This window comes from Dyadobacter sp. CY347, from assembly GCF_021502655.1.
Classification (GTDB): domain Bacteria; phylum Bacteroidota; class Bacteroidia; order Cytophagales; family Spirosomataceae; genus Dyadobacter.
Genome location: NZ_JAKFFT010000014.1, coordinates 1 through 81540, shown reverse-complemented (window position 1 = coordinate 81540; position 81540 = coordinate 1). Strand labels below are relative to the sequence as shown.

69 protein-coding genes are annotated in these 81540 nt (G+C 45.4%); 27 read left to right on the top strand and 42 right to left on the bottom strand.

What is annotated here, in order from left to right:
• Window positions 1–96: 96 nt before the first annotated feature.
• From L0659_RS25690 to L0659_RS25630, 13 genes are all read right to left on the bottom strand, one after another.
• Window positions 97–1215, bottom strand: coding sequence for a Gfo/Idh/MocA family protein (locus tag L0659_RS25690; protein WP_235129480.1), 1119 nt, complete (start codon window positions 1213–1215; stop codon window positions 97–99).
• Window positions 1216–1251: 36 nt separating this feature from the next.
• Complete coding sequence (locus L0659_RS25685) at window positions 1252–1407, bottom strand: hypothetical protein (protein WP_235129479.1); 156 nt, start codon at window positions 1405–1407, stop codon at window positions 1252–1254.
• A gap of 61 nt (window positions 1408–1468) precedes the next feature.
• Window positions 1469–2203, bottom strand: a complete 735-nt coding sequence (locus L0659_RS25680) for a ThuA domain-containing protein (protein WP_235129478.1) — start codon at window positions 2201–2203, stop codon at window positions 1469–1471.
• Between the two features lie 48 nt (window positions 2204–2251).
• On the bottom strand, window positions 2252–5788 hold the full coding sequence (locus L0659_RS25675) for a PVC-type heme-binding CxxCH protein (RefSeq protein ID WP_235129477.1): 3537 nt from the start codon (window positions 5786–5788) through the stop codon (window positions 2252–2254).
• A 38-nt stretch (window positions 5789–5826) separates the two neighbouring features.
• Complete coding sequence (locus L0659_RS25670; RefSeq protein WP_235129476.1) at window positions 5827–6528, bottom strand: DUF3823 domain-containing protein; 702 nt, start codon at window positions 6526–6528, stop codon at window positions 5827–5829.
• 28 nt (window positions 6529–6556) lie between these two features.
• On the bottom strand, window positions 6557–8479 hold the full coding sequence (locus L0659_RS25665; RefSeq protein WP_235129475.1) for a RagB/SusD family nutrient uptake outer membrane protein: 1923 nt from the start codon (window positions 8477–8479) through the stop codon (window positions 6557–6559).
• A 17-nt stretch (window positions 8480–8496) separates the two neighbouring features.
• Entirely contained in the window at window positions 8497–12000 is a 3504-nt protein-coding gene (locus L0659_RS25660; protein WP_235129474.1) for a TonB-dependent receptor, read from the bottom strand.
• Between the two features lie 252 nt (window positions 12001–12252).
• Window positions 12253–13440 carry a FecR family protein gene (locus L0659_RS25655; protein ID WP_235129473.1) on the bottom strand — a complete coding sequence of 396 codons (1188 nt, stop codon included), beginning with the start codon at window positions 13438–13440 and terminating at the stop codon, window positions 12253–12255.
• 50 nt (window positions 13441–13490) lie between these two features.
• Window positions 13491–14132 (bottom strand): RNA polymerase sigma factor, encoded by a 642-nt coding sequence (locus tag L0659_RS25650; RefSeq protein WP_235129472.1) that lies wholly within the window; start codon window positions 14130–14132, stop codon window positions 13491–13493.
• 137 nt (window positions 14133–14269) lie between these two features.
• The gene (locus L0659_RS25645; protein ID WP_235129471.1) at window positions 14270–15166 is read right to left on the bottom strand and encodes an Rpn family recombination-promoting nuclease/putative transposase; all 897 of its coding nucleotides are present in this window, start codon (window positions 15164–15166) and stop codon (window positions 14270–14272) included.
• Between the two features lie 69 nt (window positions 15167–15235).
• Window positions 15236–16309: an aminotransferase class V-fold PLP-dependent enzyme gene (locus tag L0659_RS25640; RefSeq protein WP_235129470.1), complete on the bottom strand. Its 1074-nt coding sequence runs from the start codon at window positions 16307–16309 to the stop codon at window positions 15236–15238.
• 95 nt (window positions 16310–16404) lie between these two features.
• Entirely contained in the window at window positions 16405–18312 is a 1908-nt protein-coding gene (gene serA, locus L0659_RS25635; protein ID WP_235129469.1) for a phosphoglycerate dehydrogenase, read from the bottom strand.
• Between the two features lie 109 nt (window positions 18313–18421).
• On the bottom strand, window positions 18422–19393 hold the full coding sequence (locus L0659_RS25630; protein ID WP_235129468.1) for a YheT family hydrolase: 972 nt from the start codon (window positions 19391–19393) through the stop codon (window positions 18422–18424).
• Window positions 19394–19506: 113 nt separating this feature from the next.
• Here L0659_RS25630 and L0659_RS25625 point away from each other — a divergent pair, with 113 nt between their 5' ends.
• Window positions 19507–19698 carry a cold-shock protein gene (locus tag L0659_RS25625; protein WP_026630672.1) on the top strand — a complete coding sequence of 64 codons (192 nt, stop codon included), beginning with the start codon at window positions 19507–19509 and terminating at the stop codon, window positions 19696–19698.
• 167 nt (window positions 19699–19865) lie between these two features.
• Here L0659_RS25625 and L0659_RS25620 read toward each other — a convergent pair whose 3' ends face one another.
• From L0659_RS25620 to L0659_RS25575, 10 genes are all read right to left on the bottom strand, one after another.
• Window positions 19866–21182 carry a DEAD/DEAH box helicase gene (locus L0659_RS25620; protein ID WP_235129467.1) on the bottom strand — a complete coding sequence of 439 codons (1317 nt, stop codon included), beginning with the start codon at window positions 21180–21182 and terminating at the stop codon, window positions 19866–19868.
• A gap of 50 nt (window positions 21183–21232) precedes the next feature.
• Entirely contained in the window at window positions 21233–21613 is a 381-nt protein-coding gene (locus tag L0659_RS25615) for a co-chaperone GroES family protein (RefSeq protein WP_235129466.1), read from the bottom strand.
• A gap of 92 nt (window positions 21614–21705) precedes the next feature.
• On the bottom strand, window positions 21706–23166 hold the full coding sequence (locus L0659_RS25610; protein WP_235129465.1) for an MBOAT family protein: 1461 nt from the start codon (window positions 23164–23166) through the stop codon (window positions 21706–21708).
• A 4-nt stretch (window positions 23167–23170) separates the two neighbouring features.
• Window positions 23171–24118 (bottom strand): glycosyltransferase family 2 protein, encoded by a 948-nt coding sequence (locus L0659_RS25605; RefSeq protein ID WP_235129464.1) that lies wholly within the window; start codon window positions 24116–24118, stop codon window positions 23171–23173.
• Window positions 24119–24190: 72 nt separating this feature from the next.
• The gene (locus tag L0659_RS25600) at window positions 24191–25855 is read right to left on the bottom strand and encodes a hypothetical protein (protein ID WP_235129463.1); all 1665 of its coding nucleotides are present in this window, start codon (window positions 25853–25855) and stop codon (window positions 24191–24193) included.
• A 22-nt stretch (window positions 25856–25877) separates the two neighbouring features.
• Window positions 25878–27311 (bottom strand): DUF6056 family protein, encoded by a 1434-nt coding sequence (locus tag L0659_RS25595; protein ID WP_235129462.1) that lies wholly within the window; start codon window positions 27309–27311, stop codon window positions 25878–25880.
• Window positions 27304–28254 carry a glycosyltransferase family 2 protein gene (locus L0659_RS25590; RefSeq protein ID WP_235129461.1) on the bottom strand — a complete coding sequence of 317 codons (951 nt, stop codon included), beginning with the start codon at window positions 28252–28254 and terminating at the stop codon, window positions 27304–27306. The genes L0659_RS25595 and L0659_RS25590 overlap by 8 nt, the downstream gene beginning before the upstream one ends.
• 90 nt (window positions 28255–28344) lie before the next feature.
• Window positions 28345–29259, bottom strand: a complete 915-nt coding sequence (locus L0659_RS25585; RefSeq protein WP_235129460.1) for a DMT family transporter — start codon at window positions 29257–29259, stop codon at window positions 28345–28347.
• 3 nt (window positions 29260–29262) lie between these two features.
• On the bottom strand, window positions 29263–30339 hold the full coding sequence (locus L0659_RS25580) for an LptF/LptG family permease (RefSeq protein WP_234614843.1): 1077 nt from the start codon (window positions 30337–30339) through the stop codon (window positions 29263–29265).
• Between the two features lie 19 nt (window positions 30340–30358).
• Window positions 30359–31021 carry a metal-dependent transcriptional regulator gene (locus L0659_RS25575; protein WP_235129481.1) on the bottom strand — a complete coding sequence of 221 codons (663 nt, stop codon included), beginning with the start codon at window positions 31019–31021 and terminating at the stop codon, window positions 30359–30361.
• 154 nt (window positions 31022–31175) lie between these two features.
• Between L0659_RS25575 and L0659_RS25570 the strand changes: the two genes are divergently transcribed.
• Together L0659_RS25570 and L0659_RS25565 are read left to right on the top strand one after the other, a co-directional pair.
• Window positions 31176–32525, top strand: coding sequence for an Nramp family divalent metal transporter (locus L0659_RS25570; protein ID WP_235129459.1), 1350 nt, complete (start codon window positions 31176–31178; stop codon window positions 32523–32525).
• Window positions 32526–32708: 183 nt separating this feature from the next.
• Complete coding sequence (locus tag L0659_RS25565; RefSeq protein WP_235129458.1) at window positions 32709–34652, top strand: KUP/HAK/KT family potassium transporter; 1944 nt, start codon at window positions 32709–32711, stop codon at window positions 34650–34652.
• 56 nt (window positions 34653–34708) lie between these two features.
• On the opposite strand, the gene L0659_RS25560 is transcribed toward L0659_RS25565, so the two are convergent.
• The 8 genes from L0659_RS25560 to can form a co-directional block, all read right to left on the bottom strand.
• On the bottom strand, window positions 34709–35227 hold the full coding sequence (locus L0659_RS25560) for a phosphoribosyltransferase family protein (protein ID WP_235129457.1): 519 nt from the start codon (window positions 35225–35227) through the stop codon (window positions 34709–34711).
• Window positions 35228–35257: 30 nt separating this feature from the next.
• Complete coding sequence (locus L0659_RS25555; RefSeq protein ID WP_235129456.1) at window positions 35258–35956, bottom strand: glutamine amidotransferase-related protein; 699 nt, start codon at window positions 35954–35956, stop codon at window positions 35258–35260.
• A gap of 6 nt (window positions 35957–35962) precedes the next feature.
• Entirely contained in the window at window positions 35963–37354 is a 1392-nt protein-coding gene (locus tag L0659_RS25550) for an aldehyde dehydrogenase family protein (RefSeq protein WP_235129455.1), read from the bottom strand.
• A 2-nt stretch (window positions 37355–37356) separates the two neighbouring features.
• The gene (locus L0659_RS25545) at window positions 37357–38130 is read right to left on the bottom strand and encodes a glucose 1-dehydrogenase (protein WP_082213727.1); all 774 of its coding nucleotides are present in this window, start codon (window positions 38128–38130) and stop codon (window positions 37357–37359) included.
• A gap of 35 nt (window positions 38131–38165) precedes the next feature.
• Window positions 38166–39542 (bottom strand): glutamine synthetase family protein, encoded by a 1377-nt coding sequence (locus L0659_RS25540; RefSeq protein WP_235129454.1) that lies wholly within the window; start codon window positions 39540–39542, stop codon window positions 38166–38168.
• 28 nt (window positions 39543–39570) lie between these two features.
• On the bottom strand, window positions 39571–40185 hold the full coding sequence (locus L0659_RS25535) for a DUF4230 domain-containing protein (RefSeq protein ID WP_235129453.1): 615 nt from the start codon (window positions 40183–40185) through the stop codon (window positions 39571–39573).
• An 11-nt stretch (window positions 40186–40196) separates the two neighbouring features.
• Window positions 40197–41222, bottom strand: coding sequence for a bile acid:sodium symporter family protein (locus L0659_RS25530; protein WP_235129452.1), 1026 nt, complete (start codon window positions 41220–41222; stop codon window positions 40197–40199).
• Window positions 41223–41360: 138 nt separating this feature from the next.
• Window positions 41361–41993, bottom strand: a complete 633-nt coding sequence (can, locus tag L0659_RS25525; protein ID WP_235129451.1) for a carbonate dehydratase — start codon at window positions 41991–41993, stop codon at window positions 41361–41363.
• A 197-nt stretch (window positions 41994–42190) separates the two neighbouring features.
• Between can and ileS the strand changes: the two genes are divergently transcribed.
• The 5 genes from ileS to L0659_RS25500 all read left to right on the top strand — a co-directional run bounded on the left by ileS (window position 42191) and on the right by L0659_RS25500 (window position 47662).
• Window positions 42191–45622: an isoleucine--tRNA ligase gene (gene ileS / locus L0659_RS25520; RefSeq protein ID WP_235129450.1), complete on the top strand. Its 3432-nt coding sequence runs from the start codon at window positions 42191–42193 to the stop codon at window positions 45620–45622.
• Window positions 45622–46062 (top strand): DUF6934 family protein, encoded by a 441-nt coding sequence (locus L0659_RS25515; protein ID WP_235129449.1) that lies wholly within the window; start codon window positions 45622–45624, stop codon window positions 46060–46062. The genes ileS and L0659_RS25515 overlap by 1 nt, the downstream gene beginning before the upstream one ends.
• Before the next feature lie 190 nt (window positions 46063–46252).
• Window positions 46253–47032, top strand: coding sequence for a 3-hydroxyacyl-CoA dehydrogenase (locus L0659_RS25510; protein ID WP_235129448.1), 780 nt, complete (start codon window positions 46253–46255; stop codon window positions 47030–47032).
• Window positions 47029–47424 (top strand): hypothetical protein, encoded by a 396-nt coding sequence (locus L0659_RS25505; RefSeq protein WP_235129447.1) that lies wholly within the window; start codon window positions 47029–47031, stop codon window positions 47422–47424. The genes L0659_RS25510 and L0659_RS25505 overlap by 4 nt, the downstream gene beginning before the upstream one ends.
• Before the next feature lie 85 nt (window positions 47425–47509).
• On the top strand, window positions 47510–47662 hold the full coding sequence (locus tag L0659_RS25500; protein WP_235129446.1) for a hypothetical protein: 153 nt from the start codon (window positions 47510–47512) through the stop codon (window positions 47660–47662).
• Window positions 47663–47667: 5 nt separating this feature from the next.
• Here L0659_RS25500 and L0659_RS25495 read toward each other — a convergent pair whose 3' ends face one another.
• Entirely contained in the window at window positions 47668–48417 is a 750-nt protein-coding gene (locus L0659_RS25495) for a DeoR/GlpR family DNA-binding transcription regulator (protein ID WP_235129445.1), read from the bottom strand.
• 111 nt (window positions 48418–48528) lie between these two features.
• On the opposite strand from L0659_RS25495, the gene L0659_RS25490 reads away from it, so the two are divergent.
• A complete protein-coding gene (locus tag L0659_RS25490; protein WP_235129444.1) occupies window positions 48529–49074 on the top strand; it encodes a 5' nucleotidase, NT5C type in 546 nt (181 codons plus the stop codon).
• Window positions 49075–49205: 131 nt separating this feature from the next.
• On the opposite strand, the gene L0659_RS25485 is transcribed toward L0659_RS25490, so the two are convergent.
• From L0659_RS25485 to L0659_RS25475, 3 genes are all read right to left on the bottom strand, one after another.
• Window positions 49206–49424 (bottom strand): hypothetical protein, encoded by a 219-nt coding sequence (locus L0659_RS25485; protein ID WP_235129443.1) that lies wholly within the window; start codon window positions 49422–49424, stop codon window positions 49206–49208.
• A gap of 44 nt (window positions 49425–49468) precedes the next feature.
• Window positions 49469–51487, bottom strand: a complete 2019-nt coding sequence (uvrB, locus tag L0659_RS25480) for an excinuclease ABC subunit UvrB (protein WP_235129442.1) — start codon at window positions 51485–51487, stop codon at window positions 49469–49471.
• 75 nt (window positions 51488–51562) lie between these two features.
• Window positions 51563–52417 (bottom strand): cupin-like domain-containing protein, encoded by an 855-nt coding sequence (locus tag L0659_RS25475; protein WP_235129441.1) that lies wholly within the window; start codon window positions 52415–52417, stop codon window positions 51563–51565.
• Between the two features lie 213 nt (window positions 52418–52630).
• Here L0659_RS25475 and L0659_RS25470 point away from each other — a divergent pair, with 213 nt between their 5' ends.
• The 7 genes from L0659_RS25470 to L0659_RS25440 all read left to right on the top strand — a co-directional run bounded on the left by L0659_RS25470 (window position 52631) and on the right by L0659_RS25440 (window position 59005).
• Window positions 52631–53440 (top strand): helix-turn-helix domain-containing protein, encoded by an 810-nt coding sequence (locus L0659_RS25470; RefSeq protein ID WP_235129440.1) that lies wholly within the window; start codon window positions 52631–52633, stop codon window positions 53438–53440.
• A gap of 68 nt (window positions 53441–53508) precedes the next feature.
• Window positions 53509–53895: a glyoxalase/bleomycin resistance/extradiol dioxygenase family protein gene (locus L0659_RS25465; RefSeq protein WP_235129439.1), complete on the top strand. Its 387-nt coding sequence runs from the start codon at window positions 53509–53511 to the stop codon at window positions 53893–53895.
• 1 nt (window position 53896) lies between these two features.
• Window positions 53897–54235 carry a n-acetylglutamate synthase gene (locus L0659_RS25460; protein ID WP_235129438.1) on the top strand — a complete coding sequence of 113 codons (339 nt, stop codon included), beginning with the start codon at window positions 53897–53899 and terminating at the stop codon, window positions 54233–54235.
• A gap of 25 nt (window positions 54236–54260) precedes the next feature.
• A complete protein-coding gene (locus L0659_RS25455; protein ID WP_235129437.1) occupies window positions 54261–54797 on the top strand; it encodes a YceI family protein in 537 nt (178 codons plus the stop codon).
• 122 nt (window positions 54798–54919) lie between these two features.
• A complete protein-coding gene (locus L0659_RS25450; protein WP_235129436.1) occupies window positions 54920–56986 on the top strand; it encodes a TonB-dependent siderophore receptor in 2067 nt (688 codons plus the stop codon).
• A gap of 25 nt (window positions 56987–57011) precedes the next feature.
• On the top strand, window positions 57012–58406 hold the full coding sequence (locus L0659_RS25445) for an HmuY family protein (RefSeq protein WP_235129435.1): 1395 nt from the start codon (window positions 57012–57014) through the stop codon (window positions 58404–58406).
• 110 nt (window positions 58407–58516) lie between these two features.
• On the top strand, window positions 58517–59005 hold the full coding sequence (locus L0659_RS25440) for an HmuY family protein (RefSeq protein WP_235129434.1): 489 nt from the start codon (window positions 58517–58519) through the stop codon (window positions 59003–59005).
• Window positions 59006–59088: 83 nt separating this feature from the next.
• Here L0659_RS25440 and L0659_RS25435 read toward each other — a convergent pair whose 3' ends face one another.
• Window positions 59089–59601, bottom strand: a complete 513-nt coding sequence (locus L0659_RS25435) for a GNAT family N-acetyltransferase (RefSeq protein WP_235129433.1) — start codon at window positions 59599–59601, stop codon at window positions 59089–59091.
• Between the two features lie 338 nt (window positions 59602–59939).
• Here L0659_RS25435 and L0659_RS25430 point away from each other — a divergent pair, with 338 nt between their 5' ends.
• The 4 genes from L0659_RS25430 to L0659_RS25415 all read left to right on the top strand — a co-directional run bounded on the left by L0659_RS25430 (window position 59940) and on the right by L0659_RS25415 (window position 66360).
• Window positions 59940–60356 carry a hypothetical protein gene (locus tag L0659_RS25430; protein ID WP_235129432.1) on the top strand — a complete coding sequence of 139 codons (417 nt, stop codon included), beginning with the start codon at window positions 59940–59942 and terminating at the stop codon, window positions 60354–60356.
• Between the two features lie 173 nt (window positions 60357–60529).
• Window positions 60530–61678, top strand: coding sequence for an efflux RND transporter periplasmic adaptor subunit (locus tag L0659_RS25425; protein ID WP_235129431.1), 1149 nt, complete (start codon window positions 60530–60532; stop codon window positions 61676–61678).
• A gap of 30 nt (window positions 61679–61708) precedes the next feature.
• Window positions 61709–64861 carry an efflux RND transporter permease subunit gene (locus L0659_RS25420; protein ID WP_235129430.1) on the top strand — a complete coding sequence of 1051 codons (3153 nt, stop codon included), beginning with the start codon at window positions 61709–61711 and terminating at the stop codon, window positions 64859–64861.
• Window positions 64862–64917: 56 nt separating this feature from the next.
• Complete coding sequence (locus tag L0659_RS25415) at window positions 64918–66360, top strand: TolC family protein (protein WP_235129429.1); 1443 nt, start codon at window positions 64918–64920, stop codon at window positions 66358–66360.
• A gap of 115 nt (window positions 66361–66475) precedes the next feature.
• On the opposite strand, the gene L0659_RS25410 is transcribed toward L0659_RS25415, so the two are convergent.
• The 4 genes from L0659_RS25410 to L0659_RS25395 are packed head-to-tail and all read right to left on the bottom strand — an operon-like array spanning window position 66476 to window position 71691.
• On the bottom strand, window positions 66476–68833 hold the full coding sequence (locus tag L0659_RS25410; protein WP_235129428.1) for a TonB-dependent receptor: 2358 nt from the start codon (window positions 68831–68833) through the stop codon (window positions 66476–66478).
• A 20-nt stretch (window positions 68834–68853) separates the two neighbouring features.
• Window positions 68854–69702, bottom strand: coding sequence for a DUF4249 domain-containing protein (locus L0659_RS25405; RefSeq protein WP_235129427.1), 849 nt, complete (start codon window positions 69700–69702; stop codon window positions 68854–68856).
• 34 nt (window positions 69703–69736) lie between these two features.
• On the bottom strand, window positions 69737–70741 hold the full coding sequence (locus L0659_RS25400; RefSeq protein ID WP_235129426.1) for a thioredoxin domain-containing protein: 1005 nt from the start codon (window positions 70739–70741) through the stop codon (window positions 69737–69739).
• Between the two features lie 8 nt (window positions 70742–70749).
• Entirely contained in the window at window positions 70750–71691 is a 942-nt protein-coding gene (locus L0659_RS25395) for a hypothetical protein (RefSeq protein ID WP_235129425.1), read from the bottom strand.
• Between the two features lie 173 nt (window positions 71692–71864).
• On the opposite strand from L0659_RS25395, the gene L0659_RS25390 reads away from it, so the two are divergent.
• Window positions 71865–72107, top strand: coding sequence for a helix-turn-helix domain-containing protein (locus L0659_RS25390; protein ID WP_235129424.1), 243 nt, complete (start codon window positions 71865–71867; stop codon window positions 72105–72107).
• Window positions 72108–72177: 70 nt separating this feature from the next.
• Here the strand turns inward: L0659_RS25390 and L0659_RS25385 are convergent, their stop codons facing one another.
• Entirely contained in the window at window positions 72178–74301 is a 2124-nt protein-coding gene (locus L0659_RS25385; RefSeq protein WP_235129423.1) for a carboxy terminal-processing peptidase, read from the bottom strand.
• 13 nt (window positions 74302–74314) lie between these two features.
• Window positions 74315–75073: an FKBP-type peptidyl-prolyl cis-trans isomerase gene (locus tag L0659_RS25380; RefSeq protein ID WP_235129422.1), complete on the bottom strand. Its 759-nt coding sequence runs from the start codon at window positions 75071–75073 to the stop codon at window positions 74315–74317.
• Between the two features lie 290 nt (window positions 75074–75363).
• Between L0659_RS25380 and atpA the strand changes: the two genes are divergently transcribed.
• The 6 genes from atpA (at window position 75364) to galU (ending at window position 81446) form a co-directional block, all read left to right on the top strand.
• Window positions 75364–76941: a F0F1 ATP synthase subunit alpha gene (atpA, locus tag L0659_RS25375; protein WP_235129421.1), complete on the top strand. Its 1578-nt coding sequence runs from the start codon at window positions 75364–75366 to the stop codon at window positions 76939–76941.
• Between the two features lie 6 nt (window positions 76942–76947).
• Window positions 76948–77832, top strand: a complete 885-nt coding sequence (atpG, locus tag L0659_RS25370) for an ATP synthase F1 subunit gamma (protein WP_235129420.1) — start codon at window positions 76948–76950, stop codon at window positions 77830–77832.
• Window positions 77833–77958: 126 nt separating this feature from the next.
• Window positions 77959–78693, top strand: a complete 735-nt coding sequence (locus tag L0659_RS25365) for an outer membrane lipoprotein-sorting protein (RefSeq protein WP_235129419.1) — start codon at window positions 77959–77961, stop codon at window positions 78691–78693.
• Between the two features lie 126 nt (window positions 78694–78819).
• A complete protein-coding gene (locus L0659_RS25360) occupies window positions 78820–79347 on the top strand; it encodes a YceI family protein (protein WP_235129418.1) in 528 nt (175 codons plus the stop codon).
• A 155-nt stretch (window positions 79348–79502) separates the two neighbouring features.
• Window positions 79503–80498: a mevalonate kinase gene (locus L0659_RS25355; RefSeq protein WP_235129417.1), complete on the top strand. Its 996-nt coding sequence runs from the start codon at window positions 79503–79505 to the stop codon at window positions 80496–80498.
• An 84-nt stretch (window positions 80499–80582) separates the two neighbouring features.
• Window positions 80583–81446 (top strand): UTP--glucose-1-phosphate uridylyltransferase GalU, encoded by an 864-nt coding sequence (galU, locus tag L0659_RS25350; protein ID WP_235129416.1) that lies wholly within the window; start codon window positions 80583–80585, stop codon window positions 81444–81446.
• The last annotated feature ends 94 nt before the right edge of the window (window positions 81447–81540 follow it).

Sequence of the window (81540 nt, the reverse complement as noted above, 5' to 3'; positions counted from 1 at the left end):
CGGTCGAAGGCGCGTTACCAAGGAGTAGCGCGCCTTCGACCGCCCGGCGGCCCGGTCCGCTCAGGCTGACAGCACTAGGGCCCAGGCTGACAGCCGCTACGCTTCGAAACTAGGCACATTAACCCGCACGCCGCCTTTCATGGCGGACTCGTGTGCGCATATGCCTGCGCAGGTGTAATTGGCTGCCAATGCGGCGTCAACCGCAGAATCACGTCCTTCAACGATGGCGGCTACAAATTCCTGAACCAAATGCGGGTGCGATCCACCGTGGCCTGCGCCTTGCAGGAAGGAAACGTGGTTCGGGTCGTCGATTTTTTCGCGTTTGGTGAAATGTTTGATCGGCTCAATGAGTAGCTCGTCCGTATCGGGCACATCAATGCGTTTTGCATTTTCGCCACCATCAAAAATGATATGACTTTCATCTTGCAACTGTTCCCACTCGAATGACATTTTAGTGCCGTAAACATCGTAGCTCTCACGATATTGACGTACAACATCGAATAAAGAACGTGTAGCTTCTGCAACCACGTCCGAATTTCTCAGCGTGAATGTTGCCGTTTCCACTGCAAACGGCGAGCCATAACGACTGGCCAGGTCCTCGCTCAACCGGCCTGATCCGTGGCATACAACCGTTTCGGCAATGGTGTTATTGATTTTCAAAAGCGGGGAAATCGCGTGCGTTCCGTTCAGCATCGGCGGGTAACCCTTCCAATATTCGCCCCAACCTTCCATACTCATATCCTGAATGTGCGACCCGCGAACAAACTGAATGCGGCCCAGTTCACCGGTTTCAGCCAGTTTCAAGCCATATAAAAACTCACGCGTGTAAAGCGCGGTTTCCATCATCATATATACTTTGCCGGAGCGGCGTTTTGCTTCCACGATGGCCGTGCAATCTTCCACGGTCATGGCCATCGGAATGGTGCAAGCCGTGTGTTTGCCGGCATTTAATGATGCTAATGTCATTTTTGCATGCTCGGGGACCGGTGTTACCACGTGGATAGCGTCCACATCTTCGCGCTTGGGAACATCGTCGAAATGTTCAAAAACCAGGTTCGGGTCCAGATTGAATTTGGCAGTCAGTTCGTCACGAGTTTCTTTGCTGCGCGTACAAATTCCTACGGCTTTGATGTTCGGGTGACTTTGGTAAATGGGGATAAACTCTTTTCCAAAACCCATTCCAACAATAACGACTGTGATTTGCTTCTGACTCATTTTTGTTTTGTTTTTGTTTGTGTTTAGTTGTCTGTTCTATCTCTCTATCTCTATCTCTATCTCTATCTCTATCTCTATCTCTATCTCTATCTCTATCTCTATCTCTATCTCTATCTCTATCTCTATCTCTATCTCTATCCCCAGGTTGAAACCTGGGGCCATGAAATCAGAAGTCCCGATGGGACTGTTCAATTAAATGGGGCAATCCATATTATTGCCCCGGGTTTCAACCCGGGGATCCGAATCAACAGGATTATTGGCCGGATGCCCATTGAACGGCATTCCGCAAAATAGTTTGATAAGGTGCTATGGTGTGCGATGCGGCATCATGGCCTAATGCAATGCCGACAATCCTGCCTTTTGGATATTTTACAATGAAGATGCTTGGGAAAACTTTGTCCGAAGTGGCCGCTTTCGCAGTTGCCAGAACTTCTATCGGTGACCCTGATTCATCCGGAATCTGATAATACAGCTCGTCATCCAGGTGAAATGTTTCCGGCACATTCTTGGTAACCGGGTGCTTTTTAGTGATTTTAACATCAAAAGGACCGTATTTATCATGTCCTTTTGAGCCGCCGCCAACGAGTTTTTGGTTGTATTCAGGCCAGTCTTTCCAGTTATACCAAAGTGCAGGATGTGCCAGGACCAGACCTTTGCCTGCATCTGCAAATGCGAAAATGGCTTTCCGGGTTGCATCATCCGCAATGGGCTGATTGTTAGCCAATAAAAGCACGTCAATGTCCTTTAATTTTGGCAAAATCGTTGTCGGATCGCTCGTATATTCAACCGTTGCAAATCCATCTTTTTGCAGCGTTTCTACGTCCGTGCCTTTATACCATTTATCAAAATCGTGAGAAGAACCGCCGCCTACCAGTAAAACGCGGATGGCTTTTTTAACAGGTTTATCAAAGTTATTCCCTGCATTTGCTGCTACAACAGCAAGCAACAGCATCATAGTCAGGGCAGTTTTTAAAAATTGATTTATCATTTGAATAATATTAAAAGTTGAGCTTCTAGGTTTAAAAGGCCTTTTGAGTTATTTAACTACCCGCAAAATCCCGTTCATTCCGCGCCAGTGACCCGGAAATGTGCATACATACGTGTAATCACCGGGCTCGTTAGGAACCGTAAATTCCAATGTGACCGTTTCGCCGGAATTGACAAGTCTGGTTGCAAATAAAACCTCCGGAACTTTTGGAACATACTGCTTCTCAGCAGCTTTGGGGTCGCGTAGCATTTCGTCTGCGGCTTGACCAACCTTTTGCAATGTTCCAGGCTTGATAATGACCAGATTATGCTGCATACCATCCGGGTTTTCGAGATTGATCACTACTTTCTGTCCGGCTTTTACAGTTAGCTGCTTTTTATCAAACTGCATAATTTCCTTTTCCACTTTCAGCTCAATAACCGTCGCGTTAGAAGACTTTGCTGTGTTGGAATTGGAAGTTTTCTCAGAATCCATAACCATTGCATTCCCTTCCGACGGCCGGTTCAGTTCCAGCGACGCTTTTTGAAAGTTGCCTGCAAATCCAAATTTATCGCCATAAGAACCGATCTTGTCTTCCCCTTCCATATCCTCGCCGGTGCGGACAGAGTTAATAAGCGGCGTTGCAAACAGCATATGTGCCTTTCCCTTCGCAGCCTCTTTGCCGTCAATAGCAATGGTCATGTCACCTGTTTTGGTCAAACTGGCTACCACATCGAATTTTTCGGGAAGCGGGTCGCTGGTTGCAGCCTGGCTCAATGTACCATGTTGCTTTACGGCAAAAACGAGCTTTCCATCCTGAATATACAATGCATAACCACCCTCTTTACCGCCCTGCCCAGCGATGAAACCTTGCAATGCTTTGTCCTTTGCTTTGGTAATGCTTGCTTTAATGGTGATTTCTTTGCCGGACACATCAGGCGGATATTGCAATGTATTCCGTCGGCCCAATGGATACACTTCCTTTGAAAGCGCTTTGGTAACCTGCTCGGCAAATGCGGATTTACCCGATTGCTTTTGCGAAGCAGCTAAAAATCCTGTTTCATGGCTAATAGCGGCCGCCAATAATGCTTTGGACAACCACGGATCTTTCGCATTCTGCTCGTCCAATGCTGCCTGATAAACTGCTTCACCCACTTTTTCCGAAGCCGGCAATTCTATCAAAGCAACAAAAACACTCAAACGCGTATTCAGATTAGCGTCGTTCATGCCTTTTTGAAGCATTTCAAAACTCTGCTCATTTTTGGGCAAAACACTTGCCGCTGCTTTCCGGACGCCCGCGGCCGGGTGCGTCAATGCTTTGCTGACAACCTGTAACGCCTCCGCATTGGAACCGTCCAGTACACCTAGTCCGTGCAATGTCCATAATGCGTGCACAGCTGGGCTGTTTAGTCCTATTTCGTCTACTTTCGGATTATTAATGATCTTGTACAAATCAGGAACAACGGAAAGTTTTTTGGATTCTACCAAAAGTCGCTGTGCGGTCATGCGCCAGAACATATTGTCGTTTTCCAATGCTGCTACAAGGCCGGGCAGATCATCTTTGGACAATTTCATCGGCGGCGCTTTCTTGCCGTTTTTATAAATAACCCTGTAAATACGGCCATGATTCAAGTCGCGCATGGGGCTGCTGAATGCGTTTCCAGGCCCTTGCGGCTGTTCTTTGAATGGAATAATGAACTCCGCGGGAGATTGCGCCGGCACGAATACATTGTGCTGAATGATGAAGTTATACCAATCCGCAATCCAGACCGCCCCATCCGGGCCGGTTTCTGCCTGCACGGGACCAAACCATTCGTCGGAGCTCGCCATAAAGTTCCAGCCGTCTTTTTCCTTAAACCCTGCCCCATCCGGTTCCAGAATGGCTTTATGCACGAGACGAATTGTGGGTTCAGAAACAAATGCAACGCGGTTCCAGTATTCTTTTGGAAAATTTCTGGCTGTGTAAAAACGATGTCCAGCCGCTGATGTAAACCCTCCTACCACGTCCACTTGCCGCAAATTTGGTGTCAGCGAATGTGCATCGTAATGTCCGTCGATTTTTTGAACGGATAAAACCGGAGGCTGATCGTCTCCGATCGTGCGCTGCATATACTGCCCGGGGATTGAGTAGTACGCGCTATGCGTGTTATTGGCCGTTGACAGAAACACATTGTTATCTTCCGTCATGCCTAAACCCCAGGTGTTGTTGCTGCTGCTTCCGAGGTAAGCAAACTCTTTTCCGTCGGGTTTAAAATGGTAAACACCTTGTGAAAAATTCATTTTCTTACCATCAATTGCGCCTTTAAAACCTGAATAGCCCAACACGCCCCAGATTTTGTTATCAAATCCATATTGCAAATTGGACGGCCCGGCGTGCGTATCATTCTTGCCCCAGCCTGTCATAATCACTTCACGGACGTCGGCTACATCATCGCCGTTGGTGTCTTTCATGAAGACAAAATCAGGCGCCATCGAAACAATGATCCCGCCGTTGGAGAAAACCATGCTGGTCGGAATATTCAGCTTATCGGCGAAAACGGTGAATTTATCTGCTTTTCCATCACCATTTGTGTCTTCACAAATTTTGATCCGGTCATTGGCTGCGCCGTCTGTTTCTTTGAATGTGTTGGGATAATCAACCGATTCTACAACCCAAAGTCTTCCGCGTTCGTCCCAGGCCATGGCGATGGGATTGGTAATGTCGGGTTCGGCAGCGAAGAGTTGTATTTCAAAATCGGCAGGGACCTGCGTTAGTTTGTTGGATTCCGATGACGAAAGCGATTCCTGCATTTTGGGAACGACATGCCTTTTGGTGTAATGAGAAATCGTGTCTGACTGGTAAATGTCTACATCCGGCAGTTTCAATGCTGCAATCTGTGCCTTAACATGGTCTCCTACTGCCCACAAAACGCCATTTCTAACCAAATCCAAAAATCCTTTGTTTGTCCACGTGCTGTCTTCGTGACCGTATGCGGTGTAAAAAACGCGTCCTTTTCCTTGGTTGCGCACCCAGGTGTAGGGCTCGTGCACATCACCTTCCACGCGCTCGCCGAGGACAGTTTTATCAGGATTCAGGTTTTTGTGCACATAAGTTTCGTCCCAGGTTTCAAAATCGGTTATCCCTTGCATTACAGGATGGTCAGGTTTTAAGATTGTGTTTTTGAAACTCCCAACCTTATGCGAGGCAAACTGCGCCCCAATGGTTTTGATATACCAGCTTGAATTTCTGAAACAGCCCGAAGCGGAATGCAGCGGAATGAGGCCCTTGCCGCCCTCGACAAAGGCCTTCATTGCGCTTTCCTGCGCCGGAGCAAGTGAATCATGATTGGCATAAATGATCAGGCCGTCGTATTTTTTCAGGTTTTCAGAATTAATGTCATTGAGATCGACGGTGTAAGTCATGTTGATCCCGCTTTTGAACAATTTTACTGAGAGCCAGGGCGCATATTTTCCCGAATCGTGGTGCTTGCTGGTATGTCCGAGGAAGAGCACTTCTGCCCTCCTGCCCTGCGAAACACCGGTCTTCGAGCCGGAAGAACCCATTTTACTTTTTGCGCACCCTAAAACAAATAACCCGATAAGCAATATCAAACTGTACTTCCTCATTAACTAAGCTGTTTTAATTCACTTTACGCCTCTTCTTCTCAGAATTCGACTTTTTGAACGGGTGAAAAAATCATATCCTCTACATCCTTAATCTTCACGCCAACTCTTGCAAACACATATTTTTGCGTCGGAACAAGGGCCGGAATGTCGGTTGTCACCGTGATCGCATTCAAATCTTTGACGTCCGCGCCCTCAATATCGGTCACGCCCACATTGGTTGACCGTGAAACGAATTCTGTTTTATTGATAAAAAGCGAAACACGTTCAATGGCCTTCGCGTCTGCTCCGCTAATGATCTTTTCCAGCTTTAATGTTGCTGTAACCTTGTTTTCGGCTCCGGCAAATTGCGGCGTGCGGATCATATAGTAAGGCATTACTTCCAGGTCCAGCTGTTGATTGCCTTCCAGCGTTACAAACAAAGTGTCTTTTGCAGCTGCGTCTTTTTCCAGTGTTTTAAACGGCCCTCTTCCCCTTGGTACAACCAATTTATATTTACCATTGAAAAGCAATGCGGAATAAGAACCGTTCTGGTCGACCTGCGTATCGATGGCCGCGAGCTTACCAAAACCGGGTTGCCAGAGTTGCAGCCTTACCTGGTTATATTCCACGCCAATAGGTTCGCCATTGTACACGATCCGGCCTGATAATGTTGATTTTGGCTCGGTAAAATTGTCCTTTGCGCATGCCGAGATAAGGAAAAGCAACGCCAGGAATGGTATAAAATGAGATCTGATTTTCATAATAGCTGATCTTTTTGAATGTGATGGCCTAGTGATTTGGGTTCCGTACGATCTTCGGATTGTTATTGACGACTTCGTCCGTGATCAGCGAATAATAATTCCCTAACTGGAAACGGTCGGCTCCGGTTACACGGCTCAATTTCACTGGTTTATAAATCCATTTGCCATTGTTAGCAGATCCCGGCTCATACACTTTGTAAGGCCACAGTGCCCAGGGCTGCGTATTTCTTTTAGTAGCTTTTCCAAGGTCTTTTGAAAGATCCGCTGCACTGATCGCATTGCCATCCATAACGATGTGGGCAATTCTCCAACGCTGGATATCAAAGTGATAATGTCCTTCAAAAGCCAGCTCAACGCGCCGCTCGTGCGCGATGCGATCGAATGTGATATCTCCGGCAACGAGTGGTTTTACCAATCCGGCCCGGGCTCGCACCTGGTTCATGTATTCCGCTGCTACGGCAGGTTGTTTTAATTCAAATGCGGCCTCGGCTGCGTTCAGAAGCACTTCTGCATATCTGTAACGGATAAACCAGACTTCACTGTTAACCCCGCGCTGCCCTGATCCTACAACGGGATCCAGATATTTTCGAAGGTAAAAACCAGTTTGTGCAGTAAATTCAAAACCGTCGATAGGTCCGTCGAAGCCAACAACTTGTTCGGGAACCGTTTTGCCTGGCAATGTTTTCTGTGCGCCACGGTCGTCGCCGCTTACGATGGAGCCGTTTCCAAGCTGAAAGCCAGCCCAGATGTCGACGGTTCTGCCTTTGAATGTGGTTCCGGGTAACATTACTGTCCCAGCCAGTCTTGCGTCGCGGCCTTCGAAAATGTCGGTTTGATTGGCATAATAAATCGGCGCGCCGGCTGCATTGGTTGTCGGGATGCGGGCAAATGTGTTATCCAATTTTTCAAATGCTTCGACAAAATTCAGTGATGGATTAATTCTTCCCCCTTCTTCTTCCTCAGCACCATAGCGAGGCTGGTTTGAGCCTGTGAAATAATGCACTTTGCCACTTTGGAGCTTGTAATCGTCTACAAAAATCGCTTCCGAATTATTTGCTTTGTCGTAGAATATGCTGGAAAAGTTTTCAGCGAGATCAGGCTTTTTGTTGTAAAGCGCATAGGCGCCCGCGCTGCCGCTGATGATTTCTTTGGCTGCTGCCAATGCTTTGGTATAATAAATCGTAGCTAAATTTGCAGGAATGCCCACTTCACCGCCAGGCAATGAAACCGATGGTGTATTCACCCCATATTTGGCAAGTGATCCTGCATAAAGTGCTGCACGTGCCTGCATTGCCAATGCTGCCGCCTGCGTCGCCCTTGATTTTTCACCGGCATTGGCAGGAAGTTTAGCTTTAATTTCTTCCGCTTCTTTGATTACAAAATCATAAATTTCTGACTCCTTGGCCCTGGCATGTTGCAGGTAAGTAGGATCTCCGCTGAAATCATAAGTCATGGGTTCCAGGATCAATGGAACACCGCCCATGCGTTTTACGAGCTCGAAATAATAGGAAGCGCGGAGAAAACGTGCTTCTGCCAGAAAACGGTCTTTAACAGCGGGAGATAATTTTTCAGCGGCTTCGCATTTTTGAATAAATAAATTCATCTCACGAATGTAGCCGTAGTCCCAGATCGACCACGTGTTGAAATCCCAGCCACTGTTTTGGAATTGATTATAACGGCCTGATTCAGACCAGAAAGCTTCATTGAAATCCGCCACCCGCGTCCAGCCGGTCAGAGGATCTAAGCCAGGCCGTTCAAAATCGCGGAAATTGCCCAGATCGACGTAACGGTTGTATAAGTTTCCCAGCAAAGAAAGAACTTGTCCTTCGTCACCCCAAACTTGTTCTTCTGTCAGAATGTTTGTAGGCGGTCGGTTCAGGAATTCATCGTCATTACAACCCCAGCTTAGCAAAAGCAATACAAACACTGGTATATAAAATATCTTTTTCATCGCGAAATACGGGTTTATTAGATTGAAATATTGATCCCTACGTTGACAAACTTGTTCTGCGGATATTGCAGACCGTTTTCTTCGGAGATCTCCGGATCGATGCCAAATTCTTTCAAATTGTCAATTGAGAACAAATTGTAACCATTGATATAGATCCGCGCACGTTGCAGCTTCACTTTTTCAAGCAATGTTTTTGGCAAAGAATAACCCAGTTCAATGGTCCTTGCACGGATATATTTCACATTGTGAATCCAGAATGTCGAATTACGCTTGTAGTTGCTGTGTCCGCCATCATTGTAACGCAATGCCGGATATTTGCCCGGGATCCACTCACTATTCAGGTCAAAAGGATCTGCGCGGTGCCATCTGTCAAGGAATATTTTGTTCAAAGCGCCATCATTCTGATACGCCCAACGCTGCTCCCAGTTTTGGTTCCAGGAATACATCGCGCCGCCTGAAAAGTCTGCATTGAAGCTGATTCCTTTCCAGGTAACCGCAAAATTCAAGCCGAAGTTAATGTTCGGCTGACCGTCTGTGGTGTAACCAATTGGCCTCTGATCCAAGTCATTGATCACATTATCGCCGTTAATATCCTTATAGATCAGGTCGCCGGGAAGCAATGTGCGGTTGCCCTGTTCGTCAATGTTAACCGGATATTCATTGATTTCCTGCTGCGACTGGAACTGTCCGATGGTTTCATAACCCCAGTAAACTTTGTTGTAACGGCCTTCGGTTGAGTTGCGGTATTGGTCCCAGGAATTGTTAAAAACCGGCTTATAAGAAGAAACAAACTTGTTGCGCGAGAATGAAACGTTTCCACCGATGGAGTAACCAATTTCGCCCGATTTACCATTATAAGTCAATGCTGCTTCCCAACCCGCCTGCGAATCGCTGTTCACGTTTTCGTCCGGCAAGCTGTATCCCAATTCACTGGGCACGAGCAGGTCATATTTACGGCCCAAAAGTCCGGTTCTTAACCGGTAAAAGTAATCCAGCGAGCCTGTCAGCTTTGTTCCCATCAGCGAAAAGTCTGCGCCAATGTCTGTGATTTTACTCTTAAACCAGGAAATGTTGTTGATGATCTGGCCCTTATCGCGTGAAGTAACAACGGCCGTTCCACTTAAAATGGCGTTACCCTGGTTGTAATTGTAGCCCGGCAAATAAGCGTAAGGATCCAGAGGACGGTTGACATCATTGTTGAAGAGAATGTTGTCATCCCCCAAAATTCCATAAGACGCACGAAATTTAAGATCATCCAGAAAGCTTCTTGTGCCAATTATATTCTTGAAAAATTGCTCTTCCGTGATCCGCCAGCCAACCGATGCAGACGGGAAATAACCAACCCGACGATCCGGCGCAAACTTCCAGGAAGCATCCCGACGCGCAGAAACTTCAACATAATATTTACCTCCATAATCATAATTTACCCTACCGATATATCCTATACGCGCAAGCTGATTATCCTTGTCGTCATAGGTGTCCATCGTCGCGAAATACATGAGCGGAAGCACATTGGTTTTCGGAACCGAGTGCGCCCATTGCTCCTGATCGCGTTCTTCCTGGCGTTCTGCTACGAAAGTGGCGCCCACTGTGTTCTTACCAAATGTGTTGTTATAGTTCAATTGACCTTGGTATACATTGCGCATAATTTTCTGAGTGCGCCTTTCTCTCCAAGGGTTCGTGCTTCCGCCGGTTACTTTGTAAGTGTCGTCCGTTGGGTTGTAAGTGTAGGCCTCATAAGTGTATTCGTGACCATTCAAAACACGGTCTCCGATGTAGTAGGAATACATTCCCCTGGCAACCAAGCCCTTGACACCCGGAATTTTGTATTCAGCTGTCATATTGGTTTGCAATACGCGCCAGATATCCGTTTGGTAACCGCCTAGTCTTTTGTTGTTATAAGCCCAGTTGGTTTCGTTGTGCTTGATATCATTGAGATACAATGGATTATCATTCGCATAAGGACGCTCAAACGGACGGTTTCGCAGAATGGCAAAACGGGGTAGCCAGTAATCATCCCCTCCCGGAATCCCAGGCTGGTCCCGGGTTTCGATCCGGCCATTGATCTGAATGCCAACTTTCAGGTTATCCGTGATCTTGGCGTCCACATTGCTTTGCAGGTTATTCCTTTTGAAAGTAAACTCACGTCCCAAAACCGAATTCTGGCTTAAACGCGTTGCCGAGATGTAGTACGAAATTTTGTCTGATCCACCGGTCATATTGATATTGACAGATGTCAGCGGCGAATTCTTTTTAACAATGAAATCTTTCCAGTTAAAACTTTTATAGCCCATTTCGGTGCCCGCTTTGTATTTGTCGAGCTCGGCTTGGGTAATCGACGTTTTGCCATACTGGTTCATTTCCGCTTCTGCTTTGCCAAGCATCCACTGGTATGAATCGTTAACCACATTCGGGAATCGCGACCAGTTTTGCCAGCCAGTATATGCATCCAGATTGATTGTATTCTTAGTCCCGGTTTTGCCTCTTTTTGTTGTCACAACCACAACCCCATTTGCCGCCCGAACCCCGTAAATAGCCGCAGAAGCATCTTTCAGCACGGTAATGCTTTCTATATCGTTGGGTGAAATGTTGTTGAATTGCTTATCATCCTGCTGGATTCCGTCAATGACAAAAAGCGGGTTTCCCATGTTCCTGATCTGCACTGTCGCAGCCGCACCCGGGCGCCCGTCGGGCATCCTGAATGTTACGCCGGGAATTTTTCCGGCTAGTCCCGAGCTTACTGTTGAACCACCATGTACACGATCCAGATCCTTGCTGGTTACCGTTGCAATGGCACCCGTAAGCGATTCTTTTTTCTGGGTTCCGTAACCGACGACCACCACTTCTTCAAGCGATTTGTCATCCACTTTAAGCGCGACGTCAAAAGTGCTTTGAGCACCCGTAACCAGCACTTCCTGTGATAAAAACCCTACAAATGAGAAGATCAATGTTGTTTCTCCGTCGGGAACGGTGATCGAATATCTACCTTTTTCGTCGGTCAATGTCCCGGTCTGGGTGCCTTTGAGCACCACGCTTACACCGGGCAAGCCGGCTCCCGCTTCTTCCTTAACCGTTCCTGTTATCGTTTTCTCAAATGCAGATTCGGCTGATGTAAAAGCAGTTGCTTCCACAGCAGCCTCAGTGACTTTTTCGGGCTGATTGTCCGGTCTGATAACGATCAGGTTATTTTTCGCCTTATAATGCAGCTCCATGGGTTTCAAAAGCGCATCTAAAACGTCTGCTAATGCCCCGTTTTGCGCTTTTATAGAAGCTCTTCGTTCTGACTGGATCAGTTTGGAGCTGAAAACGAACTTTACATTGGTTTGCTTTTCCAGTTGTCCAAGGATCTTCTTAATGTCCTCGTTCTGAATGTCAACCGTAACTTTCTGGCTCAATGCAGATTGAGCTCTTCCATCATGTGCCCATGAGATGCCCACAAAGAGGCCCGCCAGGATACATTGAATGACTGTTATTCGCATGAGTGTGATGAGAAAGTCTTCAAGTCGTCGAACTTTTTTCATATTTTTGAATGAATTTGTTGGTTAAGGAGATTTATTCAACGAAATCTTCCCTTGCATCCCCTGCAAAAGCGGATGTAAAGTAATGTCAGTTACTTCGGGGAATCCTGAGATCAGTCATGCTGGAACATGGCTGGTCTTTTTTTGTGTCAAAGCGGATAGGTTATGTCATACGCGGCGCCATTTTGGTTAAGATGTTTAATGTATATATCCGGCAATTGTTCAATAAAACTTTTTGTTTTTTGCTTCGGCTTCCTACTTACAGCCCTTCCCTACTATCCAAACCTGATTATCCTTGATCTCATACTGTGCATCCAGTGCATTACAGATCGCTTCCAGTTTTTCCCGGAAAGGCTGGCCTATCAATGTCGCATTCAACGTACAATTGCCCATTTTGACCTTGTCATAACTGATTTGTACATTATACACACGCTCCAAAGTTTCGAACACCTCATGAACAGGTGTTTCGTCAAAAACAAAACCTTGTTTCAGGATATCCATATCCACAACCGCTCCCTTCGCTTGATTGGCGAGCTTCACGATCTTGCCGTTATCCTTTGAAAACGCAATTCTTTGGTCCTGGCTGAGCGTGATCCCGGTCAGTTCCGGTTTATCCGATTCTTCATCAATTTCCTTTTTATCCAGATTGTTGATGGAGAAAACAGAAACAGTCCCTGTTTTAACCTCCACCCGGATCTCCTTACTGGCTTCCGAAGCATCGATCATGAAACTGGTTCCCAGCACTTTGGTTGCCAAGCCATAGCTGTAAACCAGGAAGGGCCTTTCCTTGTTTTTGACAATTTCAAAAAATGCTTTTCCTGTTAATGTAACTTCCCGGCGATTCGCAGCGGGAACGTCGGAATAGCTCAAATGTCCGCCTGGCTGCAACACCACCGAACTGCCATCTGCTAGCAGGATTGTCAGCGGCTTTTTCGTGGCGTTATACTTTTGAATAACATCGTTAACGGCAACCTGCTTATTACCAGCACTCAAACTTACGCGACCGTTGCCCTGCTTACAATAAAACCAGTAACTCACGGAACCGATGCTCAGGATAAGCACCGCAGAAGCCGCAACCCTAAGCCAGCGCCAGCCTGAGATAACCCGTTCCGCTTCGGCAGGCTCATCAACATTTGAATGCCACTTCTCTGAATTGTGCATTTGGCTTTCCACTGCGTTCCACATCCGCACGCTCTGAGTTTCTATGGGCTGGTCTCGGCCGGTGTCTTTCGCCAGCAGGATCACATATTCGCGGGCCGCATCTATTGTGCCTTTCTTTTCCGGGTAATTTTCCAGGAAAAGCCTCCATCGTTCATTATTATTTGCGTCGGGATGCATCACCCATGCGATAAATTCATCGCTTCGGATCAGTTCCGTCAGAGAGTAAGGATCATGCGTCATATCGGCGGGATGCGGATTTCGTCTTTCAAAAGGAAAGAGCATTGTATTCACGAAATGACCCCTCGAAAATCAAATTTTTTTACAAAAAAATTCTAAAAAAGACCTAACAAGCAGAAAATGAGACTAGAAATAAGAAGAATTCCCCGGTTATGACGGAGGGAAGTAAGGGCTTTATAAATAAAATTACGCACCGACTTTTCACTGACGCCCATAATTCCGGCTATTTCTTCAATGCTGAAATCATCGAAATAGCGTAGTGTTAGTGCTTCCACTTGTCGTCCGGGAAGTTGGGACATGAGGTTTTGCACTTGTTTTGCGCGTAGTGATGCGGACTCGATGTCGATAAGCGAAGTTTCGGAATTCCCCGTATTAGCCGGGGTTTCTGTGTCGTGCAACAATGTAATTTCTTCTGTAACGGGAAATTTGTCCCTGGCCAGATGGATGCGTCTGCGAAGGGCGCGGTAAAGGTAAAATTTGACAGATATTACATTGTCTGTGAGGTTGTTCCGTAGCCGCCAGATGTCAATAAAAACATCCTGAACAGCGTCTTCGACAATGGCTGAATTTTGGGATAGTTTGCTTCCGTAATTATAAAGCGTGCGGTGATATTTCTCAAAAATGACTGTAAACGCCTGCTCGTCTCCCTTCCGAATCCGTTGCCATAATTGCTGGTCCGTTTTTTCCCCTACTAAGGCATCAACATTGATCACCGCCAAGTCCGTTTTTACTAACAAGGCATAAAGCTAAATAATTATCTCTAAAATACTATTTGAAAGATTTTTTGGGCTGAACTTGCGTACAACCGCGAAGAATAAAAAAAGCGCAGGACCGGGTCGGCCTGCGCTATTAACTATGCTGTTTGATATATAAATTACATCCCTGCTTTCACTTCCTCAACGAAAGCCACAGGCACGCCTACTAATTCCGCGATTTCTTCCCGGCTGAACCGATTTGCATTCAGCAAATTTCTTGTAAATGTAATGTCCTTCTCCAAGCGCCCTTCCTCTTTCCCTTCCTCCTTCATAATGTAGAGTACTGCTTCATCAATGCCCATAGTCGTGTAAGTTTTATTTGTTAGATTACAAACCTCCTCACTATATGACGCAGCGAGAAAAGGATCTTTAAGTACAACATAAAATTTCAAAAATTTCATCAGCTTTGCAATTTTAGCCTTCGATATTTTCTCTTTAAGAAGCCTTCGGGCTAACTGTATTTTTAAGTCAAACAAATCCTTATCATCTAACTTTTTGCTTTTAAGCGCAATTTTGACGGTCATAACAATATGTGCGAATACATTGCCGCTCTCGGCCAGCTTCCTGTCGCATTGATCCAGAATTTTCAATGTATTAAATTTAAATCTAAGCGAAGTTCCGAGGAATGACTGTTCGAAACATTTCGGATAGTACGATTCATTGTCGTCCGTCAGGATCGCCAGCGCCGTCGTACGTTTGCGATATTTGTCCCAGATCCGATAATAGTAAGTGAACATTCTATCGGCGAAGTCTGGGTCCGTGTAGCCTTGCACTTCAATGTGCACTAATATCCATTCCTCCTGCCCTTCTTTGGTGTAGACTTTAACAAGCTTGTCCACAAACTTGCTTGTGTAATGATCGTCTTCTGGTGGAAAAAGCTGTTCCAGCTCTTTGTCCAGATATTCGAAATCTTTTGAAAAATCAAATACGTCGTCGGCTTCGGGGAAGAAGAAGCGTAAGAAATCTTCAAATGTGTCTTCCAGAATGGATTTCCAGAGAATGTCGTTTCTTTTCACAAAAATAGGGATGATAGGACATTGATACGTCCTTTCATCCCTATGGTCACTCCAATCGTAATTTTTATTTTAGATGTTCCCTAACTCATACACCAGTTTTTCAACTGCATCATACGAAGTTGCAGGGAAATTGGCAATTCGGAGCTGGGAGCCTTTAAATTCTCCATAACCGCTTCCGATCACCATTCCTTTTTCTTTGATCTTCTTGATAAGGTCCGCAGAAGAGGTTTCAACATTGGCAACAACCACCGTTTGAGAGCGGTTTTGCGCTTCTTTTACAAATGAAGAAAAACCACTCGTTTTCTCAATGAAATCATAAATCAGCGCTGCCTTTTGCTCCGTTGCTTTCCTGAGTTCCCCAACGCCGATTTTGTTAAAATCTTCTGCTATTTGACCTAACATATAAATCCCCATCACATTAGGCGTTGCGGGCGTTTCGTTGTTCAAAGCATTTTTCCAAAGCGTGGGCAGATCGTTATGAGCACCAATGGAATATTGATTCTTTATTTGCTTTGCCTTTTCCAAACACTTTTCGCTCACGATCCAAACTCCCAAACCAGCCGGAAGTCCGAAGGCTTTTTGTACTGAAAAGAATGCAGTATCAATTAAGTTATAGTCCAGGTCCGGATATGGCGCGGAAGATACGATATCGACGGCGATGAATTTATCGGGATTTTTTTGTTTCAGCTTATGGATCTCGCTGACAGGCATTTGCACGCCTGAACTTGTTTCGTTGTGCGTTACGCAGATCAATTCGGCATACTCAGGAACTTCGATCTCATCGGCGGTGAAACCTTCGCCCATTGGCTTTTCATATTTGTGCGCGTATTTGTTCAGTGCGGTCGAATATTCGCAAAATTTCTTTGAGAATGATCCATTAACAAGATGAAAACTTTCCAATTCAACACAGCTGAACAAAATGCGCTCCCACGCTTCAGATGCAGAGCCCAGGAACATAATGGCGTGTGTATCAGGAACATTCAACAAAATGCGCAACTGATCCACGGTAAATTTATGCAAGTCGCGATATTGCTGGCTGCGGTGCGAAATGGATCCCAGCTGGCCACTGACAAAACTTTGCAAATGCTGCTCAAATGTGGGATACAACTGAGCGGGGCCGGGGGTGAAATAGGTTAAAGACATTTATAAGTAATGACTGAATTTTGAATGACTGAATGACTGAATGAAAAGGCCGTTAATGACGGTCAGACCGACAGCTGAACTTACTTATTTCAACCTTAATACAGCATTCGGAACCGGATTGTCCCTTCGATATCTTTTACTTCCTGAATAAATTCCTCGGTATAGTCTTTTGCGATGTCCACAATTACATAACCGATGTGTTCATTGGTTTTCAAATACTGACCTGTGATGTTGATATTGTTTTTACCAAAAATATGGTTCAGCTTCGCCAGGATTCCAGGGACGTTTGCGTGAATGTGCAATAGCCTGTGCGAATCTTTCAGCTTCGGCAACTGGACTTCCGGGAAATTAACGCTTCCGTAAGAGCTTCCGTTGTTCATGAATTCCAGTAATTTGGAAGGAACAAAATGACCAATGTTCTCCTGGGCTTCCTCAGTGCTTCCACCAATGTGCGGCGTCAGAATGACATTAGGCAATCCTCTCAATTCACTTTCAAATATCTCGTCATTGGTTTTTGGCTCTTTTGGAAACACATCCACGCCAGCGCCTGCTACTTTCCCGCTTTTCACCGCATCTGCCAGCGCCTGAATGTCAACCACGTGACCGCGTGACAAATTCAGGAATATAACGCCGTTTTTCATCAGGTCAAATTCACGCTTGCCGATCAGGTTTGTATTTTCCTTTCGGCCATCCACGTGCATGCTGATCACCTCGGAGATCGCTAAAAGCTCTTCTAATGTGTTCACTTTTCTTGCATTACCAAGCGATAATTTCTCAACGGAATCGTAGAAATATACTTCCATTCCAAGCGCTTCGGCCACAACAGAAAGCTGGGTTCCGATGCTTCCGTAACCCACCATTCCTAATTTCTTGCCGCGCACTTCGAAACTTCCGTTTGCAGATTTATCCCAAATTCCCTGATGCAGCTGATTGCTTTTGCCGACGATGTTCCGGATCAGCATAATCATCTCACCCACAGCAAGTTCCACAACAGAACGCGTGTTGCTATACGGAGCATTGAAAACCGCAATTCCTTTTTTAGCTGCCTCTTCCAGATCGATTTGATTGGTTCCAATGCAAAATGCACCAATCGCCATCAAACGGTTTGCATTGTCCAGAACACGCTTGGTAATATTGGTTTTAGAGCGGATTCCGATAATCGAAACGTCCTTAATGCGCTCGCAAAGCTCATCTTCGTCCAATGCGCCTTTCACAAACTCAACATTAAATCCTTGCTCTTCAAATGCACGAAGCGCGGCAGGATGCACATTTTCCAGCAAAAGAACTTTGATCCTACTTTTCGGGTAAGACTGGCTTCTGCTCATTTTATTATCATATAGAAAGTCATCAAATGACGTCGCAATGTGATCTGCAACGGCCATCACGCGTGGACGTTCAACGTTTTCCGTGAAAGCGTAAAAACGGCTCGCTAATCCCGATGCCTTTAATTCATAATCTGTATAACCGTCCCCAATGGCATAAACGTCGCCCGTCAGGTTCAGTGAGGAAAGCAATTTTATTTTTCCACCATCTGTCGACAGCACATTTTCTTCATCCACCCCGGTAATGTTGCCATCCTCGTCAAAAAGGAATTCATTGGCATAAACATGATTGGCATGAATGCCCATTTCTGTTGCTACCGGCACAATAAACTCCTTAAAACCACTCGAAACAATAAATATATGATCCGCATTTTCAGTCAGAAACTGCCTGTTACGCTGAAACGAATCCGAGATTTTTGTCCTCAAAAAAGTCACCAGTTCCTGAATATGAGAACGATTGGCCTTTAAAAGTCCGATCCGCTGGCGGAGCCCGTCAGCAAACGACATTTCGCCATTCATGCCCTTATTCGTCAGGTCTGCTATCTTCTGAACAACCTGATCACGTTCTGGATGGCCATTTAAGGCAATCGCTGCCAATTCGTCAAGCCCTTCCACTTTCGTAAAAGTGCTGTCAAAATCAATGATAATGTACGGTGATGGATTAAGTGTTAATGTGGACATGAAAAGGGAAATAACTGAATATTAATCGGTTAAATAGAATTGGCGTTACCAGCCCCAAAATTACGAATCTCAAACATATCACACTAACAAAATAACAGCTGAATCAGTTTTATCGTGAAAGAAACTCCAATGCACGCTCTTCCGACCAGTAAACGCCATTTTTCACCCTCGCCGGCCTGAAACCGCAATGCCCGCCGTCCGGGGTTGCGACCAGGCAAACATATGCATGTGCTTTCATTTCTTCCAGCGGCAGACTTTTAATAGGCACGATCGGATCGTTTTTTGCATTGATAACCATTGTTGGAACGGATACATCCTTGATAAAGAACTTTGAACTGCATTGTTCATAATAATGGTCGGCCCCATCGAATCCATGCAAGGGTGCTGTGAAAATATGGTCGAAATCATAAAGTGTCCGCACATGCTTTTGATCACTTATATTGATCCTATCCGGAAAAAATGCGGCCTTAGCATTCACTTTTGGTTTTAATGTATTTAAAAAACGGTGCATGTAAACGCTATTCCTGGGTTCTGTGATCGACAGGCTGCAAGCGCGAAGGTCCATAGGGACACTGAAAACCAATGCGTTTTTAATCTTTGGATTCAAAGTAAGACCCGCTTCCCCAAGATATTTAAGCGTAAGATTTCCTCCTAAACTAAACCCAAGTAAATGGATCTGCTCATAATCCTTACTTAATGCGTTTTGAACAACCAGATCAAGATCCTCCGTTGCGCCGCTGTGATAGAACCTGGCCGTTTTGTTCATTTCTCCGCCGCATCCGCGAAAATTCCAGGCAAGGCAATCAAACCCATGTCGGCTCAACAGTTTCACCATGCCCAAAATATACTGCCTAGTACTGTTGCCTTCGAGGCCGTGAGAAAGGATCACCAACTTCCTTGATCCCGGGCTTTTTGCGTAAGACCAATCCAAATCCAGAAAATCTTCATCAGGAGTTACAATTCTTTCGCGGTGGTAAAATACACCTTTAATGGTGCGAAAAAGAGCAGGGTAAATACTCTGAAAATGGCCGTTTGGGAGCCAGTAGGGGGATATTCTGGATGCGGTTTCAATCAAAGGCATGCAACAAAGATTATTGAATAAACTAGATTAATTCTAAGCGTTTTTTAATTTTTATCTTGTTTATAGATATTTTCTGTATACATTTGGTTTTTAAAAATATAAGATCAATACTAATGGCAGAAGGTACAGTAAAGTTTTTCAATGACTCCAAAGGATTTGGATTCATCCAACCATCAACTGGTGAGAAGGACATTTTCGTTCACGTTTCAGGTCTTCAAGACGACATCCGTGAGAATGACAAAGTGTCTTACGACGTAGAAAATGGAAAAAAAGGTCTAAACGCTGTTAACGTTCGCGTTATCTAAGTTTAGTCATAATAAGACATTTCGAAAGCATGCTGTACTGCATGCTTTTTTTATGCCCTTTCGGTTTACTTCTTCGCATTCATTGCCTCATGCGCTTTGTGTATCTCAGCATTCTGCGGCTCCAAACGCATCATTGCAAGTACTTAACGCATATATAAAACAGATGGCTATCTGGCGATTTCTATTTTATATTTCTTCCCTTTCATCTTTTCAGCAGCAATCAGTTGGAGCATTGCTTTTGCTTTTCCACGCTTCACGGCTGCAAATGATATGTTATCCTTCACCTCTATCAGGCCAAGATCCTGCTTTTCTAATTGACCTTTTTGCAAAAGAAAACCGACAATGTCCATTTTATTAAGCTTGCTTTTCTTGCCCCCGCTAATGTAAACCGTAACCCAATCCGAAACCGGCGGAGCAGCCAATTTTGCGGGAAGATCAAGGACTTTCGGGCGACTCGTGATGTAATCGGGTAACTTATCTTCTCTATCCATCAAAATATACGCCGTTCCCTCAGCCAGCATACGCGCCGTGCGACCGTTCCTGTGCGTGAATTCGTCGCCTTTCATGGGCAATTCGAAGTGGATCACGTGCTTCATGTCGGGAATGTCAAGCCCGCGGGCGGCCAGATCGGTGGCCGCAAGAAAAAGCACCGAACCGTTGCGGAAGCGGATTAACGTTCGTTCGCGCTCTTCCTGTTCGAGCTTGCCGTGGAAAAATGCGCAGTCGATGCCTTCCTCTTTCAAAACTGCGCTGATGCGTTCAACCGAATCTCGCTGGTTACAGAAGATCAATGTTGATTCAGCCCCCAAAAAGCTCAGCAACTTGATCAGCGTCGTCAGTTTGTCTTTTTCAGCCAAAACCTGAACCACGGTCAGTCCTGCACTTTTGTTTGTATTTGTTACAAAATCAACTGTAACGGGCGCCTTAATGCTTGTAAATGAGGGGATCTTCGTGGTTGTAGCGGAAACCAAAACCTTCTTTTTTACATTCCTCAGATTCCGAACGATCTCTGACATTTCTTCCTGGAAACCGAGTTCCAGGGATTTGTCAAACTCATCCAAAATGAGCGTAGAAATGTGTCTGCCGGTAAAGGAATTTCTGCGAATATGATCCAGAATACGGCCTGGCGTCCCTACGATCAATGCGGGCGCTTCCACAAGGCTGCGGATCTCAGTTTGCATATCATGACCGCCATAGCAGCATGTGACTTTAAATCCGGTTGACATTTTTTTCCAAACCTGCTCGATTTGTAGCGCAAGTTCCCGCGTGGGAACGATAACCATGCATTGCACATGTTCGGATTCCGGCTTCAATATGGACGCAACCGGAAGTAAAAAAGCGAGCGTCTTTCCCGAGCCCGTGGGCGCGAGGAGCACCACTTCGCTATTCTGCTGAATGGCCTCGTTGGCCTCCTGCTGCATTTCGTTTAGCTCGGTAATGCCCAGGCCAGCGAGATTTTTTGTTGTATTTTCCGGATTTGTCATAGCCAAAGTTAAAAATTAGCCCCGGACTGAAATCCAGGGCAAGTGGTTGTTTAGTCGTACAAATCTTCGGAGCGTTCCAGCATTAAAATAGATGCCTGGGGAACGATGACGTATTTTTGGCCGTCGTATTCAAGGTCAATGGCGTTGCGCTGCAGATAAATGGCTAAGTCGCCTTCCTTCGATTGTAATGGCATGTATTTTACCTTTTCCTCGGTCTCTTTCCAGGGCTCGTCTTCGGCAGCAACCGGAATCGGATAACCCGGTCCTACTTTAATCACGTAACCACTCTGCACTTGCTCACTTTCCGTCACCGTCGGTGGCAGATAAAGGCCACTGTTTGTGCGGTCACTCGGACTTTTAGGGCGGATCAGAACGCGGTCGCCCACTACGATAAGACTTCTTAACTTGTTGTCGGCTGTTACTTCGTACATTTTATTAAAACTTTAAACTAAAAGGACATTAATCATCCCTCCCAAATCTGGTAACAAAAATTTAAGCGCAAATGTTTATCCAATTCTCTTCCCTAAAACTGAAAATAAATGAACTGGTTTTCAGTAATAACGCCTAAAAAGTAAGTCAGGAAGGCAATGGTGGGGAATAATATGAAAAATAAGGCCGTGTTGCGCGTCGGGATTTTTTCGAAGTAATGTTCTTTCCAAAGCAAAAACCCGATCAGGAATACAGAAAACCACATTTCGACGTGATTGAACGGGCTCAATATTTTATCAGATAAAGATAGATTTCCTATTTTTTCAAAAATCACCATCGATCGGCTCAGGGAATTTCGGAAAAATATCCAGGCTAATGTTACCAAGGCAAAGGTTAGCAGCACATTAACCGTCCTAATGAAGAAATTATCAGGGATTTGAATATTTGCCCGTTTAAAAAACTCGTCCCGCAGCAGTGCCGTAATCTGGTAAAATCCATGCAACGCACCCCAGATCACAAAGCTCCAACTTGTGCCGTGCCATAACCCGCTGACCATGAACACAATCATCAGGTTACGGAACTTGATAAGCTCTCCCCGCCGGTTTCCTCCCAAGGGAATGTACAGGTAATCCCTGAACCACGTGGAAAGCGAAATGTGCCATCTTCCCCAGAATTCCGGGATGGATCTGGACTCATAGGGCGACCGGAAATTGTCCATTAATGTGAAACCCATCACCCGCGCGGCGCCTATGGCAATGTCGGAATAGCCGGAAAAGTCGCAATAAATTTGAAATGAATAAAAGGCTGTGGCAGTGAGTAATGTTAGTCCGTTATGGTCTGACGCCGGATCGTATGCATAATCCACGAAGACGGAAAGCCGATCTGCGATCACCATTTTCTTAAAAAACCCGAAGGCCATTTGCATTAACCCTGACTTCACCAGCTCAAAATCATATTTGAAATACGAATGGAACTGAAAAAGCATGTTCTGCGGGCGCTCAATGGGCCCGGCGACCAGCTGCGGGTAAAACATGACATACAATGCGTAAACACCAAAATGCCGCTCGGCGGTTTGATTGCCGCGATAGACTTCAATGGTGTAACTCATGGCCTGGAACGTGTGAAACGACAAACCGATCGGAAGCAGAATTTTGCCTTCACCAGTCGTCATCCATTCGGCTATGCGGCTGGGAACGAGCCTTGTTAATGCCGGAACTGCGGGCCGCAGATCAAAACTGGCGAGCACGCTGTTGATGGAATCCTGTAAAAAATCGTAGTATTTGAAGAATGCGAGAATGCCAATGTTAGATATTAAACTAATGATCAGCAGCAGTTTCTTTCGCTTTTGATCATTCGATTGCTCAATCCAAATGCCTGCATAATAGTCGATCACGATGGTTCCGAAGAGGATCAGAATGAAGATCGGCTTGAAAACCATGTAAAAGTAGCAACTGGCTGCCAACAGAAGCATCCAGCGCCCACGCCACGACAGGCTGAAATAGGCCAGCGTAACGACGATAAAGAAAATAATGAATTGTATATCGGTAAACAGCATCAGCTCAAATGTACTCTCGGTTGACTATCTCCTCTTTAATAATAAACAAAGGGCGATTTTTGGACTGAAAAAATATGCGGAGAACGTATTCCCCAATGATGCCCAGCGCCAGTAACTGCACGCCGCTGAACAGGATAATTACAAATAATAAAGACGTAAAACCCTCTATAACCTGGGCAAAGAACATCTTTTTGACCACAACAACTATGAAATAAAACAAAGAAATCAGGATGGCAATGACGCCTACCCGGCTCATGAATTTGATTGGAAATTCACTGAAATTGAAAATTCCGTTGTAGGCCAGCTGGAATAATTGCTTGAAAGAATATTTGGATTCTCCCGCGGCCCTTGCATCCCTTTCATACTCAAAACCAACCTGTTTGAACCCGATCCAGGAACGCATTCCCCTCAGATAACGGCTTTCTTCGGGCATTTTATTCAGGACATCTACAACCCGACGGCTGATCAATGCGAAGTCGCCGCTGTCCAGCGGGATTTCGACATATGAAATAGAGCGCAAAATGCGATAGAACAAATGATAGCCCATTTTCTTCACAAAACCTTCCTTACGCTTCTTGCGGACCGCGTAGACCACATCATTCCCTTCTTTCAATAATTTATAAAAATCAGGAAGCAATTCGGGTGGATCTTGCAAATCACCGTCGATCACGAAAAGGGCTTCGCTGCCCCGCGCTGCGGCTATGCCGGCTGTTAATGCGAGTTGGTGGCCGTGATTTCTGGATAAAAATACACCATGATAACGCTCGTCTGTAAGTGCAAGCTGCCTGATTTTGAGTGCTGTATCATCTTTACTTCCATCATCGATGAGCACAACTTCGATAGCAAGCGGACTGGAATCCATCAATGCATTGATTCGCTGAATGAGCATCGGAAATGACTCGGACTCATTATAAAGCGGGGCGACAATGGATATCTGAGGGATTTGAGACATTCTTCTGTTTGGCTATTTGACCTACGGCGGCAAAAATACACCTTTCAGCGCATTATCAAGTGCCCGAATGATTTATGGGATTGTAATTTTTCTAAGAATACCGCCCTGCGACTTTCCGTTTTCAATGTGAATGATGCCCAAATCATAGGATCCGGGTTTGAGCGAAGTGAGTGGGATTGCGGTGTCGGCACCTTTGTCGTACTGCTTGAAAATATTCCTCCCCGAGTATGCTTGCGGAGTCATTTTGAAGAAATAAAGCTGCTTAGCGTCCCTGACAAAGGCATAATGACCATTGTTACGGTTGAGCCACATGCTGCTTTGCGGATCGTGGATATACAAAATGCTGTCTCGCGTTGAAATCACGATGCCTTCTTCTGCCGAAACAGGATTTTGCATCTTGCCAATTTCTGCCGCCAGCTTTTCCGGTGCATCGGGATAATTAAAAACATCCCAGCTTACCATCTGCTTCATCATCGTATCCACATAAAAAGCACTTTTTGAAAACGGCACATGACCGAGCCCAAATGCATTGTGCTCCTGGTTGTAACCATTGACTGTCAGGTATTTATTCCTTTCTGCAATAACCGGCAGATAACCGTAAATGGAAAATCCCCAAATGATCACGCTTGTTGTTAAAGCAAATTGGAAAATCCATTCCTGGATTTGTTTTCCTTTCACAGTATTAATGAACGAAAGATAAGCCACAGTCAAAAACAGCGCGGGATACATTTTATAATTGCTGACAATCATTACAAAAAATCCGAAACGCGGCCTTAGTAAGCCGATAATCAACGCATTAACCAACAAAAATGTCAATATGCCCAGCAGAAACATATCCTGGTTTTTCTTGTCGATGGAAGTTTCCGGGCTGGTATAACGAGTATTTTTCGGCCAGTTGAATGTGCGGGTAAGCCAAGGAAGAAACTGTTTATATAACCATATCGCCACCCAGATCGTAACCAGGAAGCCCATCAAAACCGGCAATGCAGAACGGACAACAATGGTTTTTTCAGGAAAGAAATCAAACAAGCCTCCTAAAAACGCGAAGAAACCTAAAACCGATAAATGCGGATATTTGGCAAAGAATTCCATGCTGGACTCATTGCCCTGCGCCGACATTCCGTAAAAATAAAGTCCTACGGCAATCGCGCCTGCCAATAGCCAGATCGTGAGTTGCTTATAATTGGATCTTAAAAGAAGTATCATCACTCCTGCAGGCCACACGAAAATCCCGTTACTCATCGCATAAGTTGCACACACAGCCGCCAAAACCGCCCAGCCAAACCTGCTTCTTGACAAAAGAAACATAGAAAGGCTGATAAAAAACACGACCGGCTGATGCTGCAAGCTGCAAATCGCCCAGAGGAAAACGAGATGATATTGTAACTGGAAAAGCAAAAATGGGACTGGCAAAAAATACCACCAGTTGATCTTGGTTTTCGCAAAAGAGAGCCAGAAGATCCTTAATGTCCCAAGCGTGAAGCAAGCGCCTGCAATGTGCAGGAAAGTGAAGTTTAAATGCCCGGTGACCCAGTAATAAGCCAGCGTTACGAGCTTTCCGATCACCATACGGTGCTCGTTATTGGGCTGGAAAAGCAATGTTAACCTGCCCAAAAAAGACGGATCGGTGATCCACTTTCGCAGGAAATCAGGAAATGGGTCGAAATCGTCGTACCAGGGCAGGTTGACGGAATAATATAAGATGACAAATACCCAAAGCACCACGGGCAGTGTCATTGCGGCACTTATGGCCAACTTTTTACTGCTGTTCACCTTGCGAATCTTTCATGATAATAACTTTCCTGCCGAAATACCCGGCCATGCATTTGTTCCACCAATGATCGGGATTGTCCTTGATGTCGTCGTCCACAAAAATCGAAAATGGCTTGGAATGGATCGGTGGCAGATAAACTGTGCTTTCTTTCGAATTTTTCAACATGTCATAGCGCGCATACATTTCTTTATCAAATGCTGCCGCTTTGCCGTGAATCAAATCCGAATACATTAAACGGACATTGGCACTGCGATAGAACGAAAGGCTTATAGAAATGATCAGAACGGCATAAAGTATGCCATAGCGAACCACCGAGAATTGAAATTGATTGGTTTTGCTTTTTTTGAAATAATGAAAAACCACACCAATCACATAAAACCAGCCAATCAGGAAAAAGAAGTAAACGCAGTTGATCACCCGCGGCGTAGGCTCAATTCCTACTCCATAATAAGAAGGGAAAAGTTGCGCAGAAAGCACGCCAATGAATAAAAGCACCGCATACCAAACCGGGATGGAAAAATAATTCCTTGCTCCGGCCGAAAGCCTGGAAAGCACCACAAGCCATGCTAACGAAAAGAAAATCAGCGGCGTACGGAATATCCAGTCGAAGCTCAGCAAGGCCAATTTTTTGAATGAAGAAATGACCGAAAAAGGAACATTACCCCCCAAAGGATTGCCGCCGATGCGCGCCTGGTTGCCCGGAGAGCTGAAATACAAGTAACAGGAAATTGCGCAGACAGCGAGCATTGCAATCATAAAACCATCCACTTTCCTGTGAAAAAGAATCCGGTAAACCCACCAAGCGCCGATGAGCAGAACAATGATCAGCAGGTTCGTTTCGCTGCTTCCGACGATAGCAAAAACCAGGAATCCGGCCAAACTGCTTAAAAGGATCTTCGCCGTTTGTGTGTCCTGGCGATACCAGCGCAGCACAAGCACAATCCAGAGTAATGTAAAGATGTTTGGAATCGTGTAAGTTACAAATGCCGCCATCCAGTAAAATGCCTCGGACATGCTGGCGATTTTGAGGATATATAAGAAGAAAACAACCCCGGCAAATCCTAAATGCGCCATTCGTGATAATGTTGGCGTCAGGTGCCGGAAAAGGCTATAAAGTGCGAAAACCACGCCCGAAAGCAGGATAACCGGTAAAATTTTGAAACCATTGATCCAGTGAAAAAGGAGCGGATTGGAATGGTTCAGAAAAATCCCGAAATAACGGCCCGTCCAGCCGGAATAGTAATAATTCATGGCTTCGAGCCAGCCGAATTTGAAAACTGTATCGATGTAACAGTAATCGTCGGCCGGGGAAGGGTGATTGAAATATGAGAGCGCGAATAACGGAGCCAGGACTGTGACCATTAATAAAATGTTGATCCAGTTGCCTACGATCCGATATTTTCGATAAAATCTATTCATTTAAAGTTTTTTCAATAATGTAACGAGGACGGCCTTTTACTTCTTCGTAAATCTTGCCAATGTACTCTCCTATCAACCCCAGCGCCATCATATTGGAACCACTGAAAAACGTGAGCGGCAGCATGGTGGAAGTCCAGCCGGGAACGGTGTAACCGACCAGATAGGAGAAAAGAATATAAGCCACAATGATCATTGCGACCAAAAAATTGAAAACGCCGAAATATAAAACCAGGCGCATCGGGAATGTAGAAAACGACGTGATTCCATTCCATGCGAAAAGCAGCATTTTGCTCAGCGGATATTTCGTTTCCCCGGCTTCACGTTCCAATCGGTTATAGTAAACCTTATCATTACGGAAACCCACCAGCGGCACAATGCCACGCAGAAACATATTAATCTCCTTGAAGTTGCCCAACTCCTGCAAAACCCGGCGGTCCATTAACCGGAAATCGGCATGGTTGAAGACAACCGGAACGCCCATTTTTTGCATTAATACATAAAAACTTTCCGCAGTAACGCGCTTGAACCAGCTGTCGGAACTTCTGTCGCCTCTTACGCCGTAAACCACCATTGCGCCGTCGCGGTGCTTTTCGACCATGGCTGCAATCGCGTTCATGTCGTCCTGCAAGTCGGCATCGATGGTGATGAAGCAGTCGAAGTTGTCGATGTTCTTTTCCAGACCGGCCATAATAGCACTTTGGTGGCCGAAATTACGGGATAGTCCTACGCCGATAATGTTGGGATCCTGCTGGCAAAGGGTTTCTATAATGTTCCAGGTTTTGTCGCGGCTTCCGTCATTGACAAAACAAATGCGGCTGTCTGCTGTGATAAGTCCCTGCTGTTTAAGCGAGTTGTAGTAAACGCTCAGTTTGGAATAGGTCAGATGCAATATCGCCTCTTCGTTGTAGCATGGAATTACCAGTAGTAAACGCGCTGGATTCATAGAACACCTTTTGATTAAGTCGACAAAAATAGCAGTAATAAGTTAATATGCTCTTTTTATCGGTTGAGTCTTCGCATTCGGGTGCGTGGATTATTTCCTGACTTCCCCGCCTTTTTTACCTAAAACCGTATTAATCAGCAGCGGGTAAAGCAACACGGCGAGTAATATGAGCAATGTGCCCATGTAAAATTCAGAAGTCATCCGCTCCTTCTCGCCAAAAAAGAAAAAAGCCAGCGCAATGCCGTAAACCGGTTCGAGATTAATGGTCAGATTGATGAGATAGGCTGAAAACTGCTTCATCAGCTGCGTGGCCATGGTGCTGGCGTAAACCGTGCATATGAAAGCCAGGAATAATATCCAGATCCAATCTTTCGCAACCGGAATGTAAGGTTCGCCATTTGACCAGCGCTGCCATTCGAATATCATTACAAAAAACAATGAGAAAACCGTTGCGCCGATCATTTCGTAAAATGTAATGATGTAAGCGTCAATGCGTTGCACAAGCCTGCTGTTGGCAACGGTAAACATTGCGGCTAGTAATGCGGAAGCCAGCGCGAGTGCTAAGCCCAGGGCATGGTCAAATTCAAATTTAAAAACCACATATAAACCAGCAAACGCCAGAATCCCCAACCCTACTTCGAGCGGCCGGACGCTTCTTTTGTTGACCAGTGGTTCAATTAGACTCGTCCATAGCGATGTGGTGGCCATTCCTGCCAAACAGACCGATGCGGTAGAAACACGGGCCGACGCGAAAAACAACATCCAATGTGCGGATAGGATGAAACCCACAGCCAGCATTCGGATAATGTCCCTGCTATCCGCTTTGAATTGCTTTTTCTTGAAAAATATTATCGCGCCCAAGCCCATCGCTGCAAACAATGTCCTGTAAAAAACCAGCGAAACCGGCGAAATGGTGACCATAAGACCGACAATGGCCGTAAAACCCCAGATCAGGACCAGAAAATGAAGATGCAGATACGAACGCAGCGCCGTGGGTGAGAACATGATTTAACGGGGCAATGTTTTATACAAAATCAGCCCTATGCATGAAAAAACAATGTTGGGCAGCCAAACCGCAAACAATGTGTTGATCGTGCCGGCCTCGGCCACGCCTTTTGACAACAGGAAAAATAATATGTAAATAAACGCCAGCATAAACCCGAGTGCAATTTGCCAGCCAACGCCACGTCGGCTTTTTCTGGCAGATACAATCACGCCAATCGCCGTAAGGATCAGGATGGCGAAAGGTTGGGTAAACCGAATGTATTTTTCTATTAAATAAACTTCCAGACCATCCGCGCCGCGACTTTTCAAAAGATCAATGTACGCATTCAGCTCGGGTAATGTGAATGTTTCAAAAAGGTTATAATCGCTTTCAAAATCTTTGGGGGATAAATTGATCGTTGTATCTATTTCTGCGCCCGCACGCAGCTTTTCTCCCAAACTGTCCAATGTCCGCACCTGGTAATTCTGTAATGTCCATTTTCCTTTTTTGGGCTGCCAGACGATTTTATCCGCATAGAATTTCTGCAAAAGCACATTGCCCTTGATCGTTTCCATCGTGAACTTATTGCCCGTTTTGGTCATCGTATTATAGCTTTCCAGATACGCATACACGTCCGGGGCAATGGTTATGTGCACATTATGACCGCTGAAATAAAATTCCTGCTTCACATATGTCTTCTCAAAACTGTTACGGACCTTATTGGCTTTTGGCAAAATCCACCCGACCTGAATGAATGTAAGAAATCCTAGAACCGTCGCGCCGACCATATACGGCAAAAGCATACGGCCAAAGCTGATCCCGCTGCTGAGCATCGCAATGATCTCCGTGCGGGCCGCAATTCTCGAAGTGAAGAAAACGGTGGCAATAAAAACCATCAGCGGACTGATGTAATTGATCCAGTATGGAATGAGATTGAAGTAATAATCAATGATAATCTCGTTCAGCGGCGCTTTTTTGTCGAGAAAGTCGTCCACTTTTTCCGTGTAATCGATCATGCAAATAATCAGCACGATCACGAATGCGACGAAAACGTAGGTTATCAGGAAATTTTTGATCAGGTAACGATCGAGTATTTTCAATCTCATGGCTGGGGAAGTCTCATCGGCGCTGGACCAGTAAATTTTTGGACACCTCGAGACTGATAAACAACGTCTGACCGCCGTTTATTTGTACAGAAGCTGATTTATCATATTCATTAATTTCCTTCACTTCTATCACAGCACCCAGCGTAATGCCCGACCTGTCCAGATGTTGCAAAAAAGAAGGCGCATGATCCAGGACACCCATCATTAACACCTTTTCGCCAACCTGAATGTCTGTCAGAATGGTATAATCCGGCTCCGTCAGATTTCCCTTTGCATCCGGAATGGGATCGCCATGCGGATCAAATCTGGGATGTCCCAGGAATGTGTCCAGCTTCTCTACCAGGATCTCAGATGGGATATGTTCCAATTCTTCCGCAATGTCGTGCACCTCGTCCCAGCCAAATCCCAGTTTCTCAACCAAAAAAACTTCCCACAGCCGATGCTTACGGATCACTTTGATCGCGACCTTTTCGCCGCTGTCGGTAAGCCTTACGCCCTGGTATTTTTTGTAATGGATTAATCCTTTATCCGCCAGTTTCCGTAACATATCTGTCACTGAAGCCGCACGTGTGGATGTGCTTTCTGCCAGCGCATTCGTGCTTACCTCCACGCCCTCGCGGCCGGAAAGTGAGTGAATGATCTTTAAATAATTTTCTTCTGTGAAGGAGTTTTGCATTGAAGTCATCACCAAGGCATTAATCTTGATATAAACAAAAGTACGACTTACTAATCGGAAAATAAAAAATTTAGACTACCCTAAAAATATATTTACAAAAACTTTTATCTTTGTTTTTAGTAAACTAAATTGTTTATTACAACTGCTTTAAAAAATGATTGATAGTTTGAAAATCAAAGAACCCTCACGTGATATAACACCCGGTGAAGGTGGAAGGCTGGCTTCTTTATCGGAGGTGCATTCGTCCATAGCAGTTCCGGAAGGGGCAGGATTTTGGCGGAAATTAATGGCTTTTACGGGACCCGGACTAATGGTTGCCGTGGGATACATTGACCCGGGAAACTGGGCGACAGATATCGAAGGCGGATCGCGATTTGGCTACACATTGCTGTCTGTGATCCTGATTTCCAACCTGTTTGCCATGCTGTTGCAGCATCTTTCACTTAAACTGGGCATCGCGTCGGGACGTGACCTGGCACAAGCCTGCCGCGATTACTATTCCAGGCCGGTTTCCTTTGTTCTTTGGATACTTTCTGAAATTGCCATTGCCGCAACGGACCTTGCGGAAGTGATCGGTTCGGCCATTGCGTTGAACCTGCTTTTTGGCCTTCCATTGCCTGTGGGCGTGGTTTTTACAGCGCTTGATGTGCTTTTGGTCCTTTATTTTCAACAAAAAGGTTTCCGGATTATTGAAAGCATTGTAGCCGGTTTAATGGGCATTATCCTGCTCAGCTTTATCTATGAAATGATCGTTTCGCAGCCTTCCATAGCCGGAATTGTGGACGGTTTGATCCCAAAAACACAAATCGTAACCGATTCGGCAATGCTTTATATTGCGATAGGGATTTTGGGCGCAACTGTGATGCCACATAATCTTTACCTGCATTCCAGCATTGTCCAGACAAGGGCATACAACAGGAATGATGAAGGCAAAAAATCGGCCATACGCTTCGCAACCATCGATTCTACGGTCTCCCTGGCACTTGCATTCTTCATTAACGCCTCCATTTTAATCCTCGCAGCAACCGCATTTCACGCGAACGGACACTTTGAAATTGCAGACATAACGGACGCATATCACCTGCTGGATCCGGTTTTGGGCGTCGGCCTGGCCGGGATATTTTTCGCATTGGCCCTGCTTGCATCCGGACAAAGTTCCACGTTGACAGGCACACTGGCCGGGCAGATCGTAATGGAAGGATTCCTGAACATTCGTCTCAAACCTTGGTTGCGCAGGCTCATTACCAGAGGTATTGCCATTATTCCTGCCTTAATCGTTTCGTCTTTATATGGGGAAAAAGGAACGGCGGATCTGCTGGTTTTCAGCCAGGTGATTTTGTCGTTGCAACTAAGCTTTGCAGTGGTACCGCTGGTGTTCTTTACGTCCAGCAGTAAGATCATGGGACGCTTTGCCAACTCCAAATTTTTGACCGTTCTGGCCTGTGTAATTACCCTGATTATAATCAGTTTGAACCTCTTTTTACTCTGGAAAACCTTCTCCTGAACTGCAAACTTTAACTTAGTTTAACAAAGTCGATGCCGCTCTAAACCACAACTTCCGGCCCGAAACACATTTATTGGCGTATACGTTCGGAAAGAAGTGTCTGATTGAAAATTAATTTTATCCATGTAAGAACCTATTTGCATGCGGTTTCCTAACTTTCGCCGTTTTTTCGACCTGAAGTGAATGGAATCAAAGCATAAATTGAATAAGGTTACGGCAGCCGGCGTACTGGTTGCTTTTGGGATTATTTACGGCGATATCGGCACTTCGCCCCTGTACGTAATGCAGGCGATCATCCTGAATGAGATCATTACCGAAGAGATCATTTATGGCGCCATTTCCTGTATTTTCTGGACACTTACATTACAGACAACCGTCAAATACGTAATCCTGATCCTCCGGGCTGACAACAAAGGAGAAGGCGGGATTTTCGCCCTCTACGCGCTCGTCCGGAAGCATGCCAAATGGCTCACCGTTCCGGCGGTTATCGGCGGAAGCACGCTCCTCGCGGACGGGATCATTACCCCACCCATTTCGGTTTCCTCCGCCGTCGAAGGTTTACAACTCATTTATCCCAACATTCAGACTGTCCCAATTGTAATCGGCATTCTGACCTTAATATTCGTCATTCAAGCATTTGGAACCAAGGTTGTTGGCCGCGCATTCGGGCCGATCATGATCACCTGGTTTGTGATGCTTGGCGTTCTGGGGCTATTTCAGATCCTCGAACACCCAGAAATATTAAAAGCCCTTAATCCTGTTTTCGGCTATGATTTAATCACTAAGCATCCCGGCGGTTTCTGGATCCTTGGCGCTGTTTTTCTTTGTACAACGGGAGCAGAAGCATTGTATTCCGATCTGGGACATTGCGGTCGCGAGAACATTCGGGTGAGCTGGGTTTTTGTAAAAATATGCTTGTTACTCAACTATTTCGGCCAGGGCGCTTGGCTGCTTTCTGAAATGGGCAATCTGCTGGAAGCGCGCAAACCGTTTTATGAAATCATGCCTGAATGGTGGTTGCTTCCCGGCGTTGTGATCGCGACATTAGCCGCCATCATCGCCAGCCAGGCGGTTATAACAGGCTCATTTACATTAATTTCCGAAGCAATCCGCTTGAATTTCTGGCCTAAGGTAAGGTTGATCTATCCAAGTGATCAAAAAGGGCAATTGTATGTGCCGAGTATCAACTGGCTGCTCTGGCTGGGCTGCTGTGGTGTGGTGTTGTATTTTGGAAAATCATCCAATATGGAAGCGGCCTATGGTCTGGCGATTACGCTGACGATGATCATGACGACCATTTTGTTCTCGTATTATTTATATATGAAACGGGTTAACCTATGGATAGTGATCGCCTTTATGCTTTTCTATTTGTGCATTGAAGGCATGTTCCTGGGTGCTAACCTGCTGAAATTCACTCACGGAGGCTGGTTTACAATCCTGATAGGAACGGTCGTTGCCGGTTTGATGACCGTTTGGCTCAAAGCATTCTACATTAAGCTGCGTTTGACGGAATACACCAAATTGGAGAAATATTTACCTGCGCTGCACGAACTCAGCCGCGACATTAGTATTCCAAAATATACGACACATTTGGTCTTCATGACCAATGCTTCCCGGGCTACGGAGATCGAAACGAAAGTCATTTATTCTATCTTCCAAAAACGGCCCAAACGTGCTGACGTTTACTGGTTTATCCACGTGGACATTACCGATGATCCGTACACAATGGAGTACAAGGTGTTATCCGATGACGACAATAATGATAATGTGATCAAGATTAATTTCCGGCTTGGGTTCCGGGTGGATCAGCGGATCAATATGTTCTTCCGAAAAGTGGTGGAGGATATGGTGATGAACAAGGAAGTTGACATTACCAGCCGTTACGAATCACTTAGCAGACAGAACATTACGGGTGATTTTCGCTTTGTCGTTTTGGAAAGGTTCCTGTCATTTGAAAACGACCTTCCGTTATTTGAACAGCTGGTAATGAAGACCTATTTCTTTGTAAAAGACTTTACTACGGCAGAAGATAAATGGTTTGGATTGGACAGCAGCTCGGTGAAAGTCGAAAAAGTGCCGTTAATTATCAGGCCCGTTGAGAATGTAAAGCTGCGCCGCGTCTTTTAAGTTTTATGGGAAGCCTTTCCAAGTCTGTTGGCTCGGAAAGGCTTATTTATAAAATTCTATTTTAGATAAACACCTTCTTCCTCGGCACGGCTCAAAACCACTTCCACATGCTCAGTAAGCGTTGTGCTTAATGCATAACCAACATAATCGGCGTGAATAGGGAATTTATGGTGGCTTCTGTCCACCACGACCGCGACCTGCACTTTTTTCATACTCACTTTCAAAAAAGGTTCCAGAGCAAAAGCCAATGTCCGGCCCGTGTTCAGCACGTCGTCCGCAATGATAATGACCTGGTTTTCAATCTGAATATCCTGGTCAAAAATTACGGGGCTCTGGAAGTGAATGTGTTTGTCGAACCGGAGCTCCACCAGTTCAACATTCAGCGGCGAAATGTCTGCGAGCTCGGCAACAAGTCTTTTAGCAAACGCGTAACCTTCGCCTGCTATGCCTGCGATGATGATGCTGGTTTCTTCAAAATTATGCTCATATATTTCAAACGCGATCCTGCGGATCTTCTGGCTCGTTTGAAGCGGACTTAATATCTGGCGTTTCTTTGAAATTGTACTGTCGGTCATTGGGTGAGCTGAATGCTTGTTGGGATAAAATTAAGAAGAGAAGTTCTTTATCCAATGCGCAAACATGATTTCCTGCGTCGGCAATTCCAGACTGGCAATGCCCAGTTCCACCTTCTTTTCACCAATCCGCTCCACACGAAGCTCCATTAATGCCCGATCATATTCTTTGGGAAACTCAGGATGCGCCTGGATTCCCAGCATGCGCTCGCCAACGCGGAACATGGCATGCGGGCAATCGGGCGTTTCGGCCAGCAATGTTGCATCAGGCGGCAATTGCACCACCTGATCCTGGCACATCATTAACAAATTGAATGCGTCTGTAAACGGCTGCATCCAGCTTTCCCGGGCGGTCAATTGAAAACGGTGAACGCCCACGCACCAGCCAGCCGGTGATTTCTCCACTTTACCGCCTAATGCTTCGCCCAACATTTGATGACCAAAACAAACGCCTATAAAGATTTTTTCCGACTGATAAATCGTTGCTACAAACTCTTTTAGCCTGCCAATCCAATCCTCCTGATCATAAACCGAGCTTTTGGAACCCGTGCAAATGTAAATGTCGCACTCATCCACGGAAGTTGGCAAATGACCATTACAAACATCATAAAATTGAAAATCCCAGTCAGGCGCCACGTTTGAAAACATTGCCGGAAACATATCCCGGTAATCGCCGGCAATGTGCCGCAGCTCGTCCCGAACATGATCGCATTCCAATAATCCGACTTTCATGGGAAGCTAAGCGTTTATTTTAAAGTGAAATGATTTCGGGCGGGTTAATGCTTCGTAGCCAACCGTCGAAAGCGTGCACCCTCGCCCGGAATTTTTGACACCCGTCCATGCCAACGCAGGGTCCAGATAATCGCAACGGTTCATGAACCAGGTCCCGGTTTCCACCTGCTCCCCTATCGCCAAGGCAGCATCCATATCCGAAGTCCAGATGGAAGCAGTAAGCCCGTACTGACTGTCATTCATCAATTGAATGGCTTCCTCGTCGCTTTCAACAGGCATTATGCCTACCACCGGCGCGAATGTTTCTTCGGTCATCACATCCATATCATGGTTCACATTGATCAGAACCTGCGGGGCGAAATAAGGCGTTCCGGATTGATGGGCAGGAAACAGTTTCGGGTCAATTAACGCCTCAGCTCCCTGCGCAATGGCTTCTTCCACTTGCTTTTGCGCAAATTCCGCCGCTGATGTGCGGACCATCGGCCCGAGCGTTGTTTCGGCGTTGGTTGGATCTCCTAATGTGTAAGTCTTGGTCAATGCAGCAAAATCTGTAACAAACTGATCATAAACATCCTTATGCACATAAATCCGCTCGATCCCGCAGCACGATTGCCCCGAATTGAAGAACGAACCATCCACCAGATTTTCGACCGCGTCCGCCAGATCAGCATCCGCGCGCACGTAGGCAGGATCTTTGCCGCCCAATTCCAATCCGCCAATGATGAAACGCTCATTAATCGCTTTCTGCACGGCATGACCGCCTTCTACGGAGCCTGTAAATGCCACATAATCAATGCGATTATCCACAATCACCTGGGCAACTTGCTCGTGACTTAAATGTAAATATTGAAAAACACCATCCGGCAAACCTGCATATGCAAATGCAGCCGCGTAGCGTTCGGCGCAAAGCGGCGTTTGTTGTGCATGCTTCAAAATCACAGCATTACCGGCCATAATCGCCGGAATCACGGAATTGACAGAGGTCAAATAAGGATAATTCCATGGCGCAACCACGAAAACAACGCCTAATGGATCCCTTCTGATAAATCTTTTAAACCCTGCAATTTGCTCGACTTCCACATCCGCCAATGCTTTTGAAGCAATGGAAATCATATAGTTAGCACGTTCCTGAAACCCTTTTCTAATCTCATTGGCCGTATAACGAATCGGCCGGCCCATTTGCCAGGTCAATTCCAGGCCTATTTCATCTGCATTATTCAGGAAATACTCAACAGCTTTCCTGCAAATTGCTTCCCGCTCTCCTATTGAAGTTTTGCGCCATTCCTTCTGAGCGGCCAGAGCCTTTACCAATGCTATTTCGACGTCCTGTGGCTCGGCCAAAGTGCGTTCAACGTACACAGAGCCATCAATCGGGCTTATTGTTTTTTGAGTTGCCATAATCAGAGTGGCGTTACATAGGCAGAAGTGATCCCGCCGTCAACCAGAAAATCGGTTCCTGTTACAAAAGAAGACTCGTCGGAAGCAAGGAATAATGCTGCATATGCCATTTCCTTAGCCTCACCGAAGCGGCCCATCGGGATGTGAACGAGCCTGCGTTGCTTTTTCTCTTCTGTATTTAAAAATTTCATCAGCAATTCCGTGCGTAACGGTCCGGGGCACAAGGCATTAACACGGATATTCTCCCGTGCATGAATGATCGCCAGCTCGCGCGTCAACGCCAAAACAGCGCCTTTGCTTGCTGTATAGGCAACCTGCGGAGTGGCTGCTCCTAATATAGCCACAAATGAAGCCGTATTAATGATAGAACCGCCACCAGCACGCTGCAATGCAGGAATGCCGTATTTACAACCTAAGAACACACCCTTTGCGTTAATGTTCATTGTCAAATCCCAGATGGATTCGTCGGTCGTCATGGCATTATCATCATCGCTGTGCATAATGCCGGCGTTGTTGAAAATAATGTTAAGCTTGCCAAATTTTTCTTCCGCAAATGCAACTGCCGCTTCATTATCAGCAGCTTTGGATACATCGGAATGCAGGAAAAACGCTTCGCCTCCGTTCGCAACAATTTCATCCGCAGTCTCTTGTCCGGCAGCATCATTGACGTCGGTAACAACAATTTTAGCGCCTTCTTTGGCAAATAAAAGCGCAGTTTCGCGCCCGATTCCGCCACTTCCCCCGGTGATCAGGGCAACTTTATTTTCTAAACGCATGGATTTTTATAAGTTAATGTTAACTAGTAATTGAGTTATATCTGTTCAAAATAGCGCTTCCTTTCCCAATCTGTCACGGACGTGTCATACGCCCTTTGCTCGGTTTTGAAAAAATGGCTGTAATGTTCTACGACTTCGCTGCCAAATGTGTTCTTTGCAAATTCGCTGTTTTCAAATAATGCTGTGGCTTCCGCCAATGTGTACGGGACGCGTGGCAAATGCGCTGCTGCGTAAATGTCCCCGATGAAACATTCCGGCGGCTCGATCTTATTTTTGATCCCATCCAAACCGGAGGCCAATGAGGCTGCAAATGCCAGATACGGGTTGCAATCCGCTCCCGGAATGCGACATTCAATCCGCAAACTGGCACCGCTTCCTACCACACGAAAACCGGCAGTGCGGTTGTCATAACTCCATGCAAGTCGCGTAGGCGCCCAGGACCCGTCTACAAATCGTTTATAAGAATTAATGGTCGGGGCATAGAAGGGCATAACATCCGGCACATGCTTGATCCAACCTCCTAAAAACCAGCGAAATATATCTGAACCTTTGACCGGCCCGAATTCCTGATCGCCGACGAAAGCATTCTGCCCGTCTTTCCACAAACTCATGTGAATATGGCTGCTCGAACCGGCCTGGTCGGACTGGAACTTGGCCATGAATGTGACTGAAACGCCCATGGCGTCAGCCACTTCTTTCATACATTGCTTGTAAACCACATGGTTATCGGCCATAGGAAGCACTTCTGCGAATTTCACATTCAATTCATGCTGCCCCAAGCCCCACTCTCCTTTGGAAGTTTCAATGTCAATGCCCGAATTTTTCAAATGCCGCCTTACTGCCGAAGTGTATTTCTCATTACGCGTTCCCTGCATAATGTGGTAATCTTCAAGATAATAGCCTGCGGGCGTGAGGTTTTGGTAACCTTGCTGGAATGCTTGTTTATAGCTGTTTTCCAAAAGATAATATTCCAGTTCGGACGCTGCAAAACATTGTAAACCATCCGCTTCCAGTGCTTCCAATTGCTTCTTTAAAATGGATCTTGGCCCGATCGATTCCAATGTATGCGCCTTTTCATTATGTAAATCGCAGATAACCAATGCTGTTTTGTCCAGCCAATCGGCGATCCGCAATGTTGCGAGGTCAGGTACGAGGTGAAAATCTCCGTAACCGAGCTCCCAATTGGCATATTTATAACCTGGAACCGGGTCCATGGCCATGTCGGTTGTGAGCAGATAATTGCATCCGTGCGTGCCCGATTTGATTACCGAATCAAGGAAATAATCTGCATCCACGCGCTTGCCCATGAGGCGGCCGTAATGATCTGTGAAAGCAACAACGATGGTTTCTATCAACCCTTCCCCGATCTTAGCTGTAAGTTCTTCTTGCGTTAGGAATCCTCTTTTACTCATTGGAAAGGGCTGTTTTTAGATTTTTATATCAACGCAATTTCTCTATTTTGGCATTTAACGGAAACTTCAAAACCACTTTTTTACCCGAGGCTTTTTCCAAAACCGGGGTCAGGATCTTGCGGGCATTGATTTGGGTCTGCTCCAAAATCCCCATATCAAGCGCAGATCTCTGGATTTGTTTTTCCGCTTGTTTGTACGCTTCCTGAACGAGCTTGGCTTCTTCGTTAAAAGCATATTCCGTATTATAAACTCTTGATTTACTATGATCTATTTTAAAAACACAAAGCTCCGGTTCGGGCATATTCACGACCAGCGTCTCAGCTTCGGACGTAATGTCGGCTATTTCAACTTTTGTCAGATCAATACACCCGATCGCTTCACCCTGAACGATCAGGATTGCCTTTGCATTGGGCAGCCACATCTTGGTAATCTGCTGTTCTACAACGTCTTTGAAATTATATTTGACCAATTCCAACTTACCCATTGTTGTTATTTCCTGCAAGACCAGGGCATGCGTGGTCTCGGATTTTTCTGCGCTGCTCAGCCAGTCCGGCACCCAGTTACCCGCCCGGAAATTACTCCATATCGATTGAAGCCCGGCCAGCAAAAGGATCAACACAAGCAAACGCACTATCCAACGCATATCATTCTGTTTTAATTAATAATCCGCTCTGCCTCTTCCTCATTCAACCGCGCCATCCGCTGCGCAATGATACTCGCCGCAATCAGCTGCAAAGCGTGGTAAATCATAATAGGAAGCAGCATTAAGCCTGCCTGAGCGCCAGGAAAAAGCACTTTCGACATAACCGCTCCCTGAACGAGGGATTTTTTGGAACCACAAAACACCGCGGTAACCCTATCCTCGTGGTTGAAATGTAACAGGTTGCTGATGAATGTGAGCAGGAAATAAATCCCAAAAAACAACGACAGCATTCCTATCCCTAAAAATACAATTTCTTTTAATCCCAGCGAACTAAACAAATGCTCCCCGAAGGATTCGCAGAAAGATGTGTAAACAATGAGCAAAATGGATGATTGGTCGAAATAGCGAATGTACTTTTTGTAATGTTCTGCATAATGTCCCCATCTTTTGTTCAATGCAATGCCGGCGCAAACCGGTAATAATACTTGTAAAGACAACTTTCCGACTACTGAAAGCAGATCAAAATGCCCGGGGCCAGCGTGCCCCGGGCCAGCATCCATAACCAGCCCCATCCACAACGGTGTAAGAAAAACGCCGATCAGGCTTGAAATGCTGGCATTGAAGATGGCGGCCGGAATGTTGCCCTTTGCAATGGAAACCATAACCACCGAGGACGAAACCGTTGAAGGGAGCGCGGTTAAGAAGAAGATTGCCAGCCATAATGTTTGGCTTTCATCTGTTTTGAAAAGGGGACGAAAGGCGAGCGCCAGCAAAGGGAACAGGACAAAAGTGGACAAATGCACCATTACGTGCAACTTCCAGTTAACCAGCCCTGCGCGCAATTTTTCGGGACTTAACCTTAGTCCGTAAAAGAAAAAAATGATAGAAACAGCAATGGTCGAGATTTCCGAAAGCGGCACCGGACTGTCCCGCATGCCGGGATATGGCCAAAGCCACGCCAACAGGATCATGCTTAGCAAAGCAAGCATAAAGCCATCCAAACCCGCTTTTTTTGCTGTATCAAATATTTTACTCATCGGTTCCTAAGATAGGTCGTTTCCTAATAGAAGGCGAAAAGTTTGATCTAAAATTCCTTTCTGGACAAATTATTTTTACCTGAAAACATTTCATAAATAAGAAATCCCGATCGGTCAGGATCAGGATTTCTTGGTTTTCTATTCAAATTGATACTTATAAATTCCGGTCACCTGGGTGCCTGGCGGCATGTCGATGATCGGTTTCAAAATGCCGTCGTGCATTCCGTAAACCCATCCATGCAAGTGCAAAGGCTGATTTTTCTTCCAGGCTCTCTGTACAATATCTGTTTTAGAAAGATTTTTTACCTGCTCCACTACATTCAGCTCAACAAGCCTGTCAAAACGGCTGCCATGCTCTGCAATGGCTTCCAACTCAGCTTCATGCTTGTCGTACACGTCCTTAATATTGCACAACCATTTGTTAATCAGGCCAAAATCATTATTCGTCATTGCAGCTCTTACACCGCCACATTGATAATGCCCAACAACCAGAATATGCTTGACATGCAAAACTTCAACGGCATATTGCAGCACACTCAGCATGTTCATATCCGTATGAACGACCAGGTTGGCAACATTGCGGTGCACAAACATTTCGCCCGGCCGCGAACCCGTAAGATCTTCCGCGGGAACCCGGCTGTCGGCGCAGCCTATCCATAAAAAGTCCGGTTTTTGATCTTTGGCGAGGACCTCGAAATACGATTCATCCACGCCTAATTGCTCGGCAGCCCAGGTCTTATTGAAGTCCAGCAGCCTCTTGTATTGTTCCATATATGTTTTGAGTAGTGTTTACAGGTTAGGAAAGCGCTGCAAAATAACAATATGCTTTCATATTCATTGAAATTCAACCATCCTTTTAGCAGAAAAAAAATCGTAATTTTGCGCTCTTAAAATTCCGATTGGTGTTAGTAATACATTGTTTTTACATTAGAAAGCCAATAGCCGAGCGCTAAAAGCTAAAAGCACATATGAAATACAACGAGTATAAAAACCTGAGTTATCCGCAGATTGGAGACGAAGTCCTGAAATTCTGGAAAGACAAAAAGATATTTGAAGCGTCGGTTGAAACACGCGAAGGGGCACCCTCTTTTACATTTTTTGAAGGACCGCCTTCTGCGAACGGAACGCCTGGTATTCACCACGTTATGGCGCGTTCGATCAAGGATATTTTTTGCCGTTACAAGACATTACAAGGTTTCCAGGTCAAAAGAAAAGGAGGCTGGGACACACACGGACTTCCTGTTGAATTGCAGGTTGAGAAAGAACTCGGGATTATCAAAGATGACATTGGAAAAACCATTTCCGTTGAAGATTACAATGAGAAATGTCGTCAGACGGTGATGAAATTTACAGATCAATGGAATGACCTGACGGAGAAAATGGGTTACTGGGTTGATCTGGAAGATCCTTATATAACTTACAAAAGCGAATACATTGAAAGTCTTTGGAACCTGCTTAAAAAGCTGTATGACAAAGGTTTACTATACAAAGGATACACGATCCAGCCTTATTCACCCGCTGCTGGAACCGGACTTTCTTCCCACGAGCTGAACATGCCCGGGACTTATAAGGATGTGAAGGACACCACCATTGTGGCGATGTTTAAAGTGAAGGCAACGGAGACTTCTCAGGTTTTCCAGGACTTCGGAAGTCTGGATATCCGCATCCTGGCCTGGACCACAACGCCTTGGACGCTTCCTGCAAACTCTGCCTTGACCGTTGGAGCAAACATTACTTATGTTTTGGTAAAAACCTTTAATCCATACACGCATACGCCGGTTGCAGTAGTGCTTGCAAAGGATCTGGTCAGCAAATATTTCTCTGAAAAAGGCCATGACGGCGATTTTGAAGGTTATGAGGCCAGTGATAAAAAATTGCTTCCCTGGACAATCCTGAAAGAGTTTAAAGGAAAAGATCTGGAAGGCGTTGAATATGAGCAGTTGTTGCCTTATGTGCAGCCGGCTACGCCAGCTTTTCGCGTCATTTTGGGTGATTTCGTTACAACCGAGGATGGAACCGGCGTTGTGCATACATCTCCAACATTCGGTGCAGATGACTTTCGCGTGGCGCAAGCGAATGGCATTCCGGCCATCATGGTAAAAGACGAAACTGGCAAAGATGTGCCCATTGTTGATCGCCAGGGCCGTTTTGTGAAAGAAATTACTGATTATGCAGGGCGTTTTGTAAAGCCTGAATATTATTCCGACGAAGAACAGAATGATCCCGAATTCCGGGCAACGGATGTTTTGATCGCTATCAGATTAAAAGAAGAAGGCAAAGCATTCAAAGTTGAGAAATACGAGCACCCCTACCCGCATTGCTGGCGCACGGATAAGCCTGTTTTGTACTATCCGTTAGACAGCTGGTTTATCAAAACCACTGCTATGAAAGACCGGCTGGTGGAATTGAATAAAACGATCAACTGGAAACCGGAAAGCACCGGAACGGGCCGTTTTGGCAACTGGCTGGAAAATCTGGTCGACTGGAACTTGTCGCGCTCGCGTTACTGGGGAACGCCGCTCCCAATCTGGCGTAACGAGCACGGCGAGGAAATCTGCATCGGCTCGATTGAAGAGCTGAAAGATCAGTTGGAAGAAGCATTGCTTTCGGAAAATCTGACAAGAGAACAGGCTGCGAAAAATTCGGAGTACTTATTAAAACTGGAAAATGGTGATTATGACCTGCACAGGCCGTATGTCGACAACATTGTCCTGGTTTCCAAAAAGGGCCATATCATGCACCGTGAGCCGGATCTGATCGACGTTTGGTTTGATTCGGGCGCCATGCCTTATGCGCAATGGCATTATCCATTTGAAAATAAAGAAATTTTTGAGCAAAGTTATCCCGCAGATTTCATCTCCGAAGGTGTAGATCAAACGCGCGGCTGGTTCTTCACTTTGCACGCCATTGCAGGAATGCTGTTTGATTCCGTAGCATTCAAAAACGTCGTTTCGACTGGTTTGGTTTTGGATAAAAATGGCAATAAAATGTCCAAGCGGCTCGGGAATGCTGTTGATCCGTTTGCGACCCTGTCCAAATTCGGCCCCGACGCCACGCGCTGGTATATGATCACCAACGCGGAGCCTTGGGATAACCTTAAATTCAACATTGAAGGCATCGGCGAAGTGCAGCGGAAGTTCTTCGGAACGCTGGTCAATACGTATAATTTCTTTGCATTATATGCCAATTTGGATGGTTATGAGTTCCATGAGACCGTTTCTGTGCCCATTGAAAAACGCACGGAACTGGATCGCTGGATCTTGTCGAAACTGAATACATTGGTTAAAGAGGTTGGCGAGCAATTTGATGATTATAACCCAACCAAGGCCGGAAGACTTGTTCAGGATTTTGTAACTGACCAGCTTTCAAACTGGTATATCCGCCTCAACCGCCGCCGTTTCTGGAACCCGTCTCAGGAATTCGGCGTGGGCCTTACGGAAGATAAACAAGCCGCATATGAAACATTGCAGCATTGCCTGGTTACAGTTTCGCAGCTTATGTCACCAATCGCTCCGTTCTTTGGAGAGTGGTTGTACAAAAATTTGACAGATGGCGACCGCGAGGCTTCGATTGCTAATAATACGGATCACAAATACGAATCTGTCCACTTGACTTACTGGCCGAAGATTGAAGCAGAATATGTTGATCTGGACCTGGAAGCCGCTATGGAACAGGCCCAAACGATCAGCTCACTGGTCCATTCGATCCGTAAAGGGCATAAGATCAAAGTGCGTCAGCCGCTTTCCAAGATCTTGATCCCGGTTTTAAATGATAATACCAAACGTCAGATTGAGCAGGTTAAGGCGATCATTTTGTCCGAGGTTAATGTGAAGAACATTGAGTTTGTACACGATGACAGCGGGATATTGATCAAGAAAATCAAACCCAACTTCAAGACATTAGGACCGAAATTTGGCCCAAAAATGAAGGAAGTGGCAGCTGCAATTTCTGCGATGGACGAAGCGGCCATCAAGGAAATCGAGAGAAATGGCTCGATAACGCTGAATGGTGCGACATCGCCCATGGAAATCGCCCTGACCGACGTCGAAATCCACGCAGAAGACGTTCCGGGCTGGTTGGTAGCAAGCGAAGGCGGCTTAACCGTTGCGCTGGACATTACAATCACAGACGATCTCCGCCTGGAAGGAATTGCCAGAGATTTCGTCAACCGCGTCCAAAACCTGCGTAAAGACAGCGGTTTTGACGTAACGGATAAGATCAGGATCACATTACAAGACAACGACCGCCTGCTGGCAAGCGCCGTTACTGCCAATAAAGATTACATCTGCCAGGAAGTGCAAGCCCTGGAACTGAACATCATCGGCGATCTAAACGGCGAAGCCAATGAGATCGAAATGGATGAGTTTTTGTTGAAGTTGAAGATCGAGGTGGTTGCTTAATGCAGTATCAGGCATATCCAGTCGAAAGCAATGAAGAAAACACCCGCTTCCAGTTTCAAAGTGTTGGGAAGCGGGGTGTTTTTGAAAAGGTGATATTCATTACACCTTTGACATTTGACACCTTCAACTTATCGCTCGTTGATTTTAATCCGGCGACGGGCAACTACGATGACTTATCTGTAACTGACAATGGAGACATGCCGGAAGTTCTTATTACAGTAGTGTCCGCCATCCACCAATTTCTTGCTTCCAACCCTTTTAAGAGAATCTATTTCGAAGGCAGCACACCTGCCAGAACAAGGCTCTATCAAATCGCTATTTCAAAAATTTACGATTCTGAACAATCGGATTTATTAATCAGCGGTCTTCAAGATGGCCAATTGTTTCCATTTGAACCAAATAGTAATTTCGAAGGTTTTCTAGCTGAAAAAAAACCTTAACTTTATAAAAACAGTCTTCCTGAAAATGAAAGTACTAGATAAGAAGTCAGGGAAAACCGACAACATCAATTACAATCCGCGACTAGATAATCTTCCAATACCTCAAATTGTATTGGAAAAAACAGAGCGAGCGCGCAAAGCTCTGGAAAAATACCCTACTCTTGAATATTTGCACAGGAAATAACGTCCTATGCAACTAAAATCCGCAACAGCGCTAATAACAGGCGGGGCCTCCGGGCTTGGCGAGGCTACGGCGCGATTGTTTGTTTCTTTGGGTGCTCATGTGGTTGTGCTTGATTTAAATGAAGCTGCCGGGGAGAAGTTACAGGTGGAATTTCCTGATAAAATAAGATTTATTAAAACTGATGTTTCCAGTGAAGACGATGTGCAAAAGGCCGTCGATCTCGCGCTGGAAACATTTGGTTTTATAAGCATTGTGGTGAACTGTGCAGGCATTGCTCCTGCCCGGAAGATCGTTGGAAAAGCGGATGGTGTTTATGGTCCGCATTCGTTGGATGTTTTTGAAAAAACCATTAAAACCAATCTGATCGGCACTTTTAATGTAATTCGGCTGGCAGCGTTTGCAATGGAAAAGAATGTGCCAAACGAGGAAGGCGAACGAGGTGTGATCATTAATACGGCCTCTGTTGCCGCATACGATGGTCAAATGGGACAAGTGGCTTATGCGGCCAGCAAGGGCGGCATTGTGAGTATGACATTGCCTGCTGCGCGGGATCTTGCAAAATCAGGGATCAGGGTTATGGCCATCGCGCCTGGACTGTTTGAGACGCCGCTGATGCTAGGTCTGCCCGAAGAGGCGCGCATTTCACTGGGGCAGCAGGTTCCGTTTCCTTCCCGCCTGGGCCGACCGTCGGAATATGCATTATTGGTTAAATCTATTGTCGAAAATCCAATGCTGAATGGTGAAGTAATTCGCTTGGATGGGGCGATTAGAATGGGTCCGAAATGAGAAAGCCTGCTATACTTTTGGATGGAAAATCAATGTGGCGCTGGTTGCTTCTGGCGCTGCTGCTCACCAGCATCGTTTCACAGAATTTTGCTGAGCCGAAATCCATTTACAGGATTGAGGAAGTAATTTCCAATGCAGGTAAGAATGTCCGTTCCTACAAAACCGGAACATTCTGTTTTTCATCTGAGAACCTTAACAAACAAAACGCCCATTCAAATTATTATTCACTACAATACGAACATCTTCGCGCTCTTTCCAAAACCCGCCAACTAAATACTGAATTAGCGATTTCCACCGCGCCCGATATTCAGCCTATCCGGATGCAAGCGACTGGACAGCTTCTTAAAAACCGATCCTACTCTTCGGAAAAACCATTCCAATTTCTTTCCTGAAACACATCTGATTTTATCAGTGTGGTAAATGTGCTCGCTCCTCAGGGGGCTGAGCTGCTTTTCATTTATTAATCAGAAAAATGGAATGGATAGATTTTTATCAGCCACCAAAAAGTGGCTCAAAAGGCTTGCTATGGCCTACATGCTCGGATTTGCCAATGCTATAAAGCAAGAAGTTAAGACCGTGGATGACACTTTCTTTAAAACAGAGGAAGTACAGAAGGAAAAGAAAGGTTAGCAAACTCAAACCATCCGAATCCCGATATCCGTGTAAATCTTAAAATCCTCCCTGTCTGCCGGCTGATCGGTAATGATCACAGACAACTGCTCAGCCGGACAGACATAATGTGCTTCCGCAGTCGCGAGTTTTTCAACCGACGCGAGCGCAATGACCTCCTTGGAGCATTCAATCATTGCCCTTTTTACTTCGCTTTCTTCATAATCCGGGCCGGTAACACCCAGGTGGGAGTGAATGCTGCATATCCCGAGCAGGCAAATGTCCGCACGAAATTTTTTTATAAACTGAATGGTATCGCTGCCAATGGTCACAAAAGAATTTTTCAGCAACCGTCCGCCAGCAAACAGCACTTCCACATGCTCGTGCTCTTCGAGAATGGAAGCAATGGGGAAACTGTTCGTAACAACCGTTAAACGAAGGTCTTTTGGTAAAGATTTGGCAATAAGCAAGGCTGACGTCCCGCCATCGAAAATAACCAGCTGACCGTCTTTCAAGAAATTCAGAGCCTTTTTTGCAATAATCTGCTTTTGCTCATTGTCATGTAAAACCCTGTCGCGAAAATGGTGCGGCCCGGGCGAATGCGGCACTGCCCCACCCCTTACCGATTTCAGAAGTCCTTGATCTGCAAGCTCTTTAATGTCCCTGCGAACCGTATCCTCGGAAACATTCAGCAATGCACTGAGTCCCGGCAGATATACTTTCTGCTCACTATTAAGCTGGTTTAATATCACATGAAACCGTTCTTCCTTTAACATTATCGCTTCCGTTTTATGCAAAAATAGAAAATTAATAGAAATAACATTGCAAGATATTGCAGATTAAATTTACATTTGTTGCATAAAATTGCAAATAGAATACTTAGGTTTATGATGAAAAAGTCAATTGCCATTGACATGGATAATGTCATCGTTGATATTGAAACAAACTGGATCAATTGGTACGAAAAGGAATTCGGAGTAAGAATTGACAGAAAAGAGTTGCTGGGCATCCCGGAAGACGACGCCTTCCCAGATCCGATTGCAGCAAGGAGCTTAATTTACAAAATTGGTTTTTTCCGTAACGCACCCATCATCGCGGGAGCACAGGAGGCGCTTTTAAAATTGCAGGAACATTACGACATCTTCATCGTGTCCGCTGCCATGGAATTCCCAAATTCCCTTCTTGAAAAATACGACTGGCTGAACGAACATTTCCCTTTCATATCCTGGAAAAACATCGTCTTCTGCGGCGACAAAAGAATCATCGACACCGATTACCTCATCGACGACCACCTAAAAAACCTCGATTTCTGCAAAGGAACGCCCATTATGTTCACTGCAAGCCATAACGTGAATGTTACCAAGCACCAGCGGGTTAACAACTGGGACGAAGCGCTGGCGTTGTTGGAAACTGAAAATAATAGCAATCACTAAGTAATGATATCAATGATGCGTTGAGTAAGCTTTGCAGTTATGGCAGCATTTACAACACCGGCTTTTCGGACAATGATATTCTTATCGGCAGTAAAAATTCGGGCAGGCCTGATAAAGCTGTCAATGGGCTTTTAAATATTTTTCCATGCTTCGTCTTCATCAGCGGTAAGCCACTCTTTTGCCAAAGTATTTTGGCTGGCATAATGTGTTAATGGCTTATCCTGCGCCAGTGAATCATCAATAGCATCATTGATCGTAAACGCAATCACCTCGACCTGCTTACCAATAAAGGATTTTGGTAATTGAATGGAAACATCCTGATTATCTGGCACTAACAATGTTCTGATCATAGCATGTATATTTAAACTTTTATAAATATAAACAAATTCCCCGATCAGGCCGTCTGCTTCACCCGTTCCTTCAACTGCATTAACTCATCCCTTAACCTTGCTGCTTCCAGGAAGTCGAGATCCTTGGCGGCTGTTTCCATTTTACGCTGGGTTTCTGAAACCAGTTTTTGGAGATCGTTCTTACCCATGTATTGGACAATCGGATCGGCGGCGACGCGCACTTCGGATGGCTCGACGTATATTTTTCGAACTTTCGAGTCTGCCACGGAAGTTTGCTCCATGATCGCTTCCTTGGATTTCAGGATAGTTTTTGGCGTAATCCCGTTTTCTGCATTGTATTCGAGCTGAATGCTCCTTCTCCTATTCGTCTCATCGATAGCGAGTTGCATGGAACCTGTCATAACATCGGCATACATGATCACTTTCCCCCGATCATTACGCGCGGCACGACCAATCGTCTGGATCATGGAGCGCGTGTCACGCAGAAATCCTTCCTTATCGGCATCCATAATCGCTACGAGCGAAACTTCGGGTAAATCCAGTCCTTCGCGAAGCAGGTTGACTCCTACCAGCACATCAAAAATACCCAACCTTAATTCCCGCAAGATCTCCACACGATCCAGCGTCTTCACTTCCGAATGTATATAACGGCATTTAACGCCTACCCGCTCCAAATATTTGCTCAACTCCTCAGCCATCCGTTTCGTAAGCGTCGTGATCAGAACGCGGTCGCCCATGTTGATACGCTTGTGGACTTCTTCCAGCAGGTCATCGATCTGGTTCAGGCTTGGTCTTACTTCAATCTCGGGATCCAGCAAGCCGGTAGGACGGATAATTTGTTCCACCACAACACCTTCTGATTTGCGAAGCTCGTAATCTGCGGGGGTTGCGCTTACGAAGATGGTTTGCGGCGTCATATCCTCGAATTCCTGGAATGTTAATGGTCTGTTGTCCAAAGCCGACGGCAAGCGGAAACCATATTCCACCAACTGCTCTTTCCGCGAACGGTCACCACCCCACATGGCACGGATCTGCGGCATGGTAACATGGCTTTCGTCCACCACCATTAAGAAATCATCCGGAAAATAATCGAGCAGACAGAAGGGCCGCTGACCTGGCAGACGGCGATCAAAATAGCGTGAATAGTTCTCGATTCCGGAGCAGTAACCTAGTTCCCGCATCATTTCCATGTCGAACTCGGTGCGTTCCTTAACGCGCTCTGCTTCCGCCAACCGGCCTTCTTTTGTGAAGAAATTAATTTGCTGAGTCAGGTCGTCCTGAATTTCTTTGATCGATTGCACCAGAACGTCCCTCCCCGTTACGAAAAGGTTTGCAGGGAAAATAGCAATTGCGCGTTCAGAAGATATCTTCTTACCCGTTTCAGGCTCAATGCGCTGGATCTCTTCTATTTCATCTCCAAAGAAAATAATCCGGTAAGCAAAATCCGCATAACCCGGGAAAACGTCAACTGTGTCGCCCTTCACGCGGAATGTGCCCCGATTAAATTCGAGTTCCGTGCGGCTGTAAAGTATTTCAACCAGGCGAAACAGGAACTGGTTACGGCTCACAATGTCGCCTAATTTGGCACTGACAATGCTCTTTTTGTATTCATTGGGATTACCCGCACCATAAATGCACGACACTGAGGCCACAACGATCACATCGCGCCGACCGCTCATCAGGGACGAAACAGTGTGAAGCCGCAGCTTTTCAATCTCCTGATTGATCTGCAAGTCCTTTTCAATGTATGTGTTGGTGCTGGAAATGAAGGCTTCCGGCTGGTAATAATCGTAGTAACTGATAAAATACTCGACAGCATTGTGCGGGAAAAATTGCTTGAATTCCCCGTAAAGCTGCGCAGCAAGTGTTTTGTTATGACTTAAAACAAGGGTTGGCTTTTTGACCTGTTTTACCACATTGGCGATGGTAAATGTCTTGCCGGAACCTGTTACACCCAAAAGCGTCTGGGCGGGTTCTCCGGCTTCAATTCCCTGTACAAGTTGTTGGATAGCAACAGGTTGATCGCCTGTCGGCTGGTATTCAGAGGTTATTTCAAAGTCCATGACGTAGTGTAAGCATTCCAGAGATAACGCATTTCAAAGATAGATTAGTTTCTTTGAAATGCGTCCAGGATGCATCTACGCTTGTTCAGTTAATACTTCTCGTGCATTTTCGACGGCTTTTTTCTCTTTCCAATGCTGCCATTCAAGTCCAAGCAGCTTGGTCATGCTCTTATCCACGAATGTATGTCTTACCAGGTTCATACCGCCACGAACAGCCGTAAAAATCGAATTATTAGCTCTCAATGCCAGGCTGAAACCACCATCGACATAGCGGATATAATGCCACCAAAGTGAAGGAATAAAAATCGTTTCGCCGTGAAGCAATGTGGTTTCATGGCCCACAGCGCCTTTTAATGCAGGAAATCTTTCATAATCCGGATTGATCGGATCTACTTTGCTCATCACCGTGAATGGGTGGTGATATAGTCTTCTGCTTTCTTCCGGCGAGAACAAAATCACCTGCTTGCGCGTCTGGAACTGCGTCAAAAACACATTGGAGCAATCCATATCATAATGCAGACTTGTAATTGACCCTTGTCCACCGAAAAATACAAATTTGTATGACTTCAAAAACCCGTCCATAATGGTTGGAAAACGGATGTCATTGGCCAATTCCGGCGCTTTTTTAAAAATATCAAAAAGAAAAATCCGCAGATCGGTAGGGCCTGCTTCGATAAGTTTCAGATAATCCCCAAACTTCATTGTTTTTGCGATCTGAAAATATTTATCCGCGTCGTGCATGTGGTTGTCAACCAGGGGAACATCTATATTTCCGTGCGTTTCACGCAACCACTCAAACGTCCACTTTTGCACTGCCGGCCAATCTTTTGCCAGGTCTGTGAACACGACCGGACGACTTGGTTTTAAATAATTTTCAATGAATTCTTCGCGGGTAAGTCCGCTGCGTTTCTCTATGGGCACTAATTTCATGACAGAAACTGAGTAAATGGTAAGCGACTATTGAAAAAACTAATGACAGAATTATTTTCTAACATTCTTTGAAAGTGAATAATTCTAAATTTATACGAATCTTAGTTGGATCAAATGTATTAAAGAGATTTCAAAAATGTAAATTTCTGAATTATTCCTTGAATGCGTGATCTAATATATAGCATTAGTAGAATGTTCATTTAACCCGTTGCAATGAAATATTTTACCATACCACCATCTCCGGCGTTAGCTAAATATGTAAGATTTTTTTGGGTCCTTGAACATGAGATCGGATCCGGACAGCCTTACATTCACCGGACTATGGCCGATGGCTGCGCGGAGATGATATTTCATTACAAAGGCCGTTTTGATGAATTTATCTCAGCCGAAAAAGCTGAACCTTCCTTTTATTCTGGCATTGCAGGGCAGTCGCCCACATTCCGGCGATTTATCATTCATGAAGATTTCGGGATTTTCGGAGTTTACCTGTATCCGTTTGCCATTCCGGTGCTTTTTGGAATGCCTTCCACGGAGCTTACCGGGCAGATGCCCGACCTGCAAACGTTTCTTGGCCCGAAGGAAAACGGCCTGGAAGAGCGTATGATGCTGGCTGCGGATCATAAGGAGCGGGTGGAGATCATTTCGGCATTCCTGGAATCGCTGCTTACGAAAACCAAGACTTACGAACCTGCTGTTTTTTCAGTTATCAATCAAATTATCCAAAACAAGGGCCTGACCAATGTCCGGGAACTGGCAGCGCAAAGCTTTCTTTCGACACGACAATTTGAACGAAAATTCAAAGAGTTTTCCGGTTTCAGCCCGAAACTTTACTTGCGCATTGCCCGCTTCCATGCGGCGCTGGATGCTTATGGGGATAAGGATAAATCGCTGACAGAAATCGCCTACGTATGCGGTTATTACGATCAATCTCATTTTATTCACGATTTCAAAACTTTCTCAGGCCAGCATCCCCGGTTTTACTTTTCCGGAAGATCGGAAGGGCAAGCCTATCGGGATGTATAATGTCGTGTTTTTCCAATTTTGAGCGCTAAGCCAGCGGCTACATTTGCCTAAACTAAAAAACAAAAATCATGAGCACAATAAAAATTCCAAATGGCCACCAGGCAGTTATGCCTTACTTAATGTTGGATGGAGCGTCAAAATTCAAGGATTTTACCACCAAAGTTTTCAACGGCGTTGTCAACCACACACATTTCCAGGATGATGATCCAGGCTTGATCAAGCACAGTGAAGTGAGCATTAACGGGAGCACGGTTATGTTTTGCGACAGTCGTGCAGAATGGCCGGCGCAGCCAGCGAATATGTTTGTGTATGTGGAAAACGCGGATGACACTTACGAAATGGCGTTGTCGGAAGGTGGGAAATCCATTATGGAGCCTGCGGACCAGGATTATGGCCGCAGCTGCGGCATTGAAGACCCTTGCGGAAATGTTTGGTGGATCACATCTGTTCTTTAAAATGATTAATTATAACAACAAAATTTTTGTCCCGCTTTCCAATTCGGAGAATGGCGAGGTGGACCTTTCGATGCAATTTGTTTATCACCAGCATGGCAACATTGTGACCTCCACATATTCCGGCGGCCGGATTCAAATCGGCCATTTGATTGCGCTGGTGGACGAAAATGGTCATCTGGACATGCGTTACCACCAGGTGAATGACAAAGGCGAGATCACGACGGGCATTTGTAAATCCACGCCGGAGCAACTTCCGAACGGAAAAATACGTATGCATGAGAAATGGCGATGGACTTCCGGGGACCACTCCGAAGGCGAATCGCTGTTGGAAGAAATATAGAATTTAAAACCGTCACCCCATTCTTATGCGCAACCGCCTTCACATCATCAGTTTTTTGTTTGTATTGACTGGACTAAATGTTGCTCTCAGCCAGACTTCAAAAGTTGTTTCCGGTTCCACTGAGTTCAAAGTAAAATATGTGCTTGGGACTTGTAATGGCACATTTGATGCGCCAAAAGGAAGTGCGGTTTTCAATGAAAAATCCCCGGAGAATGCTTCCTTCGACATGAACATTGCTGCCAGCACGTTCGATACCGGGAATAATTCGCGGGATAAGGACATGAAAAGCGACAAATATTTTGATGTCGCGAAATATCCGAATATTCATTTCAAATCAACAAAAGTCGAGAAGAAAAATGGTAAATATGAAGCGACCGGAAAGCTGACGATCCGCGATGTTACCAAAACGGTTTCGCTGCCTTTTGATGCAAAAAAGAATACTGATGGCACTTATGCGCTTTCCAGCTCTTTCGAAATTAACAGGCTCGACTATAACGTTGGGACAAAAGACTGGAAGCTCAAAGATGTTGTTACCGTTGATTTAAAGGCGATTATCAAGTAATATCCAGTAAAATAATATCCAGCACCCGGTTCATTTGGACCGGGTTTTTATTTATTCCAATTTTTTAATTTGATTTAGTCTAAATAATAATTTTATTTGCAATTATTCTAAATAAGCCTTCCATGAAATCATTTTTTACCAGCACATTCATTTTGCTTTGGGCATTTGGCCCGGTGGCAGGACAATCGGATTATGGCCGTGTAAAAAGTGACTCTCTAAGCAGGGATTCGATTGCGCTGGACGAGTTTGTGGTTACGGGGCAGTTTGAGCTTCAATCACTTAAAAACTCTGTATACCAAGTCCGAACGATTGACAGTGAACGTATAGCAGCCAGGGGTGCTACGAACCTGCAATCCATACTCAACACTGAGCTTGGCATTCGGTTTTCCAATGACCTTACGCTGGGAACAAGCGACATTCAGCTGATGGGCATGTCTGGCCAGAATGTTAAAATCCTGCTGGACGGCATTCCGATGGTCGACCGCGGGAGCACGCGTGAGAGCCTTGGGCAGATTGACATTAACACCATTGAAAGAATTGAAATCGTGGAGGGTCCGATGTCGGTCATTTACGGGACGGATGCATTGGCGGGGGTTATTAATTTGATTACCAAAAAAGTGCTGAGCGGGGATAACCTGATCCTGAATGCGCGAATTCAAGAAGAATCCGCTGGGAATGAATATGATGCACTTTCAAAAAAAGGCACGCACAATGAAAGCCTGGGCCTCACCTGGCAGAATAAAGCGCTTCAATTTTCAGGCAATGTTACCCGGAATAATTTTGGCGGCTGGCAAGGCAATTCAGCCGGAAGAGCAAAGGATTGGATGCCGAAAGACCAAATGCTTTACAGTGCTGCCGCAAGATATCAGGGCAGCAAATGGAATGTTTGGTATCGGTTTAACGGCACGGACGAAACGATCAGATTCGAAGGAAACCGCAATCCGATTACCCAAATCGCCGCAGATAAGGATTATAACACTTATCGCTGGTTCCATCAGGTCCAGTCTGAATTCAAGGTAAATGACAAGCTGAATGTTAATGGCGTGCTTTCCTACACGGATTATTCCCGAAAAACGCTAAGCACAAATGTGGACGCGAGCGGCCGTGAAACGCTTTCGCTGGAACCGGGCTCGCAGGACAAATCGGTTTTTACAACGACTTTTTTCAGAGGGACAGCGCTGTACAAAGCCAATTCTCACTTTACATTATTGGCCGGTTTCGATTTTTCGGATAACCAAAGTTCGGGTGCCCGCATCCTCGGCTCGCCGCAAATCCTGGAATATGCATTGTTTTTGGCTCCGGAGTTTAAGTTTGGCAGAATATTCAAGTTGAGCCCGGCCTTGCGCTTTCTGAAAAATTCAGTTTATGATGCGCCACCGGTGATTCCTTCTGTTAATGGTAAGCTTTCTATAACAAAAACACTTGACCTGCGGGTTGGTTACGCGCGCGGGTTCCGGTCGCCTGCATTGAGGGAATTGTATTTTGATTTTCATGATGCTTCCCACTCTATCAATGGCAACACAAACCTGAACGCCGAATATTCCAATAGCTTCAATTCGTTCCTCGTCTGGCAGTCGGTTAGCAAGCCAACAATGCGGTTTAACACAACATTAGGCGGTTTTTATAATGTTTTCCATGACCTTATCGACACCGGTGTGGATCCGAACGACCGCACGCAAACGACTTATCTGAACATTTTCCTTTTCAAAACCACGGGCTTCACGCTGGATAACAAGATTTTCCTGAAAAACCTGCAAGCGTCCCTGGGCGGTTCGTATATCGGCCGCTATAACCAGTTTTCAGCCGATCCGGAACAATTTGGCATGCTTCCTGAATTTGTCTGGTCGCCCGAGATCAATGCAAATCTGCTTTACAGGTTTAGCAAGATCGGTGCGAGTGTGAACCTGTTTTATAAATATTCAGGCAAAAGGCCCATGTATGAAACCACGGATCAGGTTAATGTTAAGCTGGCAGAAACGGACGGCTTCCACATGGCCGACCTCACATTCAGCAAGAATTTTGGAAAATACATCAATCTGCTGGCTGGCGTAAAAAATCTCTTCGACGTCACAACCCGTAACAACACATCTACAGACACCGGCGGCGCACACAGCACGGGCGGCGCGGTGCCACTTTCTTACGGCAGGTCCTACTTTCTGGGCCTCAACATTCAATGGTCAAAAAACTAAATTTTACCCTAATAACAATTTAATTATGAAGAAGATAGCCAAATCCTTTTTGCTAATTGCCTTTCTTGCCAGCTTCAACGCCTGCAATGATGATGAACCGCCACTTCCCGATAACACAGCCAGTTTTGAAAGCGCCGCCCAGGGTTTTGAAGGTGAAGAAGCCGAAATAAAGATCGTTTTGTCCAGAGCAGTGGATGCCGCCACGCCCATCAGCGTTTCACTTACGCCTGCATTGCTTACATACGGCACGGAATTCACCACCACACCCGCCGCAGAAAATAACACCATCGCCCTGACCGTTCCGGCCGGACAGTCATCGGCTTCTATCAAAGTGGCCAGGAAGGCAGGCGTACTGCTGAATGGTGACGAAAGTGTAGCATTCAAAATTGCTTCCGTTGGCTCGCCGGCCGTTATCGGGACCAATAAGGATCTTAAACTGAGCTTCAAAGCAATTGTTTCGGAAGGAACAAACATTCAATTGAACGGAATTGCAGACAAAGAACCCGGAAGCAGCGCTGCTAACTCGGTGTTCCTGGACCTGAGCAGCAACATTCAAACGCCGGTTTTGCGCGACAGCTGGGATCTGGGCTTTTATAATGATGCCGATTTCCGCGTGGTGATCAATGCTACAAATGGCGCGTCCATTATCGCGATTAATAAAACGGACATTAATGCAGTCACGGCAAAGGACATTGTGCTCGATTCACTGGCAGTGGGCCAGGGAATGGGCAAACTAAGCCTCGTTGACGACGCAAAAGGCGATCTGACCAAGACGGCGATTAAGGAAATTTCCGCAACAGATGCTGATAACAAAGTGTATATCCTGAACAGAAAAGGTGGAAGCGCCAATGTTGTTCCTGCCGACCAGATTTACAAGATTAGAGTTTTGAGAAAAGGGACAGGTTATGCATTACAATATGCCAAGCTTAACGAAACGACTTCTAAAACCATTGATATAACCAAAGACGCAGCTTACAATTTCAACTTTGTATCACTTGAAAAAGGCGCAACGGTTGATGTGGAGCCATTGAAAGCACGCTGGGATTTGAACTGGGGTTATAGCATGTATTACACCAACTTTGGCACCGGCCTGATCCCTTACGGATTCTCAGACCTGGTATTTATCAACAAACAAGCAAAAGTAGAAGCCGCGGAAGTCCTTACGAGCACCGTCACTTATGACGCATTCACCGAAAGCAACATTGCCGCTGGCAAATTCAGCATGGACGCAGACGCGATTGGTTCCAAATGGCGGGTTACTTCCGGTGGACCGATTGGCGTTAAAACGGATCGTTTTTACCTGATCAAGGACAGCGGAGGGAATATTTATAAGCTAAGGTTTGTAAGCTTTCATGCAGAAGATGGCGGTGTGCGCGGCAAGCCTAAGCTGGAATATAAGCTGGTTAAAAAAGGGGCGTGATCAAATATTTTGTTATCAAATCCAAGATTTAGAAAATGATGTTACTAACAACGCTTATCTTGTCCTACTCAATTTTTGCAACACAAAAAGAACAAAAGGAACCTGATAAAATGAAATCTGAAATAATTGTCATCAAAGATCTGGACGCAAATGCGAAGCCGTATGCGTATTTCAGTCTGGCAACCGGGAAAGCCGTTCCCGCGGGCGACGCCCAAACTGCCAACTGGGACATTGCATTCAGTAAAACGACCATTGCAGTAAACAGCGGCAGCAGCGGCCCGGGCCAAGCAGGCGCATTGGTGGTGGAACAACCATTCGAAGCAATTGCGGAAGCACCGAAAGACGGATACAAGTCGGATCACGACGACACATTTGCGATTCCGGGCGGTAGCGGAAACTCGTGGTATAAGTATGATATGAGCGTACATGCGATCAGGACCATTCCTGAAAGGACGCTTCTGGTGAAAACCTCAGATGGCAAATATGCCAAAGTTCAGATCATCAGTTATTATAAAGGCGCGCCGGAAGAAGTGCCCACGGAAGAATCCAGCTACATTACATTCCGCTATTTGTTAGCAGACGAAAACGGCAAGTTTTAATTAGTTGATCAATGTGTCAGGCCTGGAAAGTTTGAAAATTTCCAGGCCTATTTTGTTTCGCAGCGTATGTCAATGTTTGCATGTCATTTTCCGATTAGGCCAAGAATTCTGTGAAACACTTTTTTGATGGGCGTAGGATTTTGAGGTGCGTAAATAAATTTAAATTTGACTTCATCAGGATCTTCGATCCGCTCCATGTTCACCATTCCGGCCTTTTCCAGCACCCGGATCGATGCCGCGTTATTCACATTCACATAGGCGATGACCTGTTTTGCGTTCAGTTCCCTTTTTGCAAAACGGATCAGTCCCGTTGCAATCTCCGTCGCAATGCCCTTTCCCCAATGCTCTTCCATGATCCGGTAACCAATTTCCACATCGCTCCCATCCATGTCGAGTTTTGCCGTACCAGTTAATTCGCCGGAATAACGGCCCTCAATCAAGTATCTCCCCAAAAAAGTATCGTTCCCAAATTCAGCCAGAAAAGTGGCCAGCATCTTATCTGACTCCTGACGGTCCAGCGCGTGGCCCGTCACATATTTCATCACATGCTCATTATTACTCAGCCTGAAATATTTGTCCCCATCGTCTTTGGTCATTTTGGTCAACACAAAGTTTTCCGTCTTTATTGTTTTAACCTGCATGGGGCACGAACGTAAATGGTTACACTTAAATATACGTCGATTCCCAAATAAGTCACATTATTGTTGTGCTGTATTTTAAAGATGGGCATTCAAAACACCTTAATTTAGATTAAATTTTGCATTTATCCGACAGTTAACAGTCATTAACAATCTATAAAATTTGTTGTATACATTTGAATTATTATATTTGGCCAATCACATTTTTTTATTACAATTCCTTTCCAATATTTCCAATCATTCTTGAATTCATTATAAAAGTATGGATTTTTTAATGTACTGATCAGATCAGCATCATGACAAAAAGAACTTTTGTATTGTTTTTCTGCCTTGTTCACTTCCTGGCTTTATCGCTGTCCGCCAAGCAGCCGGGAAAGTTATGCAAGCTTGATTACGGAACCGGGTTCTCTCCTTTTTCAATTGAAACAAGCGTTGAATCGGAGGATGTGGTCATTTTGGACGATACAATTGATCCAAACCGCACCATTGTCAAGGCGGACGGCTGCAAATGGCGTGAGAATTTATCCAAACTGCTTCGGCACCGCCATTCTACTTATCGGTTCGTATCCTTCGAAACCGTTGTTTTTTCAAATTACTACTTCCTGCGCAAGCCCAAATTAATTGGTGAGAAACTGCTCGCGGTTAATGTAAGTGACAAAAATATTGCGCTTCCCGGCTACTACGCCTTCCTGCACCGGCTTTGTCCATTCTGAGTTTCTTCGATTTTAGTGCCACGTTATGCTAACTGACGGTCAGGTTACTGTGCTTTAAAAAGCGCCGTTCATCTGTCCCGGATCAGCACATACATTCTGTTGGCCTATCTGTCATCATCTTGACTATTCCTATTCCCCGAAAAACTCAGTATTACATTAATAATCAACTTATTATGAATAATTTCAAATGGCTTTTACTGGCCGTTCCAAGTCTGCTTGCCTATGGATGCACTACCGAAGGTGCAAGCGAATCGAAGAAAGAAACCGCCATTCCTACCATCCCCGTTACGGAATTAGTCCCTCAAAAAACCGAAGTTCACCGGGAATATGTAGGCGACATTCACGCAATCCGCAATGTTGAAATATATGCCCGTGTTAAAGGTTACCTCGAAGAAGTTTATGTGGATGAAGGTAAGGAAGTAAGAAAAGGACAAACATTGTTCAGGATAAATAATGAAGAATATGAGGCGCAACTGGCATCGGCGAAAGCCAATTTGCATAGTGCCATTGCCGAAGCAAAAGGAGCCGAGCTTGAACTGAAAAGGGTAAAATTGCTGGTCGAAAAAAATGTGATCTCCAAAACGGAAGTCGAGGTTGCGGAAGCGAAATTGGCAGCTGTAAATGCACGGATCGAGGAAGCACGGTCGCAAAAATCGAAGGCCTCCATTCACCTGGCCCAGACAGAAATCAAAGCACCATTTGACGGCATTATCGACCGTATTCCGCATAAGATGGGAAGCCTGATCGACGAAGGGACATTGCTCACAACGCTCTCAGACACCAAAAGTGTTTTTGCCTATTTCAATGTTTCCGAAAATGAATATTTAGAATACGTGAAGGCACGCGGCACGGCCCAAAGTGCCACAGTTGTTGAGCTTGAACTCGCGGACGGGTCCTACTTCAAACAAAAAGGGACAGTGGAAACAATGGAAGGCGCTTTTGACGAAGGGACCGGTTCTATTGCATTCAGAGCGCGTTTTCAAAACCCCGACAAACTTCTGAAACACGGATCGACCGGAACAATCAGACTGACCAACACGGTCGAAAATGCCATTCTGGTTCCGCAAAAAGCTGCGTTTGAAATTCAGGATAAGAATTTTGTATATGTGCTGGAAAAAGATAATAAGATCAAAACCCGCAGCTTTGTACCAAAGTCCAGATTAGCAGGATATTATGTTGTAAAATCAGGTTTAAAATCAGGAGAAACCATTGTGTACGAAGGACTTCAGGGATTGAAGGACGGCGCAACCATTACGCCCAAAAACATCCCGCCTGACAGTCTGAATGTAAAAGCCACCAAAATAGAACTGACCGCACGGTAAGATCCTTTCGTATCACCTGAATTTTCCATCATGTTTCAAAAATTTATCGAGAGGCCGGTGCTATCACTGGTCATCTCAATCTTCATAACCTTACTCGGGCTTTTTGCGCTCGCAGACTTGCCTGTTTCACAGTTTCCGGACATTGTGCCGCCATCCGTTGTGGTAACGGCCACTTATACCGGCGCCAATTCTGAGGTTGGCGTGGACGCCGTTGCCGTCCCGCTCGAGCGTGCCATTAATGGCGTGCCCGGCATGACTTACATGACCAGTGTATCCGGTAATGACGGGGTAACGACCATTACCATTTCATTTAATGTGGGTATAGACCCCGATTTGGCGGCTGTAAACGTTCAAAACCGCGTTCAAACGGTTATTGACGAACTTCCCGAAGAAGTAATCAAAGCCGGTGTGACTACTGAAAAAGAAGTCAACAGTATGCTCATGTATCTGGACATTATGAGTTCGGACACGTCTGCCGGTGAGGATTTTGTTTACAATTTTGCGGACATTAACCTGCTCAAAGAACTGAAACGGATTGACGGCGTAGGCCGTGCCGTGATCATGGGCAGCCGCGACTATTCCATGCGAGTATGGCTAAAACCCGACCGGATGAATGGCTATAATATTTCCGCAGACGACGTCGTGAAAGCCATCCGCGAGCAGAATGTTGTGGCTGCGCCGGGGAAGACCGGGGTTAGCTCCGGACGCGAAGTGCAGGCGCTGCAATATGTGCTGAAATACACCGGAAAGTTGTTTGAGCCGGCTCAATACGAGAACATTGTGCTCCGCTCCAATCCCGACGGCTCCATGCTGAAATTGAAGGATGTGGCTGATATTGAGTTTGGTACGCTGGAATATGACATGGCTTCCAAATCCAATGGTAAGCCCTCGGCATCGATCATGCTGAAACAGCGTCCGGGTTCCAATGCGCAGGAAGTAATTGCCAATGTGAAAAAGAAAGTGGCCGAACTGAAAGCGACCACATTCCCTCCCGGCATGGATTACATGGTTTCGTACGACGTTTCCCGCTTCCTGGACGCGTCAATTCACGAGGTTGTGCGCACATTGATCGAAGCATTTATCCTGGTAATCATCATTGTTTACCTGTTTTTACAAGATTTCCGCTCGACGCTCATTCCTGCGCTTGCTGTGCCCGTCGCATTGATCGGAACATTTGCATTTATGCAGTTATTCGGCTTTTCGATCAATCTTTTGACATTGTTTGCGCTGGTTCTGGCCATCGGGATTGTGGTGGATAATGCCATAGTCGTCGTCGAGGCCGTCCACGCGAAGATGGCCGAAAAACATTTGGATGCCCGCGAAGCGACCATTGAATCGATGAAAGAAATGAGCGGCGCTATTATCGCAATTACGCTTGTAATGTCGGCGGTTTTCGTTCCAGTAGCATTTATGTCTGGTCCGGTCGGGATTTTCTATCGCCAGTTCTCGATCACGCTCGCGATTTCCATTGTGATTTCAGGGATCAATGCATTAACGTTAACCCCTGCACTTTGTGCTTTAATGCTAAAAAACACCCACGGACAACCTTCGAAAAACACGCTTCTCGATAGATTTTTCGCCGGTTTCAACAAAGGTTACGACGGCATTTCAGCAAAATACAGAAAGTTGCTGGGCCTGATCGTCAACCGGAGAGTCATCACAATCGGGCTTTTAATCACATTCTGCGTGGCGACTTATGGAATCAACACAGTTCTTCCTACGGGCTTCATTCCGACAGAAGATCAGGGTGTTATCAATGTAAATGTAACTACGCCCGTTGCGGCTACGGTTGAAAGAACGGAAGCGGTTTTGGACGAAATTCAAAAAGTTGCTCAGGGACTTGGAGCCGTTGAATCTGTTTCGTCGCTGTCAGGATACAGCTTGATCACGGAATCCGCAGGATCTTCCTATGGTATGGCCATGATCAACCTGAAACCCTGGGACGAGCGGACGGCTTCTGTGCAGGACATTATCTCCGAGATGGAGGCCAAAACCAAGCACATTACCGATGCGGAAATCCAGTTTTTCCCTCCTCCTACTGTCCCGGGATTTGGTAATTCAAGTGGTTTTGAGCTCCGCGTGCAAGACCGCACAGGAAGCGACGACCTGCAAAAGACCGCCGAGATCACGGATAAATTCGTAAAAGACCTGATGGATTCGCCGGAGATAGCAAGCGCATTCAGCAGCTTTGACGCAAGCTTCCCGCAGTATATGATCCATGTCGATGCGGACATAGCTGCCAAAAAAGGTGTTTCCGTAGACGTAGCAATGAGCACATTGCAGACTTTGATAGGCAGTTTATACGCCTCCAACTTCATCCGTTTCGGACAGATGTATAAAGTGATGGTGCAGGCCGATCCGAGTTTCCGGAAAAACCCTGAGGATATTTTAAAACTATATGTCAAAAATAACCGCGGGGAAATGGTCCCGTTCTCCACTTTCATCCGGCTCGAAAGAGTGTACGGCCCCGAGTTGCTGACGCGCTATAACATGTACACTTCGGCCATGATCAATGGTGACGCTGCGCCGGGTTACAGTTCCGGGGATGCCATTAAGGCGGTTGAGCGGGTTGCTGCGACCAGCCTGCCGCGTGGCTTCACCTATGAATGGTCCGGAATGACGCGCGAGGAGATCTTGTCGGGTGACCAGGCGATTTACATTTTTGGTGTCTGTCTGATATTCGTTTATCTGCTTTTGGCGGCCCAGTATGAGAGTTTCCTGCTGCCGTTGCCTGTTATACTTTCCCTTCCAACCGGGATTTTCGGTGCATTCCTTGCATTGAAATTAATGGGCTTGGAAAATAACATTTACGCGCAGGTTTCGCTCGTCATGCTCATAGGGTTATTGGGTAAAAATGCCATCCTAATCGTAGAATACGCCATTATCAGGCAAAAAGAAGGGCGTTCGGTCATTGAGGCAGCATTGGAAGGGGCTACAGAAAGGCTTCGTCCGATCCTGATGACCTCGCTGGCATTTGTAGCCGGACTTATTCCACTGGTTATGGCCTCAGGTGCAGGTGCGATCGGAAACCGCTCTATCGGAACCGCTGCTGCTGGCGGGATGCTGATTGGAACCATTTTCGGGGTGATCATCATCCCGGGATTATATGTACTGTTCGCCAGCATGGTTCGGCCAAAGAAACGCAAAGCGGTAACGAAACATGAAGAAGTCATTCTTGAATGATCATTCCGGCAGCCGGATATTTTGTCCGGCTGCTTCCCTCACAGATCCTACATTTAATGAAAACAAATAAAAAAATATATAACATGCTGCTAATATATGCATTAGCAGGACTTGCTGGCTGTAAACTAACACAGCCAATTGAGCAGAAGGCCCGCATCAGCACGCCACAAACTTTTGCCGGCCAGAGTGATTCAACGGGAATTGCTTCCATCCAATGGAAAACGTTTTTCAAGGACGCACATTTAACGGCGCTCATTGATACGGCACTACAAAACAACCTTGATCTGAAAATAGCCGCTCAAAGAATTGAAATTGTGCGATCGAACATTCTCGCCGTTCAGGGTGCGCTGCTTCCTTCGGTTTCGGCAGAAGTGACTGGCGGCGGCCGGAAATTTGGCGATTACACCATGGATGGCGTCGGAAACTACGATACGAATTTCTCGGAAAACATCGACGCCGACAGAAGACTTCCCGCCCCATTTTTGCCGGATTATTTCGTCGGACTCCGAAGCGCCTGGGAAATTGATATTTGGGGTAAATTGAGAACCCAGAAAAAGGCCGCCTATAATCGCCTTTTGGCAACAGAAAAAGCCCGTCATGCTATCATCACAGGCCTGATCGCTGAAATTGCAAGCGCCTATTACGAGCTGATCGCTTTGGATACCGAAATGGCTATAATCCAAAAGAACATTGCCTTACAGCAGTCTGCCGTGGAAACCATTAAGATCCAGAAAGAAGGCGGCCGCGCGAATGAACTGGGTGTGCAACAGTTTAGTGCACAATTGTTTAATACACAAAGTCTTGAAGTTGAAAAACAGCAGGAGATCATCGAGGCCGAAAACAAACTCAACCTGCTCCTCGGCCGTTTCCCGCAACCCATTGTTCGCAACAACATTTTAGAACAAACATTGCCGCCAACCGCATTAGCCGGCGTTCCTGCCAATATGCTGCGAAGAAGACCGGATATCCAGCAAGCGCAATTTGATCTGCTTGCCAATTACTCCGAGCAGCAGGCTGCGCAACTGGCGTTTTTGCCATCGCTTAACATTACTGCATTTCTTGGTTTTAATTCATTCAAAAGCAATTTACTCTTCAATCCCGCTTCACTCGCCTATAACGCAATCGGTGGATTGGCCGGGCCGCTTATCAACCGGAAAGCTTTGAAAGCAGGCCAGAAACGCGCCGAAGCAACAAGCCTGGAAGCGCTATTTACCTATAATAAAGCCGTTCTGACAGGTTTTCAGGAAGTGAGCACAAGCTTGAAGAAACTGGAAAACAACAGGAAAATCAATGATTTCAAAACCCAGGAAGTTGACGTCCTGCAACAGGCGGTGGTCACATCAAAAGATCTTTTCCTGACAGGTTATGCTTCCTATCTGGAAGTGATCACCGCGCAAAGAACCGTTCTGGAAGCTGAGTTGTCCTTGACCGACGTTCAAAAGAATCAGTATTTAGCATTGATTGAATTGTATCGCTCGCTGGGGGGCGGTTGGGAATAAGAGATTAACAAACAAACCCTTCCTATTTTTGTTCAAACGGGTCATCTATATCATGATGGCCCGTTTCTTTTTTGAATTTTCCACTTTTCGCTTTTTCAATATGCCAGGTGAAGGATCAGATTTTGAATCCGTAGCTAAAAAATGGCATCACACCATATAAAGAAATGGCTGATATACGTGAAAGCGTAAATGGCTGGCTGAATGTATCCGGCTCAACCTGCACCGAAAATAGGTTGCGCTGGTCATACACATTGAAAATGCCCACAACGAATTGCCTTTCCCATTTTTTTCTCTTCCTGGTAAACATGGCCTGCACATCGAGCCGGTGATAGGCGGGTAACCTGTATCCGTTTCGGCTGGTGTAATAATTGAAAGACGCTCCCAAGTATTCATATGCGCCCACTGGAAATGACGCAGCCCCGCCCGAGTTAAACTGAAAATCCATTGACAGCGCCGTTCTTTTTGTCGCATGGAAAGTCGTAACGAACGAAATGCTGTGTCGGCGGTCATACCGGGATGGATAAGCCAGATCATTGTTAACGCCCGGAATGGTCCGATCTGTCTTGGATAATGTGTAGGTGATCCATCCGGTCAATCTGCCTGTTTTCTTTTCCAGCATTGTTTCAAGTCCCCAAGCATTTCCTTTTCCAGAGCGAACCTGGGAATCAGCATATTGATTTACAAACAGTTGAGCATTGTCGACAAGGTCAATTACTCCTGTCATCCACTTCTGATAAGCTTCAACCGAAAGCGTAACATTTTTAATGATCCGCTTGTAGCCGAGAGATACCAGGGTTGCAGATTGCGGTGCGACATTGCCGTTGGAAGGAAGCCATACATCCGTGGGCAAGCCAACCGCTGAGGAATTAAGCAAATGGGAATATTGCCTGGAACGATTCGCTGCGACTGAAAGCACGGAAATGCTGTCTGGCATATAATTCAAAGACCATCGCGGCTCAGCCCCCGCTCTAAAATTCATGAGTCCTCCAACATTGTAATGTGTTGAATCCTGCACGCTGCTCCAATTTTGCGAATATTCGTACGCCATACCCGGCCCTAACAAAGAATAAGTGGATATACGAATCCCCAAATACATAGAAAGCCTTCTGGACAACTGTTTTGTATAACCGGCAAAAACGACGTTTTGTAAAGTATTTTGTGCCCTTAAAGTAAAAGGCACGGTGATTGAACTATCAGATTTTGGCGTGATTGTTCCCGGACTGTAACGTGTATACGTCAGCAATGCACCTGCTTTAAGTGAGGCAGTAGGATCAATGAAATAGTCCCACTCGTTTTTTAGACCGACTTCCTGTAAACCGGCTTTCCACTCAAAATCACGCCGATCCATCAGCAAGCTGTAATTATATCCATAGTTGCTGAAATAAGCCGTTGTGTTGGCAAACAGGTTGCTACGCTGAATGCGGTTCCATCTGAACGACAACGTATTGTTTTGCCATTTCATGAAAGTGCCTTGTTGAAAAAGGTAATATTTGAACCAATCCTTTCCCGTATAAGCCGAGATGAAAAACTGGTCCTTGCCATCGCTTGATTTCCAATTGATCTTCGCATTCAGGTCATAAAAGCGAATATCGTTTCCACCGGTGAAATTCCTGAACGGATAAACATGCATTTCCTGCGCCAACTTTCCTACCAGATTTGCCGTGCTGCCTGCATAACTATATCTTCCTGAGACAATAAACGACGATCGTTCCTTCTTGATCGGCCCCTCTACGGTCAACCGACTCGCAATCGCCCCTAGTCCACCCGAAACATTCAGGTGGTTCACATTGCCTTCTTTCATTTTCAAGTCGACCACCGAGGAAAGTCTTCCGCCAAACTGGGCTGGAACGGTTCCTTTGTAAATGTCTACTGACCTGATGGCATCGCTGTTAAACGCAGAAAAAAAGCCTAATGCATGTGAAGGATTGTAAACAGGCGCATCATCCAGCAGAATCAATGTCTGATCAAATGACCCTCCACGAACGGAAAGGCCGGTGTTTCCTTCAACAGCTGCCTTAATGCCCGGGAGATATTGCAACGCCTGAAATATATCCGCTTCACCTGCCATTGTGCCCATGCTTCTGACCTGACTCATCTGAATGCTGGCTTTGCCTGGAATGGAGTTACCTAAATCGACCTGATCCCGCTCCTTAACCTGCACTTCTTTCAATTGCTGATTGGCAGGCGTCAATTGGATGTCCAGTTTCAAGTTCCGCTGCAAATCAATGCGAACCGATTTTTTCAGATAACCCAGATAAGAAATTTCTATCTGATGAATCCCTTTTTTAAGGCTCAGCGAATAATAGCCGTATGCATTACTCTGTATTCCCGCATCCATTACGGCCACCTTAACACTCGCATTGGGCAAGCTTTCTCCCGAAACAGCATCCGTAACCTTGCCGCTTAGGTTATACTTTTGGGCATAAGTGTTAATTGAGATGAGAAATGCCACGGTGATGAGCAATCTGGTCATGAAATTTATAAGGCGTTTGATTAGCGAAGTGGTGCAAAAAATGGATATGAATCCAGACTTGCTACGTGAAAGAATCCGACAACTTTATGTTTGCTTTTAATATTGGTTGGATGATTTGCGGGTGATGGCGAATACACTCCTCCATCACTTTTAAGAGCTTCTGTTAATGATTGAAAATAGGCAAAACTTTCTGGGGTTATAGAATAGAGAATGGCAAGGTAGTCTCCGAAAAGACTTGGTATGTAATTTCTCTTAGGGTCATCAGGTAGATTAATGTTAATCCCATTGACATAACCAGGCAAATATTCATCATTTAGAAGCAATAGCGCCCTGGTGGCATACCAAGCCATAACTGGACAAGGATTTCGACGAGCAGAGTAGCCATCCGGGCATAATTTTCCCAGGTAGTAATTTGTTTCTGATGATGGTTCTTTAAAATAAATAAAGGGCATAACTCCATCGGATTTCCCAATTTCATACTTGACAAAATCCAGACGTAAGGAATCAATTTTAGGCGGATGAGGCATCGTTGCAGTTGCCTCGTAGATTCGCCCATCAATATCAATCTTCAAGGTATACGTTCCGTCTGGCTTACATTTCAACTTATCTGAAAAATAATATCCATCAAAATAATTATTATCGTCGTTTTCTTTCTTCAAAGTGTCACTTTCACCACTGTCAGAACTAATTATAATCAAAGCATTATCAACTGGTAACACTTCCTTTTCCTGAACGTTTCGCATCCAAGTCAACCTTACGTAGTTCCCAGTATTCAAGTTATTAAACTCACTATCAACCACCAGAATTTTCTCATTGCCGTTGATTAAGTCCAACTCGACATCCTGCACACATGAAAAAGGAATCAGCATCAGTAGGAATGAACTAATGAATGATAACCACAAATCATTTAAGGGACTTCTCGATAAACTGACCCATAACTTCCTCTGAAATCTCCCCATAATAGACTCTGTTGTTAATAATGATGGTAGGCGTGACAGTAATGCCCAGGACTCGCAACCGTTCCATACTTGCATTAATTTCACCGGCAACATTCTCAGATTGCATACAGGCTTCGCAAGCAGTTTTATTCAGATTCAAATCAGAAATCAGATTCTCAATCTTGGGAAAATCACTCTCGCGCTTCTGAAACAGCAACTCGTGCGCTTCCCAAAATTTCCCTTGTCTCGCAGCACATTCCGACAACAATATTGATTTGTTAATGGATGAAGAAAGATGTGCATATTCAAAGCGAACTTTATCTTCATACTTTTTGAAAATCTGCCGCAAAACAGGCTCTTTACTCTGACATACGGGGCAGTCAAAATCCGATACAATGGTGACCGAATGCTGTGATTGCAAATTCCCTCTTTTATAACTTGTAATTCCTCTCAGATCAAGCTTAGGCGTTTGGGGCGGTGCGAGCAAAACACTTACTTTGTATTTTGCCTGTAGTTCTTTGACCAAAGTATGTTTCAAAAATTTCACATAGCTTTCTTCCAAAACCCTCTGGCCTTCCGGCGTATCGAGCGGAATCAGCTTGAATGGGTTTTTCTCATCAACCACCCCACTCTTCAAAGAATTGTCCGCTATGTATTGTTCCTTTGTTATCCTCCTCTTCATTTCGTTAAGTTTGAGAGAGGTAACTGAATCCGCATCAATTTTATGCGCTTTGGCTTCCTTTGCCATCAGCTTGTTGTTAATGAGCTCATTAAGCGCAATTCTTCGAACATCGTAAATGGCAAAAAGATATTCATATAGCGAGTTTTTGATCAGCATGTCAATCTCCTCGATACTAATCTCCTCACCTTCCATCTTTGCGATGATACCGTTTTCTTCCTGCTTTTTGCAAGAGCAAAAGCCAATCAGGATAGCCAAGAGAACTACAAAAGTCTTTGACGTGGTTTTCATGCCCATCCTCACCTAACCCGACGAATATTGAATGTAGTATTACCAGGATCATTAGTGCGATCTACCCCTTTCCCCTGCACAAATGATGCTGGTGTTTTAACGTTCGTGCTCCAGTCAACAGAATAGAGTTGATTCGCATTATTCTTATTTTCGTCATCCGTTTTAAATGTTCCCATGCCTCCCGCTCCTCCGACAACAGGCGAAGTAAATGTTCCGAAAACTCCATAGGCAAAACCGAGATCAGGAAACTCAGCTGCTTGACTTACACCAGGGGTATTTTTGCCAGCTATCGCCCAGAATTGAAGATGTGTACCATCATTATTCATAAATCCGGGACTGACATCTGCCACTACATTTAAATTACCATCATCTTCATTATCAATATAAATGTTCCAGACCCTTGGTTCCATGACAGAGGTTTTATTATTGCTTAGTCTCGCTACCAAGTACTGCGTAGGCGTGTTCAAAGTCATCAATGTAAATGCTCCGCCGTAAACTTTGCACAGCGGATGCCAGCTATTTCCATTATTATCATAATACCAGCTACCCGTCCAACCTGATTTCGTTGAACTGCCATTATCTTGATTGTCCATTTTGAACTTAATTTTTGAAGTTCCAGCTGGACAAGCGTCATTCAGCGGAATCACACCAACCCAATATGGCTCTGAAAAATCACCGGATTCACCGTATCGAGATTCAAAATTCCGCTGATAGGCCAGCAGCTTCGCTTCTACTGCTTCCATGATTTCAGGCGATGCCATGGTTTCCACTTCGGTTGGGCCTCCGATCTCGATCTTCGTTTCGCCTTCCTTGTAAGCAGTTTCAATCTTTTCGATTGACTTGGTTAGTGAAGAGGTTGGAGTGACATCCTCTTGACACGCTTGTGTCAGCATTAGAGCGGGCAGCAATAGGAGACTGAATAGCCAGCACTTCATAATGTGTGATTTCATGACGATCTGAAAGTTTACATTTAAATAACTCTACAAAGAGATACATCTATTTCCCGGCACGCAAAAATGTCTGGTTGTATCGTACGCTTCGGGTGGTTGTATTTTACAACTTGGCGGTTGTGCGTATTTGTTATATTTTGCACTCACCCTACACACTATAATCTTAGCTTTTTATGCCCTCCTTTGGTGAGAAAATCCGTGCTGTCAGAATGATGAAAGGAATTAAACAATCAGAACTTGCCAGTTTTTTGAATGTAAAGCAGCAGTCAATCAGTAAGTTGGAAAACGGGAGGATTAATATTAGCGCCGAGCTGGCTAATAAGGTTGCGAGTTATCTCGGCTTTCGGAGTAAACAGGAAATGGAAACGTTTTACCAAAACCACATCCAAAAGAATTGCGCTGAAAAAGAGCATTAATGCTCGTTTTTGCCCAACAAAAAAGCCCGGACTGTTTCCAATCCGGGCCATTCAAAATTTACAAATATGGTTACTTCTTCTTAGTCCCCGCCAAACTCGGCTCTTTCGAAATTACGATCAAATCGGCTAGCATACGGCTCGTTTCGGTCAGATAAATATCTTTCTTTTTCTTAACCTCTTTTGGGGCTTCAACAGCTTTGCCGTCTTCTTCCTCTTCGTCGCCGTCTGCATTATCTTCGCCTAACTGCTTCATAGCAAGTCGTTTCTTTTCAGCTTCGGCGCGTTCAACTTTGCGTTTTGATTCCTGCAAAGAAACTATCTTGTTTTCCCGCGCTTCCTTGAATTCATCCAGTGTTTTAACCAGTGTTTTCAGTTCTTCATCGGTCTTCAAACGCTGGTTGTATTTTCCTTTAAGCTGATCAACAACCTTTGCATTAATGTTGTTTGTCGGCTCATAGCGCGAAGAAGCGATCTGATCCCAAGGCAATGCGCTTGGCTGGGAACCTTCACCGAATTCATTTACCTTAAATGCTGTCGGCAATTCCAGATCCGGCATGACACCTTTCAGCTGCGTGCTGCTCCCGTTGATTCTGTAGAATTTCGCAACAGTTAGTTTCACTTGTCCCAACTGATCCGTCTCCTTAGGCACCCATTGGTTCAGGTCGATCAGTGTTTGAACGGTTCCTTTGCCATATGTTTGCTCTCCAACGATAATTCCACGTTTGTAATCCTGAATCGCAGCCGCAAAAATTTCTGACGCCGAAGCACTGAAACGGTTCACCATAACCGCCATAGGGCCATCATAAGCAATGGTAGGATCATTATCAGACTGAACTTCAACTTCTCCCTGGCCTTCCTTAACCTGAACAACCGGTCCTCTGTTGATGAACAAACCTGTCAAAGACACCGCCTCAGTTAACGAACCACCACCATTATTTCTAAGGTCGATCACGATCCCGTCCACATTGGAAGCTTGCAGCTCCGTGATCAGCTTTTGAACATCACGCGTTGTGCTTGAAAACTCTTTTTCTTTATGCTGCGCTCCTTCAAAATCACGGTAGAAAAGCGGAATATCGATCACGCCGACTTTGTATTCTTTATTGGCATTGTTCACCGAAACGATCTCGCTTTTGGCACGTTGCTCTTCCAGTTTAATCTTCTCACGCACCAATCTGTACTCCTTGGCCGGCGTTCCAGGAAGGGCGTCGGCTGATATGATCTGCAAACGTACAACTGTCGATTTCGGGCCTTTAATCAGCTTCACCGCGTCATCCACGAACCAGCCTACGATATCCACCATTTTGCCTTCGTCGCCCTGTGCAACGGCAATGATCTTATCTTCTTTTTTAAGCTGTTTTCCTTTGAATGCAGGTCCGCCCGGGATTACTTCAACGATTTTGATATAATTATCTTCCTCACGAAGCAAAGCACCGATTCCTTCCAAAGACTGGCTCATTTCCTGCTTGAAACGATCCGCAGAAGTAGGCGCCATATAGCTTGTATGCGGGTCCATAGACTCAGCATATGCATTCATGAACATTTGAAAAACCTGCTCAGTACGAATGCGACCCAATGCGCGATCACGATTTTTGTAACGATCTCTTAACATTGTTACAACCGCCGTATCAGCCTTTCCGGACAATTTCAAGTCCAGCGCTTCGCTTTTTAGATACTTGCGCCATGTGTCGTTCAGCTCGTCTGCGCTTTTAGCCCAGGTCGCCTTTTCACGGTCTGTGTTCATCGACTCATCTGCGGTGAAATCAAAGGGTTTTCCCTCTTTCAGCAGTGTTTGAATGTAGTCGCTTCTCTCTTTATAACGTTTTCTGAAAAGATTATACATGGCAAAAGGAACATCCAGTTCTCTCTTTTGGAGATAGTCGTCGAATGAATTTTTGTATTGCTCAAAATCTTTCAGATCACTGGCCAGGTAATATAGCTTGCCATGATCAATGCCATCAATGTACTTATCAAAAATCGCCGCTGAAAGCGAATCGCTGAGCCTGGTCTTCCTGTAATGATAACTGGAAAGAATCCTGGTTGTCAGCTCCTCGGCTTTAAACTGAGCAGGAATAGGCTTGATATCCTCGTCCATTGACACCTCTGCGGCTGGTATAACTGCCGCTTTCTCCTGAACAGGCCCTCTCTGCCAGCCCAGTAATACTACCGGTATAAGCGTGATTAAGTACTTTTTCATTGTTGAACGTTTGCTATTTAACAATTTCTAATAATTCAACCTCAAACACCAGCGCTGAATAAGCCGGGATCTGAGGACCTGCTGCACGTTCACCATAAGCAAGCTGGTAAGGAATAAATAATTTCCATTTTGAACCAACCGGCATAAGCTGTAACGCTTCTGTCCACCCTTTGATCACACCGTTAACCGGAAACTCTACGGGCTCGCCTCTTTCGACCGAACTGTCAAAAACCGTTCCATTGGTTAATGTGCCATGATAATGGGTTTTTACTTTATCGGTTGCAGCAGGTTTCGGACCTTCGCCCGCCTTAATGATCTGATATTGAAGACCACTTTCTGTTGTAACAACCCCTTCCTTCTTCTTATTTTCTTCCAGGAATTTCTCTCCTTCTACTCTGAACACGGCTCCTTTTTCTTCGGTTATTTTTTGAAAGTATTCACCAATAAACTTATTGGCATCTTCCGGCGTAAATGCTGTTTTGCCGCCTTTTAGCGACGCATTGATGGTTTTTGTTAAAACCTCTGTGTTAATGTCTGAAATACCCTGGGAATTCAATGAGTTCGAGAAGCTTACGCCAATGGCAGCTGACAAAGAATCCATCTTATTTTTGAGTACGGCAGGGGTAGCTGCTGCTTTTACTGGTGTGCCCGGAGCCTTTTTCACTGTTGCTGCCGGTTTTGTTGTCTTTTTGATAGTCTGTGCTTCGCTTCCTGTTGTTACCAAAACTCCTGCAACTAAGGCCGCTAAAATGGTTTTTTCTAATTTGTACATTACGCTGTAAGGATGGTCGATTAGTTATATAAATGGATTTGTAAGTGCTATTAACGAACTCAATTACAACAAAAACACAAATAGTACCTAAAAAAGTTTTAAAAATGTTGATTATGAAGGATAAATGGCGAAATCAGGATGGACGGAGCGGTTGTGGAAAGAGCCTTGGAAAAATCTAATTTTTAGTGATAGGTTTTACCCGAAACATTCTTTTTATACTAAAATAAAACGCTACCTTTGCGGCAGTTTTCAAAAACTTACTACTATACTTTTAATAAGTCAATTATACTATGGTATCTGTTAGACCGGATGAAGTTTCGGCCATCCTGCGCGAACAACTTGCAGGAGCTAAATCAGAAGCAGAACTCGAAGAAGTAGGAACAGTCCTTCAGGTTGGCGACGGTGTTGCCCGCATTTATGGCCTTTCCCAGGTGCAGGCAGGTGAGCTGCTTGTTTTCGAGAACGGCCTTAAAGCCCTCGCGCTTAACCTCGAGGAAGACAACGTCGGAGCCGTGTTGCTGGGTGATTTTAGCGACATCAAGGAAGGAGCCACCGTGAAGCGTACAAAAGAAATCGCTTCTGTAAAGGTTGGAGACGGAATTATAGGCCGCGTTGTAAATACACTCGCTGAACCAATCGACGGAAATGGTCCGTTGACAGGTGACCTTTATGAAATGCCACTTGAGCGTAAAGCGCCTGGGGTTATTTTCCGTCAGCCTGTAACTGAGCCTCTTCAGACTGGTATCAAGGCAATCGACGCAATGATCCCCATCGGCCGTGGCCAGCGGGAATTGATTATCGGTGACCGCCAGACTGGTAAAACAGCTGTTGCCATCGATACGATCATTAATCAAAAAGAATATTTCGACAAAGGCGAACCTGTATTCTGTATCTACGTTGCCTGCGGACAAAAAGCTTCGACCATCAAAGGAATTGAGGCTACACTTCGCCGCTACGGAGCCATGGACTATACGGTAATCGTTGCTGCCGGTGCTTCGGATCCTTCTCCAATGCAATTCTACGCGCCATTTACAGGTGCAGCGATTGGTGAGTTCTTCCGTGATACAGGCCGCCCTGCTTTGGTTATCTATGATGACCTTTCTAAGCAAGCGGTTTCTTATCGTGAAGTTTCTTTGTTGCTTCGCCGCCCTCCGGGACGTGAAGCTTATCCAGGTGACGTATTTTATCTGCACAGCCGCCTTTTGGAGCGTGCAGCGAAAATCATTGCTGATGATACAATCGCAAGAAACATGAACGACCTTCCTCCTTCCTTAAAAGGAATCGTTAAAGGTGGTGGTTCATTAACAGCCCTTCCGATTATCGAAACACAAGCGGGTGACGTTTCTGCATATATTCCTACGAACGTAATTTCTATTACGGACGGACAGATTTTCCTTGAATCCAACTTGTTTAACTCTGGTATCCGTCCTGCAATCAACGTAGGTATTTCGGTATCACGTGTGGGTGGTAATGCACAGATCAAGTCGATGAAGAAGGTTTCAGGAACATTGAAACTGGATCAGGCGCAGTTCCGTGAATTGGAAGCATTTGCAAAATTCGGTTCGGATCTTGATGCGGCTACGAAATTGGCTATTGACAGAGGTCGTCGCAACCAGGAGGTTTTGAAACAACCTCAATATTCGCCAGTTCCTGTTGAGCAGCAAGTTGCAACCGTTTATGCTTCTACAAAAGGTTTGCTTGACCTTGTTGACGTGAACCGTGTGAAGGAGTTTGAAAAAGATTTCCTTACCGTTTTGACTACGCAGCATAAGGACACTTTATCCGCATTACGTGCTGGTAAACTGGACAACAGCGTAACAGACGTAGTTGATAAAGTTGCGCGTGAAGTTGCTGTAAAATATCGTTAACCAATTATGGCGAGCTTAAAAGAAGTCCGTAACCGGATCGTATCCGTTAATTCAACGCAGCAGATTACCAAAGCCATGAAAATGGTTGCAGCTGCAAAGCTGCGCAGGGCACAGGACAATATCATGCAAATGAGACCTTATGCTCAGAAGCTTGGTGATATGCTTACAACAGTTTCTTCCAGTTCGGAAAGTGCGGTGGATAGTCCTTTGAAAACGGTTCGTCCGGTTGAAAAGGTGCTTATCGTGGTTGTTACTTCTGACCGTGGATTGTGTGGTGCTTTCAATACGAACATCGTGAAAGCAACATTGCTGTTAATTGAATCAAAATATGCCGCGCAAGCTGCGAGAGGGAACGTTGAAATTTTTGCAATAGGTAAAAAAGGCGCCGAATCCCTTGCGAAAAGAGGTTTTGTAGTGAATAAAACTTACATGGACCTTTTTGGCAGATTAAATTTCGTGGCTGTTAAGCAGGCTGCGGAAGAGATCATGAAAGCATTTTCAGACGGTCGTTACGATGCTGTGGATTTGGTCTATAACGAATTTAAAAACGTTGCAACCCAGATCATTCACACCGACCGCTATCTGCCGATTGCAACCGAAGACAAAACAACAAGAACAAAAACGGCTGAGGTTAATTACATTTTCGAACCGACTGAGGAAGAAATTCTTGCAGAATTGATCCCGAAATCTTTGAAAATTCAGCTTTACCGTGCTGTTTTGGAATCCAATGCATCAGAACAAGGTGCGCGTATGACAGCGATGGATAAAGCGACTGAAAATGCGCAGGAGCTTTTGAAAGAACTGAAATTGGTTTACAACCGTACGCGTCAGGCTGCGATTACAACTGAGATCCTTGAAATTGTCGGCGGAGCCGAAGCTTTGAAGAACTAAGGAGACTTAGAAATATATTTTATGAAAACGGGCGGATTTGGTTATCCGTCCGTTTTTTTTTCAAATCTTGCCTAACTTACAATATCGACGCTTGTTAAGAGTTCCAATTAAAACAAACGAACATTCATGCTAAAATCAACCTTATCGAAATCGCTGCTTGCTATCCTGCTTTTAGGAGCATCGCATATATCTTTTGCCCAGAACGTTGATGAGATCATCGACAAACATATCAAAGCAATGGGCGGCGCAGACAAACTTTCCAAATTGCAAAGTGTCAAAATTGCTGCGGAAATGGACGTTATGAACATGAAAGTGCCAATCAGCACGATCATTGTGCAAGACAAAGGCTTCCGGAGCGAGACAACTGTGCAGGGAATGACCGTTGTTCAGGCCATCAACGGTAACACGGGCTGGTCCATCAACCCGATGACCGGACAAACCACTGCCACTGCATTACCGGAAGAATCGGTGAAAGCAATGTCAACCGAAACGGACCTGACCGGCTTATATAATTACAAGCAAAAAGGTTACACGCTTACGCTCGACGGTGAGGAAGACCTTGCAGGAGCGAAAGTTTATAAAGTTTCGATGGCGCTGAAAAACGGCACGAAACGCGTGAACTACATTTCTAAGGACACTTTTTATATCCTTAAAATGATCGTCGCAACCACTATCAACGGGCAGGAAGTGACTTCTGAAAACATTCAATCCGATTTCAGACAGATTGACGGCGTCACGTATCCTTTCACTTCCGAAGTAAAGACTTCGGCTATGCCGGGAACGGCAATGGTTTTGAAGATCAGTTCTCTGGAAGTCAATCCGAAAATAGATCCTGCGATTTTTGAAATGCCCAAGCAATAGGCGTGTTTTCACATTTGATCAGATCCCGGATAAAATTATCTGGGATTTTTTTTTGTGCTCATGAACTAATCTTTTAAATTACGTGTATATACATTAAATGTAAGAACATTAAATACGATATACATTATGGCAACTACAACATGGGTAATTGACCCAACGCATTCCGAAGTTCAGTTTAAAGTAAAACATTTGGTTATCTCAACCGTAACAGGTGCATTCAAAACATTCGAAGGTTCGGTAGAAACTGAAACCGAGGATTTTGAAGGCGCAACCGTTCAGTTTTCCGCAGACATCAACAGCATTGATACAAATCAGGCGCAACGTGATGAGCATTTGAAATCAGCAGATTTCTTCGATGCAGCGAGCCATCCTAAACTGACTATTAAAGGAACATTAGCCAAAAAAGGCGATGAAAGTTATACTTTGAAAGGCGATCTTACTGTGAAAAACGTAACCAAGCCAGTTGAATTTGCTGTGGAATACGGTGGTAACATGACCGACTTTTATGGTAACAACAAATCAGGTTTCGAAATCTCCGGAAAAATCAACCGCAAAGAATTTGGCCTGGAATGGAGTGCGGTAACCGAAGCCGGCGGCGTTGTTGTAGGTGACGATGTGAAATTGATTGCTAACATTCAGGTTGTTAAGCAATAAGATATAATAGTAAACCATTCCTGATGAAGCGTGGGCGAGCAATCGTCCCGCTTTTTTTGTGTCTTTTCTATTTTTGAATAATTGCGGGCATATCAGGGCAAAATCGCATTGTGTCGTCATTAAGTTATTACTTTTGGCTAAAAAAGAATTTAACCTTGATAATTGAAACTCGTGCTTATGCCCGCGCCGGGCTGCTAGGCAATCCTTCTGACGGTTTTTTTGGAAAAACAATATCCATTTCGGTTAGAAATTTCGGCGCTTCCATTTCATTATATGAATCTCCCGAGCTCCATATTGAGTCGGAGCCGCAGGATGAGAGCACATTTCGGAGCATTTTTCATTTGCGGGACACAGTCAGCATGCTGGGTTACAATGGTGGGATCCCGCTGATCAAGGCCGGTATCAAAAAATTTGGTGACTACTGTGAAGACAATGGAATCCGCCTTCCTAACCGCAATTTCACCGTTCGTTACCGTTCCTCGATTCCGCGTCAGGTGGGCATGTCGGGTTCAAGTGCAATTGTGGTGGCATTGTTCCGGGCGCTGATGCAGTTTTACAAAGTTGAAATTCCAAGAGAGATCCTTCCCCAGCTCGTCATGGTAACGGAAACCGAGGAACTGGGCATAACAGCCGGCTTGCAGGACCGTGTGATCCAATGTTACGAAGGCTGTGTGTATATGGATTTTGATAAAGAACTTATCGACCGTCAGGGTTATGGACATTACGAGCGCATTGATCCCGCTTTGTTACCAAAATTATATGTGGCCTATAACACCAATCTCAGCAAGGTTTCAGGCAAAGTGCATAGCGATGTCAGGACGCGTTTTGACAGGGGCGAAACCGAAGTTATTGATGTCCTGGGCCAGATTGCAAAAAAAGCCGCTGACGGTCGCGAGGCGTTAATTGAAGGCCGTTCGCACGATTTGCATCAGTTAATGAATGAGAACTTTGACTTGCGCTGCAAAATTTACAATGTGCCGGAATCCAATAAAAGGCTGATCAACGCAGCCAGATCATGCGGTGCGTCTGCGAAGTTTGCAGGTTCGGGCGGAACGATCATTGGCATTTACCATGATGATGACATGCTGAACCAGCTGTTTGTAGAACTTAAAAAGCATAACGCTCGGGTGATCAAGCCATTCGTCGTGTAACATTGCTATTCCGTTGATTTACAATATTTTATTTATAAACAAATTGTTGCCGAAAGCAGAAAGCCGACGGCCCAGAGCAAACTTATGATTCGTAAAGCTGTAATTCCCGCTGCCGGACTTGGAACGCGTTTTCTGCCAGCAACCAAATCAATGCCAAAAGAAATGCTACCTATTATCGACATTCCAACAATCCAGTATGTGGTTCAGGAAGCGGTTGATTCCGGGATTGAGGATATTTTGATCATTTCAGGAAAAGGTAAACGCGCCATCGAAGACCATTTCGACCGTAATGTGGAACTTGAAAGCCGTCTGGAAGAGAAGGAAGATCTGATGTGGTTTAATGAAATGCGCCGTCTCGCGGATATGGCCAATGTTCATTTTGTACGCCAAAAAGAAGCCAACGGACTTGGCGATGCGATTTACTACGCTAGACATCATGTTGGAAATGAGCCATTTGCAGTGCTTTTGGGCGACACCATCATGGATTCCGTAATTCCGGTTACACAGCAGTTAATGGATACTTACGAGCAATACGGCGGCTCTGTGATCGCCGTTGAGGAAGTGGATCCGAATAAAGTGAACCGTTACGGGATTGTTGGCGGGAACGTGCTGAGCGACACCATTATGGAGCTTAATACATTGGTGGAAAAGCCTGCAATAGATGTTGCCCCCTCCAATCTCGCCATTGCCGGACGTTACATTCTGACACCCGAAATTTTTAACACAATAGAGCAAACGCCGAAAGGTAAAAACAACGAAATCCAGCTAACGGATTCCATGTTGCTGCTCCTAAAACGCGAAAACATCTACGCCCACCGCATCGAAGGCAAGCGTCACGACATCGGTGATAAGTTGGATTATTTGAAAACGACGGTTGAATTTGCACTGAAAAGGAAAGAGTTTGCCGAGCCGTTTCGGAAGTTTTTGATTGATATTTTGAATAGGTAAGATGTTACTAGCCCTGTCAGCCTGAGCGGAGTCGAAGGCGCGTTACCAAGGAGTAGCGCGCCTTGGCCTGCGCCAAGGGGGACAGGGGCGGCGG

Excerpts from the sequence above, each read along its gene's own strand:
- L0659_RS25690 (WP_235129480.1), bottom strand. The coding sequence starts at position 1,215 with ATGAGTCAGAAGCAAATCACAGTCGTTATTGTTGGAATGGGTTTTGGA.
- L0659_RS25680 (WP_235129478.1), bottom strand. The coding sequence starts at position 2,203 with ATGATAAATCAATTTTTAAAAACTGCCCTGACTATGATGCTGTTGCTT.
- L0659_RS25675 (WP_235129477.1), bottom strand. The coding sequence starts at position 5,788 with ATGAGGAAGTACAGTTTGATATTGCTTATCGGGTTATTTGTTTTAGGG.
- L0659_RS25670 (WP_235129476.1), bottom strand. The coding sequence starts at position 6,528 with ATGAAAATCAGATCTCATTTTATACCATTCCTGGCGTTGCTTTTCCTT.
- L0659_RS25665 (WP_235129475.1), bottom strand. The coding sequence starts at position 8,479 with ATGAAAAAGATATTTTATATACCAGTGTTTGTATTGCTTTTGCTAAGC.
- L0659_RS25660 (WP_235129474.1), bottom strand. The coding sequence starts at position 12,000 with ATGAAAAAAGTTCGACGACTTGAAGACTTTCTCATCACACTCATGCGA.
- L0659_RS25655 (WP_235129473.1), bottom strand. The coding sequence starts at position 13,440 with ATGCTCTTTCCTTTTGAAAGACGAAATCCGCATCCCGCCGATATGACG.
- L0659_RS25640 (WP_235129470.1), bottom strand. The coding sequence starts at position 16,309 with ATGTCTTTAACCTATTTCACCCCCGGCCCCGCTCAGTTGTATCCCACA.
- serA (WP_235129469.1), bottom strand. The coding sequence starts at position 18,312 with ATGTCCACATTAACACTTAATCCATCACCGTACATTATCATTGATTTT.
- L0659_RS25630 (WP_235129468.1), bottom strand. The coding sequence starts at position 19,393 with ATGCCTTTGATTGAAACCGCATCCAGAATATCCCCCTACTGGCTCCCA.
- L0659_RS25625 (WP_026630672.1), top strand. The coding sequence starts at position 19,507 with ATGGCAGAAGGTACAGTAAAGTTTTTCAATGACTCCAAAGGATTTGGA.
- L0659_RS25620 (WP_235129467.1), bottom strand. The coding sequence starts at position 21,182 with ATGACAAATCCGGAAAATACAACAAAAAATCTCGCTGGCCTGGGCATT.
- L0659_RS25615 (WP_235129466.1), bottom strand. The coding sequence starts at position 21,613 with ATGTACGAAGTAACAGCCGACAACAAGTTAAGAAGTCTTATCGTAGTG.
- L0659_RS25610 (WP_235129465.1), bottom strand. The coding sequence starts at position 23,166 with ATGCTGTTTACCGATATACAATTCATTATTTTCTTTATCGTCGTTACG.
- L0659_RS25605 (WP_235129464.1), bottom strand. The coding sequence starts at position 24,118 with ATGTCTCAAATCCCTCAGATATCCATTGTCGCCCCGCTTTATAATGAG.
- L0659_RS25600 (WP_235129463.1), bottom strand. The coding sequence starts at position 25,855 with ATGACACTGCCCGTGGTGCTTTGGGTATTTGTCATCTTATATTATTCC.
- L0659_RS25595 (WP_235129462.1), bottom strand. The coding sequence starts at position 27,311 with ATGAATAGATTTTATCGAAAATATCGGATCGTAGGCAACTGGATCAAC.
- L0659_RS25590 (WP_235129461.1), bottom strand. The coding sequence starts at position 28,254 with ATGAATCCAGCGCGTTTACTACTGGTAATTCCATGCTACAACGAAGAG.
- L0659_RS25585 (WP_235129460.1), bottom strand. The coding sequence starts at position 29,259 with ATGTTCTCACCCACGGCGCTGCGTTCGTATCTGCATCTTCATTTTCTG.
- L0659_RS25575 (WP_235129481.1), bottom strand. The coding sequence starts at position 31,021 with ATGCAAAACTCCTTCACAGAAGAAAATTATTTAAAGATCATTCACTCA.
- L0659_RS25570 (WP_235129459.1), top strand. The coding sequence starts at position 31,176 with ATGATTGATAGTTTGAAAATCAAAGAACCCTCACGTGATATAACACCC.
- L0659_RS25565 (WP_235129458.1), top strand. The coding sequence starts at position 32,709 with ATGGAATCAAAGCATAAATTGAATAAGGTTACGGCAGCCGGCGTACTG.
- L0659_RS25560 (WP_235129457.1), bottom strand. The coding sequence starts at position 35,227 with ATGACCGACAGTACAATTTCAAAGAAACGCCAGATATTAAGTCCGCTT.
- L0659_RS25555 (WP_235129456.1), bottom strand. The coding sequence starts at position 35,956 with ATGAAAGTCGGATTATTGGAATGCGATCATGTTCGGGACGAGCTGCGG.
- L0659_RS25550 (WP_235129455.1), bottom strand. The coding sequence starts at position 37,354 with ATGGCAACTCAAAAAACAATAAGCCCGATTGATGGCTCTGTGTACGTT.
- L0659_RS25545 (WP_082213727.1), bottom strand. The coding sequence starts at position 38,130 with ATGCGTTTAGAAAATAAAGTTGCCCTGATCACCGGGGGAAGTGGCGGA.
- L0659_RS25540 (WP_235129454.1), bottom strand. The coding sequence starts at position 39,542 with ATGAGTAAAAGAGGATTCCTAACGCAAGAAGAACTTACAGCTAAGATC.
- L0659_RS25535 (WP_235129453.1), bottom strand. The coding sequence starts at position 40,185 with ATGCGTTGGATAGTGCGTTTGCTTGTGTTGATCCTTTTGCTGGCCGGG.
- L0659_RS25530 (WP_235129452.1), bottom strand. The coding sequence starts at position 41,222 with ATGAGTAAAATATTTGATACAGCAAAAAAAGCGGGTTTGGATGGCTTT.
- can (WP_235129451.1), bottom strand. The coding sequence starts at position 41,993 with ATGGAACAATACAAGAGGCTGCTGGACTTCAATAAGACCTGGGCTGCC.
- ileS (WP_235129450.1), top strand. The coding sequence starts at position 42,191 with ATGAAATACAACGAGTATAAAAACCTGAGTTATCCGCAGATTGGAGAC.
- L0659_RS25515 (WP_235129449.1), top strand. The coding sequence starts at position 45,622 with ATGCAGTATCAGGCATATCCAGTCGAAAGCAATGAAGAAAACACCCGC.
- L0659_RS25510 (WP_235129448.1), top strand. The coding sequence starts at position 46,253 with ATGCAACTAAAATCCGCAACAGCGCTAATAACAGGCGGGGCCTCCGGG.
- L0659_RS25505 (WP_235129447.1), top strand. The coding sequence starts at position 47,029 with ATGAGAAAGCCTGCTATACTTTTGGATGGAAAATCAATGTGGCGCTGG.
- L0659_RS25500 (WP_235129446.1), top strand. The coding sequence starts at position 47,510 with ATGGATAGATTTTTATCAGCCACCAAAAAGTGGCTCAAAAGGCTTGCT.
- L0659_RS25495 (WP_235129445.1), bottom strand. The coding sequence starts at position 48,417 with ATGTTAAAGGAAGAACGGTTTCATGTGATATTAAACCAGCTTAATAGT.
- L0659_RS25490 (WP_235129444.1), top strand. The coding sequence starts at position 48,529 with ATGATGAAAAAGTCAATTGCCATTGACATGGATAATGTCATCGTTGAT.
- L0659_RS25485 (WP_235129443.1), bottom strand. The coding sequence starts at position 49,424 with ATGATCAGAACATTGTTAGTGCCAGATAATCAGGATGTTTCCATTCAA.
- uvrB (WP_235129442.1), bottom strand. The coding sequence starts at position 51,487 with ATGGACTTTGAAATAACCTCTGAATACCAGCCGACAGGCGATCAACCT.
- L0659_RS25475 (WP_235129441.1), bottom strand. The coding sequence starts at position 52,417 with ATGAAATTAGTGCCCATAGAGAAACGCAGCGGACTTACCCGCGAAGAA.
- L0659_RS25470 (WP_235129440.1), top strand. The coding sequence starts at position 52,631 with ATGAAATATTTTACCATACCACCATCTCCGGCGTTAGCTAAATATGTA.
- L0659_RS25465 (WP_235129439.1), top strand. The coding sequence starts at position 53,509 with ATGAGCACAATAAAAATTCCAAATGGCCACCAGGCAGTTATGCCTTAC.
- L0659_RS25460 (WP_235129438.1), top strand. The coding sequence starts at position 53,897 with ATGATTAATTATAACAACAAAATTTTTGTCCCGCTTTCCAATTCGGAG.
- L0659_RS25455 (WP_235129437.1), top strand. The coding sequence starts at position 54,261 with ATGCGCAACCGCCTTCACATCATCAGTTTTTTGTTTGTATTGACTGGA.
- L0659_RS25450 (WP_235129436.1), top strand. The coding sequence starts at position 54,920 with ATGAAATCATTTTTTACCAGCACATTCATTTTGCTTTGGGCATTTGGC.
- L0659_RS25445 (WP_235129435.1), top strand. The coding sequence starts at position 57,012 with ATGAAGAAGATAGCCAAATCCTTTTTGCTAATTGCCTTTCTTGCCAGC.
- L0659_RS25440 (WP_235129434.1), top strand. The coding sequence starts at position 58,517 with ATGAAATCTGAAATAATTGTCATCAAAGATCTGGACGCAAATGCGAAG.
- L0659_RS25435 (WP_235129433.1), bottom strand. The coding sequence starts at position 59,601 with ATGACCAAAGACGATGGGGACAAATATTTCAGGCTGAGTAATAATGAG.
- L0659_RS25430 (WP_235129432.1), top strand. The coding sequence starts at position 59,940 with ATGACAAAAAGAACTTTTGTATTGTTTTTCTGCCTTGTTCACTTCCTG.
- L0659_RS25425 (WP_235129431.1), top strand. The coding sequence starts at position 60,530 with ATGAATAATTTCAAATGGCTTTTACTGGCCGTTCCAAGTCTGCTTGCC.
- L0659_RS25420 (WP_235129430.1), top strand. The coding sequence starts at position 61,709 with ATGTTTCAAAAATTTATCGAGAGGCCGGTGCTATCACTGGTCATCTCA.
- L0659_RS25415 (WP_235129429.1), top strand. The coding sequence starts at position 64,918 with ATGAAAACAAATAAAAAAATATATAACATGCTGCTAATATATGCATTA.
- L0659_RS25410 (WP_235129428.1), bottom strand. The coding sequence starts at position 68,833 with ATGACCAGATTGCTCATCACCGTGGCATTTCTCATCTCAATTAACACT.
- L0659_RS25405 (WP_235129427.1), bottom strand. The coding sequence starts at position 69,702 with ATGCTGATTCCTTTTTCATGTGTGCAGGATGTCGAGTTGGACTTAATC.
- L0659_RS25400 (WP_235129426.1), bottom strand. The coding sequence starts at position 70,741 with ATGAAAACCACGTCAAAGACTTTTGTAGTTCTCTTGGCTATCCTGATT.
- L0659_RS25395 (WP_235129425.1), bottom strand. The coding sequence starts at position 71,691 with ATGAAATCACACATTATGAAGTGCTGGCTATTCAGTCTCCTATTGCTG.
- L0659_RS25390 (WP_235129424.1), top strand. The coding sequence starts at position 71,865 with ATGCCCTCCTTTGGTGAGAAAATCCGTGCTGTCAGAATGATGAAAGGA.
- L0659_RS25385 (WP_235129423.1), bottom strand. The coding sequence starts at position 74,301 with ATGAAAAAGTACTTAATCACGCTTATACCGGTAGTATTACTGGGCTGG.
- L0659_RS25380 (WP_235129422.1), bottom strand. The coding sequence starts at position 75,073 with ATGTACAAATTAGAAAAAACCATTTTAGCGGCCTTAGTTGCAGGAGTT.
- atpA (WP_235129421.1), top strand. The coding sequence starts at position 75,364 with ATGGTATCTGTTAGACCGGATGAAGTTTCGGCCATCCTGCGCGAACAA.
- atpG (WP_235129420.1), top strand. The coding sequence starts at position 76,948 with ATGGCGAGCTTAAAAGAAGTCCGTAACCGGATCGTATCCGTTAATTCA.
- L0659_RS25365 (WP_235129419.1), top strand. The coding sequence starts at position 77,959 with ATGCTAAAATCAACCTTATCGAAATCGCTGCTTGCTATCCTGCTTTTA.
- L0659_RS25360 (WP_235129418.1), top strand. The coding sequence starts at position 78,820 with ATGGCAACTACAACATGGGTAATTGACCCAACGCATTCCGAAGTTCAG.
- galU (WP_235129416.1), top strand. The coding sequence starts at position 80,583 with ATGATTCGTAAAGCTGTAATTCCCGCTGCCGGACTTGGAACGCGTTTT.